We start from the raw sequence: 115,343 nt of genomic DNA, 5'->3' as shown, positions 1-115,343 counted from the left end.
TTATCGTATTTTTCCATTTTCCCTTCCACGATTTGACAAACCTCGTCGTTGGGGATACGGGATAAACCACCCACTTCGTAATACAATTCGCAGATCAATGACATGATCGGAACTTCCCAAAGGATGGTTCTGTACCAATATCCTGCGATGGTAACAGTTAGTTCTCCGCCTGTTTGCGTTACCTGGACTTCCTCCGGATCATAACGATAACCTTGTAGGAAATCCAGGTAAGTAGGATCGATATAAGGGCATTTGGTGCGTAAAAATTCTTTCTCGGCTTTGGTGAGCTTAAGGCTTGCCATCTCGTTTATCGCCTCTTTAAGCAGCTTGTCAAAACCTTCGGGAAAGCTGTGTTGTCCCCGATTAATGAACTGGTATCGAGCTTGTGCTTTAGGGAACAATTTGCTTGCGGCAAATTGCATGGTAAATTTGTAGAAGTCGTTATCGAGAATGGAAGAGAGTGTTGCCATGTAAAAGTCTTTTATATAAAATTAGAGTGAAGTTAACGAATTTAATTAATTACATAAAAAGAAGCCCCCTGTTTTGCCGATGCAAACAGGAGGCTATCTTTTCATTGCTTCAATATAAATAGAAAGTTTTTATCTGCTTCCACGCGTAGACGAAGAAGAACGACTGCTGTTGCTTCTGCCGCTAGATGTTGCCGAGCCTCGTGAAGATGAACCGCTGCTACCCCGTGAAACGGCACCACTACTTCGCGAAGAGGAACTGCTGCTCCGTTGTACGCTGGGTCTACTAGAGGAACTACTGCTCGACCGGTTAACCTGTGCTGGTGCACTGCTTCGTTGACTCGTTTGATACACATTACCCGAAGGTGCGCTCTGACGAGCTGGGCGGCTACTGCGCGAAGGCGTTTGCGAACGACTAGGCGTAGAGCGTTGCACATTACTGCGGTTATTTTGTTGCGGTTGCGTGGTTGTTCTCCGGTTTACCTCACTGCGTTGTTGCGTAGCCCGTGTATTCGACTGCTGACTCCGCGGTTGTGTCGTGTTCTGATTCCGTTGTGTTGAACTGCGGTTAACATTCGACCGTTGTTCGTTTGAACGTGTTTGACGCTGAGTCGTTGTACCTTCGCGATTACTGGAGGTAGAACGACTGCTTGTATTCGGTGTCCGTGTCGCATTTTGATTTTGAGTGCGGTTGGACGTCGTATTGCCACGTGTTGTGGTGCTTCCTGTTGCACGTTGATTACTATTGGTACGGTTCGGATTATCACCGATGTAACGCTCCGGTCTGCTCGTATTTGATTGCGCAGCACGTGTGTTGCGATTCGACTCCGTTGCACGTACCGCATTTTGGTTATTACGACTGCTAGTTGCTCTATCCGGACGGTAAATGGATACCGAACGACGGTCCACTTGTGAGCGTCCGGGACGTTCCGTCGTGCGAACATTTCGAACATTAACCCGTCGACCAATATTGCGTTCGATATCTCGACGAGCCGGACCGCCATAATAACGGTTGTTATTCACGATATAGGTGTTGTTGATAATCGTTGTGCGGTTATAAATAGCACGTTGACCATATGACCAATGACGATGGATATACGGGTCGTAAATACGTCGTACCGGAAGAAATACCCATAAATTAAGCGGTAAACCAACAGAAACGGTAACGCCTACCGATGGAGCCATAGGCGCCCATCCGTAATATCCACCACCACTTCTCCAATCTACCCAAGCAGGTCCCCATTCATAACCTGGAATCCATCCCCAACCACGATGGTTGGTATATACCCAACGTCCGTAATGGAACGGTGCCCATCCCCAGTCGTAGTTGGATACCCAAGTATTACCATATTCGGTCATCGTCCAATAACCGTTCGTGCCGTACGGACGAAAATTAGCTTCCGCTCTAGGAAACCAAATGTCGCCATAAGTAGCGTCACGATCCCAATGCCCATAGGGCGATAATTCATCGTAAAATAAATCAAATGAAACCGAACCGTGAGGTTGAGCAGACACTTGTTTATTTGAGAAGACACTAAAAGCAAACGCCATTAGTGCAATAAGTAGTGTGGGTGTTTTTATGCTTCTCATGATCTTCGTCTTTTATAGTAAAACCTTCTCGTTCTTTTATTACTTTATTATTATGACTGCATAGTAATTAGAAAGGTTTAATTCCGCTACTAATTCCCCTTTTTTATGTAAGTTTGGGAAAACTAACGACTAATGAAATTATATGCTTTTTTGTACCTGCTTGCCTTTTGTTTTTTAAGTCAAAACATGAGCTACGCTTCCGAACCTAAACTGACGAAGGCTAAAAAGCCTGCCTGGTTGCGCGTATCAGATAAACAAGCAGAACTTCCTAATCTGGAAGACATCAGCGATGGGTACTATTACGAAAAAGTCGAATATCAGGTTAATTTAGCAAATCAAACACGTTTTTATGGCACGGTGAAAACAATTGTCGAAAATGCCGGAACCGAAAATGCTGGACAGATAAATATATTCTTCGATCCACAATACCAAACGCTTACGTTGCATGAACTGTATATTGTGCGGGAAGGTAAGCAAATGGACAGATTGGACTTGAATAAATTTAAACTGATGGCCTCCGAAACGGAACTGTCACGCTCCATCTATAACGGAACCTACTCAGCCTATCTTTTATTGGAAGATTTGCGGAAGGATGACAAGATTGTTATGTCGTATTCGTTAAAAGGTTTCAACCCGGTATTCGGTAATAAGTTCTTCGATACTTATTTTTTACAGAGTTATGAGCCAATTGGCGCACTTCATGTAAATTATATTGTTCCTAAAGATAGACAGCTGAGGTTTAAGAGTTTTGTGGGTGCTCCCCAGGCGAGTCAACAAGATTTAGGGAATTCAACTTCGTATTACTGGGATATAGCCGGTACAGAAAAGGTAGATTATGAGTTTTATACGCCGCTCTGGCATTCTACCCGGCAACGCATTGAATGCTCTGAGTTTAAAGGTTGGATGGATGTCGCAAAATGGGCAGCTGATGTAAACCCTATTCCCGAACTGAAACACGGGGGAGAGCTTCAGCAGTTTGTCGAAAAGCTTTGGGAAAATGCCAATGATGATTCTACGGAATATTTGAAACTGGTCGCTGATTTTGTGCAGAATGAAATTCGCTATATGGGAGTTGAAGTCGGTGAATATTCACATAGGGCAAATACGCCCGAAAATGTGTTTAGACAAAGATATGGCGATTGTAAGGATAAGTCTGTATTGATGGGGGCCATGCTTAAATCGAAAGATATCGAGAGTACATTGGTATTGGTTAATTCTTATGAAGAATATGGTTTAAAGGATTATCTTCCATCACCATCAGCTTTTAACCACGTTGTCCTCTATGTGTCGATTGATGAAAGAGGACAATATATCGATCCGACCATCCCGAACCAAGGTGGAAATATCCGTAATCGCTACTTTCCATTCTATGGGAAAGTGTTATGGGCAAAAAAAGGAGAAAAATTACGGGATACCGAACATATCGTAGCTGGAAATACACGTGTGGAGGAGCGTTTTTATCTACAAAAGGACGGAAGTGCACAGCTGGATGTCTCTACTATATATATAGGAACTGACGCAGACAATATACGTAGCTATTTTAAACAGACTGCAAAGAACCAAATAGAGAAATCTTACGTACAATATTATCAGGGTCTTTATAAACAGTTGACAAAGCGATCTGCACTAACGTTTGAAGACGATTTGCTCAACAATATATTTTATGTGGAAGAGTACTATGATATTAAGTCTTTTCCAGAAACAGATGCTTTTTCCAACAGACGGGCTATCTCGCTTTACTCGACTAACCTAAGCAATTATTTGCCGGATGTGACGGACATGCGGATAGGGCCAATCGCCCTCCAATACCCGCTTTCCTTAGAACACGATATCTATGTTATCAACCCAGAAGGTATTGCTGTCCCTCCTTTAAGAGAAAGTAGCTTTTTGAATCGGGATAGTTATTATTTTGGAAAAACCATTACGACGCAACAGGATACTTTAAAAATAGCCTATCGATTAGGTGCTCATGATACCTATGTGAAAGTCGCCGATGTAAACCAATACATCGCCGATTTTGCAAATAAGCATGAGTTATTTTCCTTGGCGGTGTACTTGGATAATGATGGATTTGTTGTCGGATCCACTACGCAAGGAAAAAACAACTTTTGGGCAATGGCAGGTTTTGTTGGTTTACTAGCGTTGTTTACAATCTTGGTAATGAAGTTCTACAACCCACAAGGAGCGACATCATTGATTCCGATGTATGATGAGTTACAATATGACCGCATCGGTGGTTGGCTTATTGTTTTGCTTATCGTTTTAGTTGCTACGCTGTTTCGGACATTTTTTGTGGGAATGGTTCAGTTATTTTTCAAAGAGGATGTTTGGTCGGCTCTACAATACAATATCGGTGTGCCGCCTTTCCTTTACGTCATGCTTATTATTTTGGAATTTGTAAGTAATACGGGTATTATCTTCCTTTGTGGCTATTGTGTTTATCTTATGCTGAAAAGAAGAGATATTTTTCCGCAAACATTATTTTTTCTGTTGATGTTTCAGCTGGTATTCGTGGTATTGGATACGATCCTAGCGGCAATAATTTTTAAGCAATCCTCGAATGTATACGATGGTATTTCCGAGTCTTTCCGTGCTATTATATTTGCGTTGATTTGGTCATTGTATATATTTAATTCCACCCGGGTAAAAGGGACATTCCTCGTCGCCAGCACGCCTCAGGCGTCAGAAGAAATATATTACACCGAAATTCCGTCATCCGTGCTTCCTGAGATACCAACTTCAATTCGTAAAGAAGATAGTCATAACGAATCATAGCTAGCATCACATTGATGACATCATATAAAAATAAAAGTTTGTACATTTGTCGGATGATTTTTTCGGAATGGGACGTAAAATAGAAAAACTACTTATCGAGTTCGCCAGAATCCATCGCTTCATGATGAGTTTCCTACGGGAAGCGTTATCCCCTCCTTATGAATTTAAAGAGATTGTCCGACAATGTTACGAGATCGGGTGGAAATCGTTTCCATTGATTAGTTTGACGGGATTTATAGTAGGCTTTGTATTTACCAAGCAATCGCGACCTTCTCTCGAAGATTTTGGTGCCACTTCCTGGCTTCCGAACTTAATATCCATTGCTATTGTCCGGGCATTAGCGCCTTTAGTTACAGCATTGATCGCTTCGGGCAAGGTAGGTTCCCAGATTGGAGCAGAGTTGAGTTCGATGAACGTGACGGAGCAGATTGACGCGATGGAAGTGTCTGGTACAAACCCTACGAAATTCTTGATAACGAGCCGTATCATTGCCACGACAACGATGATTCCGGTGCTCTGTTTTTATGTAGCAGGTATTGGTTTATTGGGGGGGTATTTGAGTATTGCTACCAAAGACGATTTAAGTATTTTAGCTTTTTTTACGCAAGTTTTCGAATCTATTGCAGCCAAAGATGTTTTCGCTATGGTATTACGGGCGGTAGTCTTTGGATTCACCATTGGATTCGCAAGTACCTATGTGGGATATTATTCTTCCAAAGGAACAGAAGGTGTCGGTAAAGCGGCCAACGCCGCTGTGGTATCGTCCATGTTCCTCGTGTTTATCGAAGAGTTGCTTATTGTTCAATTACTTTCCTTGATTGGTTAAACGGGTATGGAAAAAAAGAAAGTAAATATCAATCATGAGGATGTGGTTATCCGCGTTGACAACGTCAGCAAGTCATTTGGTGACCTGCATGTCTTGCGTGATGTCGACCTACAGCTATTTAACGGAGAAAATCTGGTCGTGTTGGGACGTTCGGGTACAGGTAAATCCGTATTGATCAAGCTTATATCGGGTTTGCTGAAACCAGATAAAGGGGACATTCATGTGTTAGGGGAAATTGTTAATCATTTGGATGAACGGGAATTACGGGCTTTGCGCCAGCGAATTGGTTTTTCTTTTCAGAATAGCGCCTTATACGATAGTATGACCGTGCGGGAAAATCTGGAATTTCCGTTGGTCAGAAACAAGCGGAATCTGACGAGAGCAGAAATTGATAAAGAGGTCGAGGAGGTGCTGGAAGGTGTAGGTTTGTTGCAAGCCATTAATCAGATGCCTTCTGAACTATCAGGCGGACAGCGTAAGCGTATCGGGATTGCCCGTACATTGATATTGCGCCCGGATATTATGTTGTATGATGAGCCTACAGCGGGATTAGATCCGTTGACTTGTTTGGATATCAATTCGTTGATAAACCAAGTGCAGGAACAATATCATACGTCATCCATTATTATTACGCATGATTTGTCCTGTGCAAAAATGGTAGGGGATAGGATGGTGATGCTATTGGATGGTAAATTTGAAAGACAGGGCACCTTCGAGGAAATCTTTAATACGGATGACGAACGGGTGAAACCCTTTTATGATTATAATTTTATTGATTAAAGATATATGAGCACAAACGAAAGGAAGCGTTCGCTTACAGTTGGATTATTTGTCCTAGTTGGCTTGATTATTTTGGTGGCGGGTATTCTGGTTTTGGGTACGCAGCAAAATAAATTCAGCAAGAATTTGGTCGTGACGACCTATTTTCATGACGTAAAAGGATTGAAAGTTGGAAATAACGTCTGGTTTTCGGGTGTGAAAGTCGGGATCGTCAAAGAGATAAAGTTTCAAAGTATCAATGATGTGAAAGTCGTTATGCACATCGAGGAAAAATCAAGCGAGTTTATTCGGGAGGATGTCGTCGCGAAGCTAGGCTCTGACGGATTGATCGGAAATGCTATTGTCAATTTGGTGGGTGGATCGGATCAGGTTCCGCCGATACAAGACGGGGATGTCATTAAATCAGTGAGTGGTACGGATACCGACGCGATGTTTGCAACTTTACAAACAAACAATGAAAATTTGGTGGAGATAACGAAGAACTTTGCCGTTCTATCTCAACAAATGGTGGAAGGGAAAGGTACGGTAGGTGCGTTAATGACGGATTCTACGATTGCGCTTTCCTTAAAAAATTCGGTAAACTCGTTGAATAAAGTGATGACAGATGTTAATAAAGCGTCGGGAAATCTAGCAGTATTAATGGATAAACTAAATAGTAATCAAGGGTTAATCCATGAGTTAACAACGGACACCGTCGTTTTTGCGAGTTTACGGGAGTCAGCAACACAACTGCAAGGTGTAACAGAAACAGCATCGACACTGATGGAAAATCTGAACGCTACTTCGGCGCGCCTTAACGATAAAGATAATGCCATCGGTGTATTGACCAATGATCCAGAAGCTGCAGAAGAAATAAAGCAGATATTGCGGAATTTGAATATGAGCACAGAGAAGTTGGACGATAATATGAAGGCACTACAAAGTAACTTCCTGTTCAGAGGTTATTTTAGGAAACAACAGAAAAAGGCTGTTAAAGACTCTTTATAAGTCGGATGAACATAACGGATAAAGATGTTATCTATGAAGACAATCACTATATTGCTATAAATAAAAGAGCCGGCGATATTGTACAGGTAGATGATACGGGAGATAAGTCGTTGGAAGATATGGTCAACGCCTATCTGACCGCCAAATACCAAAAACCAAATGGTGCTTTTGTGGGGGTGATCCATCGGTTGGATAGGCCTGTTAGTGGGATGATTCTTTTTGCAAAGACCAGCAAAGGTCTGGATCGGATGAACCGCTTGTTTCATGACCGAAAAGTATCGAAAACCTATTTAGCCGTTGTGCGTAACCGTCCGCCAAAAGATACCGATACATTAAAAAACTGGTTGTTACGGGATCGCAAAAAAATGATTACTAAAGCCTATGATCGGGAAGTGAAAGGAGGAAGCTTTGCGCAGCTCGATTACGAGATTGTAGGTGTTCTTGATGGTTATTATCTGTTGCAAGTAACACCGGTAACCGGACGGACGCACCAGATTCGTGCTCAATTGGCGTATATGGGTTGCCCTATCGTAGGAGACAACAAATATGGATACCCTCGGGGAAGCCTACGCCGTACAATCTGTTTACATTCCCGCTCTCTTGCATTTGTTCACCCCATCAAGAATGAAAAACTAACCCTTACCGCAAAACTACCTGTTGATGGCTTTTGGGAACGATTTAATATTTTGCTCTAGCCGCGCTCTTCCTCACGGATGTTTCTTTGTCATAACGCCTTAAAATTCGATAATAAAGGAAGCGGCAGCCCATCAGATTTGCTTATGCTAAAAGTGGGGCTATTTCGCTCGACGTCTTGCCATGTTGGAAAATTTGAAGATACGGATACCACGTTGGATGCATTATAAAAGCGAATGCGAGAGTCAGGAATGGCGCAAAGATCTGATTGTGTTTATAAAATCCCTGATTTTTGGGATATTCTAAAATGGGAAATAGTCTTATTTTTGAGTATAGATTATACAGCACAACAAATACCACGGTGATTGTCAAATTGTTTTTTTGACGAATACTAGGGTAGTGATCATAACGACCGATGAAGACGGCTTTCAAATGGGATTGCCCGGGCACAAGAAAATTTTATGGAGTCAGGTGAAATCCTGTTCTTTTCCCAGAGATAAGTACGAAATAAGGGCAAATGAGTCGGCATCAACGATTATTCTCGGTTTTGATTTTATGGAGAAGCCAAAGATTATAAAATGTTCTACCTGGACGATATTCAGCCAGGCCAAAAGAAAAAAATATCAACAGGATTTTAATGCATTTAGAGAAACAGTTACGGTTTATTGCGAATTGAAACTACAATAAATTTGCGTTACGAAAATACTACCGTCGAATTGGTGGGCAAAATCCAGAAAGAGATCTTCTTGAAAGATAACGAAGAAATCAGTTTCAACTGCACGGATATATGGTGAATGGAAATCGCAATGATTTCGTTATTCCTGTTTGAAAAATAGTACTACAATTAAGCACAAATGTAATAGACCTGCCAAAACCGTAGATGTACTTTTGCTATACAGTATACACATAAATTAAATCAAAACATTGTATATGAGTAAGCGGAAAATTATACACCCCGATAGAGATAAGGCTTTCGTTACTGGAGCATATTCTGATGGCGTTATTGCAGGCGGATTTCTTTTTATTAGCGGACAGGCATCGGTGGATTTCAAAACCTCTACTTTTATCTTGGGGAGTATTGAGGAAGAAACAGCCCGTACGATGGACAATATCAAAGCCATCATCGAGGCTGCCGGAGCCACCATGGATGATGTGGTGAAGAGTACCGTTCACTTGACTAACATAGCGGATTTTGACCGATTCAATAAAGTTTACGCAACTTATTTTGAAGGAATAAAACCAGCACGAACGACTGTCCAATCCGTATTGGGTGAAGGTATTTGTGTGGAGATTGACTGTATTGTAAAGCTTCCCCATTCCGATGCAGATTAATGTAAGCGCAAATGTAGAAGTTGCGGTTGTGGGATTGGGACTGATGGGGTGTAGTATTGTCGTTTCTTTATTGGCATCTGGCCATCAGGTGGTGGCATTGGCACCTATATTAGGGGAGAAAGAAAAGGCGATCAACCATATCGTAGATCTATTGCGCCATGCCGACCGTTCCAATTTGCTGTCCAAAGGGCTGTCAGCGAGTGTGGAGGCTTTAAAAGTAACCGACGACTATCGGGATATAGCCACCTGTAAGTTTGTACAGGAATGTGTCATAGAAGACAAGGAGATAAAAAAGGTGGTATACGAAAAGATAGAAGAACAGGTTTCGGGAGATACGATTATTGCCACGAACACGTCCGCCATCCCTATCAGCGAATTACAGACATTTGTATCCCATCCCAATCGTTTCATCGGTGTACATTGGGCGGAACCAGCATATATGACCCGTTTTCTGGAAGTAACCTGCGGCGTGAAGACCGGTACAGACACGGCTACGTATGTGATGCAGCTTGGGGGAATCTGGGGAAAAGAACCTACCTTACTCAAGAAGGATATTCGGGGATTTATTACCAACAGACTGATGTATGCTGTTTATCGTGAAGCGTTGACGTTAGTTGAGAATGGTGACGCTACGATGGAAGACGCGGATAAGGTTTTTCGATATGATGTGGGCTCATGGATAACCTTAATGGGAATTTTTAGACGATTGGATTTTACGGGATTTGCCGATTATATCGATTCTTTTGAGGGTATCCTCCCCAAATTAAGCAACCGTACAGATGTACCAGATCTTATGCGACCTTTGGTAGCAGAACGGGCGAGAGGTATACACAATGGTAAGGGCTTTTATAATTATAACGAAAAACAAGCTAAGGCCTGGGAAGAAGCTTTTGCACAATTTAATAAGGAAATTTATGATTTAGCAACACGATATACAGAGAAACATATTAGGGAAAAGGTATATAATGAAGAGAAGAAGCTATCAAAAATCTAAGGATCTATTGGATAGAGCCAGTCAGGTCTTAGCAGGGGGTGTATCCTCTGAATTTAGAAAATACAACCATCCTCATGCTATCTTTTATACGCATGGTGAAGGTACACTTATATACGATGTAGATGGTAATACCTACTTGGACTTTACGTTAAGCCAAGGACCGTTAATTGTTGGGCATTCTCATCCAAAGGTGTTGGAGTCTGTGGAAACCTATTCGAGAGAAGGGCAATTGTTTGCCGGCCAGCATATCAAAGAAATTGAATTGGCTGAAAAGCTGCACCAGTTGATACCTTCTGCCGAGCTGATGCGATTCTGTTTAGATGGATCAGAAGCCGTACAAACAGCCTTCCGTGTAGCCCGTTCCAAGACGGGGAAAAATAAGTTCTTACGCTTTGAAGGCCATTATCATGGCTGGCTGGACAATGTCGCATGGGGAATCAGTACGCCCTCGGTAGAAGCATTGGGGGAAGACGACAACCCGCATGTATTTCCTTGGTCGGCTGGATTATCGCCCAACAGCAAGGATGATTTTATCATTCTTCCGTGGAACGATTTAGAACTGGTCGAACGTATCGTCGCCGAAAAGCATGCGGAATTGGCGGCTATTATTACCGAACCGATTATGTGTAATAATGGCTGTATTGTGCCAAATGAAGGATTTTTACAGGGACTACGTACCATATGCGACCGTTATGATATAGCACTCATTTTCGATGAAGTGATTACCGGATTTCGCTTGGGGCTTGGTGGGGCACAGGGCTACTACGGCATCACCCCGGATTTATCCATTTTCGCCAAAGCGATAGCAAGCGGATATCCGATTAGTGCTATTGTAGGCAAAAAAGAATGGATGGACGAAATTGTGTCGGCCAGGGTGATTCATGCCGGTACCATGAATACCAGCAACCCTACCGTGGCTGCAGCACTTGCTACAATTGAAGTATTGGAAGAAGATCCGGATACCTATAATCGTATGTTTCGATTGGGAAAAAAATTGAAGGACGGACTCCGAGTGGCGGCCCAGGAGACAGGGCAAAACTTATTTGTACAAGGAACAGCCGCCATGCTGAGTACCTCCTTTACTTCATTGCCTGAGGTGAAGAATTATAGAGATACGCTCCAAGCAGATAAAGCAAAACTAGGGCGTTTCATTGCGGGATTGCATGACCGCGGTATTCGTGTCATCGGACGCGGACTTTGGTATATCTCCGCAGTGCATACAGAAGAAGATATTGATAAAGCCATTGCGGTTGGAACAGAAGTGTTAAAAGAAATAAGATAATATGGAGACGAGGAATGGTGTCGCAAATCCTATTATGGTTGTTGGTCAAGACCAGCTAACCTACAGTGTTGCCTGTAGTTTACTGGATGGCGGCCATCCGGTACTATTGCTGACGGATGATAGGGGAGCCGCCGAGCGTTATGTGCGTAAGGAGATCCATGATTGTACGAAATTAGCGGTTATCACCGATTGGCCGAAAGAGATAACGGCTAAACTAGTCATATTGGTTACGCCGGATAAACTGCTGGCCAAGCATCAATGCATAAACCAGGTGGAAAACCGGGCCTCTAAAGATACCATTATAGCGGTTAATATGGAGAGTATAGGTCTGGAACAAATCCAGGCAGATAGCACGCGCCCCACCAGAATTTTCGGTCTGAATTGGTCATATCCTGTTCACCGGACTTTTTTTGCCGAGATTATTTCCAATGCGGAAACTGATCCAGCTATGTTAGCACAATTGGAAAACTGGGTAAACGTATATGGAAAAAAAGACGCTTGTACCGTTAAGAATGGTTTTAGTATCCGTGCCAGAATGATGGCAGCGATGCTACGGGAAGGATTGTATTTAGTCGAAAACGAATTTGCTTCCATCGAAAGTGTCGATAGAGCTTGTCGAAATGATGCCGGGTTTTATATGTCGTTTGTCGGCAATTTCAGATACATGGATTTGATGGGAACCTATGCTTATGGGATGGTGATGAAAGATTTAAACAGAGAACTATCCAATAGGATTACGCTGCCTAAAATTTTGCAGGAAAAGAAAGATAAAGAAGAGACAGGCATGGCTAAAGGAAAAGGGTTTTATACGTATTCTGCCGAGGAAAAAGCCTATTGGGATACGATATTTAGAACCTTTAGTCAAGAAATACAACAATTGATAAAAAAATATCCGCATGAGTCGTTTGATCATTGATGCCCATCTGGACTTGGCGATGAATGCCATCGAGTGGAATCGGGATTTGGCAATGCCATTGGAAGATATTCGTTTGAAAGAAATGAATAGGAAAGACAAGCCGGATAGAGGCAATGGTACCGTCTGTCTGCCCGAATTGAGAAAAGGTAAAGTGGGTTTTGTGGTAGCCACCCAATTGGCACGCGTCAATCCGTTTAACAGCGCGTTAACGGGGTGGAACTCGCCGGCGCAGGCTTGGGCGATGACACAGGCACAATTGACCTGGTATAAGGAGATGGAGAAGCAGGGAGAAATGGTCCAGATAATCGATAGAAAAGGCTTTGATGCGCATATTCGTTTATGGAATGACCACACGATTGCAGACGAGACCAAACCGATAGGTTACTTATTAAGCCTAGAAGGCGCGGATTCGTTGGTGACACCGGATTATCTGTATGAGGCATATGGCTATGGATTGCGGGCGTTAGGATTGTCACACTTTGGGCCTGGCCGGTATGCAGATGGCACAAAAACAGCAGGACGGATCCACCCAAATGGTTTGGAATTGATGAAAATCATGGACGAACTGCATATGATATTGGATGTAACACACCTCACAGATGAAGGCTTTGAGCAGGCGATGGAGTACTATACGGGACCAATTTGGGCAAGCCATCACAACGTGCGGAAAATCGTTCCGAACCAAAGGCAATTGAACGACGTGCAAATTAGACAATTGGTGGAACGGGACGCCGTTATCGGTGGGATGCTGGATTGTTGGGCAATGGATATACGGTTTATCGATACGGTTTCTGATCCGTGGCAACTGGACATTCGATTGGAAATGCTCATTGACCACTGGGATCATATCTGCCAAATAGCGGGTAATTCCTTACATATTGGCATAGGAAGTGATTTGGACGGAATATTTGGAACGGAACAGTCGCCGTGGGATATGGATTCCATTGCAGATTTACAGAAATATGCGTACCTTTTGTCCAAAAGAGGCTATACGGAGCAGGATATCGATAATATCTTTCATGGAAATTGGTTGCGTTTTTTGAGGAAGGCGTTAAGATAGGGTGAACTACATTCGTTCAATGTAATATTAACAAAAATGGCCAACAATTTATTTCGAGCAGCGGCTTTACAAAAAGACATTACTCCTCCTTTGGGCACATTGATCAATGGGGAGTTTCAGGTGAGATATGCCAATAATATACACGACCCGTTGTATGCAAAATCGTTGCTGTTAAAGAAAAACGATACGATATTGCTGTTTATCGTAGTGGATATTTGTGCCATGCAGCAAGACTTTTTAGATGAAGTGAAAGCGGATATCTACAAAGCAACGGGAATTCCCAAGTCCCACGTGCTTATTTCCAGTACGCATACCCATTCGGCAGGTGCTGTTGCAGAGTTGTTGATGGGGCATGCTGATCTTCGGTATCGAAAAAATCTTCATAGAATTTTAGTCGATTTGGCCATAGAGACACGTCCTCTTCTTCGGGAGGCGAAGGTAGCGTTTGGTGCTGTAGATGTACCGGAGCATGTGTTGTGCCGAAGGTATAAAATGGCTCCCGAATACAAAGCGTTTAATCCTGTAACGGGAGGATATGATCGGATAAAGACGAATCCGTTTGGAAATGAAGAACACATTGTAGAAAGAAGTTCTACCCCGGATACGCAATTAGCTTATCTGGGTGTAAAAGGATTGGATGATCAATGGATAGCACTTTTGGGCAATTATTCTTTGCATTATGTCGGTGACGCAGATCGGGGCACTATCAGTGCGGATTATTTCGGTTGTTTCGCGAAGCGGCTCGAAGAAGTTCTGTCAGAAGGCGATGATAGCTTCGTGGCGATGATGAGTAATGGCACCAGTGGTGAAATAAATATCTGGGATTTTATAGATACTGGTCGATATCCAACTGGACCACACCGTAAAAGTGAATATATCGGTCGGGATTTAGCCGATAAAGTTTTAGCAAACTTACGGGGCCTCCAATGGGAAGAATACCCTGTTTTGGATGTGTTGTATGAAGAGGTGCCGGTAGGTATCAGAAAGCCATCCGCGCAGGAACTAGAGAAAGCAAAGCAGATGATCCAGGATACGGATTATGAGCATATCATACTGAATGAAGATGGTTATCGGCGTATTTATGCTCGGGAACAGGTTTTGCTGGCAGAATTTCCAGAACAAAAACAGTTCTATATTCAGTCTTTTCGTATCGGTAGTGGTATAATAGGCGCGTTAGGCGGTGAATTTTTTGCGGAAACAGGATTGGCCTTGAAAACCAAGGCCGCTACCGGGAAATATTTTACGATCTGTTTAGCAAACGACTACGTCGGTTATGTGCCGCCTAAGCATGAAATAATGTTAGGAGGCTATGAGACTTGGCGTTGCCGCACAAGTTTCTTGGAAGAAATCGCGGAGGAAAAAATCAGAGGTGTTTTGTCGGAACAGATTGAACAGCATATACATGAATTGGTATAATTTACATACACCGGAACACGTGGATACACCGGCACTCTTGGTCTATCCGGATCGTATCCGACACAATATCGAGGTGCTTAAAGACATGATTGATGATATCAATAGATTGCGTCCGCATGTCAAAACGCACAAAACGAAAGAGATTACCCAATTGCAGCTAGATGCAGGCATTCGTAAGTTTAAATGCGCCACGATTGCCGAAGCGGAAATGCTGGGAGAGTGTGGTGCGCCGGACGTGTTGTTGGCTTATCCGCTACATGGCGCGAAATTACAGCGGTTTGTGACACTGGTTCAGCATTTTCCCCAGACGCGTTTTTCAGCTATTGTGGATCATACGGATGCGGTAAAGAAACTTTCGGCTATCGCTGTTCAAAACGAGATACAGATAGATGTATTCATCGACCTTAATATTGGTATGGGACGTACAGGTATATTACCGGATGATGCTTTCGAACTATACCGATTAAGTAGCGAGATCGCTGGGTTAAATGCGCAGGGGTTTCACGCGTATGATGGTCATGTTCGCGAAATAGATATAGCAGAGCGTAAAAATATTTGTGATCGGAATTATGCGCCTATTGCTAGGTTAATAGAGCGATTGTTGGATGAAGGTTTTACGAAACCCCGCGTGGTTATCGGCGGTTCACCCTCATTTCCGATTTATGCACAATATCCGGAGGTTGAATGCAGTCCAGGTACATTCGTGTTATGGGATAAAGGGTATGCAGATACGCTGCCGGAGCAAAATTTTCTTCCGGCAGCTGTACTGATGACACATGTCGTTTCTTTACCCTCCGAAAATACGATTTGTGTTGATTTGGGCTATAAAGCCATAGCATCCGAAAATCCATTGGAGAATAGGGTATTTTTTCTAAATGCTCCTCATTTAAAACCGGTAAGCCATAGCGAAGAACATCTCGTACTAAAAGCTGGTGTAAATCATCGCTTTCAAGTAGGCGATGTATTATATGCTCTGCCCATCCATATTTGCCCGACAGTGGCACTCTATGATAAATTGTTGGTAGTTGTAGAAGGAAAAGTTGTGGATGAATGGGAAGTTGTGGCGAGGAGGAGATAGCGTTGATTTATTTCAATAAACGATAAAAACAAATTATCGAAGCCCATAGTTTTATAAGAAATGTACCTTTACTTTTTAAGATAAAGTAGAGGTATTGGATATAGAAAAAATTTGTACGATGGGATTAAATGAATTAATGATAAATAAAGCCTTTGTCAATGGACAATGGGTAGGAGGCACAGATACATTTGATGTCGTAAACCCAGCTACGGGGACCGTTATTGAAAAAGTAACGAATCTAACGGTATCCAACGTACATGAAGCAGTAGACGTAGCATATAAAGCTTGGTGCTCTTTTAAGGTGAGTGATGTGGGGCAGCGTGCTGCTATGTTAGAAGAGTGGTATCGATTGATCATGGAACATAAGCAGGAGCTGGCGGAGATAATTACATTGGAGTCTGGAAAAGCATTGACGGATAGCCTGGGGGAAGTTGATTATGGTGCTTCTTTTGTGCAGTGGTTTGCGGAGGAGAGCAAGCGGGCTTATGGGGAGACCGTGCCTGCATCGAAGATGTCAAATAGAATACTGACCATTAAACAGGGCGTGGGGGTTGTTGCTGCCATTACACCATGGAATTTCCCGTTAGCGATGGTCACGAGAAAAATCGCCCCGGCTATTGCAGCAGGCTGCACAGTGGTGCACCGTCCGGCGTCACAGACACCTTTAACAGCATTGGCCCTTGCTGTTCTCGCGGAAAAGGCAGGATGGCCGGCCGGCGTATTAAACGTTGTGACGGGAACAGATTCTTCGGGCATTGGGTATGAATTAAGCACAAATCCGTTGATCAGAAAACTTTCCTTTACGGGATCAACGTCTGTTGGAAAACAGCTCATGAAGCAAGCCGCAGAAAATGTGAAAAAGATTTCTTTGGAACTTGGTGGCAATGCGCCGTTCATTGTATTTGAAGATGCAGATATCGATGCTGCTATCGAGGGAGCCATGTTTGCGAAGTTTCGCAATGCCGGACAGACTTGTGTGGCTGTAAATCGTTTTTTAGTACAAGATTCCATTTTTGACAAATTTTCCGAGCGATTAACGGAAGCTGTAAAAGCGTTGAAAGTTGGTAATGGCTTAGACAACGACGTACAAATAGGTCCTTTGATCAATAAAAAAGGCTTGGATAAAGTGCAGGAACATGTAGCCGATGCTGTTGACAAAGGTGCTCGTATACTGACGGGAGGGAAGGTTATCAAAGAATTGTTTTACGAACCTACGGTACTTGCAGATGTCCCATCAAACGCTTTAATCGCCAAAGAGGAAACATTTGGACCGGTGGCGTCGTTGTTTAGATTTACCTCGGAGGAAGAGGCTATCCAAATGGCGAACGATACGGAGTTTGGTTTAGCATCCTATTGTTATAGTAATAATGTGCATCGCTGCTGGCGTGTTGCTGAAGCGCTTGAAGCAGGTATGGTGGGTGTGAACGAGGGGAAAATTTCCTTTGCTGGAGCCCCGTTTGGGGGGATAAAGGAATCCGGGGTAGGCCGAGAAGGATCACGCTATGGGTTGGATGAATATATGGAAGTGAAATATATCAATTTTGGTATTTCGACGCGATAAGCATAATCTATTTTTCTGCCATGAGGACAAAGTCAATGTAGCTGCATTGACTTTTTTCTTTTTCAAAATCGCTACTAAAATGATATGTAACCAATTAAATAACACTTTCCTTGGCTTGTCAAGTAGCATAACCTAATATATTGATCTAAATTTTCCTATTCCATAGGAGAGAAACCGAGATTTTATAGCAGAGATTAAAATATAATATCATATAAGAGAATAATAATAGTAGTCCTGTGGAAGACACGATTCTATCTTTGTATAGTATAAGGGGGCGTTAGAAGGCCAGCCTGAATTGACTAACGAGCTATATAAATTAAACTTAAATACAGAAATACTAATAATTCAACCAATGCTACCATTAAAAAAAGCAACATTTATTTTGGGGTATCCTAGGGTACTACTAAGCATCCTTGTTTTGCTAGGCGTTTCTACTTTGCTGCACGCGCAGGAAACAGAGCATCTTTTAAAAGGACAGATTTTGAATGAGAAAGAGGAGCCCATACAGGGAGCTACAGTAACCGTGCAAGGCAGCACGCGTGGTGTACTGGCTGATGAGCAAGGACGGTATGAGATTATGGTGGACAGGGATGCACAACTTGTCTTTAGCTATGTCGGCTATACAACACAGGTGATTCTAGTAGCGGGCCGGACAGAAATCAATGTGGCGTTACAGCCTGTCACGGATGAGCTGGACGAAGTAACAGTAGTCGCATTTGGTCAGCAGAAGAAGGAAAGTGTAGTAGGGGCTATAACGACGGTAAGGCCTAGTGAGTTGAAAGTGCCATCGAGTAACCTGACAACTGCTTTGGCGGGCCGTGTCGCCGGTTTGATCGCTTTCCAACAAAGTGGAGAGCCGGGCGCTGATAACGCAGACTTTTTTATTCGTGGAGTAACCAGTTTTGGGTATTCCAATCGCCCCCTGATCTTGGTGGATGGGGTAGAAGTACCGGCCAGTGAGTTGGCACGTTTGCAAGTCGATGATTTGGCGAGCTTCTCCATTATGAAAGACGCGACAGCCACGTCTTTATATGGTGCGAGAGGGGCTAATGGTGTTATCTTGATTACCACCAAAGAAGGCCGTGAGGGAAAAGCAAGTATTTCCTTACGTTATGAAACATCGGCTTCACAACCTACGCGAAATATTGAATTGGCCGATCCGATTACGTACATGAATCTGGCAAATGAGTCGAGTTTAACGCGGGGAAGAACACGACAGTATCAATGGGAAAAAATAGAACGGACTATGGCTGGTGAAGATCCGATGATTTATCCGGCAACAGATTGGCAATCTTTATTGTTAAAAGACCGGACCTTTAATAATCGGCTCAACTTAAATGTGAATGGTGGTGGAAAGGTCGCACGTTATTATGTAGCTGCGACTTACAATAAGGATAACGGTATGCTCAAAGTAGATAACCGCAACAACTTTAACAACGGTATTGATCTGAAAACGTATGGACTACGTTCCAATGTGAATATCAACCTGACCAAAACGACCGAAGCGATTGTTCGTCTCAATTCGACCTGGACAGACTATACAGGCCCCTTAGGTACAGGCGCAGACTTTTATAGACAGATTATCCGTACGGATCCGGTATTATTTCCCGCCTATTATGAGCCGGATGCTAAGAATCTCACAACGGAACATATCTTATTTGGAAATGCTGGCGCAGGAGAGTATTTAAATCCTTATGCGAATCTCATGAGGGGATATCGTGATTATACCAATGCCATGTTTTTAGCCCAATTTGAAGTCAAACAGGATCTGGATTTCATCTTACCCGGATTGAAAGCCAGTGGGATGTACAATACCACACGGTACAATTATTATCAGGTATCCCGTACGTATACGCCGTTTTATTATATTTTATCAGCTTATGACAAGCAGACAGGTGAATATATATTAAACAATCTTAATCCGACAACTGCGCACGAGTACCTGACCTATACCGAGGATTCCAAACAGATCACTTCCGAAGATTATTTTCAGGGTATTTTGAGCTACAGCACAGATATTAGGACAGACCATTCGGTCAGTGGTATGTTGGTCTATAATATGCAGAATAAAATTTCTGCGAATGCCGGTAGCTTACAAAATTCACTAGCCAGAAGAAACCTAGGATTAGCTGGGCGTTTTACCTATGCCTTTCAAGATAAATACTTTTTGGAAGGGAACTTTGGTTATAATGGTTCCGAACGTTTTGCTAAAGAGCATCGTTTTGGCTTCTTCCCATCCGTGGGGGGCGCTTGGTATGTGTCGAGAGAACCTTTTTGGAAAGGCAATATACAGCGGATCATATCTAATCTGAAGTTGCGTGGAACCTATGGCCTGGTAGGGAATGATGCCATCGGTAGTCTGGAAGATAGGTTTTTCTATTTGTCGGAAATCAATCCGAACGTATCGGCGGCGGGGTATACCTTTGGATCCGAATTTGGAAACAGGATAAATGGCGTGACGGAAGGACGTCTGGAGAACCGGGATATTACCTGGGAGACATCACGGAAATTAAATCTGAGTGCGGAGATAGGACTTTTCAATATGGCTAATCTTGTTGTGGATCTGTACAAAGAGCATCGATACAATATCTTAATGACACGGGCACATACGCCGAATACAATGGGTGTGGCTGTTTTGCCGCAAGCGAATGTGGGCGAAGCAGAGAGTAAAGGGATAGACATTTCCTTGGAGGCGAATAAGAACTTTGCCAATGGTTGGTTTGTCTCAGGCCGGGGGAATTTTACCTATGCGGAAGGTAAATATATCAAATATGAAGAACCTGATTACAGCGCATTTCCGTGGCGCTCCCGTGTGGGCATACCCCTCGGACAGCAGTTTGGTTTTGTGGCCGAACGCTTGTTTATCGATGATGAGGAGGTCTATAATTCGCCGCAGCAGTTTGGCGAGGTATTAGGCGGCGACATCAAGTATAAGGATATTGATCAGGATGGCGTAATCACGAATCTGGATATGGTGCCTATTGGTTATCCTACCATACCTCGGATGACTTATGGTTTTGGATTCTCATTGGGGTACAAAGGTGTAGATTTCTCTTCTTTCTTTCAAGGGTCTGCCAAATCTTCCTTCTGGATAGATGCCGCTGAAACAGCTCCTTTCGTTTCCTTAGCTACCGGACAGAAAAATCAGCTGCTCCAAGCCTATGTGGATGATCATTGGTCTGAAGATAATAGAAATTTGAAAGCACTTTGGCCACGATTGAGCGATATCGCCAGTACAAATAATAACAGAGTGAGTACCTGGTTTATGCGTAACGGGTCATTTTTGCGGATCAAACAGGTTGAATTGGGATATACTTTCAAAGAAACTTTGACCCGAAGAATTGGTATAGAGAAGATAAGAATGTATATAAACGGGACCAATTTGTATAATTTTTCCAAGTTCAAGCTTTGGGATGTGGAAATGGGAGGTAACGGTTTAGGGTATCCCCTGCAACAGGTGTACAATTTTGGAATTCAGTGTTCACTATAATTATGTGTCAGTTATGAGATCATTAATAAAAATAGTTTTAACCATTATCGTAAGTATTTCGTTGTATGGTTGCCAAAAATATCTGGATGTTGTCCCGGATAATATAGCCACAATGGACGATGCTTATAAGGACAGGGTGAGTGCCCAAAGGGCATTAGCGACTTGTTATAATCAAATTCCCCGAAATGGAACACGTTATGATCCCGGCTTTGCCGCCGGTGATGATCTTTGGATTCACCAGTTTATTGATGGTGGTGCCCAAGAACGTTGGAGACAATACTACCGAGAATTGGCGATTAATGGAAATAATGTGACGAGGCCGTTGTATAGTTATTGGCATAATATTGAAGGTGGGTCTGCGCTATGGAAAGCTATTCGGGATTGTAATACATTTATTGCCAATGTACACAAAGCACGGGATCTGGACAGTTTCGAGCGAGAAAAATGGATTGCTGAGGTAAAGACGTTGAAAGCCTACTATCATTTCTATCTCATGCAACTATATGGACCCATTCCCATTGCAAGGGAAAATATACCGGCCACCGCTCCTTCAGAAGAATTAATGGTCTATAGGGAGCCCATAGATGAGGTCGTGGCGTACATCGTACAGTTATTGGACGAAGCCATACCAAATTTGGATTTGGAAGTGGATAATTCGGTGTCCGATGCAGGTCGTATCACCAGACCGGTTGCGGCAGCGATTAAGACCAAAGTATTGGTTACGGCAGCGAGTCCGTTTTTCAACGGTAATCAGGATTATGCAAATATGATCGACAAGCGTGGAATAGTGCTGTTTAATCCGGTCGAAGATCCCAATAAGTGGATATTAGCTGCTGAGGCGGCCCAAGAAGCTATTGATATTGCACATGAGGCCGGGATTAGATTATATCATCATCAGACGACTTTTAATGTCAGTAATGAGACACTCGGCGTCATACAGGTTGGGCAGATTATAGCTGATAAATTCAATGAGGAACGGATCTGGAGTTTATCCGATTTTAACAGCAGTAGCCCAAATCTCCAAGATCTTGGATTGGAATTGCGCACGATACCCCGACTGCACGCTGATCATCAAAATATAGTGTACCAGTGGTTTATACCCACACTGAAGATGGCCGAATTGTTTTATTCGAACAATGGGGTGCCGATAGAAGAGGATGTGGATTATGCCTATGACGATCGTATGACCTTGACGTTTGTTCCGGCAGATCAGGAAGCATATATGCAACCGGGCTACCGTACGATCGGTTTGCACCTGAACCGAGAGCCTCGGTTTTACGGTTCCTTGGGTGTCGATGGCGGTTGGTGGTTTGGTTTAGGAAGAACAGATGAGAATGCACAATGGCCTTTGAATCTCAGAGCCAAATCCATGACCGGAGGGATGATCGGTAACCAGCGTTATTCGACCACAGGTTATTATATCAAAAAGCTGTCGAATTATCGATCGGCCTATACAGGTAAGGATGCGTATGTCGGTATGCGTTTCGATTTCCCATTGTTTCGTCTGGCAGATTTGTATTTACTCCGTGCAGAGGCACTCAACGAAAGTTTGTCGTCACCTGACGCAAATGTATACCACTATATCGATCTTATTCGGCAACGGGCCGGTCTAAGTGGTGTTGTGGACTCTTGGACGCAGCACTCTAGGTTTCCACAAAAGCCAACTACAAAAGAAGGAATGAGGGAGATTATCCATCAGGAACGGAATATTGAACTAGCCTTTGAAGGGCAACGCTTTTGGGATCTGCGAAGGTGGAAGAAATCAATCCAGTATATGAACCAACCTGTTCGGGGGTGGAATATAGCAGGTGAAACACCGCAGGAATTTTATCAGGTAATTACACACAACCGCAGTCAGTATACATTACGGGATATATTGTGGCCAATTATGCAGGATGAGATGCTACGGAATACAAACCTGCTGCAGAATCCAGGATGGTAAATAGGAAAATAGAAATCATATAATACGATATAACGATGAAAAAAAATATATTATATCTGATCTTACTGCTCCTAGTTTGGGGATGTGGAGAAGATTATATCGGCCAGTATGCGATGGACGATGTTCCACCGGGACCAGTGTCGGGAGCTTCAGTGGAGAATATCCCGGGCGGAAGTGTTATCCACTATACCATACCGACTGATGAAGATTTTTCCTACGTCAAAGCGGTGTACACAATCAACGGTCAGACGAAAGAGCAAAAATCATCCGTCTTTAATCGGAAAATAACATTGGATGGCTTCGGAAAATCTCAAGCCCAGCAAATTGAACTCATCGCGTATGACAAGAGCGATAATGCCTCTACGCCTGTAACAGTCGATATCCAACCTTTAGACGCACCGGTATTTGATCTCATCGAAGGAGTGACCGTCATCGATGATTTTGGAGGTATACACATCGAATGGGAGAATCCACACGAATCGGAGGTGGTGTTGACTGTGATGACGACTACAGCGGAGTATGGCGTAGAAGAGTGGTCGGAAGCTGATCGATTTTACTCGGGTGCCGTAGAGGGAAGTGCGAATGTAAGGGGGTTCAGTCCTGAAGAGCGCATTTTCGGGTTATATTTTAGGGATCGCTGGGATAATTTGTCGGATACGCTGTATGTAAGTGCGACGCCGATGTTTGAAGAACAGTTGGACAAATCGAAGTTTACCCGTTGGAATCCACCGGGAATACCGTACAATGCTTATCAGGCCGGCGAGTGGGCGATAGAAAACCTGTGGAATGGTACAATTGCACCCGGATCAGGAGGATATGCCAGCTATACACACGACAATACCTTCAATATGGGGCAAGTGGCCAAGCTCAGTCGTTTCAAAATTAACAACAGGCTAGAGCCTAATTTGCTCTACAACTTTGCACATCCTAAGAAGTTTCAGTTATGGGGATCCATTTCTCCGAATGTAAATGAGAATTTTGGTACATGGATATTGTTGGGCGAGTTTGATTCGTTTAAACCCTCAGGCGAACCTTTAGGTGTCTTAACGGATGATGATCGAAATTATGGACATTACAATGGAGAAGAATGGAACTTTCCGCGGGGTCTTCCACCTGTACAATATATACGTTGGTATGTGCTCGATACATGGGGCGGATCCCAAAATACACAAGTGATGGAGATGACCTTTTGGGGAGAAGTTCAGGACTAAAATATAACAAGATATGAAAAATACTATTAAATATATTTTCAGGATTTCGTTGATCCTTCCGTTGTTTTTTTCTTGTGACAGGATGAATGACTTCCATGACGAATACCTGCAAAGAGGAGAAACAACCTACTTGTCCAGAATAAATGAAGTCAAGGTCTATCCGGGGAATAAAAGGGCAGAACTCGTGTTTGTGAATAATGATTCAAAGGCCAAGGCGATGACGGTGTATTGGCGATCAAGAACGGACTCTGTCGTATATACCATTCCGGACAATAGTGTCGGTCAAGAACTAAAAATACAATTGCCTGATCTTCCTGAAGACTTCCTGACATTTGAGCTGGTAACCACCACCGCAGACGGTAAGAACAAATCACTGGCTACTGAACTCTCCAGTAGGGTATACGGGGATAATTATCGGGAGAGTATAAATAATCGATTGGTCGATGTAGCTACATACGTCGAATCTTCCAATCAGCTTGATATCACCTGGAAAAGTGTTTTTGAGGGAGCGGTTAAGATTGAGCTTGAATATGACGGGGCAGACGGTGATACCCGCGTGATAGAACTTCCCATAGAAGAAAGATCTATAGTCTATCTCAACAGGTTCGATGGGAATCTAAAGTATAGAACAGGGTATGTTCCTGTTCAGAATGCGCTGGATACATTTTATACGGCGTACAGCGATTTGGAATTCTCTGAAGCCATAGAAGGGTTGGTATTTAATGGTACGACCAGCCAATATATGCTTATTCCTCATCATGCTGACTTTGATATCGCTGCCGGAGAGGCAATGACGGTGACATGTTGGGCGCGGACGCCCACTATTGCCGCGACGCAGCGGATTTTCGCAAAACGTTATACCGCTACCAACGCCCCTGGCTATGGAGAATATGGAAATACGGGTTATGGATTAGCATTTTTAGGAAGCACGGGAAATATTTATCCAGATTTGGTCTATCAGGGGGCTACTCAGGCCATAAATATGCCCTCTATTTCTGTAAATACATGGACGCATATCGCCGCAGTTTTTGATATAGTAAACAAACAAATGTTCGTGTATAAGGATGGCGTGCTTTTGGGTTCAAGAGCGCTCCCTGCTACGGTGTTGTCAACGACCAATATCGCTGATCTATCTGTCGGGGGGCATAAATCATCGTCGACAGGTGGTGTTGGACAGGCTTTCACTGGTGAGATAGCGCGATTGCGTTTCTATAAAAAGACGCTCAGTCCGGAAGAGATCATAGGGGATATGTTGTCCGTTCGGGTTACCGCGGAAACACCCGGGTTAGTAGCCGCCTATGATCTGAAAAAGGTACTGGGTAGTGGTACTAATCTGACGATTGAGGATATAAAAGGCAATCATCTGGCGGTATTGCATGGCTTTAGTAGACCGTAGAATAAATTGAAAAAAAAATTATACAGATGAAAACTATTTTATTGAACTTGCTATGTATGTTCGTCCTTTTGGATGCGACATCATGCGCGAAGAAAGCAGAAGAGCCGGATACAAACGGTGAAGGGAATGCGCTATCGGTTAATTTGATATTACCGAATGTGGCGGCATCGGGGGCGACTGTAAAAATACAGGGAAATGGGTTTGGCAGCAGTCCTGAAGGTGTACAGGTAAAATTTGGAGAGATCATGGGCGAAGTATTGGATCTATCTGATGGTGTTATTTCGGTGAAAGTTCCGGAGTTGGCTGAGGGGGCAAAGATCAATGTATCTGTCTTAGTAGGGGGGCATACCTCTAACATAAAGTCATTCCGTGTGCGAAAAATAGGAGAGCTTGTCGTAGCAGAAAAAGATACCTTAGAATGGACAGAAAATAAAAGTCCCAATATAGCGGCTATTAGAGCCGGTATACCTGCTTACAACGAACAGGTGGTGAAATATATCCGTAACGGGCACCAATTGTTAGAAGTAGAATTGAGTGAACCGGTTATTGTCGCTGTGGCAGATCGGGAATTGCCGTGGGGGTTTTTCAATTTTCCCAGTATACGACGCGCAGTGTCGGGTCAAATGTCTATCAGCTGGAGCATGAGTCACGACAATGCAGAGAGTTATGGACAGGCGACGACTGGTAATAATGCGGTATCCAGCGACGAAGGAGCAACATGGACACGTGCGGAAAGAGCTCCTACCGGCGGAGGGATAGTATTAAGTAACGGCGATCGTATTACGATAACAACCCCTACAGCCACTCCCTTAGCAGACCTTGAGCTTCCTGCACCTTTGGCCACCTTACAGGATGGGTCGAACTATGACCGCATTTTTCGAATTTACAACTACGATGAATTGCCTTTGCAGTTGCAAGGTACATACCAAGCCCGGATCAAGAAAGGGCAGACTTCCTGGGTTGCTGAACGCGGCACGTTGGTACATCCAAATTTAGCACGCTACGCGGATGGCAATCTTTTTCCAGTAGTATGGTGGGGTGATATGGAAGAATTGTCTGACGGAATATACAGAGGGACATACCCGACTTTCGAAACGAAACCAGGTGGAGGGATAGATGCATCCGGTGTAACGTTTTATAAATCGACAGATTTTGGCTTAACATGGACTAAGCAAGGGAACATTCCATACCAACCTGACCTGATGTTAGACCCTAACGGCAATAAGCGTAACGCATTTGGATGGACCGAGCCTGCATTTATCGCACTGCAGAATGGTACGTTTTTGTCGGTATTACGTACGCAAGATGGTTTTGGTGAAAGCCCGATGTATGTAAGCACCTCCACGAACAGGGGAATAAACTGGTCGAAACCGAAGGTATTTACAGGTGCGGGTGTATTGCCAAGACTTTTGGAACTGGATAATGGTATTGTCGCATTAGCCTCTGGCAGGCCGGGTGTACAGTTGCGTTTTATGCTGAATAATAATACCGACGACTGGTCTGAACCTTTCGAGATGCTACCATGGGTACCCAATGAAGTGTTTTCGTGTGGATACACGCAGTTTCTGAAAGTAGATGACAATAGCTTTTTGGTCGTGTATTCGGATTTCTGGCACCGGACGCCTGAAGGTGAAAGACGTAAAGCAATCAAAGTAAGGAAGGTAACGGTGAAACGTTTATGAAAAATATGAATAGGAAAAGTGTTTACGGATTGTTCTTTTTATTGGTGGGGTGTAGTACGCAACAAGCCGTTGTCAACGTACAGGATCATCGGATAGATTTTGACGGGGCATCGTTAAAGGAGGGGATCCCGGCGTACGGTAAAACTGAATATGTTTATCAGAAAGATGGAAAGAACCGTTTCAAAATAGATTTTGGAGAACCTATCGTGGTCGCTGTTGCGGATAAACCCTACAAATGGGGCTTCTTTCAGTTCCCCGGATTATATATGTCAGATCAAGGAGAAATTGTTGCCCGATGGAATATGGCACATGATGATGCCGAAAGCTATGGAAAAGGAGGACATGGATACGCCGTTTCAAAAGACAACGGCAAAACCTGGACGCAGGCGGATAAACCGCCAATAGGAGGGGGACTGGCCTTAAAGAATGGTGAATATATCAATATTCATACCCCACCGGCTATGCCTAGGAAAGACTTGCATCTACCCGAGCCTATCGCTACGGTTAAGGAAGCTTACGGACGTACATTTAGGTTTTGGAAAATGGAAGATCTACCTAAGGAACTGCAGGGTGTATACATACAGAGGCGAACAAAGGAGCGTAGTGAATGGATAGTAGAGCATAATGATATCAACGAACCGAATATGGTTCGGTATTCCGACAACGATTTACTGCCGATCGTGTGGTGGGGTGATATGAAGCTAGAGAAAGATGGTTCTATCGTCGCAGGCGTATATCCCGGCTTTACATTTGTAAACGGAACGGTACCGCCTTCGGACGTCGCTTTTTACCGATCGCAGGATGGCGGGAGAAGTTGGTCATTCATTGGGCGTATCCCTTATCACTATGATCCGATTAAAGATCCCAAAGGAGGACAGAGGCATGCATTGGGATGGACGGAGCCGGCTTTTGAGATCTTGCAGGATGGTTCGTATCTGTCCGTGATACGGACAACCGACGGTTTGGGTAATAGCCCGATGTATTATAGCCGATCAACTGACCAAGGGAAAAGTTGGAATAAACCTACTGCCTTTACCAAAGCCGGAGTCTTGCCCAAATTAAAACAATTGGATAATGGAGCCTTAGTGTTGGCCGCTGGCAGACCGGGTTTACAGATACGTGTCGCGTTGGATGAAGAAGGAGAGGAATGGTCCGATCCCTTTGAAATGTTGCCCTGGCTAGAAGGAGTGGATGGAAATACGCTAACTTGTGGCTATCCTGAGCTATTGCAGACAGGAAAAGATAAGTTTTTGCTGATTTATTCGGATTTTCAATATCAGACCTCCAACGGAGAGATCCGGAAAGCTATTAAAGTCCGTGAAATAACTGTTAAACCGTTGTAGATAATTATGAATAGACTTTTTGTTATAGGAATTTTAGTTCTACTGAACTATTGCTGTCTCTTTGCACAACAGGCCGGAACCATCAATTATAATGACGACAAGGATATAAAGCTGCTGTTTGACTATTATCATCATAACTTGCCCTCTACCAAGGTAGGAAATCATATCGTTACAGGGAGTTGGTTGGATTCGGATGGCCGGTATGGCTGGAATGATTTCGTGCATACCAATACACTCGATCATGCTTACACTATCCTTTCCAAAGAGTATTCGATTTCCATGGGCCGGTCTCCATATAGTGAGCAGCTTTTGAAAGGTTTTGATGGCGTGGTAATTTTTGCGGCAGATAACCCGGACTTAATAGCTGGCGCTAAAGTGATCAGCGATCAAGAAATTTCTGTGTTAGAAAAGTTCGTGGAGGAAGGAGGAAGTTTGATGCTGATGTTGAATGCGATGGTAGAGGATCGTTTTAGTGAATCTTTTGAAACCAACCAGGTTAAAAAGTTGCTGCGAAAGTTTGGTTTAGCATGGAACAATGACGATACCCATTATTCAGACAATGTCATACCGACAGGACATCCCTATTTCTATGATGTTCCGGTATTTCATTATGGCGCAGGATGTACCCTTAACATATTGCCGGAAGCTAAAAATCCAGAAGTTTTATTGGATGTCTACTCGGACAGTACGTACACGGATCGTTCTGTATCTGGGCCTGGTATCGTGTTGGTTCGCCCGGGTAAAGGAAAGGTAATACTGGTTGGTGATGCAGGATCTTGGACGGGAAATATATCCCGGCCGTGGGCGGACAACGGAAAGATATTGCAGCAGTTGTTTCGCTATATGAAGCCGGACAGGGATATCCGTCCAGCTGTCTATGAACGAGATAAACCGCTTCATTATGAAGTTACGGTGACGGGGCTACAAGCTGTTCCGGGTGCAAATTCGCTGTCCAAAATCGCTCATCCAAAATACCGGATGTTTTCGCCCAGACCGACCACCGACATGCCCTATTTCGAAGCTTCTGCGGATTTGAAAATAACCGCAGAGAGAGATACCGTTTTAAATGCTTTTCATACCGATATTGATGTGCAGGATTTCAGATGGTTTGATCAACCGACTTCGGATAGGAAAAAACAATCTATTTCCATGATGATTAGTAAGCAAGGTAAAGTTTCTGATGTCCATGCCGAAGGCTGGTATGCGCAATGGTTGTCGCCAGATTTGCCGATCATTTCAGCATTGTTGCCTGTTGATGGTTTGCAACCTGGTGACAGCTGGCAATCGCTAGAAAGTGTGCGTGTGCCAGCCTTACGTGCAACCGATTTACCCAGTGTGAAAACCGTCGATGTTGATATTCTTTATGCGAAAGACACCGTGCATATGGGAAAGTCATATCGCTATCTTGTGTCGTCGGGAGAGGCTTGGCTTTCGGATTGGGATATTAAAATAGAAGACCTCCTTCCAAAGGAGGAGACGCAGCGTGTAGGAGGATCTAATTATCATTATCTAAATGAACGAGGTGGCAAAATATTGTTCAAAAGAGAACAGTTTGTAGATAGGTTAACGGGCCATGTTGTGGAAGCACGCTTGCAAACAAGAATAATATCCTGGATACAGGACAAACGAAGGCCTACGGCTAAAAGTAATCTTGATAAGGACAATGAAGCCATCATTTCGTTGGCTACGATCACGACATTTAAACTGAAGCAATAAAAATACGATATCGAGCTTTTTTAATTGAAATATTGTATCGGTAATCTACATAAAAGTAGTAGAATTGAGGAGCGGTTTAGGCCTAAATTTGGTAATGTAATAATACTTATAATCAGCTCCCTTACAATTATGATTAGAAATATACAATTGAAATTAAGCAAATCATCGTCCAATAAAGAGGATACCATAAGTTGTAGTATGTATCTAAATCGGATAGCATTACTATTATTTTTTGTGTGTTCCAGTTTCCTGTCGTATGCACAAACAACGGTTACGGGGAAGGTAGTAGATCAGGATAAAAACCCGGTATCAAGTGTGACGATTACAGAGAAAGGAACCCAAAACGGAACATCTACCGGAAAAGATGGAACCTTTAGCTTAGCGGTAAACTCGAACCAAAGTATGTTGGTCATTAGCGCCATCGGAAAGAAAACCATCGAAGTGCCTGCATCTAGTGCTACACTTGCAGCTATCTCCCTTGAAAATGATGATACCAATATTGAGGAAGTATTGGTCGTAGGTTATGGTACGCAATCCAGAGAAACCTTAACAACAGCTATTTCCAAAATGGACGAAAAGGTGCTGGAGAATGTTTCTTTTGCCAATCCGGCATCAGCTTTACAGGGAACAGTATCGGGGGTTCGGGTTCAAAGCACCTCAGGGCAACCGGGTGCTGCACCACGGGTAATTATTCGAGGTGGTACATCCATTAACAATCCGAACGGTGCTAGTCCTTTGTATATCATCGATGGTGTTATCCGTTCCAACATGAACGATATTAATGCGGATGATATTGCTTCCATGCAAGTATTAAAAGATGCAGCCTCCACGTCCATTTATGGAGCTAGAGGATCAAACGGGGTTGTCATCATCACCACCAAATCTGGCGATGCGAACCGGACTAAAGTTGAATATTCGTATAATTTGACATCTTCTAACGTAGGCAAATTGTATGATGTGGCTTCTGCTAGAGATTATATTTATTACTCTCGAGTCGGTGCGCAGGTAGCGGAGCGTAAAGTGCCGGGCTCCATCAATCTGTTAACACAACCAAGTGGTTTTGGTACAGGTAATGACTTGACCAATAATACCGGTTTTACAACACAATATTTAACGGATGCAAATAAGCATAAATTGAATGAGGGATGGCAATCGATGGAGGATCCGACCGATCCCAGTAAAACGATTATCTTCCAAGAAACCAATTGGCAGGATGTCTTATTCCAAAATAGTTTATCCCATGATCACCACCTGGCGGTATCTGGCGGTACCGATCGGGCTACCGTAAATGCGAGCATTGGTTACATGAAGAGCGATGGTATCGCCATTACAACTTTCTACGACCGTATTTCAGCAAACCTGAATTCGGACTTAAAGGTTAACGATAAATTGACGGTGAATGGCAAGATGATGTACAGTTATTCGACCAATAATGTTGTTTATAGCGATTCGGAGCTATTCTTTAGAGCAGCTAACCTAGCGCCAACCGCCAAGTACACTTTTGAAGACGGTACGTTAGCTCCAGGACAAGCTCGGAACACCGGTAATCCGGTTTATTATTTGAATAAAAGAGACAATAAAGCGGCTACGGAGAATTTAACATTAGCACTTTCTGCAGATTGGAAGCCAATTGAAGGATTAACAGTTTCTCCCCAGGTTTCCCTGTACAAAGTAACGGGTGATAATTATGTGTTTACCCATGCTTACTTGAATGGCGTTGGTAATGTCAATACAACCCGACCGGCATCATCTGCCTACAATAAAAATATGCAGACCCAAGCGGATCTAATTGCTAATTATACAAAAAGCTATGGAAACCATACTTTCGACGCTATGGGAGGTTTCTCTTACTTCCAAAGATATATATATGGCTTTAATGCATCCGGACAAGGAGCAGCAACGGATTTGATCCCTACTTTGAACGCATCTTCTACACCTGTTTCCGTAAATGGAAATGAAACCATATTTGCTATGGTAGGGTATTTCTCTCGCTTAAACTATAATTATGCGCAAAAGTACTTGCTTTCCCTAACGGCAAGATATGATGGGGCATCTAACCTAGGTGCCAACTACCGTTGGGGTTTTTTTCCCGGAGTTTCCGTAGGATGGAATATGCATAAGGAAGATTTCTTTGCGAATGCACAACCTTACTTATCGACTTTAAAATTAAGGGCTAGTTACGGTGTGAATGGTAATATTTCGGGATTATCAGATTTCCACGCGCAGGGATCTTATGCTGTAGGGAGTCGTTATCTGGACGAATCTGCGGTACAGAATACCGTTTTGGCTAACCCTAACTTGAAGTGGGAACAATCCAAAACGTTAGATTTCGGGGTAGATTTAGGTTTTATGGATAATAGGTTCAACATCTTATTCGATTACTACAATAGAAGAACAGATGACCTAATCACAAACTTGACGTTACCTCCATCAACCGGATTTTCTAGCATTTCAACCAATTTGGGAAGTCTTCAAAATAAGGGTATTGAATTGGAATTGAATGCGGATGTCTTACCAAGAACTTCTGCATTAGGCTGGAATGTTGGTTTCAATATATCGACAACCAAAACCAAGATCTTAAAATTACCTGACAACGGCGTATTGAATAACCGTGTAGGTGGTGTGTATGTATGGGATAATGCTTCAAACGGTTATGCTTGGATGGGTGGATTGCAAGAGGGTGGCCGTATAGGGGACTTCTATGGTTGGCAACAAGATGGTATCTATCGTACCGATGCCGAAGCTGCAAATGCACCAATGGATTTAACCATGCCTTTTGCCGACAAGACCAAGTATGGAGGCGATGTAAACTACGCGGATTTAGATCGTAATGATACCTTGGATACACGAGATTTAGCCTATCTGGGAAACCCTTATCCAACGGTAACAGGAGGTTTCTCTACTTCCCTAACTTATAAAGGACTCTCTCTTTATGCGCGTATGGATTACACGAAAGGGCATACGATCTATAACTATGCGAAAATCTTCCGAAGTGGGCTGTGGGCTCCAAACTTAAATATTCCGCAGGAAATGATTGATAGGGGATGGAAGCAAGATGGAGATATGGCTGAGCGCCCGCAATATATACCTGGAACAGCGAATTACAGTTACTGGAGAGGGAGTGCTTATCACTTATCTTCCACCAACTCTGCGTTCTACGAGAAAGGGGATTTCCTGACCCTGCGTGAAGTGACCATTGCCTATCAAGTTCCTTCCGCATGGACTGAACGTTTTAAACTAAAAAATGTGCGTGTGAATGTGACAGGTAGCAATCTGTACTATTTCACAACATATACAGGTCTGAATCCAGAGGATGGAGGTACCGATCAAGGTCGTTATCCTATCCCTCGTAATTTCTCCGTTGGACTGAAAGCAGCATTTTAATGAATACATATAAAGCAAACAAGATGATGAAAAAATCAATCATAAAATTAGGTTTATTAGCAGCTTTACTTTCTTTTCAAACAGCCTGTAATACATCTTTAGAATTAGATCCTACGAGTGTGATCACCAATGAATCCTTCTGGAAAACGGAAGATGATGCAAGAGGTGGATTAACAAGTTTATATGTCAAGCAACGTAGTCTGGCAAGTTTAAATTTATTCATCTGGGGCGAGGCGCGCAGTGAGGTGATGGAATGGGGGAAAGTGAGTGGAACCCTGGATTACGATCGTTATTACCTAAATACGTTGAGTAGCGTTTCTGCTGGTCCTTCCTGGCAAGCTGTTTATTCGGCTATCAATGATGCAAATTTGATTTTAAAGTATGTTCCGAATATTTCGTTTGCTAACGAGGCGAACAAAAATGATCTTTTAGCACAAGCCTATGTTTCCCGCGCATTCCTTTACTTTGTGCTGGTAAAAACCTGGGGAGAAGTGCCTATCCGTACAGAACCGGTAGAAGGTGCAGAACCGGATGTAATCCAAAAGGCCAGATCATCTCAAGAACAAGTTTTCACACTTATCAAAGATGATTTGGAAAAAGCGAATGCGCTGTTTTCCAGCTACAGTTTTATCAAAAGTAGAAACTACTGGTCTAAAGCAGGTGTCCAGGCATTGAAGGCTGATGTATACTTATGGACTGCCAAGCGGTTAAGTGGTGGAAATGCGGACTTCCAAACAGCGCTTACAGCTTGTGATGAAGTAGCTAAGGCAGATGTTTCCCTGTTACCTAACTATGCTGATCTATTCGAATATGGAAATAAGAATAACAATGAAGTGATAATGGCTATTGGGAATAAGGAATTTGAAATTGGGAATAATTACTTCGCAAATCTATATTCTTCCCGGTTGCCAAATGAGATAGATCCAACGACCAATGAGATCATTGGCCAAACTTCAGGTGGTATGGTTTGGACGGTAACAGATTTGGCTAAGAATCAATTCAAAGATGGAGATTTAAGAAAAGCAGCTTCGGTATTGGATATGCCAGCGCCTGGATTCTATCCGACCTTAATCATAAAAGGCAGAGGAACATTAATTTCTGGCGTGCGTTATTTCACAAGTGATTTTGTGATCTACCGTTATGCGGATGTATTGTTGATGAAAGCGGAAGCGAAAAATGGATTGGGCCAAGATCCTTCCACAGAAATGAACTTGGTGCGACAAAGAGCCTACGGGGCTGCTTATGAAGCCAATAAATTTGTAAATGGCAGCAATGTACAGAACGATCAAGCTATACTGCAAGAACGTTTATTGGAATTGATGTTTGAGGGTAAACGCTGGTGGGATTTGGTTCGTTTCAATAAAGCATTTGAATTAGTGCCTACCTTAGAAGGAAGGGCTAACCAGAAACACTTGGAATATTTCCCGATCTCGGAACAAGTATTAAGTTTGGAACCGTTGGTTGAACAAACTAGTGGGTATTAATACCTATTGAATAGCATAAATATTGAACATCATGAAAAGAAATAGAATAGTTGGATTAACCATGGCCCTATTGCTTTCTTCGCAAGTAGGTTTTGGACAATCGCATACCATAAAGAAAGTGAAGGATATCATTGTCTATCAAGATACATTGTTTTATAATGCTTTTCCTTCTGTCATAAAAAAGAAAGATGGCGAATTCCTTGTCGCGTTCCGACAGGCTCCCAATCGTCGTATATTCGGTACCGAGAAGATTTCACATGTGGATCATAATAGCTATCTGGTGACGTTAAAATCCAAAGACGGCGAGCAGTGGTCTACATCTCCGGAATTACTCTACGCCCATGCATTTGGTGGGTCGCAAGATCCCTGTATGATTCAGTTGAAAGACGGTACATTGCTTTGTGCCAGCTATGGCTGGACAACTGTTGATAAAAGTTTAGAAGTTCCAGAAAAGCCATTGTTTAATTCAGGTGGTTTTACTTTTCTGGGTGGGTACGTCATGCGATCAACCGATAAAGGGAAGAGCTGGCAAGGTCCTCATTATCCAGTCAACGTTCCGGATGAGAGACATTATGACCCCTTTGGACAGCCCCTGTCGGCCTATAATCGCGGAGCGTTGTACGAAACAAAAGATGGTCGAGTGTTGTGGGTAGTGGCCGCGCACGATCGCCCGGGCAAAACATCCAACTACTTATTGATCTCTCATGACAAAGGGTTGACTTGGACGTATTCGGGTGTGGTAGCTAAGGATGACAACATCTCGTTCAACGAAACATCGGTTTATGAAACGCCAAAAGGGGATGTCGTGGCATTTATGCGCACGGGGAGGTATGATGATCAAGCTTGTATCGCACGTTCTACTGATGGCGGAAAGACCTTCAAATGGGAAAGCATGGGATTTAAAGGGCATCCTTTACAGGCGATGCGATTACCGGACGATAGAGTTTTCGTAGTTTATGGATACCGGCACCAACCCTTCGGCATTCGTGCCCGGATTTTAAATGCAGAGTGTACCGATTTTGCTACGGCTGAGGAATTTGTAATCCGGGAGGACGGTGGCAGTTGGGATATCGGTTATCCTTGGTCTGTACAATTGGACAAGAACCGGGTTTTGGTCGTTTATTATTATAATCAAGACGATGGCCCACGATACATTGCAGGTAGTATTTTGGAAGTGGAACCTCAAAAAGAGAAGTAAACGTATTCCAGAGGCGTTATACTAAATTTCAATAAATACCATGAGAAATAAACATTTGAAATATGGCATATTGCTTGCCATAACGGTCTGCCTTATTGGATGTGGAAAAGGCAGTAGTCAGGATAACAAGGAGGAAAAGCCCCCTGAGCCGGAAGAGGAAACAAAGGAAGAGGTTTCGGGCAATTATACGAATCCGGTTTTTGAGCCGATATTAGCTGATCCGACGGTTATCCGAGATCCCAGTACCGGCATTTTTTACGCCATTGGTACGTCAGACGATTGGGGTGACGGCCAAGGCCACCGGCTGATGCCGACACTGAAGTCAACGGATCTGGTGAACTGGACGATCGTGGGTGATGCCTTTATATCCAAGCCAACGTGGAAGAAAGAAAGGGAAAAGGAAAGTTCTCTATGGGCGGGGGACCTCGCCAGGGTCAATGGCATGTATTACCTTTATTATTCCTATTCTGCATGGGCAGATGCCAATCCCGCAATAGGCCTAGCGACATCCCCTAGTCCGTCCGTACCGTTTGTGGATCAGGGTAAACTGTTTTTCACCAGTGAGGTTGGTGTGCCTAATTCCATCGATCCGCTGTATTGGGAAGAAGGGGAGAAAAAATATCTGTTTTGGGGGAGCTATAGTAACGCATCCAATCAGGGGACATATGGCATAGAGCTTTCCTCAGATGGTAGATCGGTTCCTGACCTGAGCAAAAAGTTTAAAATCGCCGCAGGAGATTTCGAAGCGGTCGTGCTGCACAAACGGGATGGATATTACTATTTCTTTGGGTCAAGAGGGCACTGCTGTGACGGTGCAGCCAGTACATACCATGTCCGGATTGCCCGGTCCACGACGCTTGCAGGACCTTATCTGGACAAAAACGGAAAGGATATCCGGGAACGTGGAAATGGGACATTATTTCTACAGGGCAACGAGGTGTATGCCGGTCCCGGTCACAATGCACGTTTGATCGCCGATGATGAGGGTACGGACTGGTTTATATACCATGCAATAGATAAAGAAAAGGCAAAAGTTTCTAGCGGGGCCACCCGAAGGGTACTGATGCTGGATAAGGTAACCTGGACGGATGGATGGCCTGTGATTGAAGGGAACTCACCCAGTGTCACCGAAAGGCCGGCACCGGTATTTAAGAAGAAATAAACAGATTCACAAGGATACGGTAGCGTAAGATAAACCGAAAATATGGCAAAGATTTTTTATTTCCTCGTATTTACTTTTTTCTGTTTTAAAGTGGGTGCGCAGGAATCCGATCAGCAACTATCACTGATTCCGCAGCCTTTGCAAATGGAGCAGCATGCTGGCTATTTCAAGTTGGATCGGAACGTAACTGTCAAAGCAGATGAGACAGACGCCGAGCTTGATAAACTGGCAGATCTTTTTCTTCAGGGCGTGTATGACCGTACGGGGTTATCCTTAAAGAAAGGAAAACCAGATGGGAAAGGGAAAACCATCCTTTTAAAAATTGTATCCGATACGCTGGGCGATGAAGGCTACAGACTATCTGTTACCGATCAAGAAATCGTTGTCCAAGCGGCTAAAGCTAACGGTATATTCTATGGTATCCAGACCATCTACCAACTTCTCCCCACAGATCAAAGGAAATCAATCCTGTTGCCATCCCTGTCTATCGTCGATAAACCGCGTTTTGGCTGGAGAGGATTGATGTTGGATGTGGGGAGATATTTCTATTCGGTGGAATATGTCAAGAAATTTATCGACTACCTCTCCATGCACAAGCTGAATGTGTTTCACTGGCATTTGACAGAAGACCACGGCTGGCGGATAGAGATAAAGAAATATCCCCGTCTGACCGAGGTCGGTGCCTGGCGGGCGGGGACAAACTTCCAACCGGGAAACAATATCGACCGTAATCCCCACGGTGGTTTTTATACGCAGGAAGAGATCAGGGAGGTGGTCGCCTACGCCAAGGACCGTTATGTAACGGTAGTCCCTGAAATAGAGCTTCCGGGACATTCGCTTGCGGCCTTGGTGGCTTATCCAGATATGTCGTGCACGGGCGGTCCCTTTCAAATACCAGAAAAATGGGGGATACAGGAAGATATCTACTGTGCGGGAAAAGAAGAAGTGTTTGTTTTCCTCGAAAATGTACTTGCAGAAGTGATGGAATTATTTCCAAGTGAAACCATCCATATTGGCGGTGATGAAGCACCCAAAAAACGCTGGTCGGCCTGTCCACACTGCCAAAAACGTATAAAGGAGGAAAGCCTTAAAGACGAACACGAACTGCAGCGTTACTTTATAACCCGAGTGGAAAGATTCTTGAATAGTAAGGGAAGAAAAATAATCGGGTGGGACGAGATACTGGAGGGCGGGCTAGCGCCTAATGCAGCGGTGATGTCGTGGCGTGGGACAAAAGGTGGAATAGCCGCAGCGAAGATGGGTCATCCGGTGGTGATGACGCCGACCTCGCACATGTATTTTGATTATTTTCAAGGGGAGCCCTATCTGGAGCCCTACGCCATATGGGGTCATATACCGCTGCGAAAAGTATATGGCTATGAACCCGTACCGGAAGAGCTTACCATTGAAGAACAGAAGTACATCTTGGGCGTGCAGGGAAATTTATGGAGCGAATACATTCATGCGCCGGACGATAACGAATATATGACCTACCCCAGAGGGGCAGCACTGGCGGAGATCGCCTGGAGCAATGCGGAAGGGAAGGACTGGGAGGATTTTACAAGACGCCTGGAAGAGCAATATGACCGTTATGAACAGAAAGGGATCAACTATTCCCGCAGTGCATACCAGGTTTATTTCGAAGTTACGGACGATGCAGGCCGTAACACGTCAACCGTTAACCTATTAACAGATAGTTATCAACCGGAGATATATTATACATTGGATGGCAGTGAACCCACCATTCAGTCAAACAGATTCGAAGGCCCATTTGAGGTGCCTGTACAAAAAACAGTTCGTGCTGCTACATTTAAAGACGGCCAACGGATCAGCCCGGTAAGCGTCCGGTCAATAGTACATTTTTAGAGAAACAGACTATTTAAAGGATATGACAGGATTTCAAACGGGTTTACTCTTATTGATTAGTATTCCTTTAAGCAGTATAGGGCAAACTAAACAAATGGCATTAACAGATTTAAAGACACTTTTATATTCCGAAAAAGAATGGATAAAAGTACATACAGCTGAGTTTCTGCTATGGGAAAATTGCTATGTAGAAGAGGTACGTACTGAATTTTTGAAAGAAGAGGAGCGATTTGCTCGCATTCCTAAATATCGTATAGGTGTTTGGCGGGTATTGGCGCAGACAGCTGTAGATAAAAAGGATAAGCAATATTGGATTGATAAGATTATAGCAGCCTACCGTAATCCTGAAGGTAAGGACAGACTCCATGCTATTGAAACATTAGCAAAGCTACAGGTGCCCGTGGTGCAAGATCAACCAGAAGGTGATAAAGGTTCTTTTCAGTTATATTCGCTTTGGAATTATGCGTTAAGATCAGAACAAACAAAGCAAGAAGTAAAACATGTACTTATCAAGGATTTGGTTAGTGAGAGACTGACAGAACTTGAAATGCACGTGACGTCTTATATCCTTCGGTATATTGGTCCTTTGGCAGACGACGAATATATGCAAATAGAGGCTTGGATGAGGAAGGAAGATATGAAAATTGCCTTACGTAGTAATCTTTTGGCGACATTGTTGATTGCCGGTCCGGAAAACCAGTCTGTCAGTGTGACGCGGTCATTAAAGGAAGAGTTGTATGCTATGCGAAATGAAGGGGAAGCTATACCGCACATGATGATGGCGTTGGCGCAAAAAGGTGATCTTAATGATCGAAAGATTGTAGCAGATTTGTATACCGCTATGCGTGATATGAAAAGCGGAGGTTATAATACTGATCTTCATGCTACAGCAGCGTATATGGCATTTAAAGTGTTGGAATGTGTAAAATAGTACCAGTAATTCGTTAAATCGCATATCACGGAAGTAGGGCTATTCCCTTATATTTGTTCAACACGCACTTTTAATGTGATATTCATGACTAATCGAAAATACTATCCTTGGTTGCTTGTCGGACTCCTATGTGTTATAGGCTGCCTTAACTATCTAGACCGGATGATGATCGTCACGATGCGCAGCAGTATCATTGAGGAGATACCGATGACAGATGCACAGTTTGGGCTGCTGACCTCCGTCTTCCTGTGGGTATATGGTTTCACCAGCCCTGTGGCAGGTTATATTGCCGATCGTTTTAACCGAAGTATCGTTATTATCGGTAGTTTATTCGTTTGGTCATTGGTGACATGGTTGACCTCGCTCGCAACTTCGTTTGAGTATTTATTGGCTGCGCGGGCACTAATGGGTATTAGTGAAGCTTTTTATATACCGGCGGCAATGGCACTGATTATGGATTGGCATTCGGACAGGACAAAATCTACGGCCGTAGGATTGCATGTAGGGGGTGTGATGATCGGACAAAGTTTAGGATTTATCGGTGGTTGGATTGCTGAAACGCATACGTGGCATTATGCTTTTCATATTTTTGGCGTTATAGGTGTAATCTACGCGGTGGGGCTGATGTTCTTATTAAAAGACCGCAAGGAAATGCCTGTTAAAGCAGCTGTTTTCACGGATGAAATACCAGAAAAAATAGATTTTAAATTGGCTATACAGAGCCTATTCCGTAATCGAGCGTTTGTAACGGTTGTCGTGATATGGGGATTAGCAGGAGCAATCAGCTGGATGATAAACGGGTGGCTTCCTACCTATTATAAAGAACAGTTCAATCTGTCACAAACGGAAGCTGGGCTGTATTCTACGGCATATTTTTTTCCGGTTATGCTTGTCGGTGTGATATTAGGTGGGGCGATAGCGGATTGGTGGTCAAAGACAAACCGCAGAGCCCGGATATGGTTGCCAGCAATTGGCTTTCTGATTGCTGTTCCAGCTATATTTATAGCAAGTTATACAACACTCTTATGGGCTACGATAGGTGGTTTCCTAATATATGCACTGACACGGCCTTTCATTGATGCGAATATGATGCCTATCTTAGGGATAATTGCCGATAAGCGTTATCTTGCTACAGGTTACGGATTCTTGAACCTTTGTAGTTGCATCATTGGTGGTATAGGAATATATGTTGCTGGTGCATTACGGGATGGACAGGTAAACCTCAGTATTATTTTTCAGGTGGCAGCATTGAGCATGATCGTTTGTGCATTCCTATTGTTCCGTTTGAAACCGAAAAACGAGGGTGATGAAATTGAAAAAACAACATGATGAGAAGAAGTAAGATATTACAAAAATTGCGAACAGGCGAAACGGCGAGTTGCTTTAAGGTTAATCTAAAAGACACGCAATCTGTGGAAATAGCTGCTATCAGTGGATTCGACTGTGTCTGGGTAGATTTAGAACATATTGGTCAAGATTGGTCGGTTATCGCTTCGCACGTGTGGGCAACAAAAGCACACGATACCGACTTAATGGTAAGAGTGCCCAGAGGAGCTTACAGCGATTATATCAAACCGTTGGAATTGGACGCGACGGGTATTATGGTACCTCATATCATGAGCGCAGCAGATGCAAAGAAAGTCATCCATACGGTGCGGTTTCATCCACAGGGAAAACGCCCTATCGACGGCGGAAATGCGGATGGTGCCTATACGGCAATGGATTTCAATACGTACCTGGAAACGGCAAATCGAGAGCGTTTTGTTGTATTACAAATTGAAGATCCCGAGCCTCTGGATGAACTGGAAGAAATTGCGCAACTCGAAGGTTTTGACATGCTATTCTTTGGGCCAGGAGATTTTAGCCAAGGTATTGGTGCTCCAGGACAGTGGGATCACCCATTGTTATTGGAGACGCGCAAAAGGGTGGCAGAGGTAGCTCGCGAAAATGGAAAGTTCGCAGGTACAGTAGGTTCTCCGGCGAATTTACAGGAGTTGTTGGATATGGGGTATGATTTTGTAAGTGTAGGAGCCGACGTCGTGGGATTGACCAACTACTGTCGGGATACGGCGAAAGCATTTGGCACTTCAACGGGTAATAAAGGCAAATCGTATCTGGAACAATAAATAACGCGATGAAAAAAAGAATATTAGGGCGAACAGGGCTTTCGATTTCCGAGATCGCTTTTGGTGGGGTGGAAATAGGTATGCCTTATGGTTTGGGAGCGCACGAGATGCCAGATGAAACATCTGCTATCCGATTGTTGCAAAAGGCGGTGGAATTGGGTGTGAATTTCTTTGACACAGCAAGACATTATGGTGAAAGTGAGCGGCTGATGGGCACAGCATTTCAAGGTATTCGTGATCAAGTGGTTTTGGCGACTAAATGTGTACATTTTAAGGATGAAGAAGGAAATATTCCTGCTTATTCGGAGTTGAAACATATTGTCGAAAAATCCTTGGAAGAGAGTTTAAAAAACTTGAAAACGGACTATATTGATTTGTTCATGGTACATTATGCGGATATGGATATCCTCCAAAATGAAGATGTGGTTCGTGTGTTTTCTGAAATACAGGACGAAGGTCATGTTAAAAATATCGGAGTTTCGGTTTATAAAGTAGAAGAAACGGCTAAAGCAATACAGTCGGAAATTTGGGATGCTATTCAACTGCCATTTAACCTTATGGATCAGTCACATGGCGATTGTTTTCAAGATGCTAGCGAGAAAGGCATAGGTATTATTGTCCGCTCCGTATTAATGCGAGGAATGCTAACCGAACGGAAGTTTAAAATGCATGAAGCATTGAAAGAGGTAGAAAACCATTTGGAAGCGTATCGGACTATTGCTGAAGCACATTTTGATAACTTTCCGTCGTATGCCACCAAGTTCGCTTTGAAACATCCTCAAGTATCCAGTGTATTGGTCGGCATTGACAAAGAAGAATATTTGTATGCTAGTATTCAAAATTTGGAGGACAAGGAATTTTCAGCCGAACTTTTTGAAGAATCAAAGCAAATGAAATATCCCGATCCCTCATTTTTAAATCTCGCCGAATGGGATAGAAAGGGTTGGTTATGATAAAGTTAGGGATCATTGGTATGAGCGAGGGGAATGCCCATCCTTATTCATGGTCATCCATTATCAATGGTCAGTTTGATGGGGACGAGATTAGTCAAGTAGGGTATCCGGCGGTAGCAACCTATTTGGAGGCCAATAAAGAAACGTTGGGTATTCCCGAAGCCGTTGTGACTCACGTGTGGTGCCAGGAAAGAGAAATCGCAGAAAGTATTGCCCACTCATCCGGTATCGCAAAAGTCGTCAATAATATGGTGGATATGATCGGGGAGGTAGATGCGGTTATTTTAGGCCGTGATGATCCGGAAAATCATGTCGCTATGGCAAAGCCATTTGTAGAGGTAGGTGTTCCGATTTTTATAGACAAACCATTGGTTTATTCACAGGATGATGTAGATTGGTTTGCTGCACAAGTGGAGCAAGGAAACTTTATCATGTCTTGTTCGTCCATGCGCTATGCGAATGAATGTCGTATTGCAAAACAGGAATTGGGAGCGTTGGGCAAAATCGAACTGGTGACGGCTGTAGGAAAGAAGGATTGGAAAAAATATGGTATTCATTTATTGGAAGCTGTTTTTAGTGTGCTGGACGATCCGCGTCCCATCAGTGTACAACATATTGGCGAACTAGATAAAGAAATAGTCCATGTGCGATTGGACAGCGGAGCGGACATTATGCTGCATCTATACCAGCATATTTCCGGAACTTTTCAAGTGACATTTTTTGGGCAGGAGGGATGGAAGCTGGTCGATATCCGCAATTCCTATTCGATGTTTCGGGACAATATGATCGAGTTTGTGCGTTCGGTTCAGGAAGGAAAACCGCGCTTGTGTTTTAAAAAGACACAGCAGTTGATGACGATACTGATCGGTGCTAAGGAGAGTTACGACCAAGGAGGAAGAGTTGTGTTATTATAGAATAAGATGAATGTAAAAGAACTATTAAGCCTAAAAGATAAGGTTATTGTTGTTACCGGAGGCTCTGGAAACTACGGGAAGTGTATTGTAGAAGGCTTAGCAGAAGCGGACGCTACGGTAATCACCACATCCCGTGATTTGAAACGGGCGGAAACGACAGCTCAAAGATTTAGAGAACAAGGATTGCTGGTCGATGCCATGGAAGTTGATCAAGACAATTACGAATCGATGTTGATGTTGAAGCACAATATTATAGAGCGTTATGGCGGATTAGATGGTTTTGTCAATAACGCCGTTTCCAGACCTGTTAAAGGTTACCGTGCACCCATTGAACAGTTTGAGGCTTCTATGCGTGCAAACGCCACAGGTATGTTCTTTTTACTGCGAGAATTAAGTGATTTGATTGTGCAATCAGGGGGAGGGAGCGTCGTTAACATCGCATCCATGATGGGGATGAAGGGACCCGACCTGAGCAATTATGAAGGAACAACCGGTATGGGAGATTTACCTGCGGACTATTTCTTTCATAATGCCGGATTGATTAATCTGTCGCGCTATATGACCAAGATGTTGACGGGTAAAAATATACGCTTCAACTGCATTAGCCCAGGGGGATTATTTAATAATCAACCGGAGCAGTTTGTGACGAACTACTGTAAAAAAGTACCATTAGGTAGAATGGCTAATACCGATGACATTAAAGGGTTGGTTGTCTTATTGATGTCAAAGGCTGGAGAATACATCAATGGCGAAAATGTATTGTTGGACGGCGGGCTGAACGCTTAAGCAATCATCGGTTCCCCTTCCAGGGCTTTCCTATATTCTTTTGGCGTCATATCTTTAAGCCTTTTGAACTGCCGGTTGAAATTCGCTAAGTTGTTAAAACCACATTCATAGGCAACAGATATAATCGTTTTATCCTTATCAGCCAGAAGTTTGCACACATGACCAATGCGTATAGCGTTCAGGTATTCCACAAATGTCATTCTAAAATGCTCTTTGAAAAAATTGCAGAAAGTCGTTGTTGCCATATTGGCTTGGTCGGCGACTTCCTTAAGTGCGATCTCCCGGTGGAAGTTACGTAAAATGTACTCGGTTATTTTACTGAACCTATCGGAATACATGTCTCTGGTGTTTTCCATATAAGATGGGCTGGCAAGAGGTTCATATTCCGAACTGTTTGCCAGAATATCAAATATTTCGAAAAGAGAGGAAAGTCGTTTCAACCCGTTTTGGTTAGGCATGTCATTCATGATTTTTGTAATCCGATAACGCGTGTGCCCCAAGATAACCAGTCCTCTGTTAGAAAGGTTAAGTATTTTTTTTAAAGAGTCGGTTTCCGGTAGTGTCAAAAAATTCTGGCCTAAAAAATCTTCTAAAAAGTGTACAACGACGGCGTCAGCTGTTTCCGTATTTTCTTTTTCAAAGTATTTTTGGTCATTTACCCATACATGTGGGAGCGATGGTCCCATGAGTACAAGATCTCCCTGTAAAAATGTACCGATATGGTCTCCAACCATACGGCGTCCGCTACTTTTGTTAACCAAAACAAACTCATATTCCGGATGATAATGCCAAGGGCAAGGAAAATACAGACCTTGCTCTTTGAATACGATGAATGATTTATCAAACTCTTTTGGTAATCTATATTCTACGGCTTTCATAATGTTGTTTACCTGGTGTATGATACTAATTTACGCCTTTTGAATTGATGAAACAATAATCAGGTGTTATTTTTGAAAAATAAGATTATACATGTAAAAAATACTATCATGGTTTACCGGTGATAACATGATTTTAGTTGGTCGCTCATTTCAAATTGTGGTAAACCATAAAATTTTGGTATTTTTGTGCATGATTTCGAAATGGACACCCTTTTTGATTGTGGCGATGCTCGTCGTGTTGGGTAGCTTATGCTATACCGAAGTATCCGCTCAATGTGCCATGTGTTCCTTAAATGCGGAAAATAGTGCGACCAACGGTAACACGCAAGGTAAGGGGCTAAACGATGGTATCCTCTTTTTATTGGCTATTCCTTATTTGATCGCCATAGGGATAGGTATACTTTGGTATAAGAAATACCGTAAGAGCAATTCGAAAAAAGTCTCACCTTTCGGGGAATAAATCTAATTACATGGCAACGTCTAGATTTACTGCGATGGTGCAGTCTAAATGTCCAAAATGCAGGATTGGGAAGGTATTTGAGGGCCCGACATATGGCTTTAAAAAACAGAAAATGAACGAACATTGCCCGCATTGCGGGTTGAGGTTTGAATTAGAGCCAGGTTACTTCTATGCAGCAATGTATGTGAGCTATGCTTTTTCCGTGGGGGAGGTGGTTACGCTAGGTTTGGCTACGGCAATGTTTACGCATAGTGAGTCTCCCTGGGTCTATGTCTCTGTGCTATTCGCAGCCATATTGATTTTTGCGCCTTTTAATCTTCGATATTCCCGTTTGGTATTATTGCATTACCTTTCCCCAAAAATTGTATATAGTCCAGCCTACCAAGAGGCATTAGACAAAGAGGTAGACTAACGTTTTTTAATCGTTAGTCCAACGATAGATATTGCATCTTACTGTCAAAAATAAAAGCCTTCTCGGTGTGATGTGCCGTCAGATACCCTTGCAATTCGGCCACTACATCTTCTTGGAATTTGAGGATTACATTATCGTCTGCAGCTAAAAATTGTACACAATACGTGTTTCCTTCGTGTGGAGAATCCAACATTTTCAAAAACGTTGTTTCGTAGGTACTTTTACGTAAGTGTGATTTAAGCCAATTGACCACTTGATCGTGGCTATTGTCTTCGACAATGATGGAGATGTTGTATAAAATCATATACAAAGATAGGGGATTTATGCTGTAGCGTTGTAAAAATAAGGTTGCACATACTATATTTTATAAAAAAATAACAATATTTGAAACTGCAATAGGATTGGAATATGTTTAGATTTTTGCTTTGGGTATTTGCAGTGGGTTTATTTGTCGTTTCGGCTTCATGTGGAAATAAGCAAAATACGAACAAATTAATCCCAGTTGAAGATTTTTTCGTAAAGCCGGAAAAAAGTAACTTCAAACTATCCCCAGATGGTCGTCGGATTGCTTATTTGGGAGTAGACGACCATTGTAAGAATATTTTTGTTTTGGATTTGCAGGACAAAAATAAATCAAAGCAACTTACCTATCAGTCGGATATGAATGTACAGTATTTTTTCTGGGCTTCCGATTCGCTGATCGTATATTCCAATAGTCATTCTCCGCAAGATAGCCTGCGCATTTATAGCGTTTTGGTCGATTCTGAAAAAACGACCCCTTTATTACCAACGAAGAATGCCCGATTACGCTGGCTAGCACCGCACACACTCCATGGTAATTATTTGCTCGCCACGCTGAACAATCGGGATTCGACTGCATTCGATTTATATAAAATTTTCGTAGATGGTTCCGCTCCACAGTTGTTAACACGGAACCCTGGCAATATTTCCAAATGGTTTGCCTCACCAGATGGGAAAGTACGATTGGCAATGACCAATGATAGTGTGCAAGAAAGTATCTTGTATAGAGCAGAAGAAGATATGCCTTTTCAACAGGTTACTACCACGGATTACCAGACATTGATAAGACCTTTGGGATTTGTGAAGGACTCCCATACCCATATCTATGCGTTGTCTAACGACAATAGAGATAGGTTGTCATTGGTGGAATACAACGTATCTACCGGAGAAGAAGAGCGATTAATATTCGAAAATTCAGAGGTAGATCTTGAGCCGGTTGGTTATTCCGACCACTTGCAAGAACTTATTTTTAGCCAGTATACTATTAATAAGGTAAAAAGACATTTCTTTCATCCAACCTTTCAGCAAAATTTCAACAAATTGTCTGCTAAATTCGATAACCAATCTATTGATATACTGGATACAGATACAAGTATGTATCATTGGATCGTTAAAGTTTATACCGATGTGCACGCAGGTGGAATTTATCATTATGATGTGTTAAAGGATACAGCGGAGTTGCTGGAAGAAATGAATCCGAAATTATTAACGGCAACCTTGTCTCCGAAGGAAACGGTTAGTTTTCAAAGCCGAGATGGCTTGACGTTGCACGGATATCTTACTTATCCGTTGACTGGAAAACGGGAGAAACTGCCGGTAGTGGTATTAGTACATGATGGGCCAAATCGTCGCGAAACAAGTAACTTCGATGCGGAGGTACAGTTTCTTGCAAACAGAGGCTACTTGGTTTTTCAATTGAACTATAGAGGGTCGGCGGGTTATGGAAAGAAATTTTGGACAGCTGGTTTCAAAGAATGGGGAGGAAAGATACAAGCTGATATGATCGACGGTGTTACCTGGCTGATTCATCAGGGAATCGTTGATAAAAATAGGGTGGCCATCATGGGAAGTGGTTTTGGAGGGTATTCCGCGCTACATGCGGCCACATATAACTCTTCCTTTTATAAATGCGCTATCTCGATGTCTGGATATACGAATCTTTTCACTTATTTTAGAGAGATACCACCCTATCACCAGCAGTACGTCCGTTTATTTTATAATATCATTGGTAATCCAAGTAAGGAATATGAAATGTTCAAAGCAATCTCGCCTGTTTTCCATGCCGATAAAGTGAAGATTCCTGTACTCTTTGCGCAAGGCGGAAAAGATAGGTTTAGTTCGTTGACGGATGCGAACCAATTTGTACAAAAAATGAAAAACAATAATGTGCCGATTAAGTATATATATAGAGAAGAGGAGGGACGGCGATTTAGAAGTGAAGAAAACATTATAAACTACTATCAAGAAGTAGAGGCCTTTTTGAACAAGTATCTATAAGCAGCATGGCGTATAACCAGCTTAAATACCGAAAGAACTTTGGGTTGCTGATTGCTTTTGTAATATTGGTGACCATGTTATTTGGTGTCGTTATGCTTGCTGCACGATCCATGATAATCAATCTCATCGAGACAGAGTTTAATAATAGAAAAGTAGAGGTATTCGATAGGTCGGTGCAGCCTTTTCACGAGTTCTTTAATGATAAAATCCCAGAAATATCGTATTATCAAGGATATTTGGATTCTATAAAAGCAGCATCTTACGTCAATGATGTGATTCGGAAATATGCTTTTGTTGATCGTGTCCTTTTTTACGATATTGCCATTACGAACTCCGATTCTATAGCGTCAGGAATTAAGTATAACCACTTGCTTCTTTATCCTAAGAGTATTACTTCTTTTCATTTGGATAAGGATAATAGGCTTATTGCCCAACGTCCCGAAAAGACACAAACAAGTGTCTATATAGACGACTTTAACACTATGGTGCTAAAGTTCGTTGGCTTCTTGGATCGGGTGAACGAATCGACCAGTATGTCGGACGACGATATCTACCGGGTTTTTTATACGTTGAATCCGGGCAAGGTGACCTACATGAATATCCCGCGTATTTCCGATTTGTTAGTTTATAAACGTATGATGTCGATTCCGGATACAACGGTTGTAGCGTATGATCAGGATATGTTCATGTTTTTAATTGATCCGAGCAGGCTTCAAATTAAAAACGTAGCCCTAAATTTATATGAAAAAATAGAGATATTGCCTATTGTATCTGGTAGTGTGAGTGATAAGCATTTTTACTTGCAGACGGAACTCCCTCTTCCCGGGGCATTGTCCGATTATAAATTGCAGTATACAAGTTCCGAAGTGTTTATTAATAAAGAAATTAACAGGAGATTCTTTCCAGTCAGCCTTGGTATATCGGGTGTATATCTTATATTGATCTTGATTGCCTATCTGATTTATCGGAATGTAACCATTAATAGTAGACTATTCCAACTACAATATGATTTTATCAATAACCTAACGCATGAGTTTAAAACACCTGTCAGTGTTATCAAGATTGCTGGAAACAACATTCAGAGCAGCGAGAAGCTGTCGACGGAAGAGCAACGCATGTATGGGAAGATTTTAGATCAAGAGGCGGATAAACTGAACAGTTTGATGAACAAATTATTGTCATTTGCACAGATTGAGAACAAATCAATCAAACCAAATAAAGAAGAGGTAGAAGCAGAAGAGTTCTGTGAGCCGATTTTTGAAGCTGTCAGACTAAAATATCCTGATTTAAACTTTTCCTATACCATCGATGTCCAAAACAATATGATGGTGGATACAACGCTTTTATTGAGCGTGTTCCAAAATCTGATTGACAATGCTTATAAATATTCGGAACCGCAACGTAAGTTCCTACATATTGATGTGCAACAAAACAAGAAAAATTTTGTTATAAAATTTAAAGATAAAGGAATAGGCATAAATAAGAAGGAATTTAATAGTATTTTTAAAAAATTTTATAGGGTAAAGAACCAATTCAACCAACAAGGTAGTATTGGTCTAGGTTTAGCGTTCTGCAAGGAAATTGTAGATTTCATGGGTGGAGAAATTAAAGTGGATAGTTTGCCCGGTCAAGGCACAACTTTTACATTGTTCTTGCCTTTAGGACCAAAAAGAACTAAATAATATGATGAGTAAAGATATCACGATTGCGGTAATAGAAGACGACGAAAACTTACGTTTCTTGGTAACACACCGTTTGCAAACAGAAGGATATAAGGTTATTCAGGCCGCCAATGGTTTGGAGGCTGAAGAACAAATACTGCAAGAGAAACCCGATGTAGTTCTCCTGGATTGGATGCTTCCTGGAAAAGAGGGTATTGATGTTTGTGAATCGGTACGTAAAGCTGGCTTTGAGAATATCATTATCATGATGACAGCCAAGTCACAGGATGTGGACAAAATTGATGCTTACAGTTATGGTGTAACCGATTACATTACGAAACCTTTCAACATGGATGTGTTGGTGGCGATGATTGAAAACAAAGTGCGGTTCTTTTTGCCTAAAAACAGTGATATTTATACTTTTGGCAAAACAGAACACCATCCCACTATACATTCCTTGGTAAGAGATGGGCGCAAAATAGAATTGACGATTTTGGAAAATCGGATATTGCTTTATTTTCTTCAAAATGTGGGTAAGGAAATTACACGGGAAGAGCTTATGGAGGTTGTTTGGGGGTATAGCTCCAATGTAAATACACGGACATTGGACATGCATGTGGTACGCCTTCGCAAGAAAATCGAAACCAATCCCGATAAACCGCATTATTTGCAGACTGTCAGAGGGTTAGGGTATAAGTTTATCGGTACAGACGAGGAAGAATAACAAAAGAAATTTGCTTTTATAGAAGTTGCTTGCTATCTTAGCAAATAATGAGCAAGACCATGTTGTCCTGACAAAGGGCGGTATGGTCTTGTCTTTTTTTTAAATTTTTTTTGAAAACAAATAATGTAAAAATATGGCAGAAGTAACTTATTACACACAAGAGGGATTAGATAAGCTGAAGCAGGAGTTACAGCATCTAAAAACAGAAGGCCGCGCAAACATTGCTAAAGCGATAGCAGAGGCAAGAGATAAGGGAGATTTATCTGAAAATGCGGAGTATGATGCCGCAAAAGAAGCACAAGGTTTGCATGAAGCAAAGATCGCTAAGTTAGAAGGCGTTTTGGCGAGCGCACGCTTAATTGACGAATCTAATCTAGATACGTCAAAGGTATTGGCTTTATCTTACGTGAAGATTAAGAACAAGAAAAACAATGCTGTAATGACGTACCAGTTGGTTTCGGAGACAGAAGCTGACCTAAAGGCCGGGAAAATTTCTGTGAAATCGCCGATTGCACAGGGACTCCTTGGTAAATCTGTGGGAGAGGTTGCCCAGGTGGAAGCGCCTGCAGGTGTCCTGGAGTTCGAAATCTTGGAAATCTCAAGGTAAAAAGATGAACGGTTATGTGCGGTTTCTGCCATAACCGCACATCGTTTAAGGAAGATAATTTGAAACGGTTGCTAAATCTTGCAACCGTTTTTTTATATTTGTGTGTTTTTCTTTAAAAAAGATAAAAGATGTCAACAATTTTTTCAAAGATAGTGTCGGGTGAGATCCCAGCTTATAAGGTAGCGGAAAGTATTGATTATTTGGCTTTTTTGGATGTTAGTCCGCTGGCTAGAGGCCATGTATTAGTAATCCCCAAAAAAGGAACAGATTATATCTTTGATATTAATGACGATGAATATATGGGTATGTGGGTATTCGCAAAGATTGTGGCTCAGGGTATAAAAAAGGTGTTTCCTTGTCGCAAAGTTGGCATCGCTGTAGTCGGTTTGGAAGTAGCACACGCTCATATTCATTTAATCCCTTTAAATGAGGTGGACGACATGAACTTTGCTCGTCCTAAATTAAATCTACCAAGTGATGAAATGGCGAAAATAGCAGAAGACATTCGGGAAGCCATTTCGGAAGTGACGAATGCGTAAGTGATAATATCTAATTGAGAAACGAAAAGATTTTAGATCAGTTTTTGCTGATAGACTAAATAGAAATTATGCAAGATTTATGGCTGTCCTTTCAGCAATTGATGGATCCGGAATATTTATTAAGCCATGGTGGGTTTTATATTGTCGTACTGATTGTCTTTGCTGAAACGGGCCTATTCTTCGGCTTCTTTTTGCCAGGAGATTATTTGCTGTTTCTAGCGGGCTTATTTTGTGCATTAGGGAAAATAGATGTTGATATCGTAACGATGTATCTAGGTATCCTCGGCGCAGGCATTTTAGGAAATTTTACCGGTTATTGGTTTGGTTATCGAACGGGCCCCATGCTCTTTAAACGAAAAGATTCTCTTCTTTTTAAGCGTAAGTACGTCATCATGGCGGAAGAATTTTACCAGAAATACGGCGGAACTGCGCTCGTCATAGGTCGTTTTGTGCCAATTGTTCGTACCTTTGCGCCCATATTTGCGGGCGTGGTAAAACTAAACTTTCGGAAGTTCGTTTTCTACAATGTTGCAGGAGCACTTTTATGGGTTAGCTTGCTCACGTTGACAGGATACTTTCTAGGCGTTAAGTTTCCCGCTATTATCAATTATGTAGAATACATCATCGTCGGGTTGATTGTTATCGCATTTTTACCTATTGTCATTGCATTGCTTAAGAGGTGGTTAAAGAAAAGAAACAAATAAAACAAACAGTAATAACAGTAACGTTAATTAATTAATGAACAAACAACATCCTTGGCATCAGATAGCTCCTGGAAGCGACGTGCCAAATTCGGTCAATGCAATCATTGAAATTACAAACGGCTCAAAAGGGAAGTATGAATTAGACAAAGAAACGGGTCTTCTTTTATTGGATCGTGTTCTAAGCTCATCTGTTGTATACCCCGCCAATTATGGTTTTATTCCACAAACCTATTGTGACGATAAAGACCCATTGGATATCTTGGTTATCTGCTCGGTAGATATCTTGCCGATGACATTGGTAGAGGCTAAGGTAATCGGTGTGATGAATATGGTTGACGGCGGAGAACAGGATGATAAAATTATTGCTGTAGCTAAACACGATCCGAAATATAGTTATCTGAATGAAATGGAAGATTTAGCGCCGCATATCATGAAGGAAATCGTTCAGTTTTTTGAAAGCTATAAAGCGCTTGAAAAGAAAAAAGTGAGCGTAGACGGTATTCACGGTCGTGAACGTGCACAGGAAATTTTATTGGAAAGTATCGAACTATATAAGAAAGAATTCGGTAATAAATAATCTGTAGCATGGCTCTCGATGTTTTTTGGACGGTATTTTTGGTTTTAGCTAATGGTTTTTTCGTAGCTGCGGAATTTGCAATTGTCAAGGTTCGGGCTTCGCAGATTGAACTTCAGGCAAAATCAGGAAGTAAAGTAGCCAAAATTGCAAAGAATATCACCGAACACTTAGATGGCTATTTAGCAGCTACACAGTTAGGGATTACATTGGCCTCTCTTGCGCTCGGATGGGTGGGAGAGGCTGTAATGACGCGTATTGTACACGAGTTTTTTGGATTGTTCAACGTCGAATTGACCGGAACGGTAGCAAAAAACTTAGGGCATGTCCTTGCATTTAGTATTATTACTTTTTTGCATATCGTCTTTGGTGAACTGGCTCCGAAATCTATCGCCATACAGCGACCGGTAGCAACGACTATGCGGATTGCTGCACCGCTTCAGTTTTTTTACTATATTTTCAAACCCATTATTTGGTTACTGAATGGGTTTGCTAATTTCCTATTACGTTTAATCGGCATCGAAGTTAACGCCCATGAAGCACATCACTCTTCCGAAGAGTTACAGTATCTCTTGGAAAAAGGAAAAGAAAGTGGAGCATTGAATAATGCAGAACATGAACTCATTAAGAACGTTTTTGATTTTAATGAACGTATTGTGAAGAATATCATGGTTCCACGTACCAAGATCGTTGCGGTAGAAATTACAGATACGGCCGAAGAACTCATCACGACGGCTACGGAGGAAGGCTATTCCCGTATCCCCATCTATGACGACAATATAGATCAGATTGTCGGCATTGTACACACCAAAGATTTACTGCCGATTATTGTGCAGGGTAAGGAGGTTGTCTTAAAGAATATTATACGTAAGCCCTATTTTATTCCGGAAACAAAAAAAATCAATGATTTGATGGCTGAATTTCAGCAAAAGCGGATTCAGATTGCCATTGTTTTGGACGAATTTGGTGGCACGGCGGGAATGGTGACGCTAGAAGATATCGTAGAGGAATTAGTTGGGGAGATTCAAGATGAGTATGATGAGGAAACACCCGTTGTGGAGAAAATTTCGGAAACCGAGTATATGGTAGATGCCGGAGCGAGTGTGCATGATGTTAACGGTTATTTGCCCCTAGAACTACCCGAAAGTTCTGACTATGATACCATGGCAGGTTTAGTAAGCCATTATTTCGAGAAGATTCCCGATGTCGGTGAAGTCCGGGAAGCAGTTGGATATTCATTTACTATTATCAAGAAAACCCAACAGAACATAGAATTTGTGAAATTGGAATTGATGGAGACACCATACGATGATATTGATGAAGATTAAATAAAGTATGCATCTATTTTATACGCCCACCATTGAACCGCACTATAGGGAGTTTATGCTCAGCGAAGATGAAAGTAAGCACGCTGTTCGGGTGTTGCGTTTGACGGCGGGCGATGAGATATATCTGATTGATGGCGTCGGAGGATGGTATAAGGCCAAAATCCTGGATCCACATCCTAAGCGAACCACATTATCTATACTGCGTGTAGAGCAGGATTATGAAAAACCCGCTTATTATTTGCATGTGGCTGTCGCACCGACTAAAAATATGGATAGGATGGAGTGGTTTTTAGAGAAAGCCACGGAAATCGGGATACAGGAGATTACGCCTATTGTGTCGACCCATTCAGAGCGGAAGGAAGTCAAGATAGAACGTTTGAATAAAGTGGTGGTTTCTGCTATGAAACAATCTCTTAAAGCGTATCTCCCGAAAATAAACCCCGTGACTTCCCTACCACAGTTTTTCGAACAGATAAAAGCGGAAGAATATACCGCTAAAGCTATTGCGCATTGTGCTGCGGGCGAAAAGCAATATTTAACAGATACTTGCCTTCCGGCAGGTAAGTACATTATCTTGATTGGTCCAGAAGGTGATTTTTCTGAAAGTGAGATTACACAGGCACTTTCATTAGGGTATCAACCAATTTCGTTGGGCAATAGTCGTCTTCGTACCGAAACTGCTGCCGTAGCTTGCTGTTTGGAGATTGCGGTTTTAAACCGTTGACGTTACTTTATCAACACGGCATCTACTATTTGAATCTCTGCATTCCCTTTTAGAGGTTCCGGATTAAATACCATTTTTCCTTTTATCTTAATAGGTTCCTCCGTAAATCTTACAGATTCGCTCTTCATAAAGATTTCGACCATGGGTGGGATACCGTTACTTCCGCAGAAAGCACACTGCATGACGGGAAGCACCGAAAGCATAAAAGTCTGGTGATTGCGACCGCTGTTTAACGGAACGAGATAGCCGGGAAGCTCCACCACTTTATTCTCTAACGATTTTAGAGCGGGTGGATAATGGGGCGTGTATACTTTTTTATTGTTCTCCGTGGTTACTTTATACATCATCTTGTCGATGGCCTCCCAAGTACTGTTCATCATGGGGGTATGGTCGGGCACGTTCATCTCTGGAAATTGCCCGATTTGAGCTTTCGCTATACCGAAGGTGAATAGTGTGATAATACATGCTAATATCGTGGTCTTCTTCATGGTGTCTAACTAACTAATCTAACTTTCTAATTACCTATCTGCTAAAATTGTTGAAATGGATGTTTTGTAGGCTTTAATAGCCGGAATGATTGCTGCTAAGATGCCCAATAGACATGCAGCAAGAACTAAAAATAGCTCTTGTCCATGAATGTTAAATGCCTCTATAAAATCGGCGCTTTCAGTGGTTTGCTGACCGATTAGATATAAAGCCCCGTGTCCAAGTAATAATCCTACTATGCCGCCTATCAATGTAATCACTAATCCTTCGACTAATACCAGACCGAAAAGTTTAGTTTGAGATGCACCCATGGAGCGCATGATAGCAAGGTCATATTTTCGATCTTTCAACGCGTTATAAAGACTAATGAACACGCTTAAGCCGGCGATGAGCATGATAATATAAGCTAAGATAGCAAGTGAATCCAGTCCTACACCTAATAGCGAGAACAGGCGTGTACTTTCGATTGCAGGAGAAGCGGCTTGCATATCCGTAGATTCGTTTACCAACCGCGGGATGACTCCCAATGCTGCTGGCGAACTATATTTGATCAACAAGGCGGTCACTTCTTCACCACGATCTTCCAACATATCCGCTCCGATACTCTTGACAAATAGGTCGTTTGGTTTTTCGGAAACCAGTTCTTCAGGGTTGGGTACCTCTGCGTCATGCTTATGTTCATGTGCATGGTGGTCGTGGTCGTGATCATGTTGGTGTCCATCTTCGTGACTGTGCTCATGGACATGCTGTTCCCCATGTTCATGGTCGTGATCGTGGCTGTGGTCATGGTCATGGTCATGGTCACCATGGTGGAGTCCATGGACATCCCATACACTTTCCAGATTACACAGGATAAGGTTGTCCACAATAGACCCCGATTTTTCCAGAATACCGACTATTTTAAACTGGTGATCGTCGTGTACATGCCCATCTTCCGAAAGACCGTGCACGGTAAAAAATTCATCGCCTATCCCCAGACCTCTTTTACGCGCTACCTCGCTTCCTATTACAGCTTCAAAAGAAGTTTTCCATAGTTCTCCGCTTTCTATGGATAAGCCATAGAGCTCCAGATAAGATGGTTCTGTACCGATGACACGATGACCTTTGAAGTTATCCCCCAAAGAAATGGGAACAGCCATTTCGATAAAAGGGTTTTCGCCGAGTTGTCTAGCTTGTGCCAAAGCAATATTTCCGGTAGGGTTGTCTACATGGTAGAGTGAGCTTAGAATGAGTTGTAGCGGACTTCCTTTTGCCCCAACGACAAGATCTATATTTTTTGTATTGCTTGTCAGTTGTTTTTCAAAGGTGTCTCCCGTAATATAAATGACACATAAAATGGCTACACCAAAAGCGGTGAGTAATATACTGAGTAGGGTGGAACCGAGCTGTTGGGTAATGTTTTTCCAGACGAGTTGCAAATTATTCATGGCTACAGTTGATAAGAGTTGGCGAATTGGTCTTTTATACGCTTATCGTGGGTGGCGATGAGCAAGGTGGAACCGTAGTTGCTAGCGATATTGAAAAGTAATTGCAGAACCAAGTCGGTATTCGTATCATCCAGCGATGCTGTGGGCTCGTCAGCTAACAATAGACCTGGACGATTAATGACTGCTCTGGCGATAGCAACACGTTGTTTTTGTCCGCGGCTCAATTGGCTTGGCAATACATGAGCTTTGTCTTTTAATTGCAGATAATCCAATAGCTCGATAATAGCTTGTTCATCCACTGGATTTTTAGCCAAGCTTTGCGCTAACTTGATATTTTCTGTTACAGTAAGGTTTCGTAGAAGATGCGCTTCTTGAAATATAAAGCCAAGATTTTTTGCCCGAAAAGCATCCAGCGTAGTTCCACGCATGGTATACAACGATTGATTCATCAGGTGAACCTCTCCAGTAGTAGGTCTGGACAGTCCGCTCAATAAATGCAAAAGCGTGGTCTTACCTGTTCCAGAGTCTCCCAAGAGCAAGCTATGTTGGTTTTTTACTATATGGATGTCAGGAAAGTCCAATTTAACACCTTGTGGGTATTGGTAACTTAATCGGACGGACGATAGTACCGTATCTGCCATAGTCTGTTGTTTTAAGGCACCAAATTACTAACTATTATACACAACTCCGAATAAACAAAAGAGGGATGCTAGGATTTAACGAAAAAAATACAATCTGTTCGAAGGGGTGTTAATAATTTATTAACAAACAAGTGATGTTTTAATAATCGGTTGTTAACAGTTAGCTAATATTATGCTCATAATATTGCAACATAATATTAACATAAGAGATGATCAAGTTTAGTTATTATGTTGCTTTAGTCGTTACGCTAGTAACCACGCAGGTTGCTGGGGTTAAAGCACAACAATTTGGAGTAAAGGGAAAAGTTTTGGATCTCGAAACCTATCAGCCCATTCCAGGAGTTAGTATCAAAATTGTGAACACCCAGTATGCTACATCTACTGACAATGCCGGAGAGTTTTCTATTACCTTACCGGAGAAACAAGGAGAGTATACTCTGGTAAGTACGTTTGTAGGATATAATACCGATTCCACAACGTTCAACCTTGAACAGAGTGAATGGGAATTTATTCCCGTGGCTTTGGTAAATGCGAGCTCTACGTTGGATGAAGTTGTCATTACCAGAAGGAGGGAACGTGCGAGCGAAATCGTACTATTGGAAGAACGACGTTTGTCGAATTTGATGGTGGAGAAGATCGGTGCGCAGGAGTTGTCGAGGAAAGGTGTCGGCGATGCTGCATCTGCCTTAGCAAAAATGAGTGGGGTTTCCCGTATAGAAGGAACTAGCCAAGTATATGTGCGTGGACTGGGTGACCGCTATAATACGACTTCGTTTAACGGCATGCCGATTCCATCGAATGACCCGGAGCGTAAGAATATTGATTTGGATCTTTTTACAACAGATATTGTAGAGTATGTCGCGATAGATAAAGTATATAGTAACTATATGTCGGGCGATTTTGCCGGAGGAAATGTGGATATCGCATCAAAAAGGTATTCTGGCGACGGGATGTTGGAAGTGACTCTCGGAAGTAGCATGAATACCAATGTGCTTGGTCAATGGGATAATTTTTATTTGCAACAAGGACCAAATCGTAGCGGATTTGTGAATTATGGTGTTCCTAATGATCCGTTTGGTGGATTTAATTTTCAAAATAGTTTGAATCCGAAAAAGCAAACGCCAGTATTTGGTAACATTGGTCTACGTGGAGGAAAATCCTTTAGTTTTGGTAACGAAAGCCGTTTAAATTTATTTGCTATAGCGAATTTTACGGGTGATTACAATTATAGAGAGGGTGTGAATAGACAGCTGAGTAGCGGTGGAGCGCAGCTGAAGGATTTCGACCAAGTACGGTATGAGTACACTACTAACGCTACAGGTATGTTCAATGCAGAATATGTGCTGAATCCCAGTCATCGATTTTCCTACAATTTCTTGTTTATCAACTCTTCGGATCAATCGGCCGATCGTTATCATGGCTTTATCCGAGATATGGCAGAAAACGGTACCGGGATAGTGCAACGTAATACCTTTCGGCAAACCAAATTGTTCGTGAACCAACTTTTGGGTAATCACGTAGTAACGGAGAAAATAGATGTAGACTGGGGACTGTCCTATAATAATGTGACCAGCGACATGCCTGACCGTACGCAAAATATTACACATATAGATGACCAGCTGGAGTACCGGGTATTAGCTCAGAATCAGCAAGCTGATAATCACCGTTATTTTCAAGACCTGACAGAACAGGAAGTAGCCTTTAATGTTGCGGCACATTATAAATTAGGGGATGCCGATCAAGGTCGGATATCGGTAGGCTACAATGGTAAAATAAAGGATCGGAGTTACGAGGATATTCAGTTTAACTTCTTTCTTCAACAACCAGGAATGCAATGGAAAGTCGATCCGGATAATATGGATGCTTTTTTTAACGCTTCGACTTATCATCCTGACCTTTTCAGAATAAACGGTTTCAGGAGTACCCTTCCCCAAACCTATGAAGGGAAACAAAATATCCATGCTGTTTTCGTGAATGGAGAATATAAACTAACGGACAGGCTTACAGGTGTGCTGGGCTTACGCTATGAAAATATCATGCAATCTATTCAATATTCAACGGTTTTAGAGGATATCGGAACACCCAATACATTCAGACGGAACAGCATCCTACCTAATCTAATCTTAAAATATGAGCTGGATGAAAAGCAAAATCTACGTTTAGGTGCCAGTAAAACCTACACTATGCCACAATTTAAGGAACGTGCCCGTTTTGAATATATGGATGTAACAGAAACCCGTGTTGGGAATCCAGATTTATACGCATCGGAAGACTATAACTTGGATATTAAATGGGAGATGTTTCCGCGTTCGTCGGAGTTGTTGTCTATCACAGCGTTTGGTAAGTACATTAAAGATCCTATGAACCAAGTCACGTTAGCTTCGTCCACCAATGATGTTTCCTACTTGAATACCGGTGATTATGGAACAGTTTATGGCGTGGAAGTGGAGGTGAAAAAAGATTTGTTTACGTTTGACAATGGCGATAGCAAGCTATCGGTAGGGGGCAACGCTGCTTATATGAAAACCGATCAGGAATTGGATGCCGAGAAAGTGAGAAACGAAACTACGTATAATATTAGTTTGACGCATGATAAGGCCAGTTTTACGGGCGCGTCAGATTTTTTGATGAACGTAGACCTCTCCTTTACCAAAAAATGGAATAATGACTCGGATGTTATGGCTACAGTGATGTATAATCATTTTTCAGACCGACTGTATTCTTTGGGATCACAGGGCAGAGGCAATCAGCTTGATAAAGGGGTAGGCACATTGGATTTTATACTGAAATATAAAATCAACCGACATCTGGGTGTCGATTTAGGCGCTAGAAATCTATTGGATCCGACCTACGAACGATTCCAGGAAAGTGCTAACGGACCGCTGACGGTACTTTCTTACAAAAGAGGTGTTCGCTTTTCGTTAGGGGTGAAATATACATTATAATACGAGTTAACAAAAGGGTAATATTATGTTAACCGAATAGAAATTTAAACGATAGATATTTGTATTAATAAATTTAAATAAATTAGAGAGATGATGAAAAAATCTACTATTCAATTGACTAAGATGTTCTGTTTAGGACTTTTGTCTACTTCGTTGGCGTTTACTTCATGTAGTGACGACGATAACCCAGAACCAGATGGAAACTCTTCATTTGAGTTAGTACGCGAAGATTTTCAGGGTGAAATCACGAATGGTGAAGTTATTTTAACTTCAGGTACATATAAACTGACAGGAAAAATCGAGGTGAAAGATGGTGCGACCTTAACAATTAAACCTGGTGTAACCATCGAGGCGACTGATCTTGATCCTGCTAGTGATCGTCGGGAAATTCGCTACATAGCAGTAGCTCAAGGCGGAAAAATTAATGTGGAAGGTACACAACAAAGCCCGGTTGTGATGACAGCAACAACAAAAGAGCCAGCTGCGTGGGGCGGTTTGGTAATCTGTGGACGTGCTCCAATTAATGTAGGAGAGTTTGCGTCAGCAGAGGTTTCGAATTTGAGATACGGTGGTACCGCTGCTAACGATAATTCAGGTTCACTCAGATATTTGCGGATTGAATATTCAGGATATTCATACAATGACGAAAAAGAATTTAACGGACTTTCTTTATTCGGCGTTGGTAATGGAACAACGATCGAGTATGTACAGTCTTACCAAGGTTCGGATGATGCATTCGAGTGGTTTGGTGGAACAGTAAATGCAAAATACTTGGTGTCTATCAATACACATTCATCAGTTGGTGATGATATCTTTGACTGGACAGAGGGCTGGAACGGTACAGGTGAAAACTGGTACGGTAAAAGAACAAACAATGGTAACAGAGGTATCGAGGCAGATAATAATTCCAACAATCATAATGCTAGTCCTATCTCTAACCCTACAATTAAAAACCTGACGTTGGTTGGAAACAATGCAGGTGGTGAAAACCATGCGATCAAAATGCGCGTAGGTACGAATGGTAACTTTGATAATGTGGTATTAAGTAACTGGGGTACTGGTTTTGATATCCAACACGATGAGAGTTTGGCATTTGTTGAAGCTGGTGAATTAAAAGCAACCAATGTTAAATTCGTAAATGTAGGAACAAAAGCAAAAGGTACTTCTACTGCAGGCGCTGATGTAGACATCACAAAAGTATTTACGGAAAACGATGAAGCAACTGGTGCCGGAAACGGTGTGGATGCTCCAGAATGGGCACAAGGTTGGACTGTTGGTTTCTAAACAACAATAGCGTAGATACGCTTCAGAACAATAAAAGTTAAATAAATATACCTCTCAAAAACCGGCTTCTGATAAAGGAGCCGGTTTTTTATTGCAATATTTTTTAAGGGTGTCGATTAAAATTAAAACTGTCAGCGTAATGTTTTGAATTATTAAATTAATGATTTGTTGATTTATAGGTAATACGTTTCTCTTATTTTACGGTCGATAAAAATCGCCTAGTTTATTCTAAAATATATCAAAAATGAAATTAGTATATTCTTTATTACTTTGGTCTTTACCTTTATGGTCTTTTTCTCAGGACGCGGGTATTTTCAATAAAGTGTATAAACCAAGTTACCACCAGATAGACAGTGTAGCCTCCTACATCCCATTAAAAGATGGAAAAGTCGTATACCGTGAATTTATAACATATCAAGGAGATAAGGAAAAAGCTTACATTGCTTTAAAACGGTGGTTTGTAGATAATTTTCCAGACATCCAAAATGTGATTCAGATTGACGATCGGGAAACCGGTACATTGGTCGGAAAGTCGATGAGAAAATATAATTTTAAATCAGGTATTAATAAATCTGACTTTTCTATGTATTTTACGGTTGCCATAAATATCAGTCCTGATACGATTGATATGTCGGTTTATAATATCTACGGCAGCGACAAACGTCGGAATAACCTACAGATGTATTTGGAGGCAACCAACGCGATGCTCAATGAGAATATTAACTTCAATCAGCACAATTCCGTCGAAAAGTTTAATGTAGACGTTACCAAATCTTATTTTGACTACCTAAAAAGTAAACGAAAAAAATATAACGGGAAGATCGTTTATACGGTCGATAGTGAGGTTCGGAGGATATTTGAGTCAGCGAGAAAGGTATTGATGTAGTATAATTATAATCCCTCTTCTTGTTTTGTAGACTAAGGATTGAATTCAACCCAAGGTTTACCCTAGTTTGACCCAACCACGACCCAGCCTAAGAAGGGTTATAGACAAGGATCACCTAAGGATGGCACAACAAATACGCAAGAAACAGCTAACAATGACAGGAAAAAATCACGGTTAATGTACCGCGAGTGTACCGAAAAGGTACTGGAGATCTACTAAGAAGCTACTGGAGATCTAATACTGACCCACTAAACGCATGTACCTTTGGCGTAGATCCACGGTACAGTAAAAGTAAAGGAATATTAGGGGCGGTAAGCGTATCAGCACCACGGTATGTTACCGAAAGGATAGAGAGGCCGTATTTGCCGCCATCCGGGAAGCTGGTGTAATGCTTTATGAAAACAAGGGCATGATCAGTTTCTGTCCGGAAGACGTCGAAGAAAACGGAAGAGAAATTAGCTTGGTGGGAATGAACGAGATAGCCCAAAATATCGATTTGCCTCGGAATTTTCTTATGTGTATAAAATTTCATATCTTTACACATACACAAAGAAAAGTATTATGCGTACGAATATTGAGTTAGATGAACAATTGATTAAACAAGCATTACACATTAGTCGTCTAAAAACCAAAAAAGATGTTGTGCATGAGGCATTGAAGCAATATGTTGCTTCCTTGAAACGTAAAAATATACTATCCCTAAGGGAGGAGAGCACGTGGGAAGGTGATTTAGAGCAGATGCGGAGTATATGAGGGAGCCGGTGATTTTCGATACCTCGGTCTGGATTGATTTCTTTAACAAGAAAGATACACGGGAGTCCCTTTTGTTAGAACAATATATTTTGGCTGATGATGAGGTGCTGATGGTTCCCATTATCCTACAGGAAATACTTCAAGGAATCCGAGAAGGCAAAATGTATAACCAAATTAAAGAAGCCCTTTCTTTTTTTCGATTATTGGAATTGCCAGCTTATCATACAGCTGTCGGAGCTGCTGAGTTATATCGTTCGTTGCGTAAACAAGGAGTTACCATCCGTAAAAGCAATGATTGCCTTATTGCATATTATGCCATATGGTTTTCAGCCCCATTGGTGCACACCGACAGGGATTTTGATCAAATTAGTAAATACAGTGATTTGAATATTCTTAAATAGAGCGTAATTCATTTTATATATATCAATATAATGTCCTAACCATGACTATCAAAAAATATATAATCACATTAAGCTTGATTCTTGTTAGCATATTCGCTTTTACCCAAACCAAACTGCCGTTTTTGACAGTAAAGGATATTGATAAAAGAACAGCGTTCGAGGAACTAGTAGAGCTTCTAGCAGACAGTGATTATTTTATCCAAAATATAGAAAAGCAGGCTGGATTTATTCAAGTGAAAGCGGTTATAAAAAAGCGAGGTATATTTGCGAAAAGAGCTGGAAATAAGATCATGTATAATATATTCGTGAAACAAGCTAGCGAACGCGTTGCCCAGATTAATTTCCAAGCAAATATAGAAATATCCGACAGAACCGAAGACGGTTACTATTATAGGGACGAAGGCATCTCTAATGATCCCAAAGATTATGAAGAACTGCTAAAGCTGATCGAATCTCATTTTGAAAATCAGTAATTCACGGCTAATCCTACGCCAAAGCCCATATCGCTATCATAATGTGTGCGGACACCAAAATTCCGGGTAAGGATATACCGTAAATCGAGCATATATTCTTTATCCGTATTCACCATAAAGCCTGCACGTACTCGTCTGGAGACAGGGATATCTTCACGCATTAAGGCTAATCGCACAATACCGTCATGATATACTTCCGCCTGAAAATTAATGAGCATAGGTAATGTATACATAACCCCTACGCTAAAGGCACTCCGGTTATCTTTCTTATTTACCTGTCCGAACATATTCTTTTCCTGTTCGTTGTGCCCCATTTTTCGATAGCGCCAGTCGAAACCGACGAACGGCATAAGCCACTGCATTTTTCCGATATACCGGCCGAAGTGCGTTTCTACCTCATAACCATGCGTATCATGATAGCCTAATCGCCATTCTGTCCCTAAGCTCCAACGTGTGTTTTGCAACATCGCTTGCCCGTCATTACCGTTGGTCGCAAAATCATTTTCGGCCATAAAGTGAAGCATATTGCTTTCGCGTTGTAGCACTTTATAAGCCTTTTCCTTATCGGGGAGCAAGTCATTTTGATAATCACCTACCGCGAATACACGGTTCATGCCAGCCATCATATGGTATAAGATATGGCAATGGAAAAACCAGTCTCCTTCCGTGTTTGCCATAAACTCGATGGTATCCGTTTCCATCGGCATGATATCCAACACATTTTTTAAAGGAGCATATTCACCCTGCCCGTTCAGAACACGGAAATCAAAACCGTGCAGGTGCATGGGGTGGCGCATCATGGAATTGTTATACAGGATGATGCGTAAAAGTTCTCCTTTATCTACCGGAATTTTATCCGTTTCGGATAGCACCCTGTTATCCATACTCCACACATAACGGTTCATGTTTCCCGTCAGCTCGAAGCGAAGTTCCTTGACAGGTGCGTCGCTAGGCAATGTTGTTTTGTAAGGTGATTTCAACATCGCGTAATTTAAAGTGACAATTTTCTGGGAAGATAGTCCGTGTGCCTCGTGTTGATCTTGATCAGATACCTGCGCTTGATAATGGGCATGTTCCTGTTCCTGCTGATGCATTTCATGATTGGAGTGATGGTTCTCTGTTTCGGATTGTTGCTGGCCCTGATGATGTTCTTCGTGTGTATGATCATGATCATCTGCGGATGTTGCACCATGATGTTGATGCATGTCGTTCGATGGAATTTCCGGATACATGACAGCATTCATATCCATTTTTTGAAGCCCCATATCCATTCCCATATCATCCATATCCCCATTCATTTTCATCATGTCGTTCATCATTTTCATGCCCTCAAAATACTGAAGTCTCGACAAGGGCGAGATGAGCTGGCGAATGCCTTCGCCTAGATACATGGAAGCAGAGCCGGAACGATCTTCCGCTGTTGCCATTAGCTCATAAGCGGTATGTTCTGCCGGAATATCGACAATAATATCATAAGTCTCCGATACACCGATGATCAGTCGGTCCACTTCTACGGGAACCACATCGTTACCGTCGTTAGCAACGACCGTTATTTTGCCGCCGGCATAGGTCATCCAAAAATAGGAAGAGGCACCACCGTTAATAACCCGGAGGCGCACGCGATCCCCTGCTTTAAACTGGGGAAGTTGTTGTTCGCTCGTGCCGTTTATCAAAAACTTTTCGTAATATACATCACTAACGTCCATAGCTTCCATACGCTTCCATTCATTCACTACTTTTGTTTTAAAATGACCTGCCTTGATTGCCTCGGCGTAGCTTTGTACCGTATTCTTCTTGATACCAAACCAATCGTTCCCCGTACCCAGCATACGCTGTACATGATGCGGGTGGAGATCCGTCCATTCACTCAAAACTACAGGGATGGTCGGTATGTCGTCAATTCCCTTCCGAAAGCTACGGTCATCCTTGCGTTTCTGAAAAATGATAGCACCATACATACCTATCTGTTCCTGAAAGCCAGAGTGGCTGTGGTACCAATAGGTACCATTTTGCTTTACAGGGAAACGATAAGTGTAAGTTGCCCCCACAGGTATAGGCATTTGGGTAAGAAATGGTACACCGTCTTCTCGGTTGGGTAGCTGCACACCGTGCCAATGCAAAGAGGTGCTTTCTTTAAGCAGATTGTGCAATACGATTTCGGCGGTGTCGCCTTCTGTAAATATCAATGTCGGCATCGGAATCTGTCCATTTACAGCAATGGCGTGTCTTTCTTTTCCGCTGTAGTTAACCAGTGTATCCGTCACATACAGATCATATCGAACCACTTTTTGGGCAAGCGTTGTAGAAACGGATACTAGTAACATAAACAGAAAGGACAGATACCGACTAAACATATTCATCTTTTTAAATATTGTTATTTTTTAATGCTGTTTTCCTTGATGTGATGAACCTTGATGGTGATCATGTTGCGAATGCTCATCGGTCTTTGTTTTGGGCTTCGATTGCTTCAATTTACGATCATATTGACAACAGTCATGTAAATTACGGTAGACATCATCAGGAGCCAAATATTTTTCATTATCATAGCCCACTTGTGCAATACGTTTCAAGACTGTGTCCACTGTCGTCTTTTCTGCATCGTAGGTAATAGAAGCTCGCTGGTTATCGGCATCCCAAACAACCTGTGCTTCATTTTGCACATTACCTGCTTTCTCGATTGTACGCTTGCACATACCGCAATTGCCATTGACTTTCGCGGTCTCGATTTTTGCATTTTTTATCTGCGCGATCGATAGCGTCGATAAAAGGACGAAGCATGTCGTGATAATATAAGATAATCTCTTCATTTTTTTATTGTTTTATCGTTTACTAAACCTGCATCGGTTCTATTTTAAAGCCAGCTTTCTGAACCGAATCTATAACCTCTTTTTCCGTTGCCGTATCTGCAACAACGGTTAATATTTTATCTTTATTGTTGGTGTCTACTTCCCATTTGGTTACCCCATCCAGTCCATTTAGAAATGGTGTTACACCAGATACGCAGCCACCACAATTGATGTTTGTTTTGAACTTAAAAGTTTTATTTTCCATGATGTTCCATTGTAAATTATGTGTATGATTTATATTTTATTATCTGTAGTTGTTTACGCTTTTGTGCAACGTTACTTCTTCCATTTCAACCGTAAACTGTTACTTACTACGCTTACGCTACTCAATGCCATCGCCGCACCGGCAATCATTGGGTTGAGCAGGAACCCATTTATGGGATATAATATACCTGCTGCAATCGGGATGCCAATTAGGTTGTAAATGAAGGCCCAGAATAAGTTTTGTTTGATAGTAGCCACGGTCTGTTTGGATAACTTGATCGCTTCGGGTATCTTTTTTAAATCGGAGGAAATGATGGTCATTTTCGCCACATCCATGGCAATATCACTTCCCTTACCCATCGCGATACTGACATCAGCGGTTGCCAAAGCGGTGCTATCGTTAATACCGTCGCCTACCATAGCAACGACCTTTCCTTGCTGATGTAACTCCTTAACGAAATCTGCCTTATGCTGCGGTAACACTTCCGCTTTATAATGCGGAATGCCCGTCTGCTCGGCGATGGCTTTGGCAGTAGCTTCGTTATCTCCTGTAAGCATATATAGCTCAATATCCATGTCCTTTAATTGCTGAATAGCTTCTACAGATGTTCCCTTGATTTTATCGGAAATAGCCAATACGGCAAGCGCTTCTTTACTATTAGCAAACCAAATAACCGTTTTGGATTCTAGGCTCCATGTATCGGCGTACTGTTGAAGTTGTCGAGAGATTTGAACACTGTGGTCCGACAATAGTTTTTTGTTACCGGCATAATAATCTTCACCCTCATGAACGGCCTTTGCCCCTTTCCCGGTTATACTCTCAAAAGAAGTGAGCGAAATTGCTTGCGTATTTTCTAAATGTTTCACTACGGCATCCGCTAGGGGGTGTTCAGATTGCTTTTCTAAACTAAACAAGATATGTTGGTGAACAAGTTCCTCCTGTAACCAATGCATATCGGTAACCTGTGGTTTCCCTTCGGTGATCGTACCTGTTTTATCCAGGATAATCGCATCCACTTTTTTAGCCAATTCGAGGCTCTCCGCGTCTTTAATTAGGATACCCTGCTCAGCTCCTTTTCCTACACCCACCATAATAGCGGTTGGTGTCGCTAACCCCAGGGCACATGGACAGGCAATAACCAAGACGGTGACAGCCGCTAAAAGACCGTGTACGAGTCCTTCATTACCGTCAAGCACCAACCACAGGACGAAGGTAAGGACGGCGATTCCCAAAACTACCGGTACGAATATGCCGGCAATTTTATCCACTAATTTTTGTACAGGGGCTTTGCTGCCTTGTGCGTCCTGCACCATTTTAATGATCTGGGCTAACATGGTTTCTTTACCGACTTTTGTCGCTTTAAACTGGAAGCTTCCTTTTTGGTTAATCGTACCAGCAAAAACTTTTTCGTTTTCTTTTTTCTGTACGGGGACAGGCTCGCCGCTGAGCATACTTTCGTCTACATAAGAATTACCGGACGTAACGATACCATCCACGGCAATCTTTTCGCCCGGTTTTACTAAAATCACGTTGTCGACATGTACATCCTCTATGGCAACTTGTTTTTCCGTGCCATCAGGCAGTATGAGAACGACGGTCTTCGGCTGTAACCCCATCAGTTTTTTTATAGCGGAAGAGGTATTGCCCTTCGCTCTTTCTTCCAATAATTTACCCAATAGAATAAAAGCGATGATAACAGCCGCTGCTTCAAAGTAAACATGTGGTTCTAAGTTTCTTTCCAACCAGAATTCGGGATACAGCATATTGAAGACACTGAATAGGTAAGCTATCCCGGTACTCAGCGCAACAAGGGTGTCCATATTTGCAGAACGGTGTTTTGCCTGTTTCCAGGCATTAGTAAAGAAGTCTCTACCTAACCACAGAACAACCGGCGTGGAAAACAGCCACATAATTTCATTGCCATAAGGCATATGCATGAAAAACATGCCGATAACGACGACTGGAAGGGATAGAATAATCGCCCAAATAGTTTTATTTTTTAACGTTTTATATTTTTTCTCGTGGATAGCTTCTAGCGTTTCCTGTTGGGTGCTTTCGTCTTCCAAAAGCAGATCATAGCCGATGGATTGTAATGCTTGTTGCATGGCTGCGGGGCTGGTCGTATCCGGTTGGTACTCCACAGTCAGCGTGGCGTTGGCAAAGTTGACCGCAGCGTCCAATACCCCAGGCATCGCTTTAACGGTGCTTTCTGAACTTACGGCACATCCCGCACAGGTCATGTTCAAGACCGGAAATGATTCTTTTACCGCGGTTTGTTTATTGTTTGTAGCCATAGCTTTATACCTTTCTTTTGTTATCAACAAAGTTCGGCATAAAGGGTTGATGGTATCTTACACTATTTTGGGAAAGAGTTGTAAGATTTACATCATATTACACCTCGTCGAGCGGTTTCCGCTTGTCTTCTTTAATTTTTTTAAAATGGCTGGGCGATAAGCCGGTCACTTTTTTAAACTGATTGCTGAGATACGCCACACTGGAATAACCCAGCTGATAAGCAATTTCACTTAACGACAACTCATCATACACCAATAGTTCTTTCACACGTTCGATCTTTTGAGCGATGTGATATTTCTCGATGGTGATACCCTCCACTTCGGAGAAGAGATTGGATAGGTAATTGTAATCATGATGCAGCTGATCGGCCAAAATATCCGAGAGGTTAACGGTGCGTTCCCCATCTTGTTCGCGTACCCATTGTATAACAATAGCTTTTATCTGTGCAATAAGCTGACTCTTTTTATCGTCGATCAACGCAAATCCCAGCGGCTCCAGTACATCTGCAATCGTAACCAATTGGGCTTGCTCTAAGGTCTCCTTCAGAACCACTTCTCCTAATTTTATCGACTGGATATGGAGCCCTAATTTCTCGATCTCTTGGCGAACCACCATGATACAGCGGTTGCATACCATATTTTTGATGTAAATGGTCATTTTATAGGCGTTATCATTAGCCCAAAATAACAAAGAATATTGCAATTCAAAAGTAATATTACTCATTCTCTATTGCACGATCCCTAATTAACACAAAAAGGTCGCATCCAAATGTTTTACAACTGCACCAACTCATCCTTCGTACTATCCCTAATGTAAAACATTTGAAGCGACGATTTTTTTGGTCCATTTTTTTCTAAAAAAAAGGACAATGAAAAACCTTATCTTTACTCCTTATGGAGATTTTACATTCACGAATATACGGAGAGGACAAGCCGGGCACCCCTTTATTGGTGATGCATGGGCTGTTTGGCATGTCCGATAATTGGGGTAGCTTTGCGCGGGAATTTGGTCAGGACAGACCTGTTCATTTGTTGGATCTGCGTAACCATGGGCATAGCTTTCACAGCGAAGAGATGTCGTTGGCGGTAATGGTCGACGATTTGGAAGCTTACATAGACCATCACGGGCTTCAGGAAGTCGATATACTTGGTCATTCCCTTGGCGGAAAAGTGGCCATGCAGTATGCCGTTTCCAAGTCGACCAACATCCGTAAACTGATTATTGCGGACATTGCACCCAAAGCTTATCCGCCGCATCATCAAAAAATAATAGAAGCGTTGCAGGCCGTTAAGATTGACGAAGCGAGTAACCGTGGGGAAGTAGAAGAGCAATTGCGCGAATATCTGAATGAAACCGGTGTCATTCAATTTTTGCTTAAGAACGTGTATATAAAGGAAGACCGTACATTAGATTGGCGTTTTAACTTAAAAACCTTAACCGAAAAATACGCAGCGTTTATTACGGTAGGTGTGGAGCCGGGTGTTTACGATGGGGAGACATTATTCCTGTCTGGCGAGAAATCAAACTATATCCTGGAAGAGGATTATCCGATGATCAAGGAGATGTTTCCGAATTCGGAGATTAAAACCGTTCCGAAAGCAGGGCATTGGGTACAAGCCGAGAATCCAAAAGCGTTCAACGAACTGGTTACTCAATTTCTAAGCTAGCGTACAACCGCTCCTATGTAACAAAATTTTCCTATCTTTCGGGCTATTTACCCAAGTGAACTTATATGAAGCAAGTACGTAATTTAATCCTAACCGCCATTTTACCAATGGGTTTATTGGTGGGGTGTGGAGAGACCCAAAACAAACAAGTACAAGAAACGGACAAGGCATGGCAAATAGCGGATAGCATACGCGCATTGATCGTGGCGCCTACCTTCGCAGAGAAAGATTTTGTGATCACGGAATACGGAGCCGACGTCGATAGCACTGTCCTCAGTACCAAAGCTATCCATGCGGCTATTGAAGCTTGTCACCAAGGTGGAGGTGGCCGGGTTGTCGTTCCCAAAGGAACGTTTTTGACCGGTGCTATCCATTTGAAAAGCAATGTCAATTTACATCTGGAAGATGGCGCAAAATTGCTGTTCAGCCGGGATGTAGCGGATTATAAGCCGTTAGTCAAAACACGCTGGGAGGGAATGGAATGCATGAACTACTCGCCTTTGATTTACGCTTATGGTCAAGAAAATATAGCCATTACCGGAAACGGTGTCCTCGATGGAAATGCAAATAACAAACACTGGTGGCCATGGAAAGCGAAGAAAGAGCATGGCTGGGTTGAAGGGATGGATAACCAATTGGCCGCCGTCAAAAAATTGACACAAGAAGTAAAAGACCGCGTTCCGGTGGAAGAGCGAATACATGGTGACGGTAGTTTCTTACGCCCGCCGTTTATTCAACCCTATAACTCGTCCAACATTTTAATTGCCGATGTAAAAATTATTAATGCACCGTTTTGGAACATCAATCCGGTATTATGTGAGAATGTGACGGTACGGAATGTCAGTGTAGTCACGCATGGGCCCAACAATGATGGCTGTAACCCAGAGTCCAGTAAAAATGTCTTGATAACGGATTGTTATTTTGATACGGGAGATGACTGTATTGCGATTAAATCCGGACGGAACGAAGATGGTCGGGAGATTGGGCGTCCGGCGGAAAACCATATCATCGAAAACTGTGAGATGAAAGATGGTCACGGTGGTATTGTTCTAGGTAGTGAGATATCTGGTGGAGCCAAGAATATCTTTGCTCAGAACCTAAAAATGGATAGCCCAGAACTGGATAGAATATTACGGATTAAAACAAGCTCACTCCGCGGTGGGATTATAGAGGATATCTATGTGCGTAATATCGAAGTAGGGACCTATAAAGAGGCGGCCGTTCTAGTAGATATGTATTACGAAAACCCGGGCGATTTTATGCCTACCGTACGTAACATTACGGTAGAAAATCTGAATGTAAAACAAGGAGGGAAGTTCGGCGTGTTAATCAACGCTTATGAAGAATCTCCGGCAGAAAATCTTAAAATTATCAACTCCAATATCGAAGGTGTAGACGTACCTATTCAGGCGAACTATACCAAAGGAATGAAATTTGAAAATGTAACCATCAATGGAAAATTGGTAAGCGAAGAGGATGTGCAATCGTCATCTGAGGCCGAGTTTGAGACCTTTTAGCCATCTCGAATAAGCTTTGTAAAAAACAAATGGCGGACATTTCTCATGTTCCGCCATTTGTTTTTTACTTAATGGGATGTTGATCTATCCAGTCTTGCAAAATATTCCAATCATAGAGATGGAATACATTGCCGTTACTCATCGCGATAAATATGCCGTTGGGAAACTGACTTCCAAAATTGACATGCAGCGCATCTGCACCGTCGCATTCAACCGTGGAAACCGGAATGTCTGCAATCAGGGTATGTTCATGCGGATTACCGGCTTCGCCCTCTCTTTTGTATACTAAAAAAGTATTGTTTTGCTGGTTAGAAACTAAGAGATATCCTGTTTTGTCGTCTTTCTTATAAATAGCGATACCCTCATGATCTCTTTGCGCATCGTCCTGTGCAAAAAGAGCCAGCTCTTCGTCTCCTTTTTCAGCGTCAGCATAGTATTTCCGAACGCCGACGGTTTCATCGGAGTAATAGACGTAACCCAGCTCGTTATCGACGGCGATAGCTTCGATTTCTTTCTTTCCACTGTAGGTGCCGAATTTACGGATAACTTCACCAGATACCGTGCCGTCACTGTTACCTGCCAATTTATATTGCCATAGATAGCTTCCTGACGGCCCTGTTTTGCGCCCCACGATTGCCTGGATTTCCACCTCGGCTGAATCGATTTGTTTGGTGTACAGTGCAATTCCCATTCCGTCGCGTTCTTCTTCACCCATTTCACCTTCGAAAATCGGAATACCGCCATTGTCGATAGGGGTTAAATCCGGTAACGAAAACACGCGTAGACGGTGTGCTTTACGCTCGGTTGTCACCGCAATATCGGTCTTTTTTCCATTGATCATTAAGCCGTACGCCACATCCACGTTATTCGGGCGCTCCATATCGATAAATTTGTTGACGATCTTGCCTTGTAGATCATAAACGTAAAGTCCACCCCCGACTTCCTTGTCGGTTCCGATGATGAGGCTTTTCGTCGGATCGTCGGGATGTACCCAGATAGCGGGGTCGTCCGTATCGTTTGGAGTCGGTTCGGTAATGACCGTCGGCTTAATCGCGTTATCGGCTACCGGAGCCATACGGTCTTGACAGGATGTTGCCAAGAGGAGTAAGGTGGGCCAAATAAATAGTTTGTTCATGGTGTTGTGATTATGGTGTGTGTTTATTTTGTTAACTCATATTTGTGCAGGACTTTCGCACCTGTTTCATTTGCGCGGACAGTCTGTACAAGTATTTTGCCATCGACTATGGAAAATGCCATAAAACCAGACTCCGCAGCCGCGAAAATCGTTCCTTCCCGATTCCCGGACGCACGCACTTCGCTGGCAGCACCGGAAAGAAATTGTGTGGTAAACCGCCCTTGGGGCTTGATGATCTGTAAATCATGCTCATGACCACAGATATAGGCATCAACCTGATGTTGGTCAAATAAGTCCGCAAACTTTTTTTCAAACAATTTAGTGTCTTCGCTTTCTTTACGTTTCCCTCCGGAATATAGCGGATGATGACCTACAACGATCTTCCATTTTACCTGCGGATCGTCTGTTTGTAGCTGTTCGGTCAACCATTGGGTTTGTTTGGCCGTATCTTGCCCTGCTATGCCTGTATATTTTTCAGGGTCTTCATGATAGCTGTCGATGTATGGATTGGTATCCATCACAATCAGAAGCAGCTTTTCATTGTCGTTTACTTCGAATGTTTTGCTGTAATATCGGGCTGGCATGTTCCACCGTCTGCTGATATTGGAATAGTCGATTTGCGCCTGGACATTTCCCCGGTAGTCATGGTTTCCCAGCGCGACATACCAATCCGTATATAGGCTCGGATCTTTATAAATAGTTTCAAAAGAAGATATCCAATGATAGTCGGTGGTGCTTGCCACGCCGTTGGGATAAAAATTATCACCAACCGAGACGATAAATTCCGCCTCAAGAGCGATCGTTGCATGTCCCAATTCCCGTGCTACGTCCTGTTGATAATAATCGCCTACACGCCCAAAGTCACCCAATACCAAAAAGCTATAGCTGTCTTCGATATAGGTTAAATCGGGAATGTTCTTCCCTTTATACCCGGTCTGTTTCTCATACTCGAAAGGCGTTACCTGTCCGAATGCCAGTGTCAGGTTGAAACAGATAATGGTTGCTAAAAATATTTTTTTCATTATAAATCAAATTTCAACCCTAAATTAAAGCGCGGACGATAATATTCCAATTGCATGGTGCGGTTGCCGCTTCCCTGATAATAGCGCAAAGGCTGGTTCGTCAGGTTGTTTGCCTCTCCGAAAATACGTAGTTGTTTGGTGATCTTATAGGCCGCATTGGCGTCCAGGAAAAATTGCTTATCATAATAGGCGTCATAGAAGTCAGCCTCGCCGATCTCATCTAGATAAGCTGCCGTATAGTTGGCCGATACCCGGGCAGAAAACTTATCATTTTCCCAAGATATAGAACCATTCAGCATGTGTGGAGCTGTACGTGGAAGACCCAAACCGGTTCTTTCCTCACCATCCTCACTGGTAATTCCTTTGGCCACCGAATGTGTATAAGTGTAGTTGGCATAAATACCGAAACCTTTTAAGAATTTTCCCGGAAGGAAGTCGAGCTGTCGTTGAAAGGCAACTTCTGCGCCATACACATCGACTTTATCACCATTGCGGGATTGTACAAATGTCCATTGTCTATCAGCGTCTGCCGGGATAGGGTTCGTGATATCCGGAAAGTCCGCAGCGAATTTCTCCCGGGTATAGTTGGCATCGCGATAGCTATAGATAAAGTTTTGCAGGTTCTTATAGAAGATTCCGGCAGATACGATTCCGATATTTTCGAAATAGTTTTCTGCCATCAAATCGAAGTTGGTTGCATACGTTGCTTTCAAATCCGGATTTCCTGCTGCGATTTCATAATCCCCTGGAAGCGAACTGACGAAAGGTGCCAATGCATAGTAATTCGGACGGGCTAAGCTCGTTGTGACCGCGGCGCGCAATATAAAATCCTTGGTTACATCATGTCTGAACGTTATACTAGGCAATATATTGACGTAATCATTTTTGTTGTTTACCTCGCCCAAAAGCTCTTCCTCATCCTGTACATAGTTCCCGGTGTAATCGATTTTGGTATATTCTACACGGGCACCGACGATCATCGATGTCCGTTCGGTAAAGTTTTGGTCCCAGCGGACATACCCTGCACCGATGAGCTCCTTTGCATGGTAGTTTTCGGCAAGGTACTCAGAAGGTGCGGCATCTTGCTCGAATAGCGATGTGTTGTGCAGGTCTAATCCACCCAAATATCTTTTGTCGACAAAGCCACCCGGTGTGTACTGGCTGCCGGGTGCGAAATTGCTGCCAGACCAGTTTTCCAACGGTATGGAGCTCATGGCACCTAAACCATCTACGGGCGAATATTCGTAAAAGATATTATCTCTTTTCTTGTTCTTGATGCGCAATCGCGTACCAAAACGAAACCGTCCTTTTTGATCGGCAATGACACTCAACGGGACACGGAAATTGAGTTTTGCCCCAAATTCGTCTTCCGAAGTGTAATCTTGGTTATCCGTTAGCTCTCTCAGCTCAAACTGCGAATAATCATGGTAGTTGTCCCCCACGAAAGGTTTGCGCGGGTTTGAAAAATCGTTGTTCAACAAGAGATCTTCTTGTTCAAACTCGATATAGCGTTCGTTAGGGCGATCTTCGGAAGCTTTAGAGTAGGAAGCAGCCCAGTCAAAATCTAATTTAGAAGTAAGCAGGTGTTCGCCCCGTAAGGAGAAATTCATGACAGTTTGTCTTTCGAGACGTGCATTTTTATTCGTGTTGTCATCCAGACCACCTTTCGTCTGTCTGCGGATACCGCCCATATACGAATTTTGGTCAGCATCCCACTCCAGATCAGTGTAGGTCACGGCATAACGGTTTTCACGGTCGTCACGCCAGTTGTATATGGCATTCAATTCAAGACGGTTTCTGGAGTTGATCTCATAGTCGGTTGCCAGGGAGAAACTACGACGGATACGTTGCACATCATATTTACGGATTTCCATCTCTTCCACAAATGGGTCATTATCCTCTTGTTCCCAGGCGGCTTCAATATTATCCGACCCGAAATTCTGGCTTTGGATGGTACCACTTAGCACAACCCCCAATTTGTTGTTGGCAAAGCGATTACCATACACGATCGAACCGTTGTAGATGCCTTTTTCGCGGATAGGCATATACCCACCACCTAATGTAGCGGAAATACGTTGTTTATTCGGTACCGCACGGGTAATCAGGTTAACGGATCCACCGATGGCGTCTGCGTCCATATCTGGTGTTAAGGTCTTGTTTACCTCAATGGTGGAGATCATATCAGCCGGGATCAAGTCCATCTGTACGTTGCGGTTATCACCCTCAGCGGAAGGAATGCGGTCGCCATTCAGCGTCACAGAGTTCAATTCAGGAGATAGCCCGCGGACGATGATATTACGCGCTTCGCCCTGATCGTTCTGCATGGTAATACCGGGAACGCGTTTCAAGGCATCACCGATATTCTGGTCCGGAAAACGTCCGACTTGATCGCTGGAAATGATATTGGTAATATTACTGTTGTTTTTCTGTTGGTTCAGTGCTCTAGCTTGTCCTTTGGCGATGTCACCCATTACACTGACTTCACCGATCGTTTGCGTGAGTGGTGAAAGAAATACCTTCATTTGTTCGTTTTTACCGTTTACCTTTACTTGTTGCGCGTAAACTTGATACCCCATATAGTTCACGCTAAGGGTATAGGTGCCGGCAGGAACATTTAGAAATTCAAAGTCTCCAGCGATATCCGATATGGTATATCGGTTGCTGGGTTCTAATTTTAACGTGGCGCCCGGCAGGGAAAAACTGTCGTTGACATCCAAAACTTTGCCTTTTAAGATGGTTGTCTGCGCATAAGATGCCGTGCAACATAATAAAAGCAACATCGTGTAAATAAATTTCATAATAATTTTTTTGATATGGATAACGTTAATTAATACTTTGGCAAAGGTTAGAGACCTTGCCGGCAATTACAATTTTCTGCCGTAAACAAAACATCAACACAGGTTTTTTAACCGTATACAACACAGCAACAATCTGTTTTTTTATTTTTTAAAAAGTTGTTTATCAGTGTTTTATACTTTGTTTTTGGAGCCATTAAGTTTGTATTAAGCTTATATTGGCTTATCTTTAACAAGCGCGTTAAAGCTTCTGGATAAATGTGCTTAAGCTTTCCCCTTCGGGTAGGTCGAGTTTTTTCCGTAGCCGATATCGGGCGATTCGAAGACTATCTTGTGATATGCCGAGCATAGTGGCTATGTCGGCCGAACGTAGGTTCATTTTTAATAATGCAGCCAATCGGAGGTCTGCGGAACTTAGTTTGCTGCAGTGTGCCATTAATCCCTCGAAGAAATGTTCGTGTACACGTTCGAATACAACGCGAAAGTCCTCCCAGTTTTTGTCTTGGTTGTGGTTGAGTTGGAGCAGATTCAAGAGCTGTTTTAATTCTTTTCGCTGATCTCGCTTATCGTTATTAACGATTTCGCCAAGCTTTTCCTTCAGCTCTTCAAGAAGCTGGTTTTTCTGGATCAGGTGAAGGGTATGGCTTGTCAGTTCCTTGCTTTTGAGCTCCAGCTCGTTTCGCAGGTTTTCGGCTTTCAGCTGCTTGTTATAGAGATCGGTCTCCATGGCGATCTTCTGTGTCTCGTGGAGTTTTTGATTTTGCTCGTTAAGTTTGCGTTCATTGGCAATCTTTGATCGCTGCCGGCTAATGATGCTGAGCCCTAGGAATAGGAGGAGCAAGACAATGGCTATACCGAATAGCAACATGGTGAAGTGAATTCTCCGCTCCCTTTCGTATTGGGTAATAGCATCCTCTTTCTGTTCCAGTTCAAATAAAGTTTGCAGTATCGTTAATTGTTTGGCATTATCTTCGGAGAATATCTCGGTATGGATATTTCTTCCGGCTTCACTGTAATGGTAGGCGCTATCGTACTGTCCGGTCAAGGAAAATATTTTGGAGAGATCACGATAGGCACTGGCCAGCTGATAATGCTCGTTCGTCTTTTTTGCCAAGGAGGCCGCGTTACGCGTATAGGCCAGTGCATCGTTGTATTCGCCCGTTTTCCGGTGAATGTCGCCCATATTATTGGTAATCCGGATATGGAGCGTCTTATCTTGCGTCTTCTGGGCAATTTCCAAAGCTTTGCTGAAATATAAGCGGGCGGAGTCGAGCTGAAAGATATCTTCATAAATGCTGCCGATATTTTCATGGATTTTGGCGGAAAGCGCCCAGTCGCTTTTCTCCCCGAGCTGTCCAAGTGCCAGCTGCTGATAACGTTTAGCCTCTTCCAGATTTCCGTTTTTCTCGTGCACCTGTCCGATGTGTGCTAGCGCGTCAGCGATACCTTCCACTGCATCTACCGATTTATATAAAGCAAGCCCTTGTTCAAAGGCTTCTAAGGATGAAGGATATTGTCTGTTATGGAGCTTTGTTTCACCGATTTTAATCCATATCGCTGCCAGTTCCGGTAGCTTTTCTTGTTTCCGGAGTAGGGACTCGGCACGGTAGAAATTGTCCAATGCTTGTAAGTAGGCCGCCTGAAAATAGTATAGGTCACCAAGTTGTCCGTAGCACACCGCAGCTTGGTAGTGGTCGCTATCGGCTAAAGCACCTTGTAGCGTTCTTCTTATCTGTTTAAAAGCTAAATCTGGATTTTCACGCATCGATTCCTGTAGGAGCGGTGGGGAAGGAACATCGTTTTGAGCAAGAAGCACCTTACCTGTACATAAAAAGAACACCGGAAGAAATACATACCTGAATAAAATCGCCATCTTAAATTATAGTCCTATGTGAAATGGAGGTAATAGGTTTAAAAGTAAGATGCTTGTATGATGTTATTGTTAGGTTTATGTTAATTAAATATTTCTTAACCAACACCTATGAAATAAAGCATATCAACTATGCTGCTTCGCGTGGCGGTTGATGTATTCCGATGGACTCAAACCATACATTTTTTTAAACAGTGTAGAGAAATGTGTCTGATTGGTAAAGCCCAGCGCATAAGCTACCTGGGAGATATTCATTTGCTTATCCAATAGTAATTTTTCGGCTTGCTTGAGGCGTATATTTCGAATAAACTCGCTCGTCGAAATACCTGTTAATGCCTTCACTTTTCGATGTAACTGTACGCGGCTTAGTCCAACTTCATCGGCTAACAGCTGCACATTGAGGCAGGGGTCTTCCAGGTATTTGTTAATGATGCCAACGATGCGTTCCATCAGGATCTCATCGCTTGATTTAAAGGAGATCGTCTTTACTTTTCCTTCCTGCTGCTGCGCGCCCGAATATTTCCCTTTGACTGTCATCCGGTTTTTAATCAAGTTCTCGGCCATGATCAATAACTCTTCGATGAGAAATGGTTTGGTGAGGTATGCGTCGGCACCTAAACCGATTCCCTGCATACGGTCTTCGTGGTTTATTTTGGCCGTGAGTAGGATAACCGGAATATGATTTGTCGAGCTGTTGCTCTTTATTTTTTTGACAAGTTCAAATCCATCCATATCCGGCATCGAGACATCGGATATAACCAAATCCGGGAGCTGGGATAAGGCAAGCTGAAAGGCGTCATTTCCATTTTCGGCAGATATAATTTTATAGATACTTTGCAGTTCCTGGCTCACGTATCGTAGTATATCTTTTTCATCGTCCACGACGAGTACTTTGAAATTTGTTTTGTGCGGAATGATATGAGAGATAACGGGCTCTGCTGCGGTCGATGTGATAGGTGGTTTTTCAAGCAAAGTATTTTTATTGTCGTTATCTTTTACCAACTGTGTCTTCGGTAAATGGCTGGTACCCATTGGTATTTTTACGATAAAGCGACTTCCGGGCTTATCTGTCCAGTTTTCCGCAGACACACTTCCCCCGTGTTTCTCCACCAATACCTGGGTAAGATGCAAGCCGATACCAGATCCTTGCTGTCCGCCCGAAACCTGGTTGTTGCCTTGATAAAATCGTTTGAAAATCTTCAGCGTATCCTCTTCGGGTATCCCCGGACCGGTGTCGGAGACCGTTATTTCCGCATAACTAGGCTGTTTGGTGTTCTGTTTGTTGAAAGAGGATGTGACATGGACGTTTATAGTACCGCCATCTGGTGTATATTTAAAAGCGTTTGACAGTAGATTATGGAGTACCTTATCCAGACTATTCGTGTCCATCCAAACCGGTATGTAAGTAGCATCGGAAGTGATCTGAAAGGTGATGTTTCTTTCCTCGGCTTGTTGTTCATACGCCTCAGCACATTGTTTAATAAAGTCTGTCAGGTTGGTTTCCTGAAACTTTAATTGAAGCTGACCACTTTCCAATTTACGGATATCGAGCAGTTGGTTGACAAGATTTAAAATCCGATGCGCATTCCTACGCATATTTTGCAGGGTTTCTTTTGCCTGTCTATCGGTCGCATTTTTAATCAACTTATCGATGGGGCTAAGAACCAGTGTAAGGGGAGAACGGATCTCGTGGGAGATATCTGTAAAAAGCTGAAGTTTATAAGCATGTAACTTTTCCAGCCGGCGCTCCCGGAGATAATTGGCAATCAGGGTAAGTATGCCAATGAATACCGCTAAGTAGATGAGATAAGCAAGCGTGCTGCGGTACCATGGAGGCATAACATGTAACGTGACGAATTTGCTCTCCGAATAGGCGCCGAATTTGCAGGCTCTGATTTCCAGTTCGTGTTCCCCTGACGACAGATTGTTATATGTAATGAGATTGACGCCTGGTAGGGTCGTGTTCCAAGTTTTGTTGAAGCCTTTTAACCGATACTCATAGTGGATGTTTTCCGGACTATTGAAATCCATCGTCGATAATTCCAACGTAAAGCTATCATCCTGACTCCCAAAATAAAACGTGTTAGCCTTAGAAAGTCCTTGTGTGTAGATTGGTTTCCCGCCCGACAGGTCTCCCGGCTTGATGGTTTGGTTTCGGATGTATAAGTTCGTAATATACACCGGGTGTGTATATTCGGATATATGAATCTGTTGTGGGAAGAATGACGTGATGCCCTGTTTTCCGCCATAATAGATCTTCCCATCGGCATCTTGATGATAAACAGAACTATTGTACGAGCGATCGACCAGCCCATCTCCCGTATAGTAGTTTACAACTTTATTATCGGTTGGGTTTACATAATTGATGCCGTTATAGGTGCTACACCAGATATTACCTTGTTTGTCTTCGCCTAAACCCGAAATAACATTACTGGAGAGCCCATTGTTGGTCGTATAGCTCGATAACTCCCATGTGCTTTTCGCAATCTTATGCAGTCCATTGTACGTCCCGACCCATATATTTTGCTGTTTATCTTGTAACAATGACAGCACGATTTGCTCGGAGAGGTCGCGATTTGCCCGCTGATTGACGAATGCATTTTTTCGCGGATCATAACAACTAATTCCTTTGTGATGGCCTAGCCAAATCAATCCTTCCTGATCACATAGGATGGTATTGATCCAATCATTTCCCAGCGTCCCAGCCGAAGTAATGGTATTGTTCATGCTAAATTGTCTTGATGTATTGGTACGGGGATCATATTCTATAAAACCACGGCCGAAGATAGAGATATAAAGTTTTTTGTTCTTTCCGAAGATCATGGTATTGGTATCGCCACCCGAAAATTGGTTCAGGTAAATGATTTCACGACCATTTGCAATCTTGCCGAGTCCTCGTTTATAGGATAAAAACCATATGTCGCCTTGATCACCCAGGGTAAGTTGGGTTATATCGTTTAAGTCCGGAAGAGTTTGGATGATATGTCCGGCGCTATCCGCCTGAAAAACGCCCATGCCATCTACGCTATACCATATATAGCCGTGGTAATCTGTTGTAATGGCGTTAATCTTGTTTTTATCAGATTCTTCTATTTCCAGTACCCGCCAGAATTCAAATTGTTTATTGCTGGACGGAATAAAAACCAAACCCCGCTGAAACCAACCCAGCCACAGATTCTTTTCTCTATCTTGGAGGAAACTTGATATACGGGCATTGCTGTAATTTTTATCGAGATTAGAAAGTTCCATCTGTTGGAGCCGAAGCGGACGTTCCGACAGCGGCAAATGCCACATGCCTTCGCGTTCCGTGCTGACAATGACCGTTGTCCCTTCTTCATTTAGCTGTATCTCATTGATAAATGGTCTCCGATTACCGTTAAAAGTAATGGGTTGAAAATGGCGAGCTGATCGATCTGCCAGAACCATCTCCGCGTGATAGCTCAAGACCACATCACCCGTGTTGGTTGCCAACATATTATATTTGTCTCCATTGGGGAAAGGAACCTGATCGGGAGATAGCTTCCGCACCTGTTGGAAGTCTGGCGACAGCCGGAAAACACCTAGGCGATCCATGGCAATCCAAATATGCTGATCCTTATCTTCGATGAGCTTACGACCGTACATCCCCCCAATACGCTGATTTGCGCCTTCTAACGGAACGGCGATGCCGTTAGCGATATCGATGGAAAAAAGTCCCCATCCCGAAGTGGTGACCAAGAGTGATTCATCCTGACGTGTTAAGATATCGGTGATATGCGGCGCTATTTGATCCGGAAACTGGATGCGTATAAACTGATCCTTATTTTCGTCGTAGTATTGTAAGCCATTCGAGCACCCAATCCATAAGTGATCGCGGCAATCCCGATGGAGAATCGTCACATGGTTACTGGAAATGGAGGTGCTGTCCTGTATATCATGTAAGTATTGTATAAACCGTATCCCATCAAATTTATTGAGTCCATATTCCGTAGCGATCCATATATAGCCATTTTTATCCTGGGAGATGCTTTTGATCAGATTGGACGATAATTCACCAAATCCATAGTCTCGATGATCATAGATACGGGTAGCCTGTCCACTAACTAAGAGTGTACAGAAAGAAAATATCGAAAGCAAAAATACTCTTAACATTGGTTTTTACGGTTATTCAAAGGGAAGATACAAAATCTATTCTTTTATTCGGCCGGAGGATGTGTTTTTTATGTAAAATATGCGACGAAATCTAAACCTGAAACAGAAAGGAATGAATATGTAACATATGAAAAGGTCTTTGCAACAAAAGAAAGATGGAATGTAACGTGCTGGATTGTCTTTGATTACCTATTGATTTACCTTTACCCTCAAGCTAAACACATGAATAAATCGTTATGATCATAAAACAATACCTGGTTATCTTTTGCTTTATTTTTTTCAGTTTAATATTACGAGCGCAATCAGAAGACCGATTCGTGTTCGATGTATCGGCGCCCGGATATCTTCCTATTATCATGGATGGGCAACCTCTTCCTTTGCAGGTCGACCCTAATGATGATAAAGGTGTTTTGCGTGCCGTTGAAAGCTTACAGCAAGATTTTGAAAAAGTCGCCGGAAAAAGAGCCGAAAGCCAGCCCGATGCGCCGAAAAGCATATGGATAGGTACGGTGGGGCAATCTGCTCTTGTTGACGGGTTATTGGAAAAAGGGTTACTGGAGCGTAAGGAAATAGACGGAAAGCGGGAGAAATTTTTGATTGCCGTCGTCAACAATCCCGCAGCGGGTATCGAATCGGCGCTTGTTATTGCCGGAAGCGACAAGCGCGGAACAATTTACGGCATCTACGAATTGTCCGAACAAATGGGGGTATCGCCTTGGTATTATTGGGCAGACATACCGGTAGAGCCTAAAGCAAATTTATACATAAAGCCCGGTATCTATACGGATGGAGAACCTGCCGTACAATATCGTGGTATCTTTCTCAACGATGAATACCCGGCATTAACGCGCTGGACTAATCACACCTTCGGGGGCTATAACAGCCAGTTTTACGAAACCGTTTTTGAATTGATCCTCCGCTTGAAAGGCAACTTTCTGTGGCCAGCCATGTGGGGTAATGCTTTTTATGACGATGATCCTCAAAACGGCATACTGGCCAATGAAATGGGCATCGTGATGAGCACGTCGCACCACGAACCCATGGCACGGGCACAGGCAGAATGGAAGCGTCATGGTAATGCAGGTGCTTGGGACTACAGTAGAAACAAAAAAGGCCTCCAGGAATTTTGGCGTGGCGGTATGGAGCGCACCAAAGACTGGGAAACCATCGTGACCATTGCTATGCGTGGCGATGGGGATGAACCGATGAGTGACGAGCAAAACGTTAGTCTATTGGAGGAAATTGTAAAAGACCAACGTCAGATCATCAAAGAAGTGACCGGTAAAAAACCGGAACAAACACCGCAAGTGTGGGCGCTGTATAAAGAGGTGCAGGATTATTACGATGAGGGTATGCGGGTGCCTGATGACGTCACGTTGCTGTTCTGTGACGACAATTGGGGCAATGTACGCAAGCTCCCCGCATTGGATGCTAAGCCTCGCAAAGGTGGATATGGCATGTATTACCATTTCGACTATGTGGGCGGTCCGCGTAATACCAAATGGCTCAACGTAAGTCAGATTTCCAGAGTGTGGGAACAAATGAACCTCACCTATGAACACGGTGTAGACAAAATATGGGTGGTCAACGTGGGCGATCTGAAGCCCATGGAATATCCAATTTCTTTTTTCTTAGACATGGCCTGGGATCCTAAACGTTTTAATCCGGCTAATCTCTTAACACATACGGAGGAATGGTGCGCGCAACAGTTTGGCGCTGCCTATGCGAAAGAAGCTGCTCGTCTGATCGATATGTATACGAAATTCAACCATCGTGTAACGCCTGAACTATTAGACGATAAAACGTACAGCCTAGAAAATTATAATGAGTTTGAAACGGTCGTACAGGAATATCGCCAATTGCTGGTGGATGCCATGCGTTTATATCATCAATTGCCGCATGCTTATAAAGATGCATTTGACCAACTGGTTCTGTTCCCGATCAACGGTATGTCAAACTTATACGATATGTACTATGCCAAAGCGAAGAATGATTTTTACGTTGCGGAGAACGATATACAAGCAAACTACTGGGCAGATAAAGTGAAAGAAGGATTTGAACGGGATTCTTTGTTGACCCTGCATTTCAATACGTTGTCTGATGGCAAATGGAAGCATATGATGGATCAGGTTCGGATAGGATATACCAGCTGGAATAATCCACCACATAGCATTATGCCAAAGGTGACGTATCTAGACTCGGCTTCCGCTAACGCAGCGTCAAAAGTTTTTGTAGAAGAGAATGGTTATGTATCGATAGAGGCCATGAATTTCCATCGGGCAAGTCATTCTGCTCAGGTGTCGTGGACAGAGCTGCCGAATTTGGGCAAAACTGCTTCTGCGATCACGACGTTGCCGGTTACGGCGCCATTGGATGAACAGGTCTACTTAGAATATAAGGTCGACGCACAATCGACCGGTCAGGCTAAACTAATCGTGCTCACCTCACCAACTTTAAATTATAATGCCAATCGCGGTCTTCGCTACGCCGTCTCTATAAATGGGGGGGAAGAGCAGATTCTTAATATTAATGGTCATTACAAAGGAGAATTAGGTCGTTGGCAAGCCAATCGGATTATTGAAAATGCCACGACGCATAATTTTCCGGCTAAAGGGGAATATACGATCCGTATCCGGCCCCTGGAGCACGGCATTGTCATTCAAAAAATTATGCTGGATTTCGGTGGACTGCAACCCACTTATCTCGGCGCACCCGAAAGCATGCAACGCCCCGTCAAATTATAAAATCATAAAAACAACAAGATATATCACAACATGAACGCAGAAACACGTTTGGTTAACGAATCAAAAGGCTTTTATAAGCTGTCACATGTACAACGCATAGGATTTGGATCTGGCGATCTGGCCCAGAACCTTATTTACCAAACGGTTTCGATGTACTTGCTTATTTTCTACACGAATGTTTTCGGCATTTCCGCCGCGGCTGCCGGTGTTATGTTTTTAGTCGTTCGGATCGTAGACGTTATTTGGGATCCTATTGTAGGTGCTTTCGTAGATAAACGTAATCCCAAAATGGGAAAATACCGTTCTTACCTTGTTTTAGGAGGGATACCACTCACCGGATTTGCGATCCTGTGTTTTTGGAATGGGTTTTCCGGATCATTGGTTTACACCTATGTGACCTATGTCGGACTGTCTATGCTCTATACCTTGATCAATGTACCCTATGGCGCACTTAATGCTTCGTTGACACGGGATACGGATGAGATTACGAAACTAACATCCGTGCGTATGTTCATGGCGAATCTAGGTGGGCTGGCCGTAGGATACGGTGTGCCTATCGTCGTACAATATTTTTCGCCAGATGGGAAGATCAACTCCCGCGAATCGGGCGAAGCGTGGTTCATCACGATGACCATTTATGCTATTGTGGGGTTGGCTTTACTCGTGTTTTGCTACACACAGACCAAAGAGCGGGTGGTCATGGATGAAAAAGATACGGAGAAAGTGCAGGTTTCCGATTTATGGGTAGAGTTTAAGCATAACGGTCCGCTCCGCGTGCTGGCATTCTTTTTTATCACCGCATTTGCCATGATGGCCATTGGGAACTCTGCCGGATCCTATTACATGATCTATAACGTGCAGGCTCCCGAAATGCTGCCTTATTTCATGGCATTAGGCTCCATTCCGGCATTCATCTTTATGCCCTTGGTGCCTGCCATCAAGCGGGCGATCGGTAAGAAGCAAATGTTTTACGTGTTTCTCAGCATTGCTATTGTGGGGATGGTTATGCTCTATGTCATATCGGTCGTTCCTTCTTTAAAATCGCTGATATGGTTGGTGCTTGTTGCGCAGTTTGTAAAATCAACCGGCATCATTGTCGCCACAGGCTATATGTGGGCACTGGTGCCGGAGGTTATATCTTATGGAGAACATACTACGGGCAAACGGATTTCCGGCATTGTAAATGCGCTGACCGGGATTTTTTATAAAGCCGGAATGGCCTTAGGCGGCGTTGTACCCGGCTTAGTATTAGCCTATGTAGGCTTTGATAAAGATAATACATTGACGCAATCTGCCTTTGCCGAGCAAGGTATTTTATGGCTCGTGGTCGTTATTCCGGCTTTGCTATTAGTCGTAGCCATGTTTATTATTTCCAAATACAAACTGGAAGATGATCTAATCGATAAAATCAATTACGAAATAGAAAATAGACACAAACATTAACTAGAAATATAAATTGAATATGAATATCGTAAAAACCGTAATTTTAGCTGGAATAGCGACGTGGGGTGTGGGCTGCACTTCCACAAATTCACAGGTAACCAGTAAGAAGAATGAGGCCGTTTTTAAGGAGGCATATGCTGAGCAATTTTATGTCGGTACGGCTTTAAACTTAGTACAGATTTGGGAACGTAATCCTGCTGCCAGCAAAGTTGTTGAAGAGCATTTTAACTCGATCGTTGCCGAAAATTGTATGAAAAGTATGTTTATCCAGCCTCGTGAAGGTGAGTTCTATTTTAAGGATGCCGACCAGTTTGTTGCGTATGGTGAAAAGCACCATATGCATATCGTGGGACATACGTTAATATGGCACTCACAGGCACCCCGATGGTTTTTTTCCGACAAAGAAGGGAATGATGTTTCGCGGGAGGTGTTGATTGAACGGATGCGAAGCCATATTCATACCGTCGTTTCCCGGTATAAGGGACGTGTCCATGGATGGGATGTGGTAAACGAAGCGATCTTAGATAATGGTGAATACAGAAAGAGTAAATTTTATGAAATTATCGGCGAAGATTTCATTCCGTTAGCTTTTCAATTTGCGCATGAAGCAGATCCCGATGCCGAACTTTACTATAATGATTATTCCACCTCGATTCCGGCGAAGCGTGAAGGAATTGTTCGGTTGGCAAAGAAACTACAGGATGCCGGTGTCAAAATTGATGGGTTGGGCATGCAGGAGCATCATGGGTTAACCCACGCCTCTCTGGAAGAAACAGAGAAAACGATAAATGATTTTGCGGATTTGGGGGTTAAAGTCATGGTTACCGAGATGGATATATCTGTTCTACCGAATGCAAGAAGACATAGAGGAGCCGAGTTGACCGATACCGCAGCCTATGCCAAGAGCTTAGACCCCTATAAGGAAAGCCTACCGGAGGATAAGATGAAAAAATTGGGCGAGCGCTATGTTGATTTCTTTAAGTTATACGTGAAGTATCAAGACAAGATCAGTCGGGTGACCTTGTGGGGGGTCGGGGACGCAGATTCCTGGAAGAACGACTGGCCGATCGAAGGTCGTACCGATTATCCTTTGTTGTTCGACCGTAACTATGAACCGAAACCGTTTTTTGAAGACCTTATCGATTTAACAAAATAACTTGACACCCTTTTAATATGAAGATGCCTAGGTATTTATTTCCGAACGATTATATGGCAGACCCATCTGCCCACGTATTTGAAGATAAGATTTATATATACCCATCCCATGATTGGGAGAGCGGTATAGCAGAAAATGATAACGGTGATCATTTCGATATGCGGGACTATCATGTTTTTTCGATGGAAGATCGGGATGCCGGTGTGATTGATCATGGCGTTGCGCTATCGGTTCAGGACATCCCTTGGGCTGGGAGGCAATTATGGGATGCTGATGTAGCCCATAAGGATGGGAAGTATCACATGTACTTTCCACTGAAAGACCAGAACGATATTTTCCGTTTAGGTGTAGCCACCAGTGATATGCCAGAGGGGCCTTTTATTCCAGAACCCCACCCGATAAAGGGTAGCTACAGCATCGACCCTTGTGTTTTTGAAGATAATGGAGCATATTACATCTATTTTGGTGGGATATGGGGTGGGCAATTGCAGTTTTATCGGGATAATAAGTTGACGCCTCCTTGCGAACTTCCGCATTTTCATGAACGGGCTCTTTGCCCGAAGATAGCGAAGTTACAAGATGATATGCTGGAGTTTGCCGAAGCACCGCGTGATGTGGTTTTGCTGGACGAGGAAGGTAATCCCCTGAAACAGGGCGATACCGAACGCCGTTTTTTTGAAGCGTCATGGGTACATAAATACCAAGGAAAATATTACTTTTCGTATTCTACTGGCGATACCCATTTGTTGTGCTATGCTATTGGGGACAATCCGTATGGTCCTTTTACCTATCAAGGGGTGATACTAACACCCGTGGTCGGTTGGACAACACACCACAGCATCTTGGAATTTAATGGACAGTGGTTCCTGTTTTACCATGATGCCGTTCCCTCCGGCGGAAAGACATGGTTGCGCAGCATGAAGATGGTCGAACTGGAATATGATAAACAGGGATTGATAAAGACCATAGCAGGACAATAACTAAGAACGATAACCCGTGATAATGAGACGACTATTTTTTTTGCTGCTATTACTGTTCCCTTGTTCGCTTTTTGCAGAGGACGGGAGCCAGCTTTGGTTACGATACACGCCGGTAGACAAACATATCGCGCAACAACGCACGATCAGTCTGCAAGCTAAAGATCAAACGATGCAGTTAGCAAAACAGGAATTAGAAAGCTATTGGCGGGGTTCATCGATCTCGTTGCGGTTGGATAAGAAAATAAAAAAATTAAGGGACGGCTATCAGATCAAAGGAGACGGAACAGGGGTGGAGGTGGTCGCTGCGGAGCCCGCGGGGCTATTGTATGCCGCCTACCATTTGTTAAGGTTGCAAGAAACGGGAGCAGATATCGAACATCTGGATATCGAGGAGATTCCGGATTACGATATTCGTATCTTGAACCATTGGGATAATTTAGACAGAACGGTGGAGCGGGGCTATGCCGGTTATTCGTTATGGAAGTGGGACGAACTGCCGAAACAGCTATCACCGAGATACGAGCAATATGCCCGGGCTAATGCATCTATAGGCATAAACGCTACGGTTTTAAACAATGTCAATGCCTCGCCGCAAATTTTAACAGCGGACTATCTGGAAAAGGTGAAGGCGTTAGCGGATGCTTTCCGAAAGTATGGTATAAAGGTTTATCTGTCTGCAAACTTCTCTTCGCCGAAAGTGCTGGACGGTTTATCCGATTCCGATCCACTGCGGAAGGAAGTGCAAGCTTGGTGGGTAGCTAAGGTCAAGGAGATTTACACACATATTCCCGATTTTGGAGGTTTTCTGGTGAAGGCAAATTCGGAAGGACAACCAGGGCCACAGGATTATGGACGTACCCACGCGGATGGTGCCAATATGTTAGCAGATGCATTAAAACCTTATGGGGGTGTGGTGATGTGGCGGGCGTTTGTGTATAATCCCACCGAAGAAGACCGTGCCAAACAAGCATACCAAGAATTCGTTCCGTTGGATGGGAAATTTCGGGATAATGTTATTATACAGATAAAAAATGGACCCATTGATTTTCAACCACGGGAGCCTTTTACGCCACTTTTTGGCGCGATGGAAAAAACACCGCAGATGGTGGAATTTCAGATTACCCAAGAGTATCTGGGATTTTCGAATCATTTAGTATACTTGGCTCCTTTGTTTAAGGAAACACTGGACGCCGAGACATATAGCCAAGGACCAAATAGCTCGGTCGCACGGATTACGGACAGTAGCCTAGGTAACCATCAGAAAACAGCCATATCTGCTGTTGCCAATATCGGTGAAGATACGAATTGGACGGGACATCATTTTGCACAGGCAAACTGGTATGCTTTCGGTCGTCTGGCTTGGAATCACCAGCTTTCGTCAGAACAGATTGCGGAAGAATGGATTTACCAGACCTTTACGGACGAGCCGAATTTTGTGCAGCCTGTTCGCCAGCTCATGATGGATTCACGTGAAGCGGTGGTCGATTACATGATGCCGCTCGGATTGCATCATATTTTCGCTTTTGATCATCATTACGGACCGGAACCTTGGGGCGATAGGAAAGGGGGACGTCCAGATTGGATGCCGTGGTACTATCATAATGCAGATACCGTCGGGATAGGATTCGACCGCACGAAAAGCGGGAGTGATGCTGTATCCCAATACCATGAACCTTTAAGAACTTTATATGGTGATATAAAATCATGTCCGGAAAACCTCCTTTTGTGGTTCCATCATGTGCCATGGGGGCATACCATGAAAAATGGCCGTACGTTGTGGGATGAACTTTGTTTTCGTTATGATAGGGGCGTGCAGGACGTGCGCGAATTTCAGAAGACATGGGATCGATTGGAGCAGTATATAGATGCACAACGATTTACGGAAGTGCAATCGAAACTAAAGATTCAGGCAAAGGATGCGGTTTGGTGGAAAGATGCTTGTTTACTGTATTTCCAGGCATTCTCCAACATGCCGATACCCTATGAACTGGAACGCCCTATTCACGAACTTGAAACACTGAAAAAAATAAAACTCGATATGAAACATCATAATTAATCATTTACGCATATAAACCTAAAAAAATGTACAAAAAACCTATTTTATTACTATTAATACTACCGCTTCTATTCATTGGATGTAAGAAAAGTGAAGATGTAAAAAGTCCGGCCTTGGAAGTATCCAACAATGAAATTTCCATTGCACACGCAGCAGGTCGGGCCGAAGTTACGCTGCGCTGGGCTTATTCCGAATGGGAATTGCAGTCAGCTGAAGAAGGGTTTCTGTCCGATTTTACGTTTAGACAGGGCGGAAGTTTGACTCATGCGAGTACGACCCGGATCCATTTTAATTATGCCGAAAACACCACCGGAGAAGAACGTCAGCAACAGGTAGTCTTCCGTAACCGTACTACCGGAGAAGAATATCCGGTTGTGGTTAGCCAATTGCCGAAACCTCCAGTTGAATTAGCGCTGAATACCGCGATAAAATATCAGTTTATTACTGGTTTCGGAGGGATGTTGAATCCTGCATTATGGTTGGGGGATAATCAATTGACAGAAGATGATGTAGAAATTCTCTTCGGGAGCAATGGTTTGGGCTTTAAAATGCTCCGTATGATGATTTATCCCGATCCTGCGAATGGGAATAGGGATTTGGCAATCGCCAAGAAAGCCCAATCTTTAGGGGTGCGGATTTTTGGTTCACCGTGGACGCCACCCGCTCATATGAAAAGTAGTAACCAGCAAGCTGGAGGAAACGGTGGATATCTTTTGCCGGAATTTTATCAAGATTATGTAGATCATTTAAACGCCTTCGTTGATTATATGGCAGAGAATGGTGTGACTATAGAGGCGGTTTCCATTCAAAATGAACCAGACTGGGATCCCGACTATGATGCTTGTGTTTGGTCGCCGGAGCAAATTCTAGCGTTTATGCGGGATTACGCTCATGGAATAAAAGTTAAAGTCATCGCAGCGGAAGCCGTCAACTTCAAAAAAGAACTAACAGATCCGGTTTTAAATGATGCCGTCGCGGTCCAAAACTTGGATATTGTAGGGACGCATTTATATGGTGGAGGAATTGGTGATTATCCTTTAGCGAGACAGCACGGTAAAGAAATTTGGATGACCGAACATTTGCATAATTCTAATACTCCTGACGATTGGTCATGGGATCAGGCACTAATGGTTGGTGAAGAAGTTCACGGATGTATGGAAGCGAATTTTAATGCCTATGTATACTGGTATTTAAAACGTTATTATAGTATGATCGGTGATGGACAACAAGGGACTACTGTGGGCCAATTATTACCTCGATCTTCTATCCTGGCTCATTATGCTAATTTTGTGACAGGAAGACAACGTATCGCGGTTGAGGGGATAGCAGGAAACAATGATTTCTTGGTAACGGCCTATGAAGGAGAGCACGATATAACGCTTGTTTTACAAAACCATGGAACAGTGGATTTGCAAGCGATACAGTTTAATCTCCCCGTAGAAGTTTCGAGTGCAGAGGCTATCGAGACTACGGAAGCAGATAACATGACCGCTAAGAACATAGCCTTGACTGCAGACAAAACAGGTGTGGTGCTTAACGTAGGGCCAAAATCGATTGTTTCTATTAAATTAATCAAATAAACTTATGGCATATATACGTTCGCTGATCTGTTTTTTTGCTATACTTTATACTGTAAAATTGACCGCACAGGATGTGTCCATCGAAAGTCCGGATAAAAATCTGCGGGTGAGCTGCTCGGTGGAGCAGGGGCGACTGTATTATACTGTCAACTACAAAGGTGCTGTGCTGTTAGATAAGTCACCATTGGGCTTACATACGAACGAAAGTAACTTTATCAATGGTTTAAAGTTTGCGACGTCAGATACAGGGAAGATTGAAAAAACTTATGAGCAGGATCGTATAAAAGTATCGCGTATCAGCTATCAAGCGAATGTTTTGACCTTAACGTTGGAAAACGAGGATAAACAACTTTTATCCGTTGTTTTCCAAGTGAGCAACAACGATATAGCTTTTCGATACGAACTGCCCGTTTGGGGAGAGAGACGAAGTGTAGTGGTTCATCAGGAGGAAACAGGGTACCGCTTTCCTCAAGAAACCACTGCATTTTTATCCAATATGATGAAGCCGATGACAGGTTTTGCACGGACAGCACCAAGTTATGAAAGTGCCTACATCGCGGATGCACCAATAGCTTCCGCCAAAAGTAAGTATGGCTTTGTATTCCCAGGCTTATTTAAAGTAGGCGATAAAGGCTGGGCACTTCTCTCCGAGACGGGCGTAAACGGTCTGTATTGCGCTTCTCACCTTCGTGAGATATCAGAAGATGGCACTTTTCATGTTGCTTATCCCGATATGGAGCAGAACAATGGTTTTGGTAGCACGGGCGCTGCACTATCGTTGCCGGGTGTAACGCCTTGGCGTACGATCACAGTAGGAAGTGATTTGAAGCCTATTGTGGAAACTACGATTCCGTTCGATGTTGTTGAACCTTTATATGAAGCCTCTCAAGCATATAAATTCGGAAAATCAACTTGGAGCTGGATTGTATGGCAAGACCAAAGTATGAATTGGGACGATCAGGTCACCTATGTTGATTTGGCTTCCGGTTTGGGTTATCCTTATATTCTTGTTGACGCACTTTGGGATGTCAACTTAGGAAAGGAAAAGTTAGAAGAATTGGTGCAGTATGCCCGTAGTAAGAATGTGGATCTATTTCTATGGTATAATTCCAACGGGACTTTCAACGATGCCCCACAAGGTCCCCGTAATCGAATGAATACCTCCATTGCTCGTAAACAAGAAATGAAATGGCTACAAGAGATTGGGGTGAAAGGGCTAAAGGTAGATTTCTTTGGTGGGGATAAGCAAGAGACCATGCGGTTGTATGAAGATATTTTGTCTGATGCGAACGACCACGGTCTGATGATTATTTTCCATGGTGCTACATTGCCCCGCGGATGGGAACGGATGTATCCTAATTACGTCGGAAGTGAAGCCGTTATCGCCTCCGAAATGTTGATCTTTTCTCAGCACGTACGTGACAACGAGGCTTTTTATGCGACATTGCATCCCTTTGTACGCAATACGGTTGGGAGTATGGAGTTTGGCGGTGTTTTATTAAACAAGTATCTTCATAGAGAAAACAAGGATCGTAACAAACGGTTAACGACTGACGCTTTTCAGTTGGCTACAGCCGTGTTATTCCAAAATCCTGTTCAGCCCTTTGCCCTGACGCCTAATAACTTGTCTGATGTGCCAAGTTTTGAAATTGACTTTATGCGTGAGGTTCCCACGACTTGGGATGAAACACGGCTTGTTGCCGGTTACCCGGGCAAGTATGTTGTTTTGGCGAGGCGACACTGCGATAAATGGTATCTGGCTGGCGTAAATGCGGAAAATACACCTGTTAAGATAAAGCTTAACGTCGCGATGCTGGATGGTGGCACGCGGAAGTCGATTTCGGATAAAAAAGATGGCACAACGTACCAGTCCAACATTAAGATAGATAAACATGGAGAAATTGACGTGACCATCCAGCCAAAAGGTGGTATAGTCATCTTTTAATGAGATAAGAAATATTAATAAAAGGAAAAATATGCAATCAAGAAAAAGAAAGTTTGAAGGAAAGACGAGCATATGGTCATGCTTCTTGTTAACCACTTTATTTGCTTCGTGCCAGTATACAAATAGTAGTGCAGAAGATAATGGCGGTAGAGATGGAGCTCCTGAACCATTGTTCCAGAACTTTACCTACACAGGTACGGATAAGATATATCAGCACAACCCTTTACAGGATGGTCATTTTTACAGTCCAATTCTACAAGGCTGTTACCCGGATCCGAGCATCACCCGAAAAGGAGACGATTATTATCTGGTGGCATCATCTTTTGTCATGTTTCCAGGTGTACCCATTTTTCATTCCAACGATTTGGTAAACTGGAAACAGATCGGACATGTATTGGATCGGGAATCACAATTGAAAGTCGAAACGGCGGGTATCAGTGCGGGGATATATGCACCGGATATTCTGTATAATCGGCACAACGATACCTTCTACATGATTACGACACAAATTGCGTCCGGCATTGGTAATATGGTGGTCAAGACCAAAGATCCATTACAGGGCAATTGGTCGGATCCTATTAAACTCAATTTTGGTGGAATTGACCCAGCGCTGTTCTTTGATGACGATGGCAAAGGTTACGTGATCCACAACGATGCGCCAGATGAAGGAAAGGAGCTATATGAAGGACATCGCGTGATTAAAGTGTGGGATTATGATGTGGAGAAGGATCAGGTCATCGCCGGTACAGACAAGATTATCGTTGATGGTGGCGTAGATATTACACAAAAACCAATCTGGATTGAGGCGCCTCATATCTATAAGCGGTATGGTAAATACTATTTGATGTGTGCTGAAGGCGGAACCGGGGCGAACCATAGCGAGGTTGTTTTCGTTAGTGACAGTCCGCGAGGGCCTTATAAACCTGCCGATAAGAATCCTATTCTGTCGCAGCGACATTTGGATAAGAGCCGACCTAATCCGGTGGAATGGGCTGGTCATGCGGATCTGGTGGAAACACCGTCCGGCGATTGGTACGGTGTATTTCTTGCTATTCGTCCGAATGAAAAGAATCGCGTAAATACGGGGCGCGAGACGTTTATTTTACCCGTTGATTGGTCTGGCGAATGGCCGATATTCGAGGGTGGAATGGAACCGCTCCAGCCGTCTATCAAAATGCCTCAAGGTGCGGAAAATAGAATGGATACGGATGACTTTTTTCCTAACGGTAATTTTACGTTTGTAGATAAATTTGAAGGAAATGGTTTGGATGATCGCTGGATCGCCTTGCGCGGTCCACGTGAGAAATTTGTTGAAGAAGGTACACATGGATTGATCATAAAACCGTTTGATGTGAATATCAAAGCCCAGAAACCCATTTCTACCTTATTTCACCGTCAGCAGCACGCTACTTTTTCGGCATCCGTTGATATGAACTACAAGCCGGAAACAGAAAGTGATCTGGCAGGTTTAGCTTGCGTACAAAGCGAAACGTTTCATTACGTATTCGGCGTAACCAAGTCAGGTGCTGATTATTATCTCGTTTTAGAAAGAACGGAGAAAGGCGAATCATCTGTTATTGCACAGACAAAGCTAGCGGAGGCGGGAAAAATTTCGCTGAAAGTAGAAGCCCGGGGAGATGATTATCAATTTACCTACGCAGTAGATGGTGGTGATTTTGAAAACTTAGGTGGCACGGTATCAGGTGATATCTTATCGACCGATGTAGCCGGTGGATTTACGGGCGCTATGATCGGATTGTATGCCACATCGGCGAATGACATACATATCAATTAGTTTAGTTTTGTTGCTCGAACGGTGGCTCCAACTCCGTGGAGCCCCGTTTATTTTTAAACCTTAAAATATGATCAATAAAAAGAACACGAGCGCGATTTTGTTGTTAGCACTGACCATGAGCAGCAGCGTGATGGCGCAAGAAAAATTATACCATCATACCTTCGACCTGGGGAACGTAAAATTATTGGAAAGCCCTTTTCTACATGCGCAAAATTTGAATGTAGAAACATTGTTGGCATATGATGTCGACCGTCTTTTGGCTCCCTTTCTAAAAGAAGCCGGGCTTGAACCGAAAGCGCCTAGTTTTTCGAATTGGATAGATTTAGACGGTCATGTCGGTGGACATTATCTTTCCGCATTGGCGATACATTATGCGTCGACTGGGGATGTGCGCTGTAAAGAGCGTATGGAATATATGTTGGCAGAAATGAAGCGTTGTCAGGATAAGAACGGTGACGGCTATCTGGGTGGTGTACCTAACGGCGAAAACCTTTGGAAAGAAGTAAAAAAAGGAAACGTAGGCGAGGTTTGGAAATATTGGGTGCCGTGGTATAACCTGCATAAAACGTATGCTGGCTTACGCGATGCATGGCTTTACGGGAACGTTGAAGAAGCCAAAGTGATGTTTATCAAGTTGAGTGATTGGGGAGCCAATCTCATAGCTGCATTAAGCGATGAACAAATGGAGTCGATGTTGGCCAATGAGTTTGGGGGAATGAATGAAGTGTACGCAGATGCTTATCAAATAACAGGTGATAAGCGCTATCTTACGACAGCGAAGCGTTTTTCACATAAACTGGTTTTCGATTCGATATCAAATCGCGTGGATAACTTGGACAATATGCATGCGAATACGCAGGTACCCAAAGCGGTCGGGTATCAGCGGGTGGCAGAGTTGACGCATGAGCAGGACTATACGACAGCTGCTGATTTCTTTTGGGAGACCGTATCCCAGAACCGCTCTCTTTCTTTAGGCGGGAATAGCCGCCGAGAGCATTTCCCTTCGGAGCAAGATTTTTTAAGCTATATGGAAGAACGGGAAGGTCCCGAATCCTGCAATACCAATAATATGTTGAAGCTGGCGGGAGGCTTGTTCCGTATGAAACCCGATGTGAAATATATGGACTTTTATGAAAAAGCACTGTACAACCATATTCTTTCCACTCAACATCCCGAGCACGGGGGCTATGTTTATTTTACCTCGGCACGCCCGGCGCACTATCGTGTTTATTCACAAGTAAACAGTGCGATGTGGTGCTGTGTGGGTACAGGTATGGAAAATCATGGCAAATACGGGGAGATGATCTATACGCATGATGGCGACGCGCTGTATGTCAATCTTTTTGTTGCCTCCGAGCTGGATTGGAAAGAAAAAGGAATAAAGTTAACACAGCACACTGATTTTCCGGTGTCTGGTAAGAGCACGTTAACCATTGATAAAATTAACGCGTCGGATGCTAAACTCCTTATCCGGTATCCGAATTGGGTGCCGTCGGGAAAGATGAAAGTCATCGTGGATGGAAAAGACTATGCGACATCGTTTCAACCGGGTTCTTATATTTTGATCGATAGGAAGTGGCAGAAAGGCGATAAGATAGAAGTCGATATGCCTATGGAGTTTCATGTGGAAGAGTTGGAACATCATCCGGAGTATATTTCGCTATTTAGAGGGCCGATTTTGATGGGTAGCAAAGTGGGGGGCGGTGACCTGTCTGGATTGGTTGCCGATGATCACCGTTGGGGGCATATCGCGCACGGTTCCTTGGTGTCTCTTTTTGATACGCCTGCTCTTATTGGCGAACGTGCCGCATTGATCAGCACGCTAAATCAAGCTATCCCCGTGGCGAACGAACCGTTACATTTTGAGGTGCCCGCATCATTTATCGACAGACGTTTTGGCAAACTTACCTTACAGCCTTTTTATGAAATCCATGATAGCCGTTATATGATGTATTGGCTGGCGATGACAGGAGCGGAGTTTGATAAGCTTCAGGCGGAGAAAAAAGAGGAGGAACGGTTAAAACTGGAGTTGGATAAACGCACGGTTGATGCCGTAAAACTGGGAGAGCAGCAACCCGAGGTAGATCATCGCCTTAAAGAAGAAAAATCCGCTCGTGGAGTACATCATGGTCAGTCCTGGCGGGAAGCTGAAAATGGTGGATATTTTTCCTTTGAATTGCAAACTGCCAAAAAGGAAGACCTATCGCTATTGATTACCTATTGGGGGTACGAATCTGGAAATCGTGATTTCGATATTCTTGTAGATGGGCAGCTTCTGGCAACAGAAAAGCTGGGTGGAAAATGGAATCAAAGTAAGTTCTTCGATGTTAGTTATGAGATACCGAAAGCGTACTTGAAAGATGCAGCGTTTGTTACAGTGAAGTTTGTTCCTCATAATGGACATCGGGCTGGGCGGGTGTTTCGGGTGAGGTTGGTGGAAGATTGATTTGTTCGCAACGAGTTGTTAAAACAAAGAGGCACTGCAATATGCAGTGCCTCTTTGTTTCTAGATGTAATGCTTACTAGCAATATTTCCGGAATCGTTGTTATTTTCGATTGTAATGATAATCCAACCATACATCAGCATAGTGGCTTCCTAATTTGCGATATCCGGCGGAACTGAAGTGTATGTCGTCGGGAGCACCTTCGCAATATTTGGAGGAGACGATATGGGCATTTGGAATGGTTTGCGGCAAGGTATTAATGATTTCATTCATGCTGGCACATTTTCCTCCTTGCTGCGCAGATAGCATTTCTCCCGCAAGAAGAGGTGTTTCGTTGGCCACGAGATCTAGATCATTTAACAGATTGGTGTAAACCTTGTTGACCTTATTAGGCCAGTCTTGGTCGCCGGTATTACTTTCTCCTTGATGTAAGAGAATTCCCTTGATGACACCTTTCTGCTGTCCTATTTTCGCCATTTCAACCAATCTTTTGTAAGGATTGTTGTCGTACAGAGCGAGTTTGCTCTTCATCCAGCCCGGTGCTCTTTCCACGTAGGCGGCGGTGCTATCTTGATCGAATAGCTGAATGTGGCAACCGCCGATGGCCACATGGATTAACGCTACGGTAATACTATCTGGTAAATTTTGGACAAGGGCTTTGCCGAATTGCTCAGCAGGACTGACACCCGTATTGCAATGACAGAGTGGGGATTTTGCTTTGTACCAGTGGCCTTTCTGTCGGCCAAGGTCGGGACAATCGACAGCCTGTAAATGTAGTAGCCGGATATCCGCTATGGTATCCTGAACCTCGATTTTTCCGGTACCTTCCATGTTAGATTGGCCGAAACATAAGAAGATATAGACATTGCGGTCTTGGGCGTAACCGTGATGTATAGAAAAAACGAGCATGAAAAATGCCGTAAATAGGATGGAGACTTTATTTTTTATCATGATATTGTATTTTATGCTAAATATACGATCCATTGAATCAAATGAATAAGAGGGAGCGAAACCTCCCTCTTATCTGATAGCCCAATATAAATTATTTTACAGTTTTAAGCGGTTTTACCACTTGAATTCGAACCAAACAAATATCTTAAATAATAAATAATTTAAATTAAAGTGTTTTTTGATGATTTTACTTCCTTGTTAAGTTGATTACCACCAGGTTAAGGTGGCAGTTCCTGAAGCTCCGGTCGATCCATCAGCACCGATAAATACCCTAATGTAGCCCCAATATCTATATGAACCGTTTGCGCTGTGGTATCGGTCTCCACCGCCAGGTCCCCAATTATATTCAGCTAGAAGGATGTCATCGTACGCTTGTACGGACCCGCTAGTTGCCAGCATATTCCAAGTACAATTAAGGAGTAACTGAGTACAGTAACTATTAATGTTTACCCCCATGTAAGCATAATTTGTTGGAATGCCGGCGTACGCAGTTACACTTTGTTGATTGTAGGCATACGAGCTGAACATGCTGCTAAAGACGATAGCTAAAATTAAAATGATTTTTTTCATGATTTCTAATTTTAAAAGTTTATAAAATGATTGATATAAGTAATTTATAATGGGATCTAGTGAAAAGGTAGCGGCGTTTATATTATTTTATTAATCGTGATCTTATAGAGGGATTTTAAAATGTCCAATTGTTTATTGTATTCTTCTTTTTCTTTTTCCAAATAGAGTTTGTGTCTGAGGTTTTCCTTTATTTTATTGTATGTAATATACATACTACCTACGGTGTTTCTTATTTCCAAAAGACAATATTGGTCATTGATCTTCATTGGATGTGACAGTACACCTGTTTCAAGTCCATCGATGTTTTGTTCGAGAATAGTGTCGTAGGTATGCTTTCCATCTCGGTGAAAAGTCAAGTGCTCTTTACTGGGTTCTAATTCTTTTTCTGATTGGCTGTTTGGATCGCGACGAAGTTGCTTGTATGACATCGCTTCACCTAGTGTTTTAAATTTATAAATAGTAATATCGGCCTTTTCGAAAGTTTTCAAGCTATCTTTACGCGATTGATAATAGCTTGCTATTGCTGATTCTTGAAGATCAATGTTGGCTTCAATATGTTTTTCCTTAAAATATTTGACGTAAAATTGATTTTTTATCGAGTTCTTAAACAGTGCGTATTCAGGATCCGATTCAGGAGATAGCTTTTGTGCCTCATCGTATAGAAATTGGTTGATTAAGTAGACTTCTATCAATTTCTTGACATCATCTTTATCTTTCAACGAACCTATAAACATAGGTTGATAGCGAATAAACTCTCTGAAATCTTTTCCTCTAAATTGTTTTCTTTGCTTGTGTAAGGTATATTCCATTAAGAGTAGACTATCCACGTGAGTACGCCAATCTTCTGCCAATTCATCGTATTGATCAGAGATATCCGCTATTGCATCTTCATAATATATGGGACATGTTTCAGACTGAATGCGTTGTACACTTTGCCAAACGTGAGTTTGAGTCAATTTTATTGTTAATTCCTGGCGGATAATGTTCTGAATTTCAGTAAAAGGCGGGACTGTTGCGTCCAATATGTCATGAACCCGAATAAGGTAGGCTCCTTGATCTGTCTGGACGGGCCCAATGATATCATTAATTTTTGCATCATCTAATCCATCTGTAAATGCGCCAAATGGAAGAAATGGATAGGACAATGCAATAGTATGAAATTTGTCAGATAAACTTTTTCTTTTTAGGTTGTCGAATTTTTGTTTGTTCGTTGTCTCCGCGCTTTCAGTAGGGGCGTGGGTGTCTGAAAGTTCCAGAACTTCGAGTTGGTAGTTTTGTTTTTTTCTTTGGTACGTCTCTCGCAACATTAAATTTGTAATCTCTATTTTCGGCTTTACAGTTTTGTTCCAGAGGTATCCGTCGACTTGTGAGATATAGAATTTCATAGCATATTCCAAACGCTTTTTTAGCTCCGCTATCGTATCAAAACTATTTTGCTTAGCGAAGGCAAGTATATAGGCGTCGTCTATAAGTTGTTTGCTGGATTGAGTAGAGTCGTACTTAGTTGTTTTTTTTAACTTTTCTATTTGATAGTTGTATTCATCACGGGAAAAAGAAAATCCACCAACCTCCAATACGATATCTTGGTTTGTTCCGGAGAAAGGTAGACAAGCACTCAAAAGGCCGAGTAATAGAGTATATATAGCTGTGTTTTTCATTTAATCTTCTCCTTTCAACGTTTTAATTGTACCAAATTGGGGAGGTTTTTATTATCCTCCCCAATTTGTTTATTTTATTATTTCTGTTTTTCTAAAGCTTCTGCAACGGCCTGATAGGCAGGCTTGCGCACGAAAGTTTCTGTCCACAACCCGATAGGTTCGCCCTTTCTCCAGAAGGAATACTGGGAATTAGGACTATCTAGCGGACTCCAGACGGTTATGCCGTACTGTTGCGCTTTCGGTATAATTTCGAAATATTTCTCAATGACAAACTTGTACATTTCTGCCTGTGCCGCATACTGTTCGGCTGTAGCATTTGGAGTTTGCGTGTTATCGCCCAGGCCAATATCCAGTTCGGATACTTTGATCAGCTTGCCGGTAGCCGCAAGAAGCTCGTACATATTGATAATGTTATCCTTGTTCGTGTTAATGTCAATATGCATCTGTGTACCGATTCCATCTACCGTTACCCCTTTGCTTTCCACATAGTCAACATAAGCGATGAGTCCTTCGCACTTGTCACCACCACCTTCGAGACCATAGTCGTTAATAAAGAGTTTATCCTCCGGGTCTCCATATTGTCTTGCATATTGGATCGCTTTGACCGCGTAATCTTTACCCAAGTAATCCTGCCAATAAAACTCATCCGCGGCCATATCTTCCTTACCTATACCTGTTTTCAAGGCATACTGATCCGGCCAATCGGAAATGGGCTCATTGACGACATCCCAAGCCTTGATATGGCCTTTGGTCACCTCCATCATCCCGGCGATAAAGGTTTCCAGCGCCTGTGAAATGATTTGTTCCTTCTCTTCCGGTGTTTTCTCGATGATGCTTCCACCGGGGCCACCGTAGCCTTCACCGTTAGCAGATAACTGTCGGTTAGAGCCATTTCCCCAACCGCCCCAACCGGCCATGCCACTTTCGAAATCGCCGTTAGCGATGAGGTTTGCTGTACTGCCTGCCACGGTTAAGCGTACGTCATCGATATACACCGTGCCGTCATAAGTCCCGTGATTCACGATAAAGCGGTTTCGCAAGTCGGTGCTGGTTAACGTAAAGGTATACTCCTGATATTCGGTACCCAAACTGATGTTTCCGAAACTCTCGCCGGAATAGTCGGCTGAATTTTGAAGATCGACACCAATGGAACCGGCCTTGGAACCCTTTGCAGCGATGCTGAGCGTGAACGCTGTATTGGCGTCCACTGCGTCAAAATCGTAGGCCGTCTGCGCCTCCCAGGAGTTGACAACCGATGGGTTGCTAAGCACCAAGGCATAGCCGCTATCGCCGACCGGTCCGCTGCCGCCTTCCTCGTTGAACTTGCTGATCGCGATATTGTCGAAATAGTAGGTCGTGGCGTTCAGTCCCAGATTAAAAGCGATTGCTCCCGCACCCGCCATTTCTTCGGATATCGTAATTTCTCGTGTGTAGGTCGACCATTCCGGCGTAGAGGAAATACTCCCGAAGAAATCATAGTGCATGTATTCGTAGGGCACCCGATGTGCTTGCGTGGAGTAATTAGCTGCAGCATCTGATTTTATATCGATGGATAGCTCATAACGCTCGCCTACGGCCACCGACTGGTCTAAGCTGATAAAAAACTGCACATCCCAATCGTTGGCACGAGCTGCGGTGTTGGTTAATTGTAATGCACGCCCCTGATCGTTAGCCCCTTGCCCGTCTGCTGTGAAAGAAACCGCTGCATTATCCGTATAGAGGTAGTTCGCATTGTCGTCGGTTTCAAAATCAATTGCGGTGACCAGATCCCAACTGGGGCCGCCAATATTTTCGGGAGCAATTAAGCTGTTGAGGTAAGCCGCGTTTTGTCCGGCGTGCCACACCAAGGTATGACCGTAGATGCCCATCTCATTTTCCGCGGCCAATTCGATAAGGGACTGGACATTGGCCAAATTCAGCGATCCATCGTCCTGCACGATAGAAAAATGCTTCATGGCATTTCCGGTGACCAACTCGTCAAAATTTCGGTTCACCAAGCGGTGCATCACGCCTTTGCCCAAGTAATCAGAAGCGTTTACCGCCACACCCCAGTGAAAATCCGGGTTTGCATCTTTATCCAAATAGCTAAGGAGCGGCTCATACGAGTCAATATCTTCCTGCGCAATAATGCTTTCCGGTTTGTCCACCGGAAAGTCTGCAGTAAATTGTTTGGCACAGGAACTCCCCAGCAGGGCTGCTGCAAAGAAAAAAGTGCCGGTTTTATAACGAAGGTTCATATCCTAATCGATTAAAGTTTTGTATCTGTTTATTGTTCTTTAGGAGTAACCACAAAGGTCTCCATTTTTACCCCCCGATCACGCATCACGAGCGTATCCTTGCTGGAAATATGCATGCTAGCCATATCAATTTCATAGTCTAAGTACAGGACGTCCCGATCGGTATTGCCCCAGGAATTTTTATCGCCACGCTTCACAAACGATCCCGTTCCACTGGCATCCACACCAGAAGTGCCCGAGCTGATGCTGCAGTTGTTGTCGCTATCGAAGGTCAGAATTAATTCCATGTCAACATTAGTTTGGTCTACATCCGCGTAGGCTAAGGGCAGCACCAGTCTTTGTAAACCTTGACTGTGGAGACTGATGACTTCATCACGTTCCACTAAGCCTTCATTACGGACGATCCTTTGCGTTAGACTTTCACGACCGCTTTTTCCTTCAATATCATCTACCCCGCGGCGCAGGTAGTTACCATGCCAGGTGTTGATGTATTTAATCGCATATAAGGTGTAATTTTTCGGCATAATCTCCCAATCTTCTTCCATGGTCGGTCTAAACAAGCTGCCGGATTCTATGGGTAGTCCCGACAGGATGGTATCAGCATTGCTGACGCCGGTCATACGAATCGGTAAGACATAGTTGGTGCTGAGTGATTTGGGATCGGCAAAGAAAGCGTCCGTCAGTTGTACTTCCACGCCACCCACCAGATTGCCCTTAGGTATGATGATGTTGTTGGATGCCAGCGTATAGTAATTTTCCGGCAGGGCCTCAATAGGAGCTCCGCCAGGGGCGCTTCCCCCCGGACCGAAGACGATATCGTTCGTCAAGCTATTATCCACTTCAAAGTCAATACGGACATCCTGCAAGTTATTATATACGCCGGCAGTGGTCGCCATGACCATGAATTTATGATCGTTGTCCAAGCTGGTATCAAAGACATCCTCCCCTAAGGTTAGGGTACGTATTGGAGATTGATACGCGAAGTATACCGACTGATAGTCGTAATCCGGAAACTCCCAATCTTGATTTTTGCAGGCTGAAAAGCCAAGGACAAGCAAAGCAATTCCGCAGTATATCGTTTTTATCTTCATGGTTATTATCTTTTTAATCATCGTATAATTGAATTACCAACCTTGATTTTGGCGCAGGTTATCGTATTTGAGTATTTCACTGTACGGAATCGGCCCGTAGTGCATATAATTATCGTAACGCCGATTCTCGACATCGATGATGTTGTGTACGTTGTTTTGAATACTGACCCCTTGTGCGGTTTCGTTGAGCGGACTTTGCCAGCGACGGAGATCCCAGAAGCGGAAACCTTCGAAACAAAGTTCCAGACGCCGTTCGTTGCGGATAAGCTCCCGCATGGCCTCTTGATCGTTTTTGATGGTTTCCAAATAGGCGTCGTCGTTATCGGCGCCTACACCTGCGCGGGCGCGGATGGCTTTTACCATATCATAAGCTGAAAATCCCTGATTGCCCGCTGTCGTGGGTCCCCATGCCTCGTTTGCGGCCTCGGCAAAAGCCAAGTAGATGTCGGTCATCCGTAGACGCGGTGTGATGTGGTACTGACCTGATACCGAAGAGGGGTTCAGGTTCACATCCTGCCGGAGCAGCTTACGCAGGTAATAACCCGTACGAGTAGAGGTTTCCGCCCTGTTTAGTCCATCGTTTGTGCTGCTGTTCGCGCTGGTGTTGATGCTGCTGTTGTTTACCCCTGCTGTACTGCCGTTGAGCAAGATATAGCTGCTTAGACGAGGGTCTCGATCTGCATAGGGATTTGTTGCATCGTAATCACTCTGCGGATGGGTTATGGGGTAGCCGTTTGCCATTGGAAACGCGTCGACCAGATTTTGTGTGGGATTGATGCGGCCACTACCGAATAGCGTAGGCGGGAAGTGTTGAGCTTCCAGGTCGCTGTTAACTCCGCCACGGTCGGTACGCCAGAGAATTTCTGCGGTATTGGCGCCGGCACTCATGGCATCTACACTGGCCGATTCATAAAAGTGTCCTCCGTTGGGATCCATACCGACGATGCCACCTCGTTGTCCGATCACAACAGCGGCGTAATTTGCCGCATCTTCCCAGCTGGTGCTACTACCGGCACTAAAGGCCGGACTGGCGGCCAGCAGGGCGGCTTTGGCTCGTATGGCCTGCACGATACGGGTGGTCATCCGCAAACGAAAATCGACACCGAACACGCGGTTGTAATCCTCATGGCTGAGCTCCATTTCCTGATATTTTGTCGGAATTTGCGATGCACTGCTAATATCTTCATAGTCGAGTGGGAGCAGGTCTTCGGCCTGTTGCAGGTCACTATAGATTTGTTGCATACAGTCTTCGAAACTGTTTCTCGCATGATTATGGTCATCTTCTAAACCTTCGTGTTCCAACACGATAGGGACGCCCATTACCTGCCCGTCATCGGTTTTTCCGCCATGTGCCTGCAAGAGGTAATACATAAACAAGGCGCGCAAGCCGTAGGCTTCACCCTTCATACGGTCGTTGAACAGCTGTGTGATATTTTCGTTCGTTGCCCAATTCACCCGATCGGTAATTTCCAGAAAATTGTTGATATACTGAATGGCCGACTTACTGTTTCGCCATTGATCCGTCGGGTTGTTGATGGCTGTCCACTGTCCGGTGGCAATCTTTAGGTAGTCGCTTGCCCGGTCGTTGGTCACGGCATCGTCGGTGGCAACATCGTTAAAGCTGTTGGTTGGCACACGATTATAGGCATTTAGTAATAAGCCTTGTGCATATAACGGACGCGTGTAGGCCTCCTCGATGGGCAGGATATTTTCAATGGCCGGTTCGAACATATCTTCGCACGCCGTTACGAAGATGCTGCTCATCAGGGCTATATAGATTATCTTCTTCATGTTTGTCGTTGTTAGTTCCCTCATTATTAAAATAATGCTTTTAATCCCACGTTAAAAAAACGCGTTTGTGGTGCTGCGCCTACATTGAGCAGGAGGATATCCTTTTCCTTCGCAAAGGTCAGTAGGTTAGAGCCGTTTATGTAGGCGCCGAATTCACGCACAATGCCCTTACCGAGTAAGTTTTTCGGGAGATCGTAGGAGATCTGTACGCGCGTGAGGTCAAAGCGGTTGGTGGAATACATCCAGAAATCCGAATGGCGGAAGTTGTTATCGCTGTTGCCCGTTGTGAGGCGCGGATAGCTTGCTGTTGCCTGGCTTTCGGGCGTCCAACGATCGCGCACGATGGCGGAGTACTTGTCTTCGCCGTCCATCCAGAAATAGGAGTTGTTCCGCATGGCGTAGGCACCAAACCTGCCGCTGGCGATGGCAAAGAGGGTCATGTTTTTCCATTTTGCCGTAAGGTTAATTCCCAGTGAAAAAGGAGAACCCGACCAACCGGCTTTTCCGAGGTAAATCTCGTCGCGATCGTCGATGGTGCCATCGCCGTTTTGATCGATATATTTGATGTCTCCTGGGGCTACTTCCCCGAAAGTGCTCAACGCCGAATTATCTATATCCGCCTGATCACGGTAGAAGCCATCGCTCTGCAAGCCCCAAAGGGCATCTAGTGGACGGTTTGTCCGGTTTTGATAACCAAACTCGTAGAGTTCATCGCGTTGGGTGGCTTTCGAGTCAAAATACATGGCGGTAGCACCCAGTGATAAGAAGGTGTTGCCAAAATGCTTGTTTACATTGATCGCGAAATCTACGCCGGTACGTTCATCACTATTGAAATTGACATAGGGCAAATCCGAATATACCGGCCAGTAAGACATGAAATACATGGGGTAAAGGGTAGCCGGTTGTACCAACAAGCCTTTCATTTGGTTATAAAAATAAGAAGCATTGAAGGTGATCAGGTTATTGTACAGACCCCCGTCTATGCTGAAGGATACTTCCCGGCGTTGTGGGTAACCCATGTCCGCATTGTCACCGCGAAAGCGGTCAAAGGTGTGCACCAATTCACCGTCGGCCCAGCTGTACCAAGCCGCTTCGTTGTAGGTGTAGTAACCTTGGTAGAGGTAGAAGTTTTCGATGTCCAGATCGGTGTTCAAGATTCCGCCGGAAGCCGTAAGTCGTAAGTCGTTGAAAATGGACTGTTGCATAAAGGGTTCTTCGGAGAGCCGCCAGGAAAGCGACAGGGTTGGGGAGATCGCTCGACGATTCCCTGCCGGAAGTTTCGCCGAGTGGGGGACTGCAGCACTAAAATCTGCGTAGTATTTATTCGCGTAGTTATAGCCCAATTGTACACCCAGGTTGGCATTGCTATGTTTATGGTATTCTTGCGACAGACCAATTTGAAAGGCGTTGGCGAGCAACATGGCGGATACATGATGTTTTTCAGCAAAACTTCGCCTATAGTTCAACTGTCCGTTCAGGGCAATGGTTTGCCGGTAGGCGCTGCCCGAAATATTTTGTACGCCGGAAATCTGATCGTCGCCGTAGCGCGTGAGGTGGCTGATCAGGTCGGCACCCGCATAATTGTTCCAAGTAGCTTGGTAGACCGCATAATTGTTGTTATACGACTGACTGTAGTTCGATTGGTAGTCGATGGCCAAAGCGGTGTGGAAGCTTAATCCTTCCAGCACATTTTTCAGGTCAAAATCCAAGCCGGTGTTGAACAGAAATTGCCGGTTGCTATACTCGCTGTTTCCGCCGGCATATACATCGGCAAAAGCATTGCTTTGGTCGAGTTGGCTACCGCCTAGTAAATATTTGCCGTCTACCAGAAAATTGCTGTTGTTGACAAACACCCAAGAGTTTTCATCATCGGCTTCCAGCATGTCAATGGGGATGAGTGGAGCAAAGCGATGCGGGCGCCCTGTTGCCGCGGCTCCCCAATAGTCGGCGTTTACGCCGCGCTGTGTATAAAAGGAGGCTGCAGCATCCACATGGAGCTTGATGATTTCATTAAGTTTCATATCGATGTTACCACGTACATTGAAGCGATTGGATCTGTTATTGTCGACGGCCTCCCCAAAATTAAGTAGCGAGCCGGCCGACCAAAAACCGAAGTTGGTGTAGTACTGCGCGCGTTCACCGCCACCGGATATTTCTGCGGTGGCGTCGTAGCGGTTATAGTGCTTGCGGAGAAAATCCGAAGCGTAATAATCCACATTTGGATAGCGATAAGGATTGGTGCCCGCCGCATGCTGATAGATGGTTTCGGCAGTGTATAAATCCGTTAAACCATCATTGCGGCGCGCTTCGTTATACAAGGTCATGTACTCGGCAGAGCCTAGATACTCGGGATACTGTACGGGCGCGTGTATACCAGCATTTGCACGGATATTGATTTTCTGTTCACCGACTTTTCCACGTTTGGTCGTGATATAAACGACGCCTTTTGCCGCACGACTCCCGTATAGGGCTACGGCATTTACGCCTTTCAGCACACTTATCTCTTCGATCTCTGTCGGCAGTACATTATCGGCATCTCTAGGAAATCCGTCGACCAAGACGAGGTAGCCATCCATGCCCCATATATTGCCGTTAAAGCCGGAGGTGAAAGCATCCAGGTTTTCCAGGCTATAGGTGCTGTAGTTCTTGTCCATGAGTTTTGATATATTGACAGAACGAACCTCACCCATTAGGTCTTGTTTCTTTTCCTTCCGGAAGGCTACCTGCACCAGCTCTACACTATCTGTTACGCTGCTATCTTGTGCAACCTGTTGCGCATGGGCCTGTGCGGACAGTCCCATGATACAGAGGTACGCGGCTATTGTTCGTGTTGTATACTTCTTTACGTTCATGTTCATCTGTTTAGATTTGATGATTAGGTTCATTTTATTTACCATCCGGGGTTTTGATAAAATTCCGGATAGAGGTTGACATCATTAACCTTTAAGGGAAGCCAATAGTGCTTGTTGGTAAATCGACGTTCGACTAGCACGCGTTCGCGCAGATTAACCACCCGATTCTCCTGCGGATTGTCTACATCATGCCCACTGGCGCGGTCAAACTCTATCGCCCTTTTTTCGGCGTAAGCTGGATCGGTGAGGAGCAACCAGCGACGGAGGTCGTTAAAGCGATGGCCTTCAAAGGCCAGCTCTACCGCCCGCTCCCGACGTAATTCGCCTAAAAGCGCATTAACGGAGCCCAGAAATCGCATATCCACAGGATCTACTCCGGCACGTGCCCGAATGACGTTAATGGCATCCGTAGCGGACTTGCTAAAGTTTGACGCTTGTCCTGATACGCTGTTGTAGCCCATTAATGCTGCTTCGGCGTACATGAGGTACACATCCGCTAGGCGCATATAGGGCACGTAAATGTGTAAATTCGAACCCCAGTCGTAATCCCGATCGTAGGTATTGGCCGTTAGTGGGATGAATTTGCGCAACACATACCCCGTCTGACTGCCATTCTGTATGTTGCGGTAGCTGCCACCGGTGTACAATTGTGCATAGCGGCGTTGCTCCTCAGGGAGGTCTGTATGGGTAATTGTGCCATTCACTACTTTAACCCCATCAAAGAGGATATCATGATAGAATCGTGGATCCCGATTTCGCCAAGGATATTGCGGATCGTAGCCCGACTCCGGGTCGGCGCTCGTGATATCCGGAATCGGTAAACCATTCGCCATACCGTAGTAATTTACATAATTGGAAGTCGGGATAAATTTTAACGCATCACCCTCGGAAACGACGCTAGGAAGATATTGCTTAGCCGTATTCCAATGTGTGTCGTCAGCTGAAATATAAGGCCCTCGGAAAATTACTTCGCTACCGCCCGGTTGCGCCCAGTTGTCGCGTATGCTATAGAAATTTAGGGAATAATTTTCGAAAGGAAGCAGAGCGTAATTTGTCTGTCCGCTTTCCACCAAGGATAATAACTCACCAAAAGCTTGTGCTGCTTGCTGGCAATATTCGCTGTTGTAGGCTGCGCTTCCGGTGCTGGACTGGTTCATCAGTGGACTGCCGGCCCAGAGGTAGTTTTTACCCAAATAGGCGAGGGCCATGATTTTATTAATCCGCAGTTGGTTTTTACCTAGGGTACGTCGGCCGGCATCGGTATTGTCCCAGTTGATAGGCAGCAGGTTCGCCGCCTCACGGAAGTCCGCAGCAGCACGGTCGGCACATTCGTGGTAACTTAAACGGGGGAGTGATAGGGAGGTACCGTCTGTAGGGAGCACATGATCAATGTATGGAAGCCCGCCGAAATACTCCATCAGTCGGTGATGAAACCAGCCCCGAAAGAACAGGAGTTGTCCACGAATCAGGTTGCGCTCCTCTTGTGTGGCATCCGTCATGAGCTCCATGTTCTCCAGTCCGATACTGATTTTCCGAAGGCCATACCAGGCAGCGTTCCATAAGTCTTTGTTGATATTACGCTGTCCTTCGAGAATATCCGTTGTGAAATCATCTTGTTCCATCCAGCCGGCCCCCCAACCATCGTGCTGTGCCTGCCAGCCCCAGAAATTACCATTATCTACGTTATGTACAAAATGATAGTTTCCGGCGGTGGAGGTCAATTCATCCTCCCCCCAGTTCCAGGAGTTTGTCCAGTAGTTATTGGTGAAATTGACAATACAATGGTAGAGTTCCTCGGTGTAACCTTGGAAATTTGTGAAATTTTTGAAGGCCTCTTCTTCCGAGATTATGGATTGCTCCTCTTTATCTAGGTATTTTTCACAAGAAGTCAGCAGGCCCCCCAAGCAAAATGCGGTGAAGAGTATGCTATATGTTGTAATTTTTTTCATCGTCCTGTCGTTTAGAATGTAATGTTTGCGCCAAGATTAAAACGTTTGACCGTGGGGTAAGCACCCTGCGAAGCCCATCCGGTACCGGCGAAATTGGATTCCCTGTCATCTGGCATACGCGACCAGAACCAAAGGTTTTGCCCGTTTAAAAACAGACGTATGCTTTGCATGCCTATTTTTCGGATAAAGGGATGATCCTGCGTGAAATGATAGGCAATTTCAGCAGTTTTCAGGCGGACATACGAACCGTCGTACATAAAGCGGCTGCCGTTGTTATAGCTACTCGCCATGGATAACCAGCGCGGCATCGGCACATCTGCATTGATATTGTCGCGTTCCCAGTAGCTGCCTTCATGGTAGGCCAGGTTGCGCTGCCGGTCGAAGCTGCCAAAAACCACCTGACGGGTAACATTGGTTACGCCGTACCACTGGGTCATTACGCTGAGGTTCTTCCAGTCGAAACCCACGGTGAGGTTATAGGTGTTTTGTGGGATGGAAGGGTAGGCATAGGGAATATTATCTCGGGTATCGATGATACCGTCGCCGTTATAGTCGATAATATGGAAATTCCCGGGCAGCTTTTGATCGTCATTGTTATCGTGCATGGTACTCGCATACAGCTCATCCCAGCTGTTGTAGTAGCCCGCACTCACGTGGGTATAAGTTTGGCTGATTTGCTTATCGTCCAGCTTTTGATAGTGGGGCAGTAGGGCCGGACTATCACCTTCGATGACTCTGTCTTTCGCGTGGGTGAAGTTCAAATCGCCCCACAGGCGCCAGTTGCTGTTCACCTGCTTATTGACCTTCACCTCTACTTCGTAACCTTGATTTTCCACGATCCCCAGGTTTGCTGCCGGAGCGGCTATTCCTAGGTATTCTGGAATGGCGCGGCTACCTCCGGGTATGAGAACGTCCGTACGTTTATCCCGGAAAAAGTTTACCTGTCCGCTGAGTAAGCCGTTGAAAAAGCCGAAATCGAGCCCGTAGTTAATTTTGCGTACCTTTTCCCAATGGGTGTTTGGGTTTCCGAGTACATTTTCTCGAAACCACGTATAGGTGCTTAGTTCCGGTTGTACTCCAACGACGCCCATCTTGGATTGCCCGCCGTAAGCCCACTGGGTGAGGTACAGCC

Annotated in this window: 87 protein-coding genes (2 of these 87 cut by a window edge); 60 read left to right on the top strand and 27 right to left on the bottom strand. The window is 43.4% G+C overall.

All coding sequences use genetic code 11. The annotated features are described in order from the left end of the window. Both pncB and FXV77_RS12915 read right to left on the bottom strand, forming a co-directional pair. On the bottom strand, positions 1 to 470 hold the start of the coding sequence (gene pncB, locus FXV77_RS12920; RefSeq protein ID WP_148919639.1) for a nicotinate phosphoribosyltransferase. It extends 703 nt beyond the left edge of the window; 470 of the gene's 1,173 nt are visible here — the first part of the coding sequence; the start codon lies at positions 468 to 470; its stop codon lies beyond the left edge, outside the window. Positions 471 to 599: 129 nt separating this feature from the next. Next, the gene (locus tag FXV77_RS12915; RefSeq protein ID WP_246162459.1) at positions 600 to 2,057 is read right to left on the bottom strand and encodes a DUF6600 domain-containing protein; all 1,458 of its coding nucleotides are present in this window, start codon (positions 2,055 to 2,057) and stop codon (positions 600 to 602) included. 132 nt (positions 2,058 to 2,189) lie between these two features. On the opposite strand from FXV77_RS12915, the gene FXV77_RS12910 reads away from it, so the two are divergent. From FXV77_RS12910 to FXV77_RS12755, 32 genes are all read left to right on the top strand, one after another. Continuing rightward, positions 2,190 to 4,832, top strand: coding sequence for a DUF3857 domain-containing protein (locus tag FXV77_RS12910; RefSeq protein ID WP_148919638.1), 2,643 nt, complete (start codon positions 2,190 to 2,192; stop codon positions 4,830 to 4,832). Positions 4,833 to 4,899: 67 nt separating this feature from the next. Continuing rightward, positions 4,900 to 5,658: an MlaE family ABC transporter permease gene (locus FXV77_RS12905; RefSeq protein WP_148919637.1), complete on the top strand. Its 759-nt coding sequence runs from the start codon at positions 4,900 to 4,902 to the stop codon at positions 5,656 to 5,658. Positions 5,659 to 5,664: 6 nt separating this feature from the next. Next, positions 5,665 to 6,438, top strand: a complete 774-nt coding sequence (locus tag FXV77_RS12900; protein WP_148919636.1) for an ABC transporter ATP-binding protein — start codon at positions 5,665 to 5,667, stop codon at positions 6,436 to 6,438. A 6-nt stretch (positions 6,439 to 6,444) separates the two neighbouring features. Then, positions 6,445 to 7,425, top strand: coding sequence for an MlaD family protein (locus FXV77_RS12895; RefSeq protein WP_148919635.1), 981 nt, complete (start codon positions 6,445 to 6,447; stop codon positions 7,423 to 7,425). 5 nt (positions 7,426 to 7,430) lie between these two features. Beyond that, on the top strand, positions 7,431 to 8,120 hold the full coding sequence (locus tag FXV77_RS12890; protein ID WP_148919634.1) for an RluA family pseudouridine synthase: 690 nt from the start codon (positions 7,431 to 7,433) through the stop codon (positions 8,118 to 8,120). 319 nt (positions 8,121 to 8,439) lie between these two features. Then, on the top strand, positions 8,440 to 8,745 hold the full coding sequence (locus FXV77_RS12885; protein WP_148919633.1) for a hypothetical protein: 306 nt from the start codon (positions 8,440 to 8,442) through the stop codon (positions 8,743 to 8,745). Between the two features lie 243 nt (positions 8,746 to 8,988). Next, complete coding sequence (locus FXV77_RS12880; RefSeq protein WP_148919632.1) at positions 8,989 to 9,390, top strand: RidA family protein; 402 nt, start codon at positions 8,989 to 8,991, stop codon at positions 9,388 to 9,390. After that, positions 9,380 to 10,384, top strand: a complete 1,005-nt coding sequence (locus FXV77_RS12875) for a 3-hydroxyacyl-CoA dehydrogenase family protein (RefSeq protein WP_148919631.1) — start codon at positions 9,380 to 9,382, stop codon at positions 10,382 to 10,384. The genes FXV77_RS12880 and FXV77_RS12875 overlap by 11 nt, the downstream gene beginning before the upstream one ends. Further along, the gene (locus FXV77_RS12870) at positions 10,356 to 11,666 is read left to right on the top strand and encodes an aspartate aminotransferase family protein (protein WP_148919630.1); all 1,311 of its coding nucleotides are present in this window, start codon (positions 10,356 to 10,358) and stop codon (positions 11,664 to 11,666) included. The genes FXV77_RS12875 and FXV77_RS12870 overlap by 29 nt, the downstream gene beginning before the upstream one ends. A 1-nt stretch (position 11,667) precedes the next feature. Beyond that, complete coding sequence (locus tag FXV77_RS12865; protein ID WP_148919629.1) at positions 11,668 to 12,582, top strand: 3-hydroxyacyl-CoA dehydrogenase NAD-binding domain-containing protein; 915 nt, start codon at positions 11,668 to 11,670, stop codon at positions 12,580 to 12,582. Further along, entirely contained in the window at positions 12,563 to 13,642 is a 1,080-nt protein-coding gene (locus tag FXV77_RS12860; RefSeq protein ID WP_148919628.1) for a dipeptidase, read from the top strand. The genes FXV77_RS12865 and FXV77_RS12860 overlap by 20 nt, the downstream gene beginning before the upstream one ends. 36 nt (positions 13,643 to 13,678) lie before the next feature. Continuing rightward, a complete protein-coding gene (locus FXV77_RS12855; protein WP_148919627.1) occupies positions 13,679 to 15,058 on the top strand; it encodes a hypothetical protein in 1,380 nt (459 codons plus the stop codon). Continuing rightward, the gene (locus tag FXV77_RS12850) at positions 15,045 to 16,136 is read left to right on the top strand and encodes a D-TA family PLP-dependent enzyme (protein WP_148919626.1); all 1,092 of its coding nucleotides are present in this window, start codon (positions 15,045 to 15,047) and stop codon (positions 16,134 to 16,136) included. Before FXV77_RS12855 ends, FXV77_RS12850 begins: the two co-directional genes overlap by 14 nt. Positions 16,137 to 16,254: 118 nt before the next feature. Next, positions 16,255 to 17,697: an NAD-dependent succinate-semialdehyde dehydrogenase gene (locus FXV77_RS12845; RefSeq protein ID WP_148919625.1), complete on the top strand. Its 1,443-nt coding sequence runs from the start codon at positions 16,255 to 16,257 to the stop codon at positions 17,695 to 17,697. 352 nt (positions 17,698 to 18,049) lie between these two features. Beyond that, a complete protein-coding gene (locus FXV77_RS12840; RefSeq protein WP_148919624.1) occupies positions 18,050 to 21,187 on the top strand; it encodes a SusC/RagA family TonB-linked outer membrane protein in 3,138 nt (1,045 codons plus the stop codon). A gap of 13 nt (positions 21,188 to 21,200) precedes the next feature. Continuing rightward, complete coding sequence (locus tag FXV77_RS12835) at positions 21,201 to 23,129, top strand: RagB/SusD family nutrient uptake outer membrane protein (RefSeq protein WP_148919623.1); 1,929 nt, start codon at positions 21,201 to 21,203, stop codon at positions 23,127 to 23,129. Positions 23,130 to 23,164: 35 nt separating this feature from the next. Continuing rightward, positions 23,165 to 24,340 (top strand): DUF5000 domain-containing lipoprotein, encoded by a 1,176-nt coding sequence (locus FXV77_RS12830; protein WP_148919622.1) that lies wholly within the window; start codon positions 23,165 to 23,167, stop codon positions 24,338 to 24,340. Between the two features lie 13 nt (positions 24,341 to 24,353). Next, on the top strand, positions 24,354 to 25,736 hold the full coding sequence (locus tag FXV77_RS12825) for a DUF4998 domain-containing protein (RefSeq protein WP_148919621.1): 1,383 nt from the start codon (positions 24,354 to 24,356) through the stop codon (positions 25,734 to 25,736). 26 nt (positions 25,737 to 25,762) lie between these two features. Next, positions 25,763 to 27,418: an IPT/TIG domain-containing protein gene (locus FXV77_RS12820; RefSeq protein ID WP_148919620.1), complete on the top strand. Its 1,656-nt coding sequence runs from the start codon at positions 25,763 to 25,765 to the stop codon at positions 27,416 to 27,418. A gap of 5 nt (positions 27,419 to 27,423) precedes the next feature. After that, positions 27,424 to 28,761, top strand: coding sequence for a sialidase family protein (locus tag FXV77_RS12815; protein WP_187444124.1), 1,338 nt, complete (start codon positions 27,424 to 27,426; stop codon positions 28,759 to 28,761). Positions 28,762 to 28,767: 6 nt separating this feature from the next. Next, positions 28,768 to 30,477, top strand: coding sequence for a hypothetical protein (locus FXV77_RS12810; protein WP_148919618.1), 1,710 nt, complete (start codon positions 28,768 to 28,770; stop codon positions 30,475 to 30,477). Between the two features lie 129 nt (positions 30,478 to 30,606). Next, a complete protein-coding gene (locus FXV77_RS12805; RefSeq protein ID WP_222867789.1) occupies positions 30,607 to 33,861 on the top strand; it encodes a SusC/RagA family TonB-linked outer membrane protein in 3,255 nt (1,084 codons plus the stop codon). Between the two features lie 23 nt (positions 33,862 to 33,884). Then, positions 33,885 to 35,345 carry a RagB/SusD family nutrient uptake outer membrane protein gene (locus tag FXV77_RS12800; RefSeq protein WP_246162458.1) on the top strand — a complete coding sequence of 487 codons (1,461 nt, stop codon included), beginning with the start codon at positions 33,885 to 33,887 and terminating at the stop codon, positions 35,343 to 35,345. Between the two features lie 31 nt (positions 35,346 to 35,376). Further along, on the top strand, positions 35,377 to 36,543 hold the full coding sequence (locus FXV77_RS12795; protein WP_148919617.1) for a sialidase family protein: 1,167 nt from the start codon (positions 35,377 to 35,379) through the stop codon (positions 36,541 to 36,543). A 40-nt stretch (positions 36,544 to 36,583) separates the two neighbouring features. Continuing rightward, a complete protein-coding gene (locus FXV77_RS12790; protein ID WP_148919616.1) occupies positions 36,584 to 37,705 on the top strand; it encodes a family 43 glycosylhydrolase in 1,122 nt (373 codons plus the stop codon). A gap of 42 nt (positions 37,706 to 37,747) precedes the next feature. Beyond that, entirely contained in the window at positions 37,748 to 39,571 is a 1,824-nt protein-coding gene (locus tag FXV77_RS12785) for a beta-N-acetylhexosaminidase (protein ID WP_148919615.1), read from the top strand. Between the two features lie 22 nt (positions 39,572 to 39,593). After that, positions 39,594 to 40,502: a hypothetical protein gene (locus tag FXV77_RS12780; RefSeq protein WP_148919614.1), complete on the top strand. Its 909-nt coding sequence runs from the start codon at positions 39,594 to 39,596 to the stop codon at positions 40,500 to 40,502. A gap of 84 nt (positions 40,503 to 40,586) precedes the next feature. Further along, a complete protein-coding gene (locus tag FXV77_RS12775) occupies positions 40,587 to 41,831 on the top strand; it encodes an MFS transporter (protein ID WP_148919613.1) in 1,245 nt (414 codons plus the stop codon). Then, the gene (locus tag FXV77_RS12770) at positions 41,828 to 42,628 is read left to right on the top strand and encodes an HpcH/HpaI aldolase family protein (protein ID WP_148919612.1); all 801 of its coding nucleotides are present in this window, start codon (positions 41,828 to 41,830) and stop codon (positions 42,626 to 42,628) included. The genes FXV77_RS12775 and FXV77_RS12770 overlap by 4 nt, the downstream gene beginning before the upstream one ends. A gap of 8 nt (positions 42,629 to 42,636) precedes the next feature. After that, complete coding sequence (locus FXV77_RS12765) at positions 42,637 to 43,581, top strand: aldo/keto reductase (RefSeq protein ID WP_187444123.1); 945 nt, start codon at positions 42,637 to 42,639, stop codon at positions 43,579 to 43,581. Then, on the top strand, positions 43,578 to 44,495 hold the full coding sequence (locus tag FXV77_RS12760; protein ID WP_148919611.1) for a Gfo/Idh/MocA family oxidoreductase: 918 nt from the start codon (positions 43,578 to 43,580) through the stop codon (positions 44,493 to 44,495). Before FXV77_RS12765 ends, FXV77_RS12760 begins: the two co-directional genes overlap by 4 nt. A gap of 6 nt (positions 44,496 to 44,501) precedes the next feature. Continuing rightward, positions 44,502 to 45,281 carry an SDR family oxidoreductase gene (locus tag FXV77_RS12755; protein WP_148919610.1) on the top strand — a complete coding sequence of 260 codons (780 nt, stop codon included), beginning with the start codon at positions 44,502 to 44,504 and terminating at the stop codon, positions 45,279 to 45,281. Here the strand turns inward: FXV77_RS12755 and FXV77_RS12750 are convergent. After that, on the bottom strand, positions 45,278 to 46,159 hold the full coding sequence (locus FXV77_RS12750; RefSeq protein WP_148919609.1) for an AraC family transcriptional regulator: 882 nt from the start codon (positions 46,157 to 46,159) through the stop codon (positions 45,278 to 45,280). The two genes, FXV77_RS12755 and FXV77_RS12750, sit on opposite strands and share 4 nt — an antisense overlap. Positions 46,160 to 46,349: 190 nt before the next feature. Here FXV77_RS12750 and FXV77_RS12745 point away from each other — a divergent pair, with 190 nt between their 5' ends. Together FXV77_RS12745 and FXV77_RS12740 are read left to right on the top strand one after the other, a co-directional pair. Beyond that, positions 46,350 to 46,619: a hypothetical protein gene (locus FXV77_RS12745; RefSeq protein WP_246162457.1), complete on the top strand. Its 270-nt coding sequence runs from the start codon at positions 46,350 to 46,352 to the stop codon at positions 46,617 to 46,619. A 112-nt stretch (positions 46,620 to 46,731) separates the two neighbouring features. Next, complete coding sequence (locus tag FXV77_RS12740) at positions 46,732 to 47,031, top strand: DUF983 domain-containing protein (RefSeq protein WP_317132152.1); 300 nt, start codon at positions 46,732 to 46,734, stop codon at positions 47,029 to 47,031. Between the two features lie 13 nt (positions 47,032 to 47,044). Here the strand turns inward: FXV77_RS12740 and FXV77_RS12735 are convergent, their stop codons facing one another. Next, positions 47,045 to 47,335, bottom strand: a complete 291-nt coding sequence (locus tag FXV77_RS12735) for a DUF4286 family protein (RefSeq protein ID WP_148919607.1) — start codon at positions 47,333 to 47,335, stop codon at positions 47,045 to 47,047. Positions 47,336 to 47,439: 104 nt separating this feature from the next. Between FXV77_RS12735 and FXV77_RS12730 the strand changes: the two genes are divergently transcribed. The 9 genes from FXV77_RS12730 to FXV77_RS12690 all read left to right on the top strand — a co-directional run bounded on the left by FXV77_RS12730 (position 47,440) and on the right by FXV77_RS12690 (position 56,190). Continuing rightward, entirely contained in the window at positions 47,440 to 49,329 is a 1,890-nt protein-coding gene (locus FXV77_RS12730; RefSeq protein ID WP_148919606.1) for a S9 family peptidase, read from the top strand. 5 nt (positions 49,330 to 49,334) lie between these two features. Then, positions 49,335 to 51,011 carry a sensor histidine kinase gene (locus FXV77_RS12725; protein WP_148919605.1) on the top strand — a complete coding sequence of 559 codons (1,677 nt, stop codon included), beginning with the start codon at positions 49,335 to 49,337 and terminating at the stop codon, positions 51,009 to 51,011. Positions 51,012 to 51,015: 4 nt separating this feature from the next. Further along, the gene (locus tag FXV77_RS12720) at positions 51,016 to 51,714 is read left to right on the top strand and encodes a response regulator transcription factor (RefSeq protein ID WP_148919653.1); all 699 of its coding nucleotides are present in this window, start codon (positions 51,016 to 51,018) and stop codon (positions 51,712 to 51,714) included. 133 nt (positions 51,715 to 51,847) lie between these two features. Next, positions 51,848 to 52,321, top strand: coding sequence for a transcription elongation factor GreA (greA, locus tag FXV77_RS12715; RefSeq protein WP_148919604.1), 474 nt, complete (start codon positions 51,848 to 51,850; stop codon positions 52,319 to 52,321). A 128-nt stretch (positions 52,322 to 52,449) separates the two neighbouring features. Next, positions 52,450 to 52,860, top strand: a complete 411-nt coding sequence (locus FXV77_RS12710) for an HIT family protein (RefSeq protein ID WP_148919603.1) — start codon at positions 52,450 to 52,452, stop codon at positions 52,858 to 52,860. 68 nt (positions 52,861 to 52,928) lie between these two features. After that, positions 52,929 to 53,564 (top strand): DedA family protein, encoded by a 636-nt coding sequence (locus tag FXV77_RS12705; protein ID WP_148919602.1) that lies wholly within the window; start codon positions 52,929 to 52,931, stop codon positions 53,562 to 53,564. Between the two features lie 34 nt (positions 53,565 to 53,598). Further along, complete coding sequence (locus tag FXV77_RS12700; RefSeq protein ID WP_148919601.1) at positions 53,599 to 54,141, top strand: inorganic diphosphatase; 543 nt, start codon at positions 53,599 to 53,601, stop codon at positions 54,139 to 54,141. Between the two features lie 8 nt (positions 54,142 to 54,149). After that, positions 54,150 to 55,466: a hemolysin family protein gene (locus FXV77_RS12695; protein ID WP_148919600.1), complete on the top strand. Its 1,317-nt coding sequence runs from the start codon at positions 54,150 to 54,152 to the stop codon at positions 55,464 to 55,466. A gap of 7 nt (positions 55,467 to 55,473) precedes the next feature. Next, a complete protein-coding gene (locus FXV77_RS12690) occupies positions 55,474 to 56,190 on the top strand; it encodes a 16S rRNA (uracil(1498)-N(3))-methyltransferase (protein ID WP_148919599.1) in 717 nt (238 codons plus the stop codon). Positions 56,191 to 56,192: 2 nt separating this feature from the next. On the opposite strand, the gene FXV77_RS12685 is transcribed toward FXV77_RS12690, so the two are convergent. From FXV77_RS12685 to FXV77_RS12675, 3 genes are read right to left on the bottom strand one after another with little or no spacing between them, the layout of a single operon-like run. Then, positions 56,193 to 56,678 carry a hypothetical protein gene (locus tag FXV77_RS12685; RefSeq protein ID WP_148919598.1) on the bottom strand — a complete coding sequence of 162 codons (486 nt, stop codon included), beginning with the start codon at positions 56,676 to 56,678 and terminating at the stop codon, positions 56,193 to 56,195. A 30-nt stretch (positions 56,679 to 56,708) separates the two neighbouring features. Next, positions 56,709 to 58,103, bottom strand: coding sequence for an ABC transporter permease (locus tag FXV77_RS22540; protein ID WP_148919597.1), 1,395 nt, complete (start codon positions 58,101 to 58,103; stop codon positions 56,709 to 56,711). Between the two features lie 2 nt (positions 58,104 to 58,105). After that, complete coding sequence (locus tag FXV77_RS12675; protein WP_148919596.1) at positions 58,106 to 58,744, bottom strand: ABC transporter ATP-binding protein; 639 nt, start codon at positions 58,742 to 58,744, stop codon at positions 58,106 to 58,108. Between the two features lie 209 nt (positions 58,745 to 58,953). Between FXV77_RS12675 and FXV77_RS12670 the strand changes: the two genes are divergently transcribed. The 3 genes from FXV77_RS12670 (at position 58,954) to FXV77_RS12660 (ending at position 63,859) form a co-directional block, all read left to right on the top strand. Beyond that, positions 58,954 to 61,689: a TonB-dependent receptor gene (locus tag FXV77_RS12670; protein ID WP_148919595.1), complete on the top strand. Its 2,736-nt coding sequence runs from the start codon at positions 58,954 to 58,956 to the stop codon at positions 61,687 to 61,689. Between the two features lie 90 nt (positions 61,690 to 61,779). Next, a complete protein-coding gene (locus FXV77_RS12665) occupies positions 61,780 to 62,973 on the top strand; it encodes a hypothetical protein (RefSeq protein WP_222867788.1) in 1,194 nt (397 codons plus the stop codon). 244 nt (positions 62,974 to 63,217) lie between these two features. After that, positions 63,218 to 63,859: a DUF4468 domain-containing protein gene (locus FXV77_RS12660; RefSeq protein WP_148919594.1), complete on the top strand. Its 642-nt coding sequence runs from the start codon at positions 63,218 to 63,220 to the stop codon at positions 63,857 to 63,859. Positions 63,860 to 64,082: 223 nt separating this feature from the next. On the opposite strand, the gene FXV77_RS12655 is transcribed toward FXV77_RS12660, so the two are convergent. After that, the gene (locus FXV77_RS12655; RefSeq protein ID WP_148919593.1) at positions 64,083 to 64,391 is read right to left on the bottom strand and encodes a hypothetical protein; all 309 of its coding nucleotides are present in this window, start codon (positions 64,389 to 64,391) and stop codon (positions 64,083 to 64,085) included. Between the two features lie 29 nt (positions 64,392 to 64,420). Here FXV77_RS12655 and FXV77_RS12650 point away from each other — a divergent pair, with 29 nt between their 5' ends. The 3 genes from FXV77_RS12650 to FXV77_RS12640 are packed head-to-tail and all read left to right on the top strand — an operon-like array spanning position 64,421 to position 65,486. After that, positions 64,421 to 64,612, top strand: a complete 192-nt coding sequence (locus tag FXV77_RS12650; RefSeq protein ID WP_148919592.1) for a type II toxin-antitoxin system VapB family antitoxin — start codon at positions 64,421 to 64,423, stop codon at positions 64,610 to 64,612. Further along, positions 64,609 to 65,013 (top strand): type II toxin-antitoxin system VapC family toxin, encoded by a 405-nt coding sequence (gene vapC, locus FXV77_RS12645; RefSeq protein ID WP_148919591.1) that lies wholly within the window; start codon positions 64,609 to 64,611, stop codon positions 65,011 to 65,013. The genes FXV77_RS12650 and vapC overlap by 4 nt, the downstream gene beginning before the upstream one ends. A gap of 41 nt (positions 65,014 to 65,054) precedes the next feature. Then, positions 65,055 to 65,486: a hypothetical protein gene (locus tag FXV77_RS12640; RefSeq protein ID WP_148919590.1), complete on the top strand. Its 432-nt coding sequence runs from the start codon at positions 65,055 to 65,057 to the stop codon at positions 65,484 to 65,486. Here FXV77_RS12640 and FXV77_RS12635 read toward each other — a convergent pair. The 5 genes from FXV77_RS12635 to FXV77_RS12615 form a co-directional block, all read right to left on the bottom strand. Further along, positions 65,480 to 67,840, bottom strand: a complete 2,361-nt coding sequence (locus tag FXV77_RS12635; protein WP_317132153.1) for a multicopper oxidase domain-containing protein — start codon at positions 67,838 to 67,840, stop codon at positions 65,480 to 65,482. The two genes, FXV77_RS12640 and FXV77_RS12635, sit on opposite strands and share 7 nt — an antisense overlap. Before the next feature lie 27 nt (positions 67,841 to 67,867). Then, positions 67,868 to 68,293, bottom strand: a complete 426-nt coding sequence (locus FXV77_RS12630; RefSeq protein WP_187444122.1) for a heavy-metal-associated domain-containing protein — start codon at positions 68,291 to 68,293, stop codon at positions 67,868 to 67,870. A gap of 22 nt (positions 68,294 to 68,315) precedes the next feature. Further along, positions 68,316 to 68,537, bottom strand: coding sequence for a heavy-metal-associated domain-containing protein (locus tag FXV77_RS12625; protein WP_148919588.1), 222 nt, complete (start codon positions 68,535 to 68,537; stop codon positions 68,316 to 68,318). Between the two features lie 71 nt (positions 68,538 to 68,608). Continuing rightward, the gene (locus FXV77_RS12620; protein ID WP_148919587.1) at positions 68,609 to 70,831 is read right to left on the bottom strand and encodes a heavy metal translocating P-type ATPase; all 2,223 of its coding nucleotides are present in this window, start codon (positions 70,829 to 70,831) and stop codon (positions 68,609 to 68,611) included. A gap of 97 nt (positions 70,832 to 70,928) precedes the next feature. Beyond that, entirely contained in the window at positions 70,929 to 71,555 is a 627-nt protein-coding gene (locus FXV77_RS12615) for a helix-turn-helix domain-containing protein (protein ID WP_449448575.1), read from the bottom strand. A gap of 170 nt (positions 71,556 to 71,725) precedes the next feature. On the opposite strand from FXV77_RS12615, the gene FXV77_RS12610 reads away from it, so the two are divergent. Both FXV77_RS12610 and FXV77_RS12605 read left to right on the top strand, forming a co-directional pair. After that, complete coding sequence (locus FXV77_RS12610) at positions 71,726 to 72,499, top strand: alpha/beta fold hydrolase (RefSeq protein ID WP_148919586.1); 774 nt, start codon at positions 71,726 to 71,728, stop codon at positions 72,497 to 72,499. A 65-nt stretch (positions 72,500 to 72,564) separates the two neighbouring features. Next, a complete protein-coding gene (locus tag FXV77_RS12605; protein WP_148919585.1) occupies positions 72,565 to 74,016 on the top strand; it encodes a glycoside hydrolase family 28 protein in 1,452 nt (483 codons plus the stop codon). A gap of 64 nt (positions 74,017 to 74,080) precedes the next feature. Here the strand turns inward: FXV77_RS12605 and FXV77_RS12600 are convergent, their stop codons facing one another. From FXV77_RS12600 to FXV77_RS12580, 5 genes are all read right to left on the bottom strand, one after another. Continuing rightward, on the bottom strand, positions 74,081 to 75,151 hold the full coding sequence (locus FXV77_RS12600; protein ID WP_148919584.1) for a phytase: 1,071 nt from the start codon (positions 75,149 to 75,151) through the stop codon (positions 74,081 to 74,083). A gap of 23 nt (positions 75,152 to 75,174) precedes the next feature. Further along, positions 75,175 to 76,173 carry a metallophosphoesterase gene (locus FXV77_RS12595; protein ID WP_148919583.1) on the bottom strand — a complete coding sequence of 333 codons (999 nt, stop codon included), beginning with the start codon at positions 76,171 to 76,173 and terminating at the stop codon, positions 75,175 to 75,177. Beyond that, positions 76,173 to 78,971 carry a TonB-dependent receptor gene (locus tag FXV77_RS12590; RefSeq protein WP_148919582.1) on the bottom strand — a complete coding sequence of 933 codons (2,799 nt, stop codon included), beginning with the start codon at positions 78,969 to 78,971 and terminating at the stop codon, positions 76,173 to 76,175. Before FXV77_RS12590 ends, FXV77_RS12595 begins: the two co-directional genes overlap by 1 nt. A gap of 238 nt (positions 78,972 to 79,209) precedes the next feature. Beyond that, complete coding sequence (locus tag FXV77_RS12585; protein WP_148919581.1) at positions 79,210 to 80,841, bottom strand: tetratricopeptide repeat protein; 1,632 nt, start codon at positions 80,839 to 80,841, stop codon at positions 79,210 to 79,212. Positions 80,842 to 80,964: 123 nt separating this feature from the next. Further along, positions 80,965 to 84,969, bottom strand: coding sequence for a hybrid sensor histidine kinase/response regulator transcription factor (locus FXV77_RS12580; RefSeq protein ID WP_148919580.1), 4,005 nt, complete (start codon positions 84,967 to 84,969; stop codon positions 80,965 to 80,967). A 236-nt stretch (positions 84,970 to 85,205) separates the two neighbouring features. Here FXV77_RS12580 and FXV77_RS12575 point away from each other — a divergent pair, with 236 nt between their 5' ends. From FXV77_RS12575 to FXV77_RS12535, 9 genes are all read left to right on the top strand, one after another. After that, positions 85,206 to 87,713, top strand: a complete 2,508-nt coding sequence (locus FXV77_RS12575) for a glycosyl hydrolase 115 family protein (protein WP_148919579.1) — start codon at positions 85,206 to 85,208, stop codon at positions 87,711 to 87,713. Between the two features lie 30 nt (positions 87,714 to 87,743). Continuing rightward, positions 87,744 to 89,156 carry an MFS transporter gene (locus FXV77_RS12570; protein WP_148919578.1) on the top strand — a complete coding sequence of 471 codons (1,413 nt, stop codon included), beginning with the start codon at positions 87,744 to 87,746 and terminating at the stop codon, positions 89,154 to 89,156. A 19-nt stretch (positions 89,157 to 89,175) separates the two neighbouring features. Then, entirely contained in the window at positions 89,176 to 90,312 is a 1,137-nt protein-coding gene (locus tag FXV77_RS12565) for an endo-1,4-beta-xylanase (RefSeq protein WP_148919577.1), read from the top strand. Between the two features lie 17 nt (positions 90,313 to 90,329). Beyond that, entirely contained in the window at positions 90,330 to 91,292 is a 963-nt protein-coding gene (locus FXV77_RS12560) for a glycoside hydrolase family 43 protein (RefSeq protein ID WP_148919576.1), read from the top strand. A 22-nt stretch (positions 91,293 to 91,314) separates the two neighbouring features. Further along, a complete protein-coding gene (locus tag FXV77_RS12555; RefSeq protein WP_148919575.1) occupies positions 91,315 to 93,348 on the top strand; it encodes an alpha-glucuronidase in 2,034 nt (677 codons plus the stop codon). Between the two features lie 26 nt (positions 93,349 to 93,374). Beyond that, positions 93,375 to 94,928, top strand: coding sequence for a hypothetical protein (locus FXV77_RS12550; RefSeq protein ID WP_148919574.1), 1,554 nt, complete (start codon positions 93,375 to 93,377; stop codon positions 94,926 to 94,928). Positions 94,929 to 94,932: 4 nt separating this feature from the next. Continuing rightward, complete coding sequence (locus tag FXV77_RS12545; RefSeq protein ID WP_148919573.1) at positions 94,933 to 96,873, top strand: glycoside hydrolase family 97 protein; 1,941 nt, start codon at positions 94,933 to 94,935, stop codon at positions 96,871 to 96,873. A 31-nt stretch (positions 96,874 to 96,904) separates the two neighbouring features. Beyond that, positions 96,905 to 98,668: a glycoside hydrolase family 43 protein gene (locus FXV77_RS12540; RefSeq protein WP_148919572.1), complete on the top strand. Its 1,764-nt coding sequence runs from the start codon at positions 96,905 to 96,907 to the stop codon at positions 98,666 to 98,668. A gap of 67 nt (positions 98,669 to 98,735) precedes the next feature. After that, on the top strand, positions 98,736 to 101,114 hold the full coding sequence (locus FXV77_RS12535) for a glycoside hydrolase family 127 protein (RefSeq protein WP_148919571.1): 2,379 nt from the start codon (positions 98,736 to 98,738) through the stop codon (positions 101,112 to 101,114). A gap of 100 nt (positions 101,115 to 101,214) precedes the next feature. On the opposite strand, the gene FXV77_RS12530 is transcribed toward FXV77_RS12535, so the two are convergent. The 9 genes from FXV77_RS12530 to FXV77_RS12490 all read right to left on the bottom strand — a co-directional run. Next, positions 101,215 to 102,063, bottom strand: coding sequence for a sialate O-acetylesterase (locus FXV77_RS12530; protein WP_148919570.1), 849 nt, complete (start codon positions 102,061 to 102,063; stop codon positions 101,215 to 101,217). A gap of 207 nt (positions 102,064 to 102,270) precedes the next feature. Continuing rightward, complete coding sequence (locus FXV77_RS12525) at positions 102,271 to 102,633, bottom strand: hypothetical protein (RefSeq protein ID WP_148919569.1); 363 nt, start codon at positions 102,631 to 102,633, stop codon at positions 102,271 to 102,273. 77 nt (positions 102,634 to 102,710) lie between these two features. After that, positions 102,711 to 104,291: a peptidylprolyl isomerase gene (locus tag FXV77_RS12520; protein ID WP_148919568.1), complete on the bottom strand. Its 1,581-nt coding sequence runs from the start codon at positions 104,289 to 104,291 to the stop codon at positions 102,711 to 102,713. A 77-nt stretch (positions 104,292 to 104,368) separates the two neighbouring features. Further along, positions 104,369 to 106,528 (bottom strand): endo-1,4-beta-xylanase, encoded by a 2,160-nt coding sequence (locus FXV77_RS12515; protein ID WP_148919567.1) that lies wholly within the window; start codon positions 106,526 to 106,528, stop codon positions 104,369 to 104,371. 29 nt (positions 106,529 to 106,557) lie between these two features. After that, the gene (locus tag FXV77_RS12510) at positions 106,558 to 107,619 is read right to left on the bottom strand and encodes a DUF5627 domain-containing protein (RefSeq protein WP_148919566.1); all 1,062 of its coding nucleotides are present in this window, start codon (positions 107,617 to 107,619) and stop codon (positions 106,558 to 106,560) included. 33 nt (positions 107,620 to 107,652) lie between these two features. Further along, positions 107,653 to 109,410 (bottom strand): RagB/SusD family nutrient uptake outer membrane protein, encoded by a 1,758-nt coding sequence (locus FXV77_RS12505; RefSeq protein ID WP_148919565.1) that lies wholly within the window; start codon positions 109,408 to 109,410, stop codon positions 107,653 to 107,655. A 26-nt stretch (positions 109,411 to 109,436) separates the two neighbouring features. Continuing rightward, positions 109,437 to 112,268 carry a SusC/RagA family TonB-linked outer membrane protein gene (locus tag FXV77_RS12500; protein ID WP_240904782.1) on the bottom strand — a complete coding sequence of 944 codons (2,832 nt, stop codon included), beginning with the start codon at positions 112,266 to 112,268 and terminating at the stop codon, positions 109,437 to 109,439. 32 nt (positions 112,269 to 112,300) lie between these two features. After that, positions 112,301 to 114,211, bottom strand: a complete 1,911-nt coding sequence (locus FXV77_RS12495) for a RagB/SusD family nutrient uptake outer membrane protein (protein ID WP_148919563.1) — start codon at positions 114,209 to 114,211, stop codon at positions 112,301 to 112,303. Between the two features lie 11 nt (positions 114,212 to 114,222). Next, positions 114,223 to 115,343, bottom strand: the end of a protein-coding gene (locus tag FXV77_RS12490) for a SusC/RagA family TonB-linked outer membrane protein (protein WP_246162456.1). Its footprint extends 2,053 nt past the window's final position; only the last 1,121 of its 3,174 coding nucleotides appear in the window; its start codon lies beyond the right edge, outside the window; its stop codon occupies positions 114,223 to 114,225.

The sequence above is a fragment of the Sphingobacterium phlebotomi genome (assembly GCF_008180195.1).
GTDB lineage: Bacteria > Bacteroidota > Bacteroidia > Sphingobacteriales > Sphingobacteriaceae > Sphingobacterium > Sphingobacterium phlebotomi.
Note: the sequence above shows the minus strand (reverse complement) of the source record. Positions and strands in the feature narration are given on the sequence as shown.

Coding starts and splice junctions, on each gene's coding strand:
- FXV77_RS12915 (WP_246162459.1), bottom strand. CDS start 2,057: ATGAGAAGCATAAAAACACCCACACTACTTATTGCACTAATGGCGTTT.
- FXV77_RS12910 (WP_148919638.1), top strand. CDS start 2,190: ATGAAATTATATGCTTTTTTGTACCTGCTTGCCTTTTGTTTTTTAAGT.
- FXV77_RS12905 (WP_148919637.1), top strand. CDS start 4,900: ATGGGACGTAAAATAGAAAAACTACTTATCGAGTTCGCCAGAATCCAT.
- FXV77_RS12900 (WP_148919636.1), top strand. CDS start 5,665: ATGGAAAAAAAGAAAGTAAATATCAATCATGAGGATGTGGTTATCCGC.
- FXV77_RS12895 (WP_148919635.1), top strand. CDS start 6,445: ATGAGCACAAACGAAAGGAAGCGTTCGCTTACAGTTGGATTATTTGTC.
- FXV77_RS12890 (WP_148919634.1), top strand. CDS start 7,431: ATGAACATAACGGATAAAGATGTTATCTATGAAGACAATCACTATATT.
- FXV77_RS12880 (WP_148919632.1), top strand. CDS start 8,989: ATGAGTAAGCGGAAAATTATACACCCCGATAGAGATAAGGCTTTCGTT.
- FXV77_RS12875 (WP_148919631.1), top strand. CDS start 9,380: ATGCAGATTAATGTAAGCGCAAATGTAGAAGTTGCGGTTGTGGGATTG.
- FXV77_RS12870 (WP_148919630.1), top strand. CDS start 10,356: ATGAAGAGAAGAAGCTATCAAAAATCTAAGGATCTATTGGATAGAGCC.
- FXV77_RS12865 (WP_148919629.1), top strand. CDS start 11,668: ATGGAGACGAGGAATGGTGTCGCAAATCCTATTATGGTTGTTGGTCAA.
- FXV77_RS12860 (WP_148919628.1), top strand. CDS start 12,563: ATGAGTCGTTTGATCATTGATGCCCATCTGGACTTGGCGATGAATGCC.
- FXV77_RS12855 (WP_148919627.1), top strand. CDS start 13,679: ATGGCCAACAATTTATTTCGAGCAGCGGCTTTACAAAAAGACATTACT.
- FXV77_RS12850 (WP_148919626.1), top strand. CDS start 15,045: ATGAATTGGTATAATTTACATACACCGGAACACGTGGATACACCGGCA.
- FXV77_RS12845 (WP_148919625.1), top strand. CDS start 16,255: ATGGGATTAAATGAATTAATGATAAATAAAGCCTTTGTCAATGGACAA.
- FXV77_RS12840 (WP_148919624.1), top strand. CDS start 18,050: ATGCTACCATTAAAAAAAGCAACATTTATTTTGGGGTATCCTAGGGTA.
- FXV77_RS12835 (WP_148919623.1), top strand. CDS start 21,201: ATGAGATCATTAATAAAAATAGTTTTAACCATTATCGTAAGTATTTCG.
- FXV77_RS12830 (WP_148919622.1), top strand. CDS start 23,165: ATGAAAAAAAATATATTATATCTGATCTTACTGCTCCTAGTTTGGGGA.
- FXV77_RS12825 (WP_148919621.1), top strand. CDS start 24,354: ATGAAAAATACTATTAAATATATTTTCAGGATTTCGTTGATCCTTCCG.
- FXV77_RS12820 (WP_148919620.1), top strand. CDS start 25,763: ATGAAAACTATTTTATTGAACTTGCTATGTATGTTCGTCCTTTTGGAT.
- FXV77_RS12815 (WP_187444124.1), top strand. CDS start 27,424: ATGAATAGGAAAAGTGTTTACGGATTGTTCTTTTTATTGGTGGGGTGT.
- FXV77_RS12810 (WP_148919618.1), top strand. CDS start 28,768: ATGAATAGACTTTTTGTTATAGGAATTTTAGTTCTACTGAACTATTGC.
- FXV77_RS12805 (WP_222867789.1), top strand. CDS start 30,607: ATGATTAGAAATATACAATTGAAATTAAGCAAATCATCGTCCAATAAA.
- FXV77_RS12800 (WP_246162458.1), top strand. CDS start 33,885: ATGATGAAAAAATCAATCATAAAATTAGGTTTATTAGCAGCTTTACTT.
- FXV77_RS12795 (WP_148919617.1), top strand. CDS start 35,377: ATGAAAAGAAATAGAATAGTTGGATTAACCATGGCCCTATTGCTTTCT.
- FXV77_RS12790 (WP_148919616.1), top strand. CDS start 36,584: ATGAGAAATAAACATTTGAAATATGGCATATTGCTTGCCATAACGGTC.
- FXV77_RS12785 (WP_148919615.1), top strand. CDS start 37,748: ATGGCAAAGATTTTTTATTTCCTCGTATTTACTTTTTTCTGTTTTAAA.
- FXV77_RS12780 (WP_148919614.1), top strand. CDS start 39,594: ATGACAGGATTTCAAACGGGTTTACTCTTATTGATTAGTATTCCTTTA.
- FXV77_RS12775 (WP_148919613.1), top strand. CDS start 40,587: ATGACTAATCGAAAATACTATCCTTGGTTGCTTGTCGGACTCCTATGT.
- FXV77_RS12770 (WP_148919612.1), top strand. CDS start 41,828: ATGATGAGAAGAAGTAAGATATTACAAAAATTGCGAACAGGCGAAACG.
- FXV77_RS12765 (WP_187444123.1), top strand. CDS start 42,637: ATGAAAAAAAGAATATTAGGGCGAACAGGGCTTTCGATTTCCGAGATC.
- FXV77_RS12760 (WP_148919611.1), top strand. CDS start 43,578: ATGATAAAGTTAGGGATCATTGGTATGAGCGAGGGGAATGCCCATCCT.
- FXV77_RS12755 (WP_148919610.1), top strand. CDS start 44,502: ATGAATGTAAAAGAACTATTAAGCCTAAAAGATAAGGTTATTGTTGTT.
- FXV77_RS12750 (WP_148919609.1), bottom strand. CDS start 46,159: ATGAAAGCCGTAGAATATAGATTACCAAAAGAGTTTGATAAATCATTC.
- FXV77_RS12745 (WP_246162457.1), top strand. CDS start 46,350: ATGATTTCGAAATGGACACCCTTTTTGATTGTGGCGATGCTCGTCGTG.
- FXV77_RS12740 (WP_317132152.1), top strand. CDS start 46,732: ATGAACGAACATTGCCCGCATTGCGGGTTGAGGTTTGAATTAGAGCCA.
- FXV77_RS12735 (WP_148919607.1), bottom strand. CDS start 47,335: ATGATTTTATACAACATCTCCATCATTGTCGAAGACAATAGCCACGAT.
- FXV77_RS12730 (WP_148919606.1), top strand. CDS start 47,440: ATGTTTAGATTTTTGCTTTGGGTATTTGCAGTGGGTTTATTTGTCGTT.
- FXV77_RS12725 (WP_148919605.1), top strand. CDS start 49,335: ATGGCGTATAACCAGCTTAAATACCGAAAGAACTTTGGGTTGCTGATT.
- FXV77_RS12720 (WP_148919653.1), top strand. CDS start 51,016: ATGAGTAAAGATATCACGATTGCGGTAATAGAAGACGACGAAAACTTA.
- greA (WP_148919604.1), top strand. CDS start 51,848: ATGGCAGAAGTAACTTATTACACACAAGAGGGATTAGATAAGCTGAAG.
- FXV77_RS12710 (WP_148919603.1), top strand. CDS start 52,450: ATGTCAACAATTTTTTCAAAGATAGTGTCGGGTGAGATCCCAGCTTAT.
- FXV77_RS12705 (WP_148919602.1), top strand. CDS start 52,929: ATGCAAGATTTATGGCTGTCCTTTCAGCAATTGATGGATCCGGAATAT.
- FXV77_RS12700 (WP_148919601.1), top strand. CDS start 53,599: ATGAACAAACAACATCCTTGGCATCAGATAGCTCCTGGAAGCGACGTG.
- FXV77_RS12695 (WP_148919600.1), top strand. CDS start 54,150: ATGGCTCTCGATGTTTTTTGGACGGTATTTTTGGTTTTAGCTAATGGT.
- FXV77_RS12690 (WP_148919599.1), top strand. CDS start 55,474: ATGCATCTATTTTATACGCCCACCATTGAACCGCACTATAGGGAGTTT.
- FXV77_RS12685 (WP_148919598.1), bottom strand. CDS start 56,678: ATGAAGAAGACCACGATATTAGCATGTATTATCACACTATTCACCTTC.
- FXV77_RS22540 (WP_148919597.1), bottom strand. CDS start 58,103: ATGAATAATTTGCAACTCGTCTGGAAAAACATTACCCAACAGCTCGGT.
- FXV77_RS12675 (WP_148919596.1), bottom strand. CDS start 58,744: ATGGCAGATACGGTACTATCGTCCGTCCGATTAAGTTACCAATACCCA.
- FXV77_RS12670 (WP_148919595.1), top strand. CDS start 58,954: ATGATCAAGTTTAGTTATTATGTTGCTTTAGTCGTTACGCTAGTAACC.
- FXV77_RS12665 (WP_222867788.1), top strand. CDS start 61,780: ATGATGAAAAAATCTACTATTCAATTGACTAAGATGTTCTGTTTAGGA.
- FXV77_RS12660 (WP_148919594.1), top strand. CDS start 63,218: ATGAAATTAGTATATTCTTTATTACTTTGGTCTTTACCTTTATGGTCT.
- FXV77_RS12655 (WP_148919593.1), bottom strand. CDS start 64,391: ATGAAATTTTATACACATAAGAAAATTCCGAGGCAAATCGATATTTTG.
- FXV77_RS12650 (WP_148919592.1), top strand. CDS start 64,421: ATGCGTACGAATATTGAGTTAGATGAACAATTGATTAAACAAGCATTA.
- vapC (WP_148919591.1), top strand. CDS start 64,609: ATGAGGGAGCCGGTGATTTTCGATACCTCGGTCTGGATTGATTTCTTT.
- FXV77_RS12640 (WP_148919590.1), top strand. CDS start 65,055: ATGACTATCAAAAAATATATAATCACATTAAGCTTGATTCTTGTTAGC.
- FXV77_RS12635 (WP_317132153.1), bottom strand. CDS start 67,840: ATGTTTAGTCGGTATCTGTCCTTTCTGTTTATGTTACTAGTATCCGTT.
- FXV77_RS12630 (WP_187444122.1), bottom strand. CDS start 68,293: ATGAAGAGATTATCTTATATTATCACGACATGCTTCGTCCTTTTATCG.
- FXV77_RS12625 (WP_148919588.1), bottom strand. CDS start 68,537: ATGGAAAATAAAACTTTTAAGTTCAAAACAAACATCAATTGTGGTGGC.
- FXV77_RS12620 (WP_148919587.1), bottom strand. CDS start 70,831: ATGGCTACAAACAATAAACAAACCGCGGTAAAAGAATCATTTCCGGTC.
- FXV77_RS12615 (WP_449448575.1), bottom strand. CDS start 71,555: ATGAGTAATATTACTTTTGAATTGCAATATTCTTTGTTATTTTGGGCT.
- FXV77_RS12610 (WP_148919586.1), top strand. CDS start 71,726: ATGGAGATTTTACATTCACGAATATACGGAGAGGACAAGCCGGGCACC.
- FXV77_RS12605 (WP_148919585.1), top strand. CDS start 72,565: ATGAAGCAAGTACGTAATTTAATCCTAACCGCCATTTTACCAATGGGT.
- FXV77_RS12600 (WP_148919584.1), bottom strand. CDS start 75,151: ATGAACAAACTATTTATTTGGCCCACCTTACTCCTCTTGGCAACATCC.
- FXV77_RS12595 (WP_148919583.1), bottom strand. CDS start 76,173: ATGAAAAAAATATTTTTAGCAACCATTATCTGTTTCAACCTGACACTG.
- FXV77_RS12590 (WP_148919582.1), bottom strand. CDS start 78,971: ATGAAATTTATTTACACGATGTTGCTTTTATTATGTTGCACGGCATCT.
- FXV77_RS12585 (WP_148919581.1), bottom strand. CDS start 80,841: ATGGCGATTTTATTCAGGTATGTATTTCTTCCGGTGTTCTTTTTATGT.
- FXV77_RS12580 (WP_148919580.1), bottom strand. CDS start 84,969: ATGTTAAGAGTATTTTTGCTTTCGATATTTTCTTTCTGTACACTCTTA.
- FXV77_RS12575 (WP_148919579.1), top strand. CDS start 85,206: ATGATCATAAAACAATACCTGGTTATCTTTTGCTTTATTTTTTTCAGT.
- FXV77_RS12570 (WP_148919578.1), top strand. CDS start 87,744: ATGAACGCAGAAACACGTTTGGTTAACGAATCAAAAGGCTTTTATAAG.
- FXV77_RS12565 (WP_148919577.1), top strand. CDS start 89,176: ATGAATATCGTAAAAACCGTAATTTTAGCTGGAATAGCGACGTGGGGT.
- FXV77_RS12560 (WP_148919576.1), top strand. CDS start 90,330: ATGAAGATGCCTAGGTATTTATTTCCGAACGATTATATGGCAGACCCA.
- FXV77_RS12555 (WP_148919575.1), top strand. CDS start 91,315: ATGAGACGACTATTTTTTTTGCTGCTATTACTGTTCCCTTGTTCGCTT.
- FXV77_RS12550 (WP_148919574.1), top strand. CDS start 93,375: ATGTACAAAAAACCTATTTTATTACTATTAATACTACCGCTTCTATTC.
- FXV77_RS12545 (WP_148919573.1), top strand. CDS start 94,933: ATGGCATATATACGTTCGCTGATCTGTTTTTTTGCTATACTTTATACT.
- FXV77_RS12540 (WP_148919572.1), top strand. CDS start 96,905: ATGCAATCAAGAAAAAGAAAGTTTGAAGGAAAGACGAGCATATGGTCA.
- FXV77_RS12535 (WP_148919571.1), top strand. CDS start 98,736: ATGATCAATAAAAAGAACACGAGCGCGATTTTGTTGTTAGCACTGACC.
- FXV77_RS12530 (WP_148919570.1), bottom strand. CDS start 102,063: ATGATAAAAAATAAAGTCTCCATCCTATTTACGGCATTTTTCATGCTC.
- FXV77_RS12525 (WP_148919569.1), bottom strand. CDS start 102,633: ATGAAAAAAATCATTTTAATTTTAGCTATCGTCTTTAGCAGCATGTTC.
- FXV77_RS12520 (WP_148919568.1), bottom strand. CDS start 104,291: ATGAAAAACACAGCTATATATACTCTATTACTCGGCCTTTTGAGTGCT.
- FXV77_RS12515 (WP_148919567.1), bottom strand. CDS start 106,528: ATGAACCTTCGTTATAAAACCGGCACTTTTTTCTTTGCAGCAGCCCTG.
- FXV77_RS12510 (WP_148919566.1), bottom strand. CDS start 107,619: ATGAAGATAAAAACGATATACTGCGGAATTGCTTTGCTTGTCCTTGGC.
- FXV77_RS12505 (WP_148919565.1), bottom strand. CDS start 109,410: ATGAAGAAGATAATCTATATAGCCCTGATGAGCAGCATCTTCGTAACG.
- FXV77_RS12500 (WP_240904782.1), bottom strand. CDS start 112,268: ATGAACATGAACGTAAAGAAGTATACAACACGAACAATAGCCGCGTAC.
- FXV77_RS12495 (WP_148919563.1), bottom strand. CDS start 114,211: ATGAAAAAAATTACAACATATAGCATACTCTTCACCGCATTTTGCTTG.